Below are 114205 nucleotides of genomic sequence, written 5' to 3' on the forward strand. Positions count from 1 at the left end.
ACCATCGCTCTTGATGAGCTGAGATCGTTGATCCCGACATTTAAAATTTGAGGGGAAGGCTCAGGACCTGACCCCGGAGTTTGTTTTGCTTAACTACTGATGATTCTTGCGATCCGCGCGGCGATGGTTTCGGCCAGCAAATGGATGTGGTAGCCGTCGACAAAGCCGTGGTGCGCCTGCACCGAGAACGGCACCGTCATTTTGCCGTTGTCGGCATCGCTGAACTTGCCCCAGGCCAGCGAGGGGATGTCGTAGCCGCCGTGCCTGTAGATGGGATGCTCGATCGACGTCAGCTTGAACCACGGCATGCAGGTGATGTGGACGTTGTTCTTTTGCTCGCGCTCGGACTGTTCCTTGGCGGAGTTGATCATCTCGGTGCTGGCCTCGGCGGCGGCCTTCGCTTCCAGGCTGCGGGCGACGAATTCCTTCAAGTCGGTCGACATGGCGAAACACGCGAAATTGAGATTCTTGTCCTTGTTGAGCACGGTGTAGGACGCCCAGAACTCCTCGATCTTGATCACTTCGCCGTCGTTGATGCGGTACATGAAATTGTCGATTTCCTTGATCGAATTGAGTATGCAATACAGGAAGAAATGGAACGGCGGCAGCTTGTGCTCCTTGCAGTAGGGGCGGAAGTCGGGCAGGGGCATCTCGAAGCTGACGTTGACGAGCGGCTTTTCAAACGCGGCAAACAGGTTGTACCGATCGCGGCGCTTTTCAAAATTGTGCATGGTGTTCCAGGGCTGTTGTTAGAGGGATGCTTGCGGGGCGACTTCGGCCTGCAAGGTGATGTGGTCGATGCCGTGCTTGTCGAGCAGCATGGCCTTGATCGCGTGCAGGATGTCCGGCCAACGCTCGAGGTCGACGATCTCGACGTGGCCGATCAGCGCCGGCTCGCCCGGTGACATGTCCCACACATGCAGGTCGTGCACCGAGCAGACGCCGGCTATCTGTTCCAGGTCGGCGCCCACTTTAAGATAGTCGATCGGCTCTGGCACGCCGCCCATCAGGAAGTGGTAGGACTCGCGCAGCACACCGACGGTCGATTTTAAAATCAGCAAGGCGACGAAGATCGATAGCAGCGGGTCGATCATCATCCAGCCGGTGTAATAGATGACGGCGCCGGCGACCAACGCCGCCACCGATCCCAGCAAGTCACCCATGACGTTGACCAACGCCGCGCGCGTATTCATGTTGCTGTCGCCGCGCGACAACATATAAGCGAGCACGATGTTGATGGCGAGACCGATGGTGGCGACGATGAACACCGTCGCGCCGTGCACCTGCTCGGGATGGGTGAAGCGTTGCGCGGCCTCGAACGCGATCCAGCCGACCAGCAACAACAGCACCAGGCTGTTGACGAACGCGGCCAGCGCCTCGGCGCGGCCGAAGCCGAACGAGTGGCGCGCGGACGGCGGCCGTTTAGCGATCAGCTGCGCCAGCAAGGCCAGGCCCAGCGCGGCGGCGTCCGTGACCATGTGGCCGGCGTCGGAAATCAGCGCCAGCGAGTTGGACATAAGGCCGGTGATCACCTCGACCACCGCGAAGCCCAGGGTCAACGCCAGCGACCACGCGAGCACCGATTGGCTGCGCTGCACGGTGAAGTGTGCGTGCTTGGCGTCGCCGTCACGGTGTTCGTGCAGATGGGCGGAAGGCGAGGGCGGAGCCTCCGCGCTAGCGTTGATGCGGGTTTCAGCTTGCATGGGTTCTATCGGTGATGATAATAAACCACAGTTTAAAGGATGCCGCCCTGCGCGTCTTGCGCCGTCATAGTGCGTTTTGTAAATGTTTCCTATGAATACCCTTGTTTTTCTCCGAATCGCTCTCTATAATGCTGGTCTTCGGGCGGTTAGTTCAGCTGGTTAGAATACTTGGTCGACATCCAAGGGGTCGCAGATTCGAATTCTGCACCGCCCACCAGATTACGTAGTACGGTAGTAAATAAGCGGTAAAAAGCGGTAAAATAGAAGTAGAGAAGTACAACGGGCGGTTAGTTCAGCTGGTTAGAATACTTGGTCGACATCCAAGGGGTCGCAGATTCGAATTCTGCACCGCCCACCAGAACATATGTAAGAGCGAGAAAGGCAATCCGGTTATGACACCGCGAACTACTACCAAGCTTTGGGAGTGACGCTAGTCGATCGGGATTCTTTTGCTCAAAAAAAGAGAAAACGCGGCTAGCCCGCGTTTTTTTTCGTCCGCGTTTTTATTATCAATTTTCGCTTTAACGTACACCGGCCTTGCGCCAACAGGAGATCACTATGCTTTCAGTCCGCCTTCCAGATGGTTCCGCCCGCGAATTCGACGGCCCGGTCACCGTGGCTCAAGTGGCGACCAGTATCGCCACCAGCCTGGGCAAGGCCGCCCTGGCCGGCAAGGTCGACGGCAAAGTGGTCGACACCTCCTTCCTGATCGAGAAGGATGCCGATCTGGCCATCATCACCGACAAGGATCCGGAAGGCCTCGATGTGATCCGTCACTCGACCGCCCACTTGCTGGCCTACGCCGTCAAGGAGCTGTTCCCGGACGCGCAAGTGACCATCGGCCCGGTTATCGAAAACGGTTTCTACTACGACTTCTCGTACAAGCGTCCGTTCACGCCCGACGATCTGGTCGCGATCGAAAAGAAAATGACCGAGTTGGCCAAGAAGGACGAGCCGGTCACCCGCAAGGTGCTGCCGCGCGACGAGGCCGTGGCGTATTTCAAGTCGATCGGCGAAGACTACAAGGCTGAAATCATTTCGTCGATTCCGGCCGACCAGGACGTGTCGCTGTACTCGGAAGGCAAGTTCACCGACTTGTGCCGTGGCCCGCACGTGCCATCGACCGGCAAGCTGAAGGTATTCAAGTTGATGAAGCTGGCCGGCGCCTACTGGCGCGGCGACAGCAAGAATGAAATGCTGCAGCGTGTCTACGGCACCGCCTGGACCAAGAAGGAAGATCAGGAACAATACCTGTTCCAGCTGGAAGAGGCGGAAAAGCGCGACCACAGGAAGCTTGGAAAGCAATTGGACTTCTTCCACTTCCAGGACGAGGCGCCGGGCCTGGTGTTCTGGCATCCGAAGGGCTGGACCATCTGGCAACAGGTTGAGCAGTACATGCGCAACAAGTACCAGGTCAACGGCTACCAGGAAGTGAAGGCGCCGCAGATCCTGGACTCCAGCCTGTGGGGCAAGACCGGCCACTGGGACAACTACCGCGAAAACATGTTCGTGACGGAATCGGAAAACCGTTCCTACGCGCTCAAGCCGATGAACTGCCCGGGCCACGTGCAGATCTTCAACAGCAACATGCGCAGCTACCGCGACCTGCCGCTGCGTTACGGCGAGTTCGGCCAGTGCCACCGCAACGAGCCGTCCGGCGCGCTGCACGGCATCATGCGCGTGCGCGGCTTCACGCAGGACGACGGTCACATCTTCTGCACCGAAGAGCAGATCGAGCCGGAAGTGGTGGCGTTCCACACGCAGGCGATGGAAGTCTACAAGGACTTCGATTTCCACAACATCGACGTCAAGCTGGCGCTGCGTCCGGACAACCGCATCGGCACCGACGAAGTCTGGGACGAGGCCGAGGACGCGCTGCGTTCGGGCCTGCGCGCCTGCGGCGTGACCTGGACCGAGTTGCCGGGCGAGGGCGCGTTCTACGGTCCGAAGATCGAATACCACCTGAAGGATTCGCTGGGCCGCCCATGGCAGGTCGGCACGATGCAGGTCGACTTCTTCATGCCGGAGCGCCTGGGCGCGGAATATGTCGCGGCCGACAACACCCGCCAGGTGCCGGTCATGCTGCACCGGGCCATCGTCGGCTCGATGGAGCGCTTCATCGGCATCCTGATCGAGAACTACGCCGGCGCCTTGCCGACCTGGCTTGCGCCTGTGCAAGTATCGGTGCTGAACATCTCCGACGCGCAGGCCGAATATGTGGGCCAAGTGACGGAAAAGCTGCGCCGCAGCGGGTTCCGCGTGCAGAGCGATTTGCGCAACGAGAAAATAACCTATAAAATACGTGAACATTCCGTCCAAAAACTGCCTTACATCCTTGTAATCGGCGATAAAGAGCGGGATGCCAACACCGTGGCCGTGCGGGCGCGGGGCAATGTCGATCTGGGCGTCATGTCCGTCGATGCCCTGATCGAGCGACTCCAGCAAGACGTCGCCAATAAAGCCTGATCGCACTGGCCTTACCATTAGATTTTAAAAGGAATCACCATAGCTACTGACAAGTCGCATCGCATCAACGGCGAAATCACTGCCCCTGAAATGCGTTTAAGTGGGGTCGAGAACGAGCCGCTCGGTATCGTCACTTTGGCCGAAGCCTTCCGCCTGGCGGAAGAGGCCAATGTCGACCTGGTCGAGATCGCGCCAACGGCGGTGCCGCCGGTTTGCCGTTTGATGGACTACGGCAAATTCAAGTATTCGGAGCAGAAGAAGGCTCACGAAGCTAAATTGAAACAGAAAATCATCGCCGTGAAGGAAGTCAAATTCCGTCCGGGTACCGATGACGGTGACTACAATATCAAGCTGCGCAACCTCATCAAGTTCCTCGATGAAGGCGACAAAACCAAGATCACGCTGCGTTTCCGCGGCCGTGAGATGGCGCACCAGGATATCGGTTTCCGCATGCTGGAACGTCTGAAAGCCGATCTGGAGCCGTACGGCCAGGTCGAGCAGTTCCCGAAGATGGAAGGCCGCCAGATGATCATGGTGCTGTCTCCTAAGAAAAAGAAGTAAATCCGGCTGGTGTGGATCGACTAGGGGCGCCCTCGGGCGCCCCTAGTAATTTGTGGTGCAGATTTGCCGCAACTGGTCTATAATTGCCGGCTGTTGTAAATGTAGTGGACTCGCATCTGCTGCAAAAACAAGTGAAAGCAGGCATCTAAGTGTGACGTCGTGTCACCACCTGCAATCCTGTTTGATATGGAGCTACCCAAGAGGGTAGATTGCTATGCCAAAAATGAAAACCAAAAGCTCCGCGAAGAAACGTTTTCGCGTGCGTCCAGGTGGTACTGTTAAGAGTGGTCACGCGTTCAAACGCCACATTCTGACGAAGAAAACCACCAAGTCGAAGCGCCAATTGCGCGGTATCACGAATGTCGATGCGGCTGACGTGAAATCCGTCCTGCGCATGATGCCATCCGCTTAATCTCACACTCAATTTAAGGAGTTACTATGCCTAGAGTAAAACGTGGGGTTACAGCTCGTGCCCGTCATAAAAAAGTCTTAAACCTGGCCAAAGGTTACCGTGGTCGTCGCAGCAAGGTTTACCGTGTTGCCAAGCAAGCAGTCATGCGCGCTGGCCAATACGCTTACCGCGACCGTCGTAACAAGAAGCGCGTCTTCCGCCGCCTGTGGATCGCTCGTATCAACGCCGCTTCCCGTGAGCATGGCGTGACGTACAGCGTCTTCATGAACGGTCTGAAAAAAGCTTCGATCGAACTGGACCGTAAGGTTCTGGCCGATATGGCAGTGATGGACAAGCCGGCCTTCGCCGCGATTGTCAACGCTGTGAAAGCAAAAATCGCTGCGTAAGCATTGATTGTTGATCGCTGGCCCTTCACCGGGCCGGTGGTGAGAACGGGGCAAAGGTCTAGACCTGTGCCCCGTTTTTGATTGAGGATAAGAAAAACGCATGGACTCCCTGGAACAACTCGTCGCCTCAGCAGTGCAGGATTTCACGGCCGCGCAAGATGACGCCGCCGCGCTGGAAAATGCCAAAGCAAAATATCTGGGCAAGACCGGCCAGATCACCGAATTGATGAAGGGTCTGGGCAAGCTCGACCCCGAGGCACGCAAGGCGCAGGGCGCCCTGATCAACGCGGCCAAAGGGCAGATCGAAGCGGCCCTGACGGCCCGGCGCGACGCGCTGGCCGACGCCCAGATGCAAACCCGTTTGAACGCCGAGGCCATCGATGTCTCGCTGCCTGGCCGCGGACGCGCCGGCGGCGGCCTGCATCCGGTCATGCGCACCTGGGAGCGGGTGGAGGAAATCTTCCGCTCGATCGGTTTCGACGTGGCCGACGGCCCCGAGATCGAAAACGACTGGACCAACTTTACCGCCTTGAACAGCCCGGAGAACCATCCGGCCCGTTCGATGCAGGACACTTTCTACATCGAAGGCAACGACAGCGAAGGCAAGCCGCTGCTGCTGCGCACGCACACCAGCCCGATGCAGGTGCGCTACGCCCGCAGCCATACGCCGCCGATCAAGGTGATCGCGCCGGGCCGCACCTACCGCGTCGACAGCGACGCCACGCACTCGCCGATGTTCCACCAGGTCGAGGGCCTGTGGATCGCCGAGAACATCAGCTTCGCCGACCTCAAGGGCGTGTACCTGAACTTCGTCAAGGCCTTCTTCGAGACCGACGATTTGCAGGTGCGCTTCCGTCCGTCGTATTTCCCGTTCACCGAGCCGTCGGCCGAGATCGATATCGCCTTCGGCTCGGGACCGCTGAAGGGCCGCTGGCTGGAGATTTCCGGCTCGGGCCAGGTGCATCCGTCGGTGGTGCGCAACTTCGGCCTGGACCCGGAAAAGTACATCGGCTTCGCGTTCGGCTCCGGCCTCGAGCGCCTGACGATGCTGCGCTACGGCGTCAGCGACCTGCGCCTGTTCTACGAAGGCGACTTGCGCTTCCTGAAGCAGTTCAACTAGGAACAAGGTTCAGTACACTACACGCGGTCGAGCGCGGCCAGTTAGCAAGGCACGCGCTCCCGCTGGACACTCTTTGAAGGCTTGATTATGCAATTCTCCGAAAACTGGCTCCGTACCATGGTCGATCCGAAGATGACTTCGGACGAACTGGCCCACCTGCTGACGATGTCCGGCCTGGAAGTGGAAGAAGTCGAAGCGGTCGCGCCGCCGTTCTCCAACGTCGTCGTCGGTCTGGTGCGCGAAATGGCCAAGCATCCGAACGCGGACCGCCTCAACGTCTGCCAGGTCGACGTCGGCACCGGCACCTTGCTCAACATCGTCTGCGGCGCGCCGAACGTGCGCCCGGGCCTGAAGGTCGTGTGCGCCATGGCCGGCGCCGTGCTGCCGCCGGGCGCCGACGGCAAGCCGTTCGAAATCAAGGTCGGCCAGCTGCGCGGCGTCGAGTCGCAGGGCATGCTGTGCTCGGCCAAGGAATTGAAACTGTCGGAAGAGGGCAGCGGCCTGCTGGAACTGCCGGACGACGCGCCGGTCGGCAAGAACTTCCGCGACTACTACGCGCTGAACGATCTCAAGTTCACCATCAAGCTGACCCCGAACAAGGCGGACTGCCTGTCGGTGCTGGGCGTGGCGCGCGAAGTCTCGGCGCTGACCGGCGTGGCGCTGCACGCGCCGCAGTTCCGCAACGCCGCCGTCAACAGCGACGAAGTGCTGCCGGTGAAAATCTCGGCGCCGGACCTGTGCGGCCGTTTCTCCGGCCGCGTGATCCGCAACCTGAACGCCAAGGCCGCCACGCCGGACTGGATGAAGCAGCGCCTCGAGCGCAGCGGCCAGCGCTCGGTGTCGGCGCTGGTGGACATCTCCAACTACGTCATGCTGGAACTGGGCCGTCCGACCCACGTGTTCGACCTGGCCAAGATCCACGGCGGCCTCGACGTCCGCTGGGGCAAGGCCGGCGAGACCCTGAAGCTGTTGAACGGTAACACCGTCGACATCGACGAGTGGGTCGGCGTGATCGCCGACGACAAGGAAATCGAATCGCTGGCAGGCATCATGGGTGGCGACGCCACCGCCGTCTCGCTGGAGACCGAGTCGATCTACCTGGAAGCGGCATTCTGGTGGCCGAACGCCATCCAGGGCCGCGCCCGCAAGTACAATTTCTCGACCGACGCGGCGCACCGCTTCGAGCGCGGCGTCGACTACGCGACCACGGTCGAGCACATCGAGCGCATCACCTCGCTGCTGATCGAAATCTGCGGCACGGCGGCGACCAAGGTTGGTCCGATCGACGACCAGATCGTCAACATCCCGCAACGCCAGCCGGTGAAAATGCGCACCGCGCGCGCGCAGAAAGTCATCGGCGTGGCGCTGGACGACAAGACCGTGGCCGACATCTTCACCCGCCTGGCGCTGCCGTTCACGCTGGAAGACGGAGTCTTCTCGGTGACCGCGCCGAGCTACCGCTTCGACATCGAAATCGAGGAAGACCTGATCGAGGAAGTCGCGCGCGTCTACGGCTTCGAGAACATCCCGACCGTGGCCCCGGTGGCCGCCAACACGATGATCATCGCGCCGGAAAATACCCGTTCGCTGTTCGCCGTGCGCCACCAGCTGGCCGACCTGGGCTTCCAGGAAGTGGTCAACATGAGCTTTGTGGAAGCGGCGTGGGAGCAGGATTTCGGCGGCAACGCCAATCCGATCAAGCTGCAGAACCCGATCGCCAGCCAGATGAGCGTGATGCGCTCGACCCTGGTCGGCAGTCTGGTCGCCAACGTGCGCTACAACCTGAACCGCAAGACCAACCGCGTGCGCGTGTTCGAAGTCGGCGCGATCTACCAGCGCGACGACAGCGTGCCGGACGGTCCGCTGACGGTGGCCGGCTACAAGCAGCCGAAACGGGTCGCCGCGATCGCCTACGGCACCGTGGCGGACGAACAATGGGGGCAGGACAGCCGCGCGGTCGACTTCTTCGACCTGAAGGCGGACCTGGAGCACCTGTTCGCGCCGCTGCAACTGCGCTTCGTCAAGGCCGAACATCCGGCGTTGCACCCGGGCCGCTCGGCGCAGGTGCTGCTCGATGGCAAGGTGATCGGCTTCATCGGCGAGCTGCATCCGCGCTGGATGCAGAAGTACGAGCTGCCGCAGGCGCCGGTCGTGTTCGAGGTGGATGCGATTGCTTTGCAGCAACGATCCGTGCCAGAATACGCCGAGATCTCCAAGTTCCCCGGCGCCACGCGCGATCTGGCCGTCGTCGTCAAGCAAGACGTGCCGGCGCAGGATTTGTTGGACGCATTTAATGCTGCCGTGCAAGCAAGTCCGCAAGGAAAGATCGTGCAAGCCATTGTTTTGTTTGATGAATATCGTGGCAAAGGTTTGGAGCAGGACGAAAAATCACTTGCTTTCCGCTTTAGCTTGCAAGATACTCAAAACACGCTGCAGGACGAAGTCGTCGAGGCCGTCATGGCTTCGGCCGGCGATGCGGCCAAGCAAAAACACGGCGCCCGCTTGCGCACCTGATGTTGCCGTTAAGGCCATCGCCACGCGGTTCCGTTTTCTTTTTTTGATCATTCGGGAGTCCGGCAAAGGCCGGACTCATTCGTTCTTTGATAAGGCAGGGCAGGAAAATTAATAACAACGACGTTGATTCCGCCGTACTCCAATCCGCATTGGCTGCCGATTTGCATCGGGCCATGCAGGTCGCCAAGGTACGCCAGGATGCGGAAAAAGATTTGCCCACGCTGACCAAGGCGGAGCTGGCCGAACTGCTGTTCGAACAGGTCGGTCTGAACAAGCGCGAGGCCAAGGACATGGTGGAGACCTTCTTCGACGAGATCCGCAACGCGCTCGAGCGTGGCGAAGCCGTCAAGCTGTCCGGGTTCGGCAACTTCCAGCTGCGCGACAAGCCGCAGCGTCCGGGGCGCAACCCCAAGACCGGCGAGGAAATCCCGATCACGGCGCGCCGCGTCGTGACCTTCCATGCGAGCCAAAAACTCAAGGGCATGGTCGAAGAGACCAATCCGATGGCGCGTGCCGCCTGAGTGGGAGCTGAGAAGTGATGAACGATCGTCTCGCCAAGTCCGAACTGGTCGTCCTGCCGCCGATACCGGCCAAGCGCTATTTCACCATCGGTGAGGTCAGCGAGCTGTGTGGCGTCAAGCCGCATGTGCTGCGCTACTGGGAGCAGGAATTCACCCAGCTCAAGCCCGTCAAACGGCGCGGCAACCGCCGCTATTACCAGCACCACGAAGTGCTGTTGATACGCCGTATCCGCGAGCTGTTGTACGAGCAGGGCTTCACCATCAGCGGGGCGCGCAATAAACTGGACAGCCGTGCTGTCGATGGCGCGGCGGCGGAGTATGATGGCGGTTTCGGCGAGGAGGCGAAAGCCGTTCCCGCTCCTTTGGACCGCGAAATGATACGCAGCGAACTGCTTTCCATCCTGAGCCTGCTCCAGCAAGACTAGCGCGCACACCACTGCACGGGGCGTGGCAAGAAGCTAATTCCTGATATACTTTCAATATTATTCAATTATCAGCGACGCTGATATACACGGTGGCGTGAAGTCCGGCGTGCCCGAGGGCGCGGGCCGGACAAGACGAGGGGAAACAATGATACGCGTTGCCATTTGTGACGACCATCAGATAGTAAGAGCAGGATTTAAACAGATTTTTTCGGCGTCGGACGATTTCGACGTGGTCGCGGAAGCCGGTACGGGGCGTGAAGCGCTCGATATCGCTCGCCGTGAGATTTGCGACGTGTTGCTGCTCGACATCGCCATGCCGGACCAGAGCGGCATCGATACCTTGCGTACGATACGTCAGGGGCAGCCCGATCTGCCGGTGCTGATCCTGTCCGGGTATCCGGCCCAGCAGTACGCGCTGAACCTGTTCAAAATGGGCGCCAACGGCTATTTGAACAAGGAATGCGAGGCCGACGAGCTGATCACCGCAGTGCGCACCGTGTACCAGGGCCGCCGCTATGTCAGTTCGACCGTCGGCGAATTGCTGGCGCAAAGCTTCGACCGCGATCCCAACACGGCGCTGCACACCGAGTTGTCCGACCGCGAATTCCAGGTCTTCCTGCGGCTGGCGCGCGGCGCGACGGTGTCCGATATCGGTGTGGCGTTGTCGCTGAGCATCAAAACCGTCAGCACCTACCGCACCCGCATCATGGAAAAGATGGGGATGCAGTCGAACAGCGATTTAACATATTACGCAATGAAAAATAACTTGCTGGACTGAAATTTCGCACGCCGGTCTCTTCCTGAGACCACTTGCTTAATGGATACAGTTGCGCACTCTTGGGGTGCGCAGCTGCTGCATCTATTTCCCTAACGGACTATAATTAGCCAGCCTGGCGTGTTGCCGGCCGTCATAACCCGCGAAGGAAGTGGATGTATTTCACCGTCGAAACAGCGCCGCACCATCGCCTGCCGCTGTACAAGACCGTCTTGTGCGTGACCTGCGCCTTGTTGCTGATCGTGAACGGCTTCAGCCTGTTTTACAATTTGCAAGCCCTGCGCGGCGCGCAGGTGCTGCTGGGGCAGAGCGCGCGCGTGGCCGACCGCCTGCAATACCTCAACGTCCTGGTGCTCGACGCCGAAAGCAGCATGCGCGGCTATTTCCTGTCCGGCAGCGACGCCTACCTGGGGCCGACCCGCACCGCGCTGGTCGACAGCGAACACGAATTCAAGGAGCTGCAAAAGCTGCTCGCCGATAACCCGACCCAGCTCAAGAATCTGACCCAGCTGCAAACCCTGGTCCGCCGCCGCCTGACCACCGTCAGCCAGGCGATCGACGTCTACCGCGAGGGCGGTCTCGAGGAGATCGTCAAGATCGCCAAACTGAGCGACGGGCGCGGCAGCATGGACGAGATCCGCCTGCAGGTGGTCATCATGGAGCAGGAGCAGAACGAGACCATGGCCACACGCAGCGCCATGTTCTATCAGGAATATCAAAAGGCGGTGTTGCTCGGCATGAGCATCAACGCCGTCGCCATCGTGGTGCTGATCATGTTCTACCAGCTGGTGCGGCGCAGCTTCGCCAACCGGGCCCAGGTCGAGCACGCGCTGCAGGCGGCCAACGAAACATTGGAAACGCAGGTTGAGCAAAGGACCGAGCAGCTATCGGTGCTGTCGCGCCACCTGATCAGTATCAGCGAAGAGGAAAAGGTCAGGCTATCGCGCGAGCTGCACGACGAGATGGGCGCCTTCCTGACGTCGATCAGCATGGACATCGCCGCCGTCACGCAGCAGTTGCAAAAGAACCAGCCCGAGCTGGCCGCCCAGCTCAAGCGCGCGCGCGGCACCCTGATGGAGGCGGTGGAGATGAAGCGCCGCATCGTCGAGAACCTGCGCCCCAGTTTGCTGGACAACCTGGGGCTGTGCGCGGCGATCGAAAGCTATTGCGACGAGTTCAGCCGCATGGCCCAGGTGCGCTGCGATTGCGACGTCGCCGCCGACATCGAGGCGCTGGGCCGCGATTCCGGCGACTTGTCGATCGCCCTGTTCCGCATCGTGCAGGAATCGCTGACCAATATCCGCAAGTACGCCAAGGCCAGCCGCGTGACGGTGACCTTGAACCGCAATCAGGAAGTGCTGATGCTGCGCATTATCGACGACGGTATCGGCATCGACGCCAACAACATCGTCAAGCCGATGTCGCACGGCCTGCTGGGCATGCGCGAGCGCGCCTTGCTGCTGGGCGGGACGATGACGATACGGCGGGGACGCAACGATACGGGGACCTGTATCGAGGTGGCCATTCCGCTGCGTAAGAGCGATGGCGGGAAGGGTGCGGCAAGTCAGCCGGCCCCGGCGCCGGGACAGGAGCGCCGCATGCAGCCGAGGACGGTGGAGGCGATGATGGCGACAGCGGCGCCAACGCCGGCACCTTTGCCGCCGCTGCCGGCGGCCATCACCGATGTGCTTAACAGCGTGCTACATCAACCAGCAGACGATCATACTCAGTCTTCGCAACCTTATAGCACTCACCCGCATAATCCTCCAAGCCTGAGCGATCAAGCACGGTGATGTTGCCACGGCGGTAGGTGATCAAGCCTTCCTCCTGCAGCTTGCCGGCGGCGGCGGTGATGCTCTCGCGGCGCACGCCCAGCATGATCGAAATCATTTCCTGCGTTACTTTCAGTTCGTTCGATGGCGAGCGGTCCAGGCGGTCCAGCAGCCAGCGGCACAGCTTTTGTTCGATCGAGCTGTGACGGCCGCCGACGGCGTTTTGCGCCATCTGCGCGAACAGCGCGGTGTTGTAGCGCATCAGCAGCGCGGGCAGGGCGCCGCCCTGGTTGAAGGCGTCGCGCAGGTGCTGGGCCTTCATGCGGTAGCCGTAACCGGCGGCCTGCACCACGGCGCTGCACATGGCGCGCTCGCCGTCGAACAGCGACACGCCGACCACGCCTTCATGGCCGACGACGGCGATCTCGGTGGTGGCGCCGTCTTCCATCACATACAGCAGCGACACGATGGCGGTGGTGGGGAAATGGACGTACTCCATCGCGCCGCCGAATTCAAACAGTTCTTTGCCAAAGGGCAGGGTGACCAGTTCCAGGTGTTCGAACAAGGATTCGAGCACGTCGCGTGGAAGCGCGGCCAGCAGTTCGTTTTGCTGGGTGCCGCTGTAGCTGACAACAGGCCGCGACGCAACCTTAAATTCTTTTGAATCGACCGCCATGGTGCCGGATGCGGTGGATTTCTTGGTTGCGTTGACTTGGGTGTTGTTCATATTTTTCCTCACTAATCTCTGGCTATACAAATCACGTCGGGGGTTATCTGACGTGCTGGTAGCACTTTAGGGGGAATGTTAGTTTGCGAACATAAGAGGAGTGGACGCACAAATGTAGGCTTGCAACATGGTTGGACGTAGGTCTACTCCTACACGGTGACTATGTTTCTGTTTATCGCCGGTGCATAATGCACAAATCCCAGTCGAAGGGCGCACAACATGCATGTACTTGTAGTGGAAGACGATGCCGTACTCGCCGACGGCCTGAGCCGCGTGTTGGGGGGCCACGGCATGGTGGTGGAGGTGGTCGGCGACGGCGCCCAGGCCGACGCGCTGCTGCAGCGCGCCGCGCAAGCGGAGGTGATCGTGCTCGACATCGGCCTGCCGGGCATCGACGGCTTCGAGGTGGTACGCCGCCTGCGCGCGCGCGGCAGCCAGGTGCCGGTGCTGTTGCTGACGGCGCGCGACGCCGTCGAGGACCGGGTGCGCGGGCTGGAGCTGGGCGCCGACGACTACCTGGTCAAGCCCTTCGCCACCGCCGAGCTGGTCGCGCGGCTGAAGGCGCTGGCGCGGCGCAACGCGCCCAAGCCGACGGTGCTGGCGCTGGGCGACCTGGCGCTGGACCTGTCGGCCAAGCGGGCGCGGGTGCGCGACAAAACCGTCGAGCTGTCGGTGCGGGAATGGGCGGTGCTCGAGTACCTGCTGCAGCACGGCGCGCGCGTGGTGTCCAAGCAGCAGATCATCGAAGCCATCCTGCCGTGGGGCGACGACCTGACCCTGAACGCGGTGGAGGTGTACATCTCGCGGCTGCGGCTGAAGATCGCCGACGCCGGCGTCTCGATCCGCACCATCCGCGGCTTCGGCTACATGCTGGAGCTGGCGCCCGCGCGGGGTGCGGATGACTAGCATACGGCTGCGGCTGCTCAAGACGCTGATCGTGCCCATCCTGCTGATCAATCTGGCGGGCGGGGCGCTGGCCTACATGCTGGCGTGGCTGCCGACGCAGATCGCCTTCGATCAAAGCCAGTCCGAGGCGCGGGGATCGGGGCCGGCCGGCGCTGGACCGGCGGCGCCGGCGGGACGGATCGCGGCCGACAAAACGCAGCGGCAGGCACAGATCAAGCAAGCCATGGTGCGCGGGCTGGTGCTGCTGGAAGTACTGATCGCGCTCGCTTGCATCGGCTTGATCTGGTTCTCGGTCAGCAACGGGCTGCGGCCGCTGAACCGCCTGCGTGCCGGCCTCGACGCACGCGACGGCGACGACCTCGCGCCGATCGCCGTCGCCGATGTCCCGTACGAGCTGGAACCGGTGGTCTCGGCCTTCAACGGCCTGCTGGACAAGGTGGGCGAGGGCGCCAGGGCGCGGCAGGATTTCCTGGCCAATGTCGCGCACCAGCTGCGCACGCCGCTGGCGGGGCTGAAGACGCAGCTCGAATGGCTGGGGGCGCGCCACGTCGAGCCGGACACGGCGCACTCGGTCCAGCTGATGCTGTCGGCCACCGAGCGCATGATCCGGCAAACCAACCAGTTGCTGGCGCTCGCGCGCGCCGAACCGGACCACTTCGAAAGGACGCGGCTGGAAGCGGTGGCGCTGGACGTGCTGGTCGAGGACGCGATTCAATCCTTTGTCGACCAGGCCACGGGCAAGGGAATAGACATCGGTTTCGATTTGCGGCCGGTGCAGATCAGCGGCGACCGTTTCCTGCTGCGCGACCTGATCGACAACCTGATCGACAACGCGATCCGTTACACGCCGGCGGGCGGCACGGTGACGGTGGCATGCCGGGCGGACGCGGGCGGCGGCGTGCTGACGGTCGAGGACAGCGGCCCGGGCATCCCGGCGGCCAAGCGCGAGCAAGTCTTCAGCCGCTACGTCCGGCTCGACGACAAGACCCACGGCAGCGGCCTGGGGCTGGCGATCGTGCGCGACATCGCCGTCGTCCACGGCGCCTCGCTGAGCATAGCCGACGCCGCCGGCGGACAGGGCGCCCTGTTCACAGTCCGCTTCCCCTAAGTGTTGTTTGTCAGGTGTTTGTCAGCATTTCCTCAGGGAAATGCAAGCTTGGGCGCGTAGACTGGTTCCAGCAGACAACATCCCTGGAGCCGGCCATGAAACGACGTATGAAGAACGGTTTTACGCTGATCGAGGTCATGGTGACCGTGGCCATCGTCGGCATCCTGCTGGCCGTGGCCGTTCCCGCCTACAGCGATTACGTCGTGCGCGGCCGCCTGAGCGAGGCTTTCACCGCGCTCGGCGGCGCCCAGCCCGCCGCCGAACAGTATTGGTCGAACAACCGCACCTACGTCGGCTTCGGCGCCGCCAACACCTTTCCGGCCAATACGCCTTATTTCACCTACGCCCTCAGCGGCGAGTCGGCGTCGACCTACACCCTGACCGCGACCGGCACCGGCAAGATGGCCGGCTTCACTTATACCATCGACCAGAACGGCACCCACGCGACCACCGCCAGTCCAGCCGGCTGGGGCGTCAACGCCGCCTGCTGGGTCGACCACAAGGGTGGCGCATGCACCAATTGAGCCCACCGCTCCGGCACCGCCCGCACCGTCGGCGTCGCCAAAGCGGCGTCACGCTGATCGAGCTGCTGGTGACGATCACCATTTTCGGCATCATGCTGGCGGTCGGTATTCCCAATGCCAGCCGCTGGCTGCTGGCCAACCGCGCGCGCGGCGCCAGCGAGTTCTATGCCGACGGCTTCAGCCTGGCGCGCCGCCAGGCCGTGGCCCACAACGCCTTTAGCCGTATTTCGCTCACACCCAACGTCAACACCGGCCAGATGGATTGGCAGGTCGATATTTGTTTCGTCAGCCAGGCCGGCCCGTGCACCGACGTCCAGGGCGACTGGTCGACCACGGAAGCGCCGTCGGCCGGCGATCCGGAAGGCGCCGCCGGCTGGAAGTCGGTGTTCCGCGCCGCCAACGCGCTGCCGCCGGCCGAGGTCCTGCAGCCGACCACGCTGCCGGCCGGCGCCAGCCAGGTGTACTACACGCCGCTCGGCTGGGTCGATCCGCAGTTCGCCGGCCGTCTCAACAGCCTGCGCCTCGAGCCGTCGGCGGCGTTCGCCGACGAGGTGCAGCCGGTGGCGCTGGTGGTGACCCTGGCCGGCATGGCGACCAAGTGCAATCCGGCCTTGCCGGACACCGACAACCGGAGCTGTCCGCCATGAAAACCGTCCCGAGCCGCCGCCAGGGCGGCATCGCGCTGCTGGAGGCGATGCTGGCCATCGTGATCCTGGGCATCGGCCTGCTGGGCACGATCGGCTTGCAGGCGCGCGCCTATTCGGCGCTGTCGGACGCCGCCATGCGCGCCGAGGCCACCATGGCCGGCGAGAAGCTGCTGGGCGTGATGATGGCCGATACGGCCAACCTGGCCGACTACAACCTGGCCGAGAACGGCACGCCCGGCGCGGCCATCGCGCCGTGGGTGGCCGAGACGCGCGCGGCCATTCCCGGCGCGATCGTGTCCGTCAATGTGACCCGGCAGACGGTTCAAACCCAGGTCGATATCGCCATCCGTTGGCAGCGCAAGGCCAATACGGACCAGAACCGGCATTTGCTTACTTCCTACATCGCGAACTGACATGGACGCCCATCCTTCCCCGGTCCTGTCGAGCGCGCGCCGGCGCGGCGGCGGCTTTTCGCTCGTCGAGCTGATGGTCAGCGTCGTGATCGGCCTGCTGGCGCTGGTGTTCGCCACGCGCCTGGTCATCAGCGGCGAACAAAACAAGGATGCCGCCGTCGGCGGTTCCGATTCCATGCAGAACGGCATGCTGGCGCTGTTTTCCCTCAGCGGCGACGCCGCCGACGCCGGCTGGGGCTTGAACGATACGATGCTGGCCGGCTGCGACACCGTGTTCTCGGACGCCAACGGCTACCAGCTGGCGACGGAGCCGCGCGGCGGCGCCAACGTCACGCCGCTGGCGCCGGTGGTGATCCAGTCCAACGGCGCCGACAGCGACGTGGTGCAGTTCCAAAGCGGCACCTCGCAAACCGGGGTCGGCTCGACCAAGCTGGTGACCAACTACGTGCCCGGCGAGAGCACCTTGACCGTCGACAGCCGCAATCCCTACGATTTCAAAGTCGGCGACGTGCTGGTGGTGGCGCCGATGACACCGGGGGCGCGGCGCTGCACGCTGTTCCAGCTGTCCGGCTTCGGCATCGGCCTCAACGCCAACCAGTTGCAGGTCGCCAGCGGCGCCGGCTTCCCGTTCAACCCGCAGGCCGGCCTGACGACGGCGTATCCGCTCAATGTGAGCTATGTCTACAATCTGGGCAGCGCGGCCCGCCTGCATTTCCATACCTGGTCGGTCAACAACGGCGTGCTGCTGCTGCGTTCCACCGACATGCCCGGTTCGGCGCAGCAGGGCGCGTCGGTGATCGACAACGTGGTGTCGCTCAAGGCGCAGTACGGCTTCGACAACCGCGCCGTGGCCGAATACGACCCCAACACGCCGGGCAACGGCGTGGCGGAAGTGTCGACCGCCAGCGGCATGCGCATCGGCGTGTGGAGCTCGACCATGATCGACGCCGACAACGACGGCGTGGTCGGCGGCGCCGGCGACTATCAGCGCATCGGCTCGGTGCGGCTGGCGGTGGTGGCGCGCGGCAAACACGCCGAGAAGCCCGATGGCGCCGGCCAGTGCCGCGCCACCACCGTGCGGCCGACCGTGTTCGCCGGCAATGCGCCGGCCACGGTGGCCGCCGCGCCGGTGCAGGTCAACGTGGCGGTGGCGGGCGACACGGTCGATTGGAAGTGCTATCGCTACCGCGTGTTCGAGACCATCGTGCCGATCCGTAACGCCCAGTGGAGGCCATGATGACGACGGCCCGCCCGCAGTCGACCACGCCCCGGCGCGCCCATGCGGCCGGCCCCGCGCGCCGCCGGCGCGAGCGCGGCATCGCCTTGCCGGTCATGCTGATCATGCTGACGGTGATGCTGGTCAGTAGCATCTACCTGCTCAAGTCCAGCACGTCGACGACGATGACCGCCGCCAACCTGGCCTACGACTCGGCGCTGAGCAAGTCGGCCGACGCCGGGCTGCACGCCGGCTTCGCCTATCTGCGCTCGGTGGCGAACCGTTCCGATTTGCTGGTCGACCAGCCCGCCCAGGGCTATGTCGCCACCCTGACGCCGACCTGGACCGCGAGCAGCGCCGCCTTCTGGCTGGGCGCGGTCACGATGCCGGCCAATCCGCTCACCGGCGACCGGGTCCAGTACGTGATCCATCGGATGTGCACCTTTCCGGGGGAATACAACAGCGGCAACAACAGCTGCCGGACGACGTCGGCGCGCCCCAACAGCCGGGCGCCGCAGCCGTTCGGCACCTCGCTGGCGCTGGGCGGACCGAAATTCTCGCAGCAGCCGCAGATCCACTATGTGGTGACGGCGCGCATCAACGGCGCGCGCGGCGGCAACGTGGTAACGCAAGCGGTGGTCTTGAAGGGGCCCTGATCATGAACAAACACATCTTTTCGTTGGCGCTGGCCTTGGCCTTGGCTTTGACCCTGGCGCTGGCGCCATCGTCCGCCGGCGCGGCCGCCACCCAGATCGCCCAGGTGCCGCTGCTCAACATCACCGGCACCGGCACCGTCAAGCCCAACCTGATGCTGCTGTTCGATAACTCCGGCTCGATGGAGCAGACCTACACGCCGGACTACGTCAACGACAGCCTGTGCCGCAGCGGCGCCTCGCTGCAGGCCGGCACCACCGTGTGCGCGGTCGGCCATCCGCCGTTCATGAGCCCTGACTTCAACAAGCAGTACTACAATCCGGCGATCCGCTACGCCGTGCCGGTCAAGGCCGACGGCAGCTTCTACGCCGAGCAGAACCGCGCCGCCACCAGCGGCTGGACCGTCGTCAGCGGCGACGGTTTCGGCGCCAGCAAGCGCGACCTGGCCGGCAACGCCGTCACCGCCGACATCAACCTGGTGACCGGCTTCCCGGACCTGCGCTGGTGTTCCGGCGGCACCTGCCGTTCCAACACGTCCAGCTACACCTATCCGGACGCCACCTACCAGACCGCCAGCGCGGTCACCACCGGTCCGTATTACTACACCATCGGCGTCGGCCAGTTCTGCACCGACGAGACGATGAAGGTGTGCCGGTCGACGGCCGTGGGGGCGACCGCGCCGGCCGGCTATCCGGTGCCGGTCAAGGTGCGCTGGTGCAGCGACCGGCTGCTGACGCAGTGCCAGGGCAAGCGGGTCGGCACCTTCGTCTATCCCAGCTATTCGGCGCCGGCCGGCGCGGTGGCCGCCTACGGCACCATCGCCATCGGCGCCTCGGCCACGGCGACCTCGATGACCATCACCGCCGTCACCCTGACCGACGCCGGCGGCGTCCAGACCAGCCTCACCAACACCACCATCACCGCCGCCACCGGCACCAACAGCGCCATCAAGCAACAGGCCGTGGCCAGCGCGCTGGCGGCCAACATCATCGCCACCACCAACCCCACGCAGAAGCAGATGTATGCCTGCGTGCGCACGCCCACCAGCCAGTCGAGCGTGCCGGCCTGCAGCGTGTTCGGCATCACGCTGGCGGCCGACAATATCGTCGCCGTGGTGCCGGTGACGTGTTCGAGCACGCCCAAAACCGTCAGCGGCTGCGTCACCATCACCGACGCCAGCCGCGCCGGATGGGGCCTGACCGTGACCGCGCCGCAGGCGCAGGTGAGCGCGCTGGTGCCGGCCACGTCGGTGATCACCTTCAATAGTTCCGGTAATACGTCCAACAGCCAGGACGCCATCATCCGCAACCTGTCGCTGGGCGGGACGACCCTGATCGGCGGCAGCAGCGGCAGCAATCCAAGTTACTTCAACCTGGGCCGCAACCGCAGCGCCGCCTACGTGGCCAACGCGCTGGCCGGGCGCATCGGCACGGCCGGCACCATCCGCGCCTATCTGGGCGGCAGCACCTTGTGTCCCGGCCTGAACAACACCAACGTTTGCCTGCTGGACTACGGCGCCACCTCCAACGCCGCCGCGATCAGCGCCTTCACGATGGACAACCAGGGCGGCGTGACCTGGACGCGCGGCGCGACCGCCGGCTACCAGGCCGCCGTCAACGACGGCATCCCCGTGTCGACCGCCGCCATCTCGGCCGGATCGAGCGCGCCCAATCCCTTCGTGCGCGTCAACATCGTCAGCGGCCAGACCTATCCCAAGGGCGTCGACCGCGTCGATTGCGCCGGCGCCACCAGCTGCACCTACGACGAGGAGATGACCAACTTCGCCAACTGGTATGTGTACTACAAGAGCCGCCTGCAAATGATGAAGACCTCGGTCGGCCTGGCTTTCGCGCCGATCACCGGCAACTACAAGGTCGGCTACGTCAGGTTGTCGAGCGCGGGCGCCGGCCAGGCGATCGACCAGAAACCGGCCGACTTCACCGGCACCGCCCGCACCAACTGGTACAACAACCTGTACAACACCACCACCTCCGGCTCGACGCCGATCCGCACCGCGATGGACAACGTCGGGCGCATGTTCGGCAACCTGGCGCCCTACAACTACGGCGCCGGGCAGGAGGTGGTGCAGTATCCGTGCCAGCAGAACTTCCTGGTGCTGACCACGGACGGCTACTGGAACGGCAGCACCACCAACAACGTCGCCAACAACGACAACCTGGAGAACCCGGCGCGTTTCTGCACCCAGGCGCGCGGCTGCGTCGACGGCCGGGGCCAGGCGCAGCCGTCGATCGCCGACGTCGCGCTGCACTGGTACAACGGCGGCTCGAGCACCACCACCGTGTCGCTGCGCCCGGCGCTGGAGCCGGACATGACGCGTCCCGGCTCGGTGCCGGCCCGCGCCGGCGAGAACACCCACCTGCACATGAGCACCTACACCTTGGGCCTGGGCGTGGACGGCGTCATGACCTACGAGCGCAACTACGACACCGCGCCCAGGACCGGGGGCGACTTCTACAACCTGATCACCGGCGCCACCAGCGGCTGCCCGTGGAACGGCAACGGCGCCTACGTCTGGCCCGACCCGGCCACCGCCAGCACCGCCAACACGGTGCAGGAGCGGGTCGACGACCTGTGGCACGCGGCCATCAACGGCCACGGCAAGTATTTCAGCGCGCAGGAGCCCAGGGACGTGGTCAGCGGCCTGAGCGAGGCGCTGTCGAACATGCAGGTGCGCACCGGCGCGGCCGCCGCCGCCGCCACCTCGACGCCGAACATCACCCGCACCGACAACGATATCTTCTCGGCCACCTTCACCACGGTGAAGTGGTACAGCGAGCTGTCCGACCAGAAAATCGACGTCACCGACGGCAGCGTCGGCCAGACGCCGAACTGGACCACCAGCGACACCTTGGGCAAGCGGGTGGCAGGCGCCACCGACACCCGCCGCATCTACATGATGAATCCGACCGGCGCGGCCGGCGGCGACCTGATCGATTTCCGCTTCTCCAATATGAGCGGCATCACCGCCGGCTGGTTCAGCAACAAATGCGCGGCGCTGTCGCAGTGCACCTTGCTGTCGGCGGCCGACAGGGCCATCGTCAACGACGGCGACAACCTGGTCAACTGGCTGCGCGGCCAGCAACAGCACGCCGACGACAACCTGTTCCGCGCCTACACGCTGACCTCCGACACGCCTGCCGGCGCCACCGGGCCGATTCCGCTGGTGCTGGGCGACATCGCCTCGGCCAAGCCGGCCTTCGTGCGCGCGCCGCTGGGCGAGTACCCGGACGCCGACTACGACGCCTTCAAGGACAAGTACGGCAGTCCCGACAGCCTGTCCTACCGCGGCGGCACCGTCTACGCGGCGGCCAACGACGGCATGCTGCATGCGTTTAGCGCCGCCACCGGCGAGGAGATCTGGGCCTACGTGCCGCGCATCACGATGAAAAAGCTGCACCTGCAGGCCAGCACCACCTACGGCACCAACCACCAGTACACCACCGACGGCTCGCCCGAGGTGGCCGACGTCAAGGTCGACACGCCCGCCGGCAAGCAGTGGAAGACCATCCTGGTGGCCGGCCTGAACGGCGGGGGCAGGGGCTACTACGCGCTCGACATCACCGACACCGGCAGCGCGCCCAAGCAGCTGTGGGAGTTCTGCGCCGATCCGGCCGTGTGCGCGCTGAACGACCCGGATATGGGGCTGACCTTCGGCAACCCGCAATTCGGCACCCTGGCCGACGGCCGGTGGGTGGTGTTCGTCACCTCCGGCTATAACAACATCACCGGCACCGACGGCGTCGGCGGCGGCGACGGCAAGGGCTACCTGTACATCCTGGACGCCTACACCGGCCAGTTGCTGAAAAAGGTCGGCACCAATTCCGGCGACGCCGCCACGCCGTCGGGGCTGGCCAAGATCACCGCCATTTCCGACGATCCGAGCTCCGACCCGCGCGCGACCTATATCTACGGCGGCGACAACCAGGGGCAGATGTGGCGCTTCGACCTGACGGCCGACAGCGGCGCGGTGTCGGTGATCAAGATGGGCGACGCCGGCGTCAACAAGCCGATCACCACCCGTCCGGACGTGACCATGTGCGGCGTGCCGGTGACCACCAGCACCGGCGGCGTGACCTCCACCAGCGTGCAGGGCGTGCGGGTGGTGCTGTACGGCACCGGGCGCCTGCTCGACATCCCGGACACCTCCAGCACCGCCATCCAGAGCCTGTACCTGCTCAAGGACAGCGGCGTGCCGATCAGCAACGTGCGCGGCTCGACGATGGTGCAGCAAACCCTCAGCCTGCTCGGCTCGGGCAGCAACACCAACAGTTACGCGATCACCACCAATCCGGTCGACCTGTCGCAAAAGGACGGCTGGTTCTTCGACTGGTCGCTGGTGCCGGGCGAGCGCATGAACCTGGACCCGCAGATCGTCAGCGGCGTGGCCAACGTGGTGACCAACTTGCCGACGTCCTCGTCGTCGTGCTCGGTGGGCGGTTCGAGCAACCTGTACCAGGTCAACGTCTGCAACGGCCACGCGATCGGCACCCACCCGGCGGGCGTCACCTTGTCGAGCACCTCGGCGGCGGTCGGCTTCATCATCGTGCGCCTGCCGAGCGGCCAGCTGAAACTGATCACCACCCTGGCCGACGGCCGCAAGGTCGTCAACGATGGCGCCGAGGACGCCGGCGCCGAGGCGCACCGGGTGGGCTGGCGCCGCGTCCGGGGCGAGTGACCGTCCGCCGAAGCGGGGCCACGGGGCTGGACGAGGTCCCGCCGGCCCGTGAAACAATTCACACGGCAGAGCCAAGTGCCGGTAAAATCGAGGGTTTTGCAGAACCGCCTTAGATCGCGAACAAATGGTCAACGATATCGAAACCGCAATACCCGAAAATAACGACGACGCGGCCCCGGCGGCCAGCGCCAAAACGCCTGCGCTGATCGCGCGCGAAGTGCAGCGCCGCCGCACCTTCGGCATCATTTCCCACCCCGACGCGGGTAAAACCACGCTGACCGAAAAGCTGCTGCTGTTCTCGGGCGCGATCCAGATGGCCGGCACCGTCAAGGCGCGTAAATCGGGCCGCCACGCGACCTCGGACTGGATGGAGATCGAGAAGCAGCGCGGCATTTCCGTCGCCTCGTCGGTGATGCAGTTCGAATTCCGCGACCACGTGGTCAACCTGCTCGACACCCCCGGCCACCAGGACTTCTCGGAAGACACCTACCGCGTGCTGACGGCGGTCGACTCGGCGCTGATGGTGATCGACGCCGCCAAGGGCGTGGAGGCGCAGACCATCAAGCTGCTGGCCGTCTGCCGCATGCGCAACACGCCCATCGTCACCTTTATGAACAAGATGGACCGCGAGACGCGCGATCCGTTGGAACTGCTCGACGAGCTGGAATCGGTGTTGAAGATCCAGTGCGCGCCGGTGACCTGGCCTATCGGCATGGGCAAGAACTTCCGCGGCGTGTATCACCTGCTGAACGACGAGATCATGCTGTTCAAGGCCGGTGAGGAAAAGGCCGACGGCGCCTTCGAGATCATCAAGGGCATCGACAATCCGCGACTGCAGGAGATGTTCCCGCTGGAGATGGACCAGTTGCGCATGGAAGTGGAGCTGGTCAACGGCGCCTCGCATCCGTTCGACCTGGAACAGTTCCTGTCGGGCGTGCAGACGCCGGTGTTCTTCGGCTCCGCGATCAACAACTTCGGCGTGCGCGAGATCCTGTCGGCGCTGGTCGACTGGGCCCCGGCGCCGCGCGAGCGCGACGCCACGGTGCGTTCGGTCGATCCGAAGGAGCAGCCGTTCACCGGTTTCGTGTTCAAGATCCAGGCCAATATGGACCCGGCGCACCGCGACCGCATCGCCTTCCTGCGCGTGTGCTCGGGACGTTTCGAGCGCGGCATGAAGGTCAAGCATTTGCGCCTGGGGCGCGAGATCAAGGTCTCGTCGGTGGTGACGTTCATGGCGTCGTCGCGCGAGCAGGTGGAGGAGGCGTACGCCGGCGACATCATCGGCCTGCCGAACCACGGCAACATGCAGATCGGCGACTCGTTCTCCGAGGGCGAGCTGTTGACCTTCACGGGGATTCCTTACTTCGCGCCGGACTTCTTCCGTTCGGTGCGGATTCGTAATCCGCTCAAGATCAAGCAGCTGCACAAGGGTTTGCAGCAGCTGGGCGAGGAGGGCGCGGTGCAGGTGTTCAAGCCGGTGCAGGGCGGCGAGCTGGTACTGGGCGCGGTCGGTGTGCTGCAGTTCGAGGTGGTGGCGAGCCGGCTGCTGAACGAGTACGGCGTCGACGCCGTGTTCGAAGGCACCAGCATCAGCAGCGCGCGCTGGATATCCAGCGACGACAAGAAGGCGCTGGCCGACTTCGAGAACGCGCTGGGCCACAACGTCGCCTACGACGCCGCCGGCAACATGGCGTACCTGGCCACGTCCAGCGTCAATTTGCGGCTGACCGAGGAGCGCTGGCCGAAGCTGAAGTTCCATGCGACGCGCGAGCACTCGGCCAAGCTGGTCTAACGCCGGCAGACGACACCACGGTATCGCCCCACCACGGAGACACGTAGGGCGGATTAGCGCAGCGTAATCGGCCATGCACGCTCCGTCGGCGGCGCATAGATGGCCGATTAAGGCGTTCCGCCTGATCCGCCTACGTGTCCCCGAGGTTGGCGCGGGGTTCAATGCGCCGCGAGCGCCCGCAACAACGCCGGCACCTCGCCGCTGATCTCGCGCGCCAGATACCCCAGCGGCCCATGCCGCAGCGACAACTGCTCCCCGGCCATCGCATGCAAGGCCACGCCCCACGCGGCGGCCTGCTCCAACGCCGCCCCGCGCGCCGCCAGGCCCGCGATCAACCCCGCCAGCACATCGCCCGACCCCGAGATCGCCAACCCCGTATTACCCCCCTCATGACGCCACCACCTGCCGGAAGGGTCCGCGATGATCGTCACCGCCCCCTTGAGCGCCACCACCGCCCGCCAATTGCCCGCAGCCCCCTGCGCCGCCAGTTCCGGCCGCGCCGCGATATCCTCCTTTTCATCCCCCGTCAGCCCGGCCAGCTCACCCGCGTGTGGCGTCAGCAGCACCGGACTATCGAAGCGGAACCCGTCGCGCACCAGGCACATGGCGCCCGCATCCAATATCAGCGGCGCGTGCGCGCAATGCGGCAGCAACGCCCGCACCAGCGCCGCGCTGGCCGCCTCGTCCTGCATGCCCGGACCGATCAATACCGCGCTGGCGCGCTCGCACGCCTTGAACAAACTCGCGCATCCATCGGCCACCAGGCCGCCATCGGGCGTCTCGCCCAATCCGATCACACGCGCCTCGGGCAGCGCCACGCCGAGCTGCGGCGCCACGCTGGCCGCCGTGGCGATGGTCAATTTGCCCGCGCCCGCCCGCAGCGCGGCGGTCGCCGCCAGCAGCAAAGCCCCCGGCATCTCGCGCGAGCCGGCGACGATCAACACATGGCCGCGCACCTCCTTGTCGGCATCGGCACCCGGCATGGGCAGCTTCCAGTCCCGCAGCGACCCGGCTGTGATGGCAACTCCGGCGCTCATGATTTGGGCGCGGCCGGCATGTCCGGCTGGTGGGTGACCGGCGTGCCGGTTTCTTCCAGCGGCGCGACGAAGTTGGCCTGCACCAGCGCCAGCTTGCCGTGCTTGCCGGCCTTGGGGTCGTAGCGGTATTCGGTGATGCCGCAATTGGGCACGTCGCCCATGCGGTCGATCGCCAGGATGCCTTCCTCGTCGAGCCGCTCGAGCAGGTAGCGGAAGCAGTTGACGATCACCTGGTGCGCGACGATCAGCACCCGCTCGCCCCGGTATTCGCGGCTGATGGTGTCGAGCGTGCTGCGCAGGCGCAGGATGACGTCGCACCAGCTTTCGCCGCCCGGCGGCCGGAAATAGAATTTGCCCACGTGCTGGCGCTGCTCGGCCAGCTCCGGGTATTTGTCGCGGATGCCCAGCGGCGTGAGGCGGTCGAGGATGCCGAACTCCTTTTCGCGCAGGCGCTCGTCGGCCACCACGGTGCTCAGGTTCTCGCGCCCCAGCTGATCGAGCACCGCGCTGGCCGTCGCGCGCGCGCGGATGTACGGCGAGAACAGCACCACCGTCGGCCGGCCGTCCGGCCCGAGCGCGCGGAACCAGCCGCCCAGCGCCTGCGCCTGGCGTTCGCCCAGCTGCGACAACGGCACGTCGACGTCACGCTCGGCGATGTCGATCAGGAACTGCGATGCCGCTTCGGCGGCGTCGCGCGCGACGTTGCCGGCGCTTTGGCCGTGCCGCACCAGCCAGATTTGATCGGGCCATTTTTGTTCGCGCTCCATCACTTGCCTCCGTCGATATCGAGCTCGATCCACACCGGCGCGTGGTCGCTGGGTTTTTCCCGCCCGCGCACGTCGCGGTCGACGTCCGCCGCCTTCAGCGACGGCGCCAGGTCGGGACTGAGCAGCAGGTGGTCGATGCGCAGCCCGGCGTTGCGTCCATAGGCGTTGCGGAAGTAGTCCCAGAACGTGTAGATCGTCTCGCCCGGATGCATGGTGCGCAGCGCGTCGGTCCAGCCCTGCGCCAGCAGCCGGTGGAAGGCTTCGCGCACCTCGGGCCGGAACAGCGCGTCGTCGACCCAGCGTTCCGGCTTGTAGACATCGAGCTCGGTGGGCATGACGTTGAAGTCGCCCGCGATCACCGTCGGCGCGCCGCTGTCGAGCAGGCGCGCCGAGTGCGTGATCAGCCGCTCGAACCATTTCAGCTTGTAGTCGAACTTGGGTCCGGGGGCGGGATTGCCGTTGGGGAGGTACAGGCCGGCGATCAGCACGCCGTTGACGACCGCTTCGATGTAGCGGCTTTGTTCGTCGTCCGGATCGCCCGGCAGGCCGCGCCCGACTTCGATCGGCGCCACGCCGCGCGCCAGGATGGCGACGCCGTTCCAGCTTTTCTGGCCGTGCCAGATGGCCTGGTAGCCGGCTTCGTTGATCGCCGCCTCGGGGAATTTTTCCTGCGGCGCTTTGAGCTCCTGCAGGCAGACGGCGTCCGGCTGCGTTTCGTGCAGCCATTGGAGCAGGGCGGGCAGGCGGCTGCCGATGCCGTTGACGTTGAAGGTGGCGATGCGCATGGATCTCCTTGTGTTTTGTGGGCTACTCGTCGTGGAGGACGGTGATCTGGCCGTTCGCCTCCAGGAATATGCATTTCATTTTATCCTGCGCGCAGTTGGCCTCGCGCAGCGCCTGGTCGACGTCGCCCTTGGCCACGTGGTTGCGGCGCATCGCGTCCTGGAACACCTGGCCGTCGCGTCCCAGCAGCACCGCCTCGCCGTCGATGATGGCGGCGATCTTTTCGCTGCGCGAGGTGGCGAGCGCGATCGCCACATTCAGCACGATCAGTGTCAGCGCCAGGATCAATGCGCCGGGGATCGAGTCGTCGCCGCCGGACAGCGACGACGATACCGCCTCGCTCAGCAGCATCACCACCAGCAGGTCGAACGGCGTGAACTGGCCCACCGTGCGCTTGCCGGAAAAGCGCATCATGACCAGCAAGGCGATATACACGATACTCGCGCGCAAGACGAATTCCCACCACGGCAATTCCATGTCGAACATGCTTTTCTCCCGTACGATTTTCGGCCGCTTCGTTCCGGCGATTTCATTGCATTATATGCAGCACGCCGCAGCCATGGCGCCCTGGTGCTGAGTCAAATCGCGGCGGCGGTGAGGCAGCGCACATAGGGTGGGGTGCCGAACCCATAAGCTGTGAGCATGCCCGATTGGATCGATTTCTTGCAGTGGCCAGCGATGGCGGTGACGGTGCTCGCCGCGTGGCTGGTCGCGTCCACCCAACACACCCGACGCAAGGTCGGGTTCTGGTGTTTTCTTGCCAGCAATGTGCTGTGGGTGTTGTGGGGCTTGCACGACGGGGCGTACGCGCTGATCGCGCTTCAACTATGCCTGGTCGCCACCAATATTCGCGGCGCCTTCAAGAACGAGGACCAGCCTTCCGAGGAACAATAGGCGCGGCCGCAAGGGGCCGCGCAGGCGCTCGCGCTACTTGGCGGCGGTCGCCAGCGGCTTGCCCTTGTCGACCACGAACACGCCCACCAGCTTGAGCGTGCCGGGACCGGCGTTGACGGCGTCGTGCACGGTGCCGGCCGGGATGATGTACGACTCGCCGGCCCTGATGCGGCGCGGGTCTTCGCCGTCGACGATCAAATCCGCTTCGCCCTCCATCACATAACCGATTTCATCGCCCGGGTGCGAATGGCGCCCGGCCGTCGCGCCCTTGTCCAGCTCCACGCGGGCGACGACGGCCTCGCGTCCCGGCACCGAGACGTCGCCTTTTTGAATCACCGTGCGGCGGATGGCCGACGATTGCGCCAGCGCGGTCGCCGTCACGGCGCTGGCGGCCAGCAGCAATATCGGCAGGATCTTCGGGTAGGGGCGGGGAAGCGGCGGCTGTCTCATGGCGTATCCTTTCTGTGATGGATTGAACCTCGGAGCGCGGGAGCGCCGTTCGATTCTACGCCTGTCCGCGCCGCCCCAGCCAATAGGCGTCGGCCACCGACCCGATCCAGCACAACAGGATCACCAGCGAGGCGGCGTTGGTGGCCGGATTGTCAACGCCGGAAGCGTGGACGCGCGCGATGATGTCGAACGGATCGATGGCCAGCTTGCCGCTGTTGATCTCGTCGACCAGGGTAGCGGCCAATTCCAGCGTGGTGCGCAGCAGGAAGCCGATCGCCAGCAGCGCCGGCACGATGAACAGGCAGCCGCGCAGCGGCCTTTTCAGCACCAGATGGCCGAGGCCGGGAAAGATCAGCGCCGACACCAGGGCCGCCTTGGTAGTGGATTTCATCATGCGTGCGTGGTTCCGTTCCTTGTGGCTGTTGTTTATTGGTAGGGCTGGCGCCAAGTTGAGACAACGCAAGATTGCGTGGGAGTACGAGGCGTAGATTACAGCATGTTACCTGCGGGGGAAAATCATGCGCGCCATATTCGGAATCGTCACATTGCTAAGCTGTCTATCGGTCAACGTCGCCGCCAACGCCGAGCCCGGCGAGAAGGATGCCATCGCGCTGGCCGAGAAGGGCGCGCTGTTCATCAAAACCTACGGCAAAGCGGAGATGATCGCCCGCATCAACCGCAAGGACCCGCTGTTCAACCAGGGCGCGCTCTATCTGGCGATGCGCGACATGCGCGGCATCACCATCGCCCATCCCACCACGGCGTTGATCGGCAAGGATTTCCTCGACGTGCCGGACGCCGACGGCAAGGCCTTCCGCCACGAGATGGTGGCCGTGGCCAAGGGCAGCGGCAAAGGGTGGGTCGATTACAAATTCCGCAATCCCGCAACCGGCAAGGTCGCACCCAAGAGCACCTACGTGCTGCGGGTGGACGACGTGGCGCTGGAAGCGGGCATCTACAAACACTGACCGGTCAATGTCATGCTTAGCAAACTTCGTATAGGTCCCAAACTGTTGTTGGCGCCAGGTGTGGTGCTGATCTTGTTGATTTGCCTGTCGGCCGGGGCCTACCTCGGCATGGTGCGGCAAAACGCCTCGCTCGAAAACATGGTGCAGCAGCGCGCGGTGCGCCTGAAGGCGACCGCCGACCTGGTGGCCGGCGCCAACCGCGCGCACACTGAAATCTACCAGCTGCTCACATGGATCAACGCCAGCTTCGCGCCGCCGCGCATCGACGCGCTGGTGCGCGACATCCACACCCGCCACGCGGCGCTGGACCGCCAGTTCGCGCAGCTGGAGATGGTGACCCAATCGAGTCCGGCCGAGCGCCGTTTCGTGGTGCAATCGCAGGCCGCGCATGCCCAGTATGTGAAGGCCATCGCCGATGTGATCGAGCTGGGAATGGCCGATCATTCGATGGCCGCCAACGCCATGTTCAAGGCCGAGCGGGCGTTCGACGTGGTGTCGCAGCGGCTCGACGAGCTGTCCAGGCTCGAACAGTCGCTCAGCGAGCGCGCCTTCACGGAGGCGGAAGCGGAGTTCACCAGCGTGTCGGTCTGGATGCCGATCATGGTAGCGATATCAATTATCTTGTCGCTATTGGTGACGATGGCGGTGCGTAACGCGTTGCTGAAGGAGGTGCGCGAGATCGGCGCGGCGGCGATCGATCTGGCCGAGGGCAACCTGACGGTCAAGAACCGGGTCTACGGCAGGGACGAGATCTCCGAGACCTCGCGCGCTCTCGACACCAGCATCCGCAACCTGAACACCACCCTCAAGACGATACTGGCGTCGGCCGAGTCGATGGACTCCGCTTCGCGCTCCGTGGTTCAAGGCAGCGTCGATCTGACCCAGCGCGCCGAAAGGCAGGCCAGCTCGCTGGGGGAGACCAGCGGCGCGATGCGTGAGCTCAGCTCCACGGTCGCGCAGACGGCGAACAACGCGCAACTGGCCAATCAGCTGGTGCGCTGCGCCACCAACTTCGCGGTGCGCGGCGGCAGCGTGGTGCAGCGGCTGGTGGTGACGATGGCGTCGATACGCGGCAGTTCGCGCAAGGTGGTGGACATCGTCGGCGTCATCGACGGGCTGGCGTTCCAGACCAATCTGGTGGCGCTGAACGCGGCGGTGGAGGCGGCGCGGGCCGGCGCCCAAGGCGAAGCGTTCGCCCAGGTGGCCAGCGAGGTGCTGACCCTGGCGCAGCGCTCGGCGACGGCGGCGCACGAGATCAAGGCCTTGATCGCGGAGTCGGTGGCCGAAATCGAGGGCGGCGCGCGCTCGGTGGAGGAGGCCGGCGACAGCATGGCGGAGATCGTGGCCTCGGTGCAGCAGGTGGGCGACATCATCGGCCAGATCAGCGAGGCCAGCGCCGAACAGGCCCAGGGCTTGCAGGGCGCGCACATGGCGATCCTCGAGATGGACCAGGTGACGCAGCAGAATCTGGCGCTGGTGCGCCAGGCGGCGGCGGCTTCCACGGGCTTGCAGCGGCAGGCGCTCAATCTGTCGGAGGCGGTGGCGATGTTCAAGCTGGAGGAAGGGCAGGAGCCGAACGTCCCCCAGCAACCGGGCTCGCCGCGGGTAGTGCGCCTGCGGCTGGCGTCGATTAGGAATTGAGCGCACTCACAGGCCGGTGGCGGCTCACGGCGGATTACGCGCTGCGCGCTAATCCGCCCTACGTGTTTCATCTTCGTGCACGCGCTCCCGGCCGGTGCGCGTGCCGTCAATTACTCGTAGTCGCTCATCGGCGCGCAGCCGCAGAACAGGTTGCGGTCGCCGTAGACGTTGTCGGCGCGGCCGACCGGCGGCCAGTACTTCTGCTTGCGCAGCGACGGCACCGGATAGGCCGCCACTTCGCGGCTGTACTTATGCTCCCACTTGTCGGCGGTCAGCACCTCGGCGGTGTGCGGCGCGAACTTCAACGGATTATCCAGCTTGTCGAATTCGCCGCTCTCCACTTTGGCGATCTCGCCGCGGATGGCGATCATGGCGTCGATGAAGCGGTCCATCTCGGCCTTCGATTCGCTCTCGGTCGGCTCGATCATCAAGGTGCCGGGCACCGGGAAGCTCATGGTCGGCGCGTGGAAGCCGAAGTCCATCAGGCGCTTGGCGACGTCCTCGTTGCTGATGCCGGTCGCGTCCTGCAGCTGGCGCAGGTCGATGATGCACTCGTGCGCCACCAGGCCGTCGTGGCCCGAGTACAGCACCGGGTAGTGCGGCGACAGGCGGCGCGCGATGTAGTTGGCGCTCAGGATCGCGGTTTCGGTCGCGGCGGTCAGGCCTTCGGCGCCCATCATCGCGATGTACATCCACGAAATCGGCAGGATGCTGGCCGAGCCGTATGGCGCTGCGCTGACCGCGCCGATGCCGGCGTTGTCGCGGATATAGCCGTTCGAACGCTGGTTCGGCAGGAACTTGGCCAGGTGGGCGCCGACACCGATCGGGCCGACACCCGGACCGCCGCCGCCGTGCGGAATGCAGAAGGTCTTGTGCAGGTTCAGGTGCGAGACGTCGCCGCCGAACGCGCCCGGGGCGGCCACGCCGACCAGCGCATTCATGTTGGCGCCGTCGATGTAGACCTGGCCGCCGTGCGAATGGATGATCTCGCACAGCTCCTGGATGCCTTCCTCGAACACGCCGTGGGTCGAAGGGTAGGTCACCATGACGGCGGCCAGGTTCTTCGAGTGCAGTTCGGCCTTGGCCTTCAAATCGGCCAGGTCGACGTTGCCGTTGGCGTCGCAGGCGGTGACCACCACCTGCATGCCGACCATGTTGGCCGATGCCGGGTTGGTGCCGTGCGCCGACGACGGGATCAGGCAGATGTTGCGATGGCCTTCGCCACGCGACTGGTGGTAGGCCTGGATCACCAGCAGGCCGGCGTATTCGCCCTGCGAGCCGGCGTTGGGTTGCAGCGAGATGGCGGCATAGCCGGTCACCGCACACAGCATCTCTTCCAGCTGCGCGATCATTTCGCGGTAGCCGATGGTCTGGCTGTCCGGCGCGAACGGGTGGATGTTGGAGAACTCGGGCCAGGTGACCGGGATCATCTCGGACGTCGCGTTCAGCTTCATGGTGCACGAACCCAGCGGGATCATGGTGCGGTCCAGCGCCAGGTCCTTGTCCGCCAGGCTGCGCAGGTAGCGCAGCATCTCGGTTTCGGAGTGGTAGCGGTTGAACACCGGGTGCGTCAGGTAGGCGCTCGAACGGGCCAGCGACGCCGGGAACGATTCGGCGACGGCCGCTTCGACGGTGTCGAAGGCCGGGCCGTGGGCCGGGCCGCCGACCGGATGGGCGAACACGGTCCACAGCAGGGCGATGTCTTCGCGCGTGGTGGTCTCGTCGAGCGAGACGCCGACGTGCGAGGCGTCGATCACGCGCAGGTTGACGCCGTGCGAGTGGGCCGACGCGTGCAGCTGCTCGGCGTTGGGGACGGCGACGGTCAGCGTGTCGAAGAAGGTGTCGTTGGTGACGGTGTAGCCGAGCGTCTTCAGGTTGGACGCCAGCACGCCGGTGTAGCGGTGCACGCGCCGGGCGATCTGCAGCAGGCCTTTCGGGCCGTGGTAGACGGCGTACATCGACGCCATCACCGCCAGCAGCACCTGCGCGGTGCAGATGTTGGAGGTGGCTTTTTCGCGGCGGATGTGCTGCTCGCGGGTTTGCAGCGCCAGGCGGTAGGCCTTGTTGCCTTGTGCGTCGATGGTGACGCCGACCAGGCGGCCGGACATGCTGCGTTTGAATTCGTCGCGGGTCGACAGGTAACCGGCGTGCGGGCCGCCGAATCCCAGCGGCACGCCGAAGCGCTGGCTGTTGCCGACGACGACGTCCGCGCCCCATTCGCCCGGTGGCGTGAGCATGGTCAGCGCCAGCAGGTCGGCGGCGACGACCACCATCGTGCCCTTGGCCTTGACCGCCTCGACGCCGGCCTTGTAGTCGCGCACCACGCCGTTGACGCCGGGGTATTGCAGCAACACGCCGAACGCGTCGCCGATGCCGGACAGTTCGGCCGGGTGGAAGCCCTTGACTTCGATGCCCAGCGGCTTGGCGCGGGTCTCGACCACTTCGCGCGTTTGCGGCAGCACGTCATCGGCGACGTAGAACACGTTCGACTTGGACTTGCCCACGCGCTGGATCAGCGTCATCGCTTCGGCGGCGGCGGTGCCCTCGTCGAGCATCGAGGCGTTGGCGATGCCCATGCCGGTCAGGTCGGTGACGGTCTGCTGGAAGTTCAGGATCGCTTCCAGGCGGCCTTGCGAGATCTCCGGCTGATACGGCGTGTACGCGGTGTACCAGGCCGGGTTTTCGAAGATGTTACGCAGCACCACGCCCGGAGTCAGCGTGTTGTAGTAGCCCTGGCCGATCATCGACTTCAGGACCTTGTTCTTGCCGGCGATTTTTTTCAGCTTGTTCAGCGCTTCCTGCTCCGGCATCGGCTGCGTGTACGCGCCCAGCGGCAAGGTGGCCTTGTTGCGGATGTTGGCAGGGACGATGGTGTCGATCAGGGCGGCGCGCGAGGCGTAGCCCAGGACCGCCAGCATGGCTTCCTGTTCTGCGGCGTCGGGGCCGATATGGCGTGCGATGAAGGCGTCGCGGGCTTCGAGTTGGGTCAGGCTGGAGCGGGTCATGATTTGTCAGGGCCAAAAGAGATGCGAAGTGCCGGCGCGGCGCGCGGGCAAGGGAGGCAAAACGAGCAAGCAGGCAAACTAGCGCGGGGCCGGCGCCAGGCCGGCCCCTGTCGAACCGTTATTACGCTTCGGTGGTCTTGCCGTAGGCGGCGGCGTCCAGCAGGCCGTCGATGGCGCTGGCGTCGGCCGGCTTGATCTTGAACAGCCAGGCGGCGTAGGCGTCGGTGTTGATCGATTCCGGGGCGCTGGCCACGTCTTCGTTGACGGCGATGACTTCGCCCGACACCGGCGCGTAGATGTCGCTGGCCGCCTTGACCGATTCCACCACGGCGGCGTCGTCGCCGGCGGTGTAGCTCTTGCCGACCTTCGGCAGTTCGACGAAGACGATGTCGCCCAGCGCGTCTTGCGCGTACTCGGTGATGCCGACGGTGACGGTGCCGTCAGCCTCGGCGCGTACCCATTCGTGGGATTCGGTGTACTTCAGGTCTGCAGGAATATTCATGTAAGGCTCCAGAGGGTAGGGGGGCTAATTCGGGTGGCTAAAACAATCAAACAGCAAGGATTTTACCGTTACGGACGAAAGGCAGCTTGACCACCGAGGCGGCCAGCTTCTTGTCGCGGATCTCCACGTGCACGGTGTCGCCGGCGGCCACGCCGTTGGGTACGCGCGCCAGCGCGATGGCCTGCTGCATGGTCGGGCTGAAGGTGCCGCTGGTGATCTCGCCGACGGCGTCGGTGCCGGCCACGATGACTTTCTGGTGGGCGCGCAGCACGCCGCCTTTTTCGCGCAGGATCAGGCCGACGAACTGGGCGTTCTGGCCCATCGCCTGCAAGGCCGCCTTGCCGATGAAATCGCGCTCCGACACCAGGTCGATGGTCCAGGCCAGGCCGGCGTCGAGCGGGTTGACGGTTTCGTCCATGTCCTGGCCGTACAGGTTCATGCCCGCTTCCAGGCGCAGCGTGTCGCGCGCCCCCAGGCCGGCGGGCTTGACGCCGGCGGCGGCCAGCGCGTTCCACAGCTTCTCGGCCTGGTCGGCGGCGACGCCGATCTCGAAGCCGTCTTCGCCGGTGTAGCCGGTGCGGGCGATCATCGCCTCGCCGAAGGCGGCGCTGTGCGCGAAGGCGACGTTGAACGGTTTCATGTCGGCGGTGCCGGCCTTCGATTCTGGAATGACTTCCCACACCTTGGCGCGGGCGTTCGGTCCTTGCACGGCGATCAGCGCCATGGCGCTAGCGCGGTCGCCATCCCTGCGCTGGGTGATCGTCACGCCGCCGTTGGTGGCGGTGTTCTGCGCCTGCATCCAGGCCACGTCTTTTTCGGCGGTGCCGGCGTTGACGACCAGGCGGAACCAGCTTTCGTCGATGAAGTAGACGATCAAGTCGTCGATGACGAAGCCCTGCGGGTTGAGCATGCACGAGTACAGCGCCTTGCCCGACACCTGCAGCTTGTCGACGTTGTTGGCCAGCAGGCCGCGCAGGAAGGCGCGCACGTCGGCACCCTTGATGTCGACCACGCACATGTGGGCGACGTCGAACATGCCGACGTCGGTGCGCACGGCGTTGTGTTCTTCGATCTGCGATCCGTAGTTGACGGGCATGTCCCAACCGCCGAAATCGACCATCTTGGCGCCGGCGGCGCGGTGTGCGTTATTGAGTGGGGTGGCTTTGAGCGTCATGATTCCTCGGTCCAAATCGAAAAGGGGTTAACAGAACATACAAGGAACGGCTAAAAAGCTGTTTCCGCAATGATCGCAGACCCCTCTGTCCTTGGTACCTGAGAGATTACGGGCGAGCCATCCAGCCGGACTCGGTTCCCGTGCGCCCCTTCGGTGGGCCGCCGGCGTATGCCGCGGCCGCTCTCCAGAGTTGGACCAGTTGGCATCCCGCCGTGATCAAAAATCAAACGGCGGCCGCGTTGGTCCCTTGATCGGTCCTTTTGCCTGAGAGTTTTTGGGTAGTGCCCCTTCGGCGGCCGCGTTGGCCAATTGGCCCGCAACCCTCTCCCGATCAAGACTCGGGAATATATGTCAGAAGGGCTTGAATGTCAATCTTGCGGGCAAGGCCGAATCAGGGCCGCGCACGAATGGCGAACAATAAAAACGCCATATAAACAACTATTTGCTAGAATAAATCACACCTATTCGAGAGCCCACCCATGAGCCAAGATCAAAATTCCTACGAGGGCCACGCGTGGTTCACCCTGTCTGGCGACGTCAATAGTGACATGGTGCGCCGTGTCTTCGACGCCGTTGCCGATATGACGGAGGACCGCATCACCACCGCCCATATCCTGATCCAGTCCAACGGCGGCTATGTCAGCGACGGCATCTGCCTGTACAACTACCTGAGCAAGCTGCCGATCAAGATCGTCACCTACAACGCCGGCGCCGTGGCGTCGATCGCGGTGATCCTGTTCCTGTCCGGCGAGGAGCGTTATGCCAGCGACACGGCGCGTTTCATGGTGCATAAATCGCACGCCAGCGCCCCCCACGGCGCCCGGCCGGACGCGCTGCGCATCATCGTCGAAGGCTTGCAGGCCGACGACGCCCGCACCGAGCAGATCCTGCGCGACCATGTGCAGCTGACCGAGGAGCACTGGCGGACGCATGCGTATTCCGACCTGCACCTGACGGCGGCCGAGGGTGTGGCGGTGGGAATGGTCAACGCGGTGAAGGACTTCGTGCCGCCGCGCGGACAGCGCGTGGCCAATATTTGAGTGCAAGTTCGGATTGCAAGTTCGGATTGCAAGCCCGGATCGCAAGCCGAAAACGGAGCGGCGCCAGGGAGGCGCCGCCGATGCCGCTAATTATGGTGCAGCCTGATTAGCGGTTTTTGTTGCCCGTCTGTTTGTTGCCGTCATTTTTGTGGCTTTGCCGGCCGGCTTCCACATGTTGCTCATGTGTGCCGCCCTGGGTGCCGGAGCGCGAGCCGCTGGAAGAACCCTGGTCGCCCGATTGCTTGCTGCTGCCCTGATTGGAGCCTTGCTTGCTGCTGCCGCCTTTTTGATTCGAGTTCATTTTAATTCCTTTGTGAAAGTGAAAGAACGTACTCGCCAAAAGCGCGCCGTGCCTACTGGAAGGACTGGCGACGGTACGCGTTTCTGGTAGGGCAATGATGCGTTTTCGCTCAGGCACTTGCTATCGGAGTGCGTCTTGGGGCACTGTAGGAGCATGCCTCGCACTCGACCTTAAAACTCTTCCCACTCCACTTCATTGCTGAGTTTGCCGGATGCTTTGCCGAGCCCGCTTGTGGAGCCGGCGCGGCCGGCCTGGCTGGTCTTGGCGCGCGCCTCGGCGCCTGCATTGGCGCTGTTGGCCGGGCCGGTATTGGCGCTCGGGCGGCGTGGGGCGTCCCCGCGCCGGTCCGGCGACGGCAGCGCCGGCTTGATCCGATCGCGCCGGGTGCTGGACGGCAAGGGCGGCATTTCCTGGTCGCCCGGGATATTCGCCGCGCCCGTCATGCCGGCGGCGGCGCCCAACGAAGGCTGCGTTCCTGCGTCGCGGTACGCGCCGTCGTGTACGGCGAACGCGCCGATCGCCTCGTTCAGCTTGCCTGTTTCATCGCGCATCGACGACGCGGCCGCCGCCGCCTGCTCGACCAGCGCGGCGTTTTGCTGGGTCGCCTGATCCATCGCCGCGATCGCCTGATTGACCTGCTCCAGGCCGGCGGTCTGCTCGGCGCTGGCGTCGGCGATTTCTCCGATCAGTCCGGTTACCCGCTGGACGCTGCCCACCACCTCGTCCATTGTCAGGCGCGCCTGGTCGGCCAGTTGCGTGCCGCGCACGACCTTGTCGACCGAGTCGTCGATCAGGCTCTTGATCTCCTTGGCCGCCGCCGCGCTGCGCTGGGCCAGGTTGCGCACCTCGGAGGCGACCACGGCGAAGCCACGGCCTTGCTCGCCGGCCCGCGCCGCCTCCACCGCCGCGTTCAGCGCCAGGATGTTGGTCTGGAACGCTATGCCGTCGATGACGCCGATGATTTCCGCGATTTTCTTCGAGCTGTCGTTGATCGACGCCATGGTGCCGACCACCTGCTCGACGTCGTTGCCGCCGCGCACCGCGACCGCCGACGCCGACACGGCCAGCTTGTTGGCCTGCACCGCGTGCTCGGCGTTTTGTTTGACGGTGGCCGTCAGCTGCTCCATCGACGAGGCGGTTTCCTCCAGCGAGGCGGCCTGTTGCTCGGTGCGGCTCGACAGGTCCAGATTGCCTTCGGCGATCTCGGCGGAGGCCTGGCCGATCGCCCGCGCGCCGCTTTGCACCTGGACGATCATCGTCGTCAGGCTATCGTTCATGTGCTGCATCGCTTGCAGCAGCTTGCCGGTTTCATTGTTGGAGCGCACCTCGATGCGGGTGCTCAGGTCGCCGTCGGCGATGCGCTGCGCCACCAGCATCACCTGCCGCAGCGGCGCCGAGATCGAACGCGCCAGCCACAGCGCCAGCAGCGCGCCGAAGCCGATCGCGGCGCCGAGCATGGCCAGCGTGGTGACGCGCGCGATCGTGTAGACCTGGCCGGCGCCGCGCGCCGCCTGCTGGCTACCCGACATATTGCTGGACAGTATTTTGTCGAGCTGGCCGTTGACCGCATCGAGGGCCGGCTGCGATGACCCTTTGAGGACGCCGACCGCCTCGTCCTTTTTGCCTTCGTTGGCCAGCGCCATCATTTTGTCGTGTTCGGCGAGGTAGGCGACGGCCATTCGTTGTAATTCGGTCGCCTCGGCCTTGACGTTTGCATCGTTGACCGTCCTGCCAAGCCGGTCGGCATTGTCACGGAACGCGGATAGTGCGAGACTTAGTTTTTGCTCGGAACCTTCGATACTGGCCTTGTCGCTGATAACCACGTGCTCCAGTTTGCGTAATTCCTGCAGATCGTTTTTCAGCGACAACGCGGCGATGGTCTGGGGCAGCCAACTGCCCGACAATTGCGTCGATGCCTGATTGATCTCGCCCATGCGCGAGAGCGAACTCAGGCCCAGCAGCACGGTCAGGACCAGTACGGTGGCAAAGGCGACCAGCAATTTGCTGGAGGTTTCCAGGTTATGCAGGAATTTCATGGGTGTCCTTGGTGAGGGAAGCGGCGGCGGGGGCGGGAACGCGGGGCGGACCAGATGATGATGTTAAGCAAAGTCCAAGCTTGTTCATTGCGCCTCGTCAAAGCCGCTGTTGGAACGGGGAAAGTGGTACAGGGCCCGCAAACGGGCAAAAAAATCCCGAATTCTTTCATTGTTGGTATTGCCATATGGAAATACTGTGTAAGAATGGGGTCTACGGATCGATCACCAGCAGGCCGACACGATGGCTAACACTTCAACCACTCCGATCACCAGCGTTGCGCCGAAAAAGACGGTCTCGCCGCGGCATGGCTTGCTGGAGGACTTGATCGGTATCGCCGTCAAGCATGCCGGCGACCAATATCTGGAACTGGCCACCAAACTGGCCGGCGCGCTGATCGACGCCACCGACGGCGATACGCGCGCCATCCAGCAACGGCTGCGTGCCGGCAATATGCTGCGCAACCGCCACTTCGCGTTCCTGCACCTGGCGACGGAGGCCCTGGAAAAAGCGCTGCGGCACGAAATCGCCGAGTTGGCGCCGGTCGTCAAAGATCAGCGGGGCGGCGCCGACCAGCCGATGTCGCTGGTGCCGTTCGAGGAAATGGATACCAGGGTGGCGCTCGGCGGCGTCAGCAAGCCGTTCGAATCGCTGCATTCGGACGCCTTGCAGACGCTGAACGTGCGGCTGGCGTTCCTGTTGGACCGCGATATCTTGCGCGTGAGCCAGAACCCGTTCCGCCCGGAGGTGTTCCTGGTGGCCTTGCAGCGGGCCTGGCTGGAATTCGATCCGGAGCCTGAATCGGCGCCCTTGTTGCAACCGCTCATCAAACCAGGCATGTTCATCGAACTGGGGCCGATGCTCGAGGCGCTGAACCTGGCGTTGCAAAGCAAGGGCGTGCTGCCGGGCTCGGTGGACGGCTACAAGGGGCGCAAGGCCGACGCCGCCAGGGCGGCGGCCGGCGAGCGCGCACGCGGCAACCAGGCGGCGCTGGCCCAGCAACTGCGCCAGTTTTTCGCCTCCAGCGACGTCGCCGGATCGGCCGCCGGCCAGATCGTCGACAACATCGCCGGCGGCCTGCTGCAGGGCGCCGGCGGTATCGATCTGAGCATTCCGGATTTGCCGATGTCGGCGCTGAATTCGGGCGCCGTCTGGGTGCCGAACGCGGCCGGGCAGGGCGCGCCGGCGCAGGCGATGGGCGGTGCGGCGGGCGCGGCGGGTGTGGGCCTGGCCGCCGCCGGCTTCGGCGCCGCCGCGGGTTCGGCGCCGGGATACGCCCCAGGGGGCGCGCCCGGCGGCGCATGGGTGCAAGGACCGGCGCAAGGTTTCCATTCGCGGAGCGTCAGCAACGAGCAGGCGCAGCGGCAGTCGCAGATCGGCGCCAAGCAGCCCCTGTTCGCCTATCTGGCGCGATTGCAGGCCACGGCTGCCGGCGCGGTCGGCAACGACGAGGGGGGCGGCGCATCCAAGGGCGAATCCGGGGGCGGCCCGGCGCCCGGCGGCGCGGCCGTCCCGGCCAACGTGTTCTACCTGCCCAACATCAAACAAAGCGTGCCGCAAGGCAGCCTGACACGTGCCGACGAAAGCACCATCGATTTGCTGGCGGCGATCTTCGACACCGTGTTCAGCGACCAGAACATCTCGCAGGAAATACGTGACCTGATCCGTTTCCTGCAGATTCCCGTGCTCAAGGCCGCGCTGGTCGACAAGAACTTCTTCTTCCAGGAGGAACACCCGGCGCGCCGCATGATCGATTTGCTGTCGCGCATGGGCTGGGAGCAACGCAAGGGGCCGGAAGATCCGCTGTTCAAGGCGATGCGGCGCAGCGTCGACCGCGTCGGCCGCGACTACGACCAGGAACTGTCGGTGTTCGCGCAGGCGGTCAACGACCTGGAAGCGTCGATCCAGGCCGAAGAGCGCGCCGCCGCGGCCGCCATCGCCGAACCCATCGCCGCCGCGCTGAAGCAGGAAAAGATGGCGGAATCGGCCAAGCTGGCGAAGAACGCCGTGGCCTTGCGCATCGGCACCGGCGAGGTCATCGCGGTGGTGGAAGCCTTCCTCGAACAGCGCTGGGTCTCGGTGCTGACCGTCGCCTACAGCATCGAAGACGGCAAGCCGGGCGCCGTCAACAACGCCACCAGGGCCATGGACGAGCTGATCTGGAGCGTGCGCCCCAAGCTGAACGCCGACGACCGCAAGCTGTTGATTTCGAAATTGCCAGGCATGCTGGCGACCTTGAACAAGTGGCTCGACGTGATCAAGTGGCAGGACGCCGACCGCCTGCAATTCTTCGCCGAGCTGGCCGAATGCCATGCCTCCATCGTGCGCGCGCCGCTGGACCTGTCGCCGGAGCGTCAGTTGGAAATATCGGTGCAGGTAGCGAAGCAGGCCGCCGAGCGGCGTCTGGAATTGCAGGCGAAAGCCGACGCGGCCGACAAGGCCGAGGCCGACGCGCGCGCCAGCCAGCCGGAGCTCGAAGCGGCCGAGGAAGAGGCCGCCATCGAGGTCGAGGGGCTAAGGCGCGGCATGTGGCTCGAGTTCGCGCAACCGGACGGCGGCCGGCGCAAGGTCAAGCTGGCGTGGATCAGTCCGCTGCGCACCTTGTATATCTTCTCCACCGCCGCGCGGCAGGAGGCTTTTTCGGTGTCGGGCGAGCAGTTGGCGCGGCAATTCCGGGAAGACACCGCGCGGGTGGTGCGCAACGACGGCGTGGTCGCCCTCGCGCTGTCCGAAGCGCTGGCGCGCGGCGCCGTCAACGACACGTCCGCCAGTCCGGCCCGGCAGGCGTCAGCCTTCGGTTGAGGTGCGCCCGGCCGCGTCGGATTACTTCACGGTCAGCAGCGCGCCGCCCATGCCGATGAACAAGGCGCCGGTGGTGCGCTTGGTAAAGCGCGAGCGGGCCGCGCTCTGGCGCACCTTGCGCTTCATCCACGACGCGCACGCCACATAGAAGAAGTGCGAGAGCAGCGTGCAGGCGGTGAAGGTCGACGTCAGCAGCAGGAAGCGCGTCGGGTCAATGTGATCGTGCGGCATAAATTGCGGGAACACGGCGGTGAAGAACAGGATCGCCTTGGGATTGCTGACCGCCACCAGCAGACCGGAGCGGAAGGTGCTCCAGCGGCTGGCCTGAGCGACCTGGACCGGCTGCGCTGAGTCGTCGGCCGGGGCCGGCGCTTTCGAAGCCTGGCGCCAGGTTTTCACGCCGAGATAGATCAGATAGGCGGCCCCGGCCACCTTAAGCGCGCCGAACGCCAACGCCGAGGTCTTGAGCACCAGGCCGAGGCCGGCCACGGCGGTGGTGGCGACGATAAACACACCCAGCGCATTGCCCAGGGAACTATACAATGCGCGCCGCGCGCCTTGCGTGGCGGCCGTCGAGATGGCCATCAGAACGCCCGGTCCGGGGCTGAAGGCCGCCGCCAGGGAAACGGAGAGGAACAGCAGCCAGGTCGAGAGTGTCATAAAGCGTATCCGATCAAACAACAGTGAGTATGAGCAACAGTATGCCACGCGCCGCCCGAGGCTGCTGGCGGGACTGTTTTTTGGCGGCGGGCACCTTCCTTGCATGCTTATCTTTCGCCTTAGTGAAGTTGGTGCGCGGCAATTGTTCGGTCAAATACGGCCGGGTGTGCTTTAATGATGGTGCAGTGCAAAAAAATTGAAAGGCGGTGATTGGATGATGTGGTGGCATGCTTTAAGCGTAGCGGGTAGTTTGGCGGTGACGGGACCAATCGGTGTGGCGATCGGCGTATGGCTGCTCGCGGGCAAGTCCTGGAGACTTTCATGGATGTGGGCGCTGTTGTTCGGCATAGGCATGACCTTGGTCGTCGTGACCAAAATGGCGTTCGTGGGCTGGGGCATCGGCGTAGAGTCAGTCGAGTTCGCGGGCTTTAGCGGCCACGCGATGCGTGCCGCCGCCGTGTATCCGGTCGCCGCCTTCCTCGCTTTCAGAAGTTCCAGCAGCGGCATCAGGTACGCGGCCACCGCCGCCGGCGTCGTCTTCGCCATCCTGATCGCCATTTCGCGCGTGCCCATGATGGCGCACTCGGTCTCCGAGTCGGTCACCGGCTGCATCCTGGGGCTGACGATCGCCGCCGCCTTCATCCGCTTCGCCAGCACCGAGCATCATTGGGCGCTCAGCCGCATGCTGGTCGTGCTGTGCTTGCCGATCGTGCTGATCGCGCCGCGCGTCGAGCCGGTGCCGGCGGAGCAATGGATCACCCAGGCCGCGCTGTACCTCTCCGGCCGCGACCAGCCCTACACCCGCGCCATGTGGGCGGAGTCCAAGCATCGCGGGCACGAGTAGAGTTGTAACGCGGACCCCGGCTCCGGCCGGGGTTTTGACCGTGTTATGACCTTATTTAATGCGCTAAATGGTATTATTGTGATCTTTTACAGCCCATAGCCCAGATAATCACGTGCGTCTATCTTCCATTAAATTGTCGGGATTCAAGTCTTTCGTTGATCCCACCAATTTCCAGGTGCCGGGCCAGCTGGTTGGCGTGGTGGGACCGAATGGTTGCGGCAAGTCGAATATCATCGATGCCGTGCGTTGGGTGCTGGGGGAATCGAAGGCTTCGGAGCTGCGCGGCGAATCGATGCAGGACGTTATTTTCAACGGCTCGACCCACCGCAAGCCGGCCGGGCGCGCCTCCGTCGAACTGGTCTTCGACAACAACGACGGCAAGGCCGCCGGCCAGTGGGGCCAGTACGCGGAGATCGCCGTCAAGCGCACCTTGACCCGCGACGGCACCTCGACCTATTACATCAACGGCCAGCCGGTGCGCCGGCGCGACATCCAGGATATCTTCCTCGGCACCGGCCTCGGTCCGCGCGCCTACGCCATCATCGGCCAGGGCATGATCAGCCGTATCATCGAATCGCGTCCCGAGGAACTGCGGGTGTTCCTCGAGGAGGCGGCCGGCGTCTCCAAGTACAAGGAACGCCGCCGGGAAACCGAAAACCGTCTGCACGACACCCGTGAAAACCTGCTGCGCGTCGACGACATCCTGCGCGAACTGAATTCGAACCTGGAAAAGCTGGAAGGCCAGGCCGCCGTCGCGACCAAGTTCCACCAGCTGCAGTCGGACCAGGAAGAGAAGCAAAAGCTGCTTTGGCTGCTGCGCAAGATCGAAGCGGAAAACGAGCAGAAAAAGTACTTCCGCGAGGTGGAGCTGGCGCAGAACGATCTGGAAGAGCAGACCGCGAAGCTGCGCAACGTCGAGGCGACCCTGGAGCACATGCGCCAGGCGCACTTCGCCGCCGGCGACCGCCTGCACACGGCGCAGGGCAGCCTGTATCAGACCAACGCCGAAATCGGCAGCCTGGAAGCGCAGATCAAGTTCGTCATCGAGTCGCGCGGCCGCCTGCAATCGCAGCTGGCGGCGCTGACCGCGCAGCGCGACCAGTGGCAGAACCAGGCCACCGAATACGGCGGCCAGATCGAGGAGGCCGAATTCACGCTGGAAGAGCTGTCGGCCAAGGTCGAGCAGTCGCAGATGATGGCCGAGCAAAAAGGCGAGGCGTTGCCGATGCTGGAGCAGGCCTGGCGCGAGGCGCAGACCAAGAGCACGGAATCGCGCGCCCGCATCATGCAGGCGCAGCAGCAGCTGGAGCTGGAGTCGGCGCACCAGCGCAACGCCAACAACATCCTCAACGGCCTGGCCGTCCGGCGCGAGCGCCTGCAGCAGGAAAAAAGCGGCCTGAGTTTGCCGGACAGCGCGCACCTGACCAATATGCGCATGCAGCTGGAGGAAAAGCAGCAGGCGCTGGAGGAACAGAGCTTCCTGCTCGAAGAGGCGCTGGAGCAGCAGCCGCGCCTTGAAGAGGAACGCCAGGAAGCGCAGCAGCAGGTCAATAGCGAAACCGCCGCCAACGCCCAATTGGAAGCGCGCCTGAACGCGCTGCGCCAGATGCAGGAGCGCGTGCAAACCCAGGGCAAGGTGACTCCGTGGCTGCAAAAGCACGAGCTCGATTCCCTGCCGCGCCTGTGGCAAAAACTGCATATTGAATCGGGCTGGGAGACGGCGCTGGAATCGGTGCTGCGCGAGCGCACCTCGGCGCTGCAGATGTCGAACATCGAATGGGCCAAGGCCTTCTTCGGCGACGCGCCGCCGGCCAAGCTGGCGCTGTTCGCGCCATCGACGGCGGTGCCGCCGGCGCCGGTGGAGGCGCCGGGCCTGAAGCCGTTCCTGAATCTGCTCAAGCTCAACGACCCGTCGCTGCGCGGTTTGCTGCAGGACTGGCTGCACCACGCCTACCACGCCGAGGACGCGGCCGAGGCCTTCGCCGAGCGCGCCAAGCTGCCGGCCGGCGGCTACTTCGTCACCCGCCAGGGCCACGTCGTCACGCAGAACAGCGTGCGGTTCTACGCGGCCGACTCGGAGCAGGACGGCATGCTGGGACGGCAGCAGGAAATCGAGAACATCACCAAGCAGTTGCGCGCGCAGCAGATGCTGGCCGACGAGGCGCGCGCCCGCTCCGTGCGCGCCGAGGCGGCCCTGTCGGAACACACGCGCCGCCTGACCGAGTACCGCGCCAAGCTGCAAAGCCTGCAGCAGTCGGTGCACACCTTGCAGCTCGACGTCGTCAAATTGTCGGAGATCGAGGCGCGCTTCAACCAGCGCAGCAACCAGATCGAAACCGACCTGGCCGAAATCGCCGCGCAGGAAGAAGAGCAGACCCAGATCAAGATGGAGTCCGAGGAAAAGTTCGAGCAGCTCGATATGGAGCTCGGCAACCTGCAGGGCGACCATGAGGACGGCCAGACCGTCTTCCTGGAAAAAGAGCAGCGCCTGGCCGACGCCCGCGAAGCCCTGCGCGATCTGGAGCGCGCCGCGCAGGAGGCGCAGTTCGCCGAAAAATCCCAGCGCAACAAGATCGAGGAATTGCGCCGCTCGATCGCCACCGCGACCGCGCAGGTGGCGCAAGTCACGCACAGCCTGGAGGCGGGCCAGCTCGAACTGGCGACGATGGAATCCGGCTCCGCCAACGACGGCCTGCAGGATCTGCTGGACCGCCGCACGGGCCAGGAGAAGGCGCTGTCCGACGCGCGCCATGAACTGGACCAGATCACGCAGCAACTTCGCCAGTTCGAGGAAGGGCGCATGTCGACCGAACGCGCGCTGCAACCGCAACGCGACAAGATCATGGAAATGCAGCTCAAGGAGCAGGCCGCGCGCCTGAACCAGGAGCAGTTCGCCGCGCAGCTGGCGGAGGTGCAGGCCGACGAGGCGGCGCTGGCCGAGAAGCTGCATCCGGATATGAAGGCGTCGTATCTGCAGGGCGAGGTCACGCGCCTGACCAACGCCATCTCGATGCTGGGCGCGGTCAACCTGGCGGCGCTGGACGAACTGGCGACGGCGTCCGAGCGCAAGAACTTCCTCGATTCGCAGAACGCCGACTTGAACGAGGCGATCAACACGCTGGAGGACGCCATCGCCCGGATCGACAAGGAAACGCGCGATCTGCTGCAGGACACCTTCGACCGCGTCAACGGCCACTTCTCCGAGCTGTTCCCGATTTTATTCGGCGGCGGCCAGGCCAAGTTGATCATGACCGGCGATGAAATCCTCGACTCCGGCGTGCAGGTCATGGCGCAGCCGCCCGGCAAGAAGAACGCCACCATCCACCTGCTGTCCGGCGGCGAAAAAGCGCTGACGGCGACGGCGCTGGTGTTCTCGATGTTCCGACTTAACCCGGCGCCGTTCTGCCTGCTCGACGAGGTCGACGCACCGCTGGACGACGCCAATACCGAACGATTCTGCCGGATGGTCAAACGGATGTCCGACCATACCCAATTCCTCTTCATCTCGCACAATAAGATTGCGATGGAGATGGCCAATCAACTAATCGGTGTGACGATGCAGGAGCAGGGCGTATCGCGCATCGTGGCGGTGGATATGCAATCCGCCGCCAATTTCGCTTCAGAGGCACAAGCAGCATGACAGACCTTCAAATGAGTTTGATCGGGATCGCCGGCGTATTCGTCGCCGGTGTCTTCACCTACAACAAAATCCAGGAATACAAGGCCAAGAAAAGCGTCGAACGCGCCTTCGCGACCGATCACGACGATGTGCTGATGCGCACCGGCGATGCTGCGGCTGCCGCGCCGGCTACGGCGCGTCTGGAACCGCGCGTCGACCCGGTCGGCGGCCCGCGCCAGGAACCTAGCTTCTCGCTCGACGGCGACACACCGGCGCCGGGCGTTGCGGCAGGCTCCGAGGCGGCCGTCGCCGCTTCGCTGGGCGCCGTCAGCGGCGACTTCAGCACGGACCCCATCGATCCGTCCTCGTCGACGGAAGCCGCCGAAGCGGCGCTGATCGCGCGTGCCAACGCGGCGTCGGCGGCGGCCGCCGAACAGGCCACGGCCCTGGTCGACCCGTTGATCGACTGCCTGCTGCCGCTGGCGCTGGAAGGCGCGGCGCGCGGCGACAAGCTGCTGCCGGTGCTGCAAACCCTGCGCATGGTCGGCAACAAGCCGGTGCACTACATCGGCCTGGCCGTCAGCGGCGACTGGGAGCCGATCGTCCACGGCGGCGTCTACACCAAGCTGCAGGGCGGCGTGCAACTGGCCAGCCGCAGCACCGCGCTGAATGAACTGGAATACTCGGAACTGGTCACGCGCCTGCGCGCCATGGCCGATGAAATCGGCGCCGAGCCGGAAATCCCGGACATGATCGAAGTGATGGCCGAGGCGCGCAATCTGCACCGCTTCGTCGCCGGCCACGACGCGCAGCTGGGCGTCAACCTGCAATCGAACGGCGCGCCGTGGGCGATTTCGACCCTGATCGGGGCGTTGGAGAAGCAGGGCTTCGACGTGCGTCCGGACGGCCGCTTCGTCATGCCGGACGGCGACGGCGGCTTCCTGTTCTCGCTGTCGACCAACGTCACGCTGGCCGAGGAGACCACCTCGCGTCTGACCTTGCTGCTGGACGTGCCATGCGTGGCGCCGGCGCGCGACGGCTTCGGTGCCATGGTGGCCTGCGCCAAGTCGCTGGTGGGACGCCTGGACGGGACCATCGTCGACGACTACAACCAGCCGCTGACCGACGCCGCGCTGGGCGAGATCGCCACGCAGGTACAGGACTTCTACACCGAGATGAACGAGGCCGATATCCCGGCCGGTTCCACCCGCGCACTGCGTTTGTTTAGCTGATTCTGGAAGTAGCAATGACTGAAGTGGATTACAAGGCGCGTATCGAATCGCTGAGCGCTGAGCTGAACCGGCACCTGCACGCCTATCATGTGGAGGACGCGCCCACCATCCCGGACGCGGAGTACGACAAGTTGTTCATGGAGCTGCAGGCGCTGGAGCTGGAACATCCGGAGCTGGCGCTGGCCGACTCGCCGACCAAGCGCGTGGGCGCGGCGCCGCTGCCGCAGTTCGACCAGGTCACCCATTCGGTGCCGATGCTGTCGCTGAATAACGGCTTTGCCAACGAGGATGTCGAAAACTTCGACCGCCGCGTGCGCGAGGGCCTGGACGCGGCCGGCGCCGTGGAATACGCGGCAGAAGTCAAATACGACGGCCTGGCCATCAACCTGCGCTACGAAAACGGCGTGCTGGTGCAAGCTGCCACACGCGGCGACGGCTACACCGGCGAGGACGTGACGGCCAATATCCGCACCATCCGCACCATTCCGCTGCGTCTCAAAACGTCCAATCCGCCCGCCGTCCTCGACGTGCGCGGCGAGGTGCTGATGTTCAAAGCCGATTTCGACGCCATGAACGCGCGCCAGCGCGAAGCGGGGCAGAAGGAGTTCGTCAACCCGCGCAACGCGGCGGCGGGCAGTCTGCGCCAGCTTGATTCGCGGATCACCTCCGCGCGCAAACTCAGTTTCTTCTGCTACGGCATCGGCCTGTTGGAGGGCGCCGACATGCCGCCTTCCCATTCCGCGCTGCTGGACTGGTACCGCACGCTCGGCCTGCCGGTGGCGAAGGAGGGAGCGGTGGTGCGTGGCTATGAAGGTTTAATGGCGTACTACAAAAAGATCGGCGAAGCGCGTCCGAGCATGCCGTACGAGATCGATGGCGTGGTCTATAAAACCAACCTGGCGCAGGACCAGCGCACCCTGGGCTTCGTCTCGCGGGCGCCGCGTTTCGCGCTGGCGCACAAGTTCCCCGCCGAGGAGGCGCTGACCACCGTGCAGGCGATCGAGGTGCAGGTCGGGCGCACCGGCGCCATCACGCCGGTGGCGCGGCTGGCGTCCGTGTTCGTCGGTGGCGTCAACGTCACCAACGCCACCTTGCATAACGAAGATGAAGTGCGCCGCAAGGACGTGCGCGTCGGCGACACGGTGATCGTGCGCCGTGCCGGCGACGTGATCCCTGAGGTGCTGGCCGTGGTGCTGGAGCGCCGTCCGACGCCGGAACCGGCGATGTACGAGCTGCCGAAAACCTGCCCCGTGTGTGGCTCGCACGTGGTGCGCGAAGAGGGCGAGGCGATCGCCCGCTGCTCCGGCGGTTTGTTCTGCTCCGCGCAGCGCAAGGAGGCGATCCGCCACTTCGCCGGCCGCAAGATGATGGACATCGAAGGCCTGGGCGACCGCTATATCGACAGCCTGGTCGAATGGGGCAAGGTGCAGCGCGTGGCCGACCTCTACTCGCTCAAGCTGGACGACCTGCTGGAGATGAAGCGCCTGGCCGACGAACGTGACGGCACGACGCCGGAGACCGTCGCCAAGGGCAAGATCGCCACCAAGTGGGCCGACAATCTGCTGGAGGCGATCGCCGCCAGCAAGAACCCGCCGCTGGAACGGCTGCTGTTCGCGCTCGGCATCCGCCACGTCGGCGAGTCGACCGCCAAAACGCTGGCCGAGTGGCTGGGACGCTTCGACCTGATACGCCGCGTGCCGGCCGCGCTGCTGCGTGTGCTGCCCGATATCGGCGGCACGGTGGCGCTGTCGATTGCCGAATTCTTCGCCGAGCCGAAAAACCAGGAGGCCATCGATGCCTTGCTGGCCGCCGGCGTGACGCCGAAAGGCGAGCATCCGCCCAGCGCCAAGCTGCGCGAGAAGCTCGACACCGTCAAGCTGATGGCCGCGCTGGCGATCCCGAAACTGACCGAACCGCGCAGCAAGCAGCTGGTCGATCAGGGCATGAACTTGAAGGCGATGTCCAACCTGCCGATCTTCACCGTCTTCGGCCTGCCGGCCGCCGTCGGTGACGCGCTGACGGAGTGGATGGCCGAACCGGGCAACCGCGAACTGGTGGCGTCGCTGCACCAGCTGCGCGAGGATTTGCTGGCGCAACTGCCGGAGGAAGCGGCCGAGGGCCCGCTGACCGGCAAGACCTTCGTGCTGACCGGGACCTTGCCTACCCTGAGCCGCGACGAGGCGGCCGCGATGATCGAAGCGCAGGGCGGAAAGGTCTCCGGTTCGGTGTCGAAGAAAACGCACTATCTGGTGGCGGGCGCAGACGCCGGCAGCAAGCTGGCCAAGGCGCAGGAACTGGAAGTGACGATTCTCGACGAGGCGGGCCTTCAGGCGCTGCTGGCGAAATAACTGGAAAAGGTGGCGACATGACCGTACGTGAAATCCTGAAGATGGGCGATCCGCGCCTGCTGCGTGTGGCCGAACCGGTGACCGAATTCGGCACGCCGGAGATGGACCAGCTGATCGCCGACATGTTCGACACCATGCACGCGGCCAATGGCGCCGGCCTGGCGGCGCCGCAGATCGGCGTCAACCTGCAGTTGGTGATCTACGGCTTCAAGCAAAATCCACGTTATCCGGACGCGCCGCAGGTGCCGGAAACGGTGTTGATCAATCCCGTCCTGACGCCGTTGTCGGACGAAAAAGAGGAGGGCTTCGAAGGCTGCCTCTCCGTGCCGGGGCTGCGCGGCAGCGTGCCGCGCTGGACTAAATTGCGCTACGAAGGCGTCGACCAGTTCAATCAGCCGATCTCCCGCGATGTGGACGGCTTCCACGCGCGCGTGGTGCAGCATGAAGTCGATCACCTGCTCGGCGTGCTGTACCCGATGCGCATCACCGACTTCTCCAAGTTCGGTTTCACCGAGGTGATGTTCCCCGACCTCGATCCCAACGACGACGACTGAGACCGGAATGTTGTTCAAATAACTATAAACTATGCCACAATTCTCGTTCCAACAAAAAGTATTCCTCTCCCTGCTGGGCCTGGTCACCATCGCCTTCGTGTGGATACTGGCGCCTTATGGCGGGGCCATTTTCTGGGGCGTGGTGCTGGCGATCCTGTTCGCGCCGATCTACCGCTGGCTGTTGCAAAGAACCCGGAACAAGGCCAACCTGGCCTCGCTATTGACCTTGCTGTTGATCATCGTGATCGTCATCCTGCCGCTGACCCTGGTGTCGATCTCGATCGTCAACCAGGCCGCCTCGGTGGTCGAGATGGTGCGCTCCGGTGAAATCACCGTGGCCATGTTCTTCAACAAGATCATGGCCGCGCTGCCGAACTGGCTGATCTCGCTTCTCGACCGCTTCCATTTGACCAGCCTGGCCTATTTGCAGGACCGGCTCACCGAAGTGGCGTCGCAAGTGAGCCAGGAGGTGGCCAAGCGCGCCATCAACGCCGGGCTGTACACCTTCGATTTCCTGACCAGCCTGTGTATTTTGCTGTACCTGCTGTTCTTCCTGCTGCGCGACGGCGACAAGTTGTCCAAGCGCATCAAGGAAGCCGTGCCGCTGAGCCCCAAGTACAAGCAGCGCCTGTTCCTGAATTTCACGACCGTGATCCGCGCCACCGTCAAGGGCAACATCCTGGTCGCCATCGCCCAAGGCGCGCTCGGCGGGCTGATCTTCTGGTTCCTGGACGTGCGGGCGCCGGTGCTGTGGGGCGTGCTGATGGCCTTCCTGTCGCTGCTGCCGGCCATCGGCGCGGCCATCGTATGGGCGCCGGTCGCGATCTATTTCCTGGCGACGGGCGAGGTGTGGCAGGGCGTGACCCTGGCCGCGTTCGGCGTGTTCGTCATCGGCCTGGTCGACAACTTCCTGCGTCCGGTGCTGGTCGGCCAGGACACCAAGATGCCCGATTACGTGGTGCTGCTGTCGACGGTAGGCGGCATGGCCTTGTTCGGGCTGAACGGCTTCGTCATCGGGCCGGTGATCGCCGCGCTGTTCATCGCGGCGTGGGATCTGTTCGCCACCGCCACCGAGTTTCATACCGATTGAGGCCTACGCAAGAGAGCGTGTCCGAATGTCGGACCTGACCCCGGGGTTGCTACCCGTGTTGCGGAGCGAAAGGCTGGTCCTGCGCGCCATGGAGGATGCCGATGGCCAGGCGCTGCTCGATCTGTATGGCGATCCGCTCGTCATGCGATATACGGATGAGGAACCCTTTTCGGACTTGGAGACGGTCGGGCTCATGTTGGCGAGCGTGCGCCGGTTGCTCGCCACCGGGGAGTCGCTGGAATGGGCGGTCGTCGGCGGCGACGGCCAACTGATCGGAACATGCGGCCTCCATAGCTTCGACCGGACACTGCGGACGGCGGAGGTGGGGTGCCTGCTAAAGCCCGCCGCATGGGGCCGGGGCTATATGGTGGAAGCGATTGGCCTTTTGTCCGGTTTCGCTAAAGACGTCCTTTCGTTGCAGCGCTTGACGGCGGATGTGGCTGGAGAGAACGACCAGGCGCGGCGGCTCTTCAATAAGCTCGGCTACACGCCCGGGCCCTCGGGAATTTTGTCCATCGATCTGGGTTAGCGCCCGTACAAAAGCCTGAATCCGTGCAGGGTATAGTCATCCCATGCCTCCTCCGAACAAGTATCCCAGCACGCCCGACGGCCGCTACTTCATCGTCAACGGCCGGCTTTGGCGCATGAGTAATCCCAACCTCGCGCCCGGGGAGCGCCAGCGGCTGGTCGATCTCCTGATGCAGGCGCGCAGGCAGGTGGGCGCGGCCGTGAAGGCTGGCGACGCCGAGGCGGAGCGCCGCGCCCGCGCCGCCGTCGATGAGGCCAAGCGCGCCTTGGGCGAGCGCGGCCCGGTGTGGTGGACCGACGGCGCGCCCGATTTCAACCGGCGAGCTGTCGCGAATACGCCGTATGCAGACAAGGTACCAAGGCAGGGCAGCACGACATCACCATAGACTGCCGTTAAGCGTTCGGCTTCCGGCACCGACGGATGCGCCGGCAGTGCGGCATCCGCGGCGGGGATGCCGTCAGTCCTGCTCGGCGCCCAGCAGGTCGCGGGCGTTCAGCAGCGCGTAGATGATCTCGGGATGCTGGCCGAAGCAACGGCGTATCGCGGCGGGAATGTTTTCGCGGGTGCGCCGGCATAAGCCGGGCTGATCCGCCAGTTTGATCTGCAAACCCATGACGGTGCGCACACCGTTGGCGCTGGGTGTGATCGTCAGGCGGATGCCCAGCAGTTCCTCCATGCGCTGCTCGATGCGGCCCAGCGCCTCATAGCTGTCGATCGCCTCGATGCGGGCGATCAGCGCTTTTTCCTCTTCGCGCGTCAACCGCAGCACGCGGATGTCGGTCTGGTCGTCGCGCTCCCACGCGTCCAGCAGCTCGCCGTGCCGGCATTCGCAGGCGCCGGGCGGGCACTCTTTGCGGATGGGAAATGGCAGGGCAGGGGGCATGGGCGGCTCGCGATAAAGGGACTTAGATTCTACTCCGAAGGCGGGTACTACGCGAACATTGCACAACCCCCTATGTAGCCGCTATGCTAAGATTTTCCTCCCGCTAATAACCAATTTTTCTATGCGCTTGATATCTGCGGCACTACTCGCATGTTCCCTGCCGTGCGGGGCTCAAGCGACCGATTGGCATCCGTTCCGTTGGTATATGGCCAGCATCGGCGGCGGTCCCGTCGAGCGGGCGGCGATGTTGCTGCCGGTGAAGGTCAATGGGATCGATTGCCAGGTGCAGCTCGATACGGGCGCCAATGGCGAGCTGATCTGGGCTAGGCAGGCGGCCGCGCCGCAACCGTCCGTGCAACAGACCGCGCTGATCGAGCTTGCCGGCATCCGCAAGAATATTCCCGCCGATCCGGCCAATCTGGAGCTGCTGGCCCCCGAGGTGTGCGCGGCCGGACCGATCGCCACCGTGGGCAACGGATTTTTCGAGCATGGCACGCTGACGCTGGACCTGGGGCGGGCGCGGTTTGCTTTCGCGCCGGCGCCGCGATTGGCCAACGAAGCCGCTGCGCAACCGCTGTTTTACGCGCGGACGGAGGGCCGGGGCGGCGGCCACACGCTGGTCGAAATCAAGCGGCCGGGTGGCAAGGCGGGCTATGCACTGCTGGACACCGGATCGGCGCGCTTCGGCCTGGCCGCCACCAGCCGTCAGGAATGGAACGAGCTATCCGGCGGCATGCCGCTGGAGGAGGGACCGACGGTCAAGAAATTCTCCGTGCAAAGCTGGGGGCGGCAGGTGCCGTGCTACGAGACAGCGCTGAGCGGCGGCTTCGAGGTCGGCGGCGTTGTGGTGCCGCAAGCGTCCGCCTCGTACTGCGTCGACCAGGGCTTCAAGTCACCGGTCGCGCTGGTTGGCGTGCTCGGTCTGCGTCCGTTGGCCGACCGCGTGATCACGCTCGACTATCTGTCGCGCCGCTGGCGCCTGTCCGAAGCGACGCCGCGACGATCGTCAACCGGCCTGTAGCCGCTGCTGCAACAACGCCAGCACGGCCGCTTCCTCCGGCCGCAGCTCGTGCAGGTCTTCCTTCAACTCCTCCTTGGCGCGCTGGCGCAGCGCCGTCAGCATCGTGCCGTCAAGGTAGGATTCGATCACCGCCGGATGCACATAGCACTTGCGGCAAATGGTCGGCGTGTTGCCGAGTTTTTTGGCCACCGATTCGATGGCCTGCACGATGTTCTTCTTGGCCTGCGCCTCGGAGTCGTACTTTTCATATTCCAGCAGCGCGACCGCCGCCAGCACGGTGCCCGACCAGGTGCGGAAGTCCTTGGCGGTGTAGTCCTCGCCGGCGATCGATTGCAGATATTCGTTGACGTCGGCAGAGCCCACCGTATGCGGATTGCCGTCGTCGTCGATGTACTGGAACAGCTCCTGGCCCGGCAGGTCCAGCGTGCGGCGGATGGTGTTGGCCAGCCGCCGGTCCTGCACCTGGACGGTGTGATTGACGCCGCTCTTGCCGCGGAAACGGAACTCGACCTTGGTGCCGTCCAACCGCACGTGGCGGTCGCGCAGGGTGGTCAGGCCGAACGATTTGTTCTCGCGCGCGTATTCCTCGTTCCCGATCCGCATCATGGTCGCCTCCAGCAGGTAGACGATGGTGGCGAGTACTTTTTCGCGCGGCAGGCCCGGTTGCTTGAGCGCGGCGTCGACGGCCTTGCGGATGGCCGGCAGCGCCTTGCCGAATTTGAGCATGCGCTCGTATTTCGATTCGTCGCGCACCGACCGCCAGCGCGGGTGGTAGCGGTACTGCTTGCGGCCGCGCGCGTCGCGTCCCGTCGCCTGCAGGTGGCCCAGCGGCTGCTTGCAGATCCAGACGTCGGTCCAGGCGGGCGGTATCACCAGCGACTTGATGCGCGCGAGCGTGTCGGCGTCCTTGACCGCGTGGCCGTCGGCGTCGACGTAGTGGAAGGTTTTGCCGCGCTTGCGGCGCGCGATGCCGGGCTGGTGGTCGTGCACGTAGCGCAGGCCGGCCGATTTGGCGGCCGCCGAGGCTTCCGCCGCCGCGTCGGCCGCTGCGGGGGGCGCGGCCGGGGTGTTTGCCGCTGGGTGATCGCGCTTCATTGCTGTCCTCGTCTATCAGGTTAGGAAATAATCCTACCTCTTGAAACAAGGCAATGATGTGCGATAACGCACGGTTTAATCCATGCGTTTGAGGCGCTGGCCGACGATGCTCCATTTGCATGGCGTGCCGTCGACGGTGCCGCACAAGACCCAGCCGGTGCCGATCTTTTCAACGCCGATTTCGCACTCGAGTTCCTTGGCCAGCTTCTCGGCCCAGCCGCGCGCCGCGCCCTGGCCTTTGAACAGTTCGTTGCCGTCGTAGATCACGGTGGCGTCGAAGACGGGGGCGGCAAAGATGGTCATGGTGGGGCTCTCTTAAAATCTGAAAGCGTAATTGTGCACCAAATCGCGCGCCGTTGAGGTCTGGATCTCGGGATTACGTAGGGCGGATTAGCGGGCGAGGCCCGCCAATCCGCCCCGGGGGCCTATCGAAAGAGCGTCCTCCTGCCGGAGGACTTGAGAGGCGGAACGCCGTAATCGGCCATCGAATAGCCGCCGACGGCGCATGCATGGCCGATTACGCTGCGCTAATCCGCCCTACGTCATTCGACGTATTCCCCGAGTCCTCCTTGCTGACTAAAGTTGCAACATTAGTTCAACAATAGTCCAACCAAGGGGAAACACGATGCGTTTGAAACGGGGAAGCCGGCAAGTGCTGCTGGCGGCGGTGGCGGTGGTGGCGGCGGGTAGTGCCTGCGCCGGCGCGACGATCAACATGGGCGACGACAAGTCGGTCAGCGTCGGCTTCGGCCTGCGCGAGAGCTTCACCAGCGCGGAAGACGCGGCGCCCAACGGCACCGGGCGCTCGCAGGATTTCAACCTCGATAGCGGCCGCCTGTACTTCGGCGCCTCGCTGAACAAGAACATCAAGGGCATGTTCAACACCGAGTGGGACGGCGACAAAATCCGGGTGCTCGACGCCGCCGGCCAATTCGCCATCTCCCCCGAATTCAATATCTGGGCCGGCCGCCTGCTGTCGCCCAGCGACCGCGCCAACATGGCCGGGCCTTACTACTCGATGGGCGGCGGTTACTGGGCCGGCGTGGCCTCGCGCTACGGCTACAACGGCGGCATCTTCCGCGGCCGCGACGACGGCGTCGTCGTCTGGGGCAATGTCGCCGACGGCAAGCTCGGTTACTCCTTCGGCGCCTTCGAGGGCCACACCTTCGGCATCGGTTCGCTGACGCAGTCGCAGGCCAAGGCGGCCGGCGTCAACGCCGACGATTCGCTGATGTACGCGGGCCGCCTGCAGTACGACTTCTGGGACGCGGAACCGGGCTACTACGGCACCGGCAATTTCCTTGGCAATGCCGACATCCTGTCGATCGGCGTGGCGGGACGCTACCAGAAGGACGGCATCCTGACCGTCGCCAAGAGCGGCAAATACAGCTCCTACAACGTCGACTTCCTGATGGAGAAGCGCATCAAGGGCTCCGGCGCGGTGGCGGTGGAAGCGGCCTACTACGACTACGACACCGACAACATCATCCTGGCGGAGCAGGGCAACGCCTACTCGGCGGGCGTGTCCTATATCTTCGACCAGAAACTCGGCTGGGGCAAGGTCCAGCCGTTCGCGCGCTGGCAGAAGTTCGCCGCCGATACCAACGTCGACACCAGGCAAATCGACGCCGGCGTGAACTACATCATCGACGGCTACAACGCGCAAATCAGCGCCGTGTATTCGAAGACCAAGGTCACCAGCGTGGCCAGCCAGGACAAGTTCTCGGTCACTTTGCAGCTGCAATACTAATCTCGCCACCCACGGAGTTATCACATGCAAAATCGTCGCAATTTCATCGGCACCATCAGCCGCATCGCCGCCGCCACGTCCCTGCTGGCCGCCGGCGTCAATGTTTATGCAGCCGACACCATCAAGGTCGGCATCCTGCACTCGCTGTCCGGCACCATGGCCATCTCCGAGACGTCGCTCAAGGACGTCGCCTTGATGACCATCGACGAGATCAACGCCAAGGGCGGCGTGATGGGCAAGAAGCTGGAGGCGGTGGTCGTCGATCCGGCCTCCAACTGGCCGCTGTTCGCCGAAAAGGCGCGCGGCCTGATCGCCCAGAACAAGGTGGCCGCCGTCTTCGGCTGCTGGACCTCGGTGTCGCGCAAGTCGGTGCTGCCGGTGTTCAAAGAGTTGAATAGCCTGTTGTTCTACCCGGTGCAGTACGAGGGCGAGGAACTGGAAAAGAACGTCTTCTACACCGGCGCGGCGCCGAACCAGCAGGCGATTCCCGCCGTGGAATACCTGATGAGCAAGGACGGCGGCGGCGCCAAGCGCTTCGTGCTGCTGGGGACCGACTACGTCTACCCGCGCACCACCAACAAGATCCTGCGCGCTTTCCTGAAAAGCAAAGGCGTGAAGGATAGCGATATCGACGAGGTGTACACCCCGTTCGGCCACTCCGACTACCAGACCATCGTCGCCAACATCAAGAAGTTCTCGGCGGGCGGCAAGACGGCCGTGATCTCGACCATCAACGGCGACTCCAACGTGCCGTTCTACAAAGAGCTGGGTAACGCGGGCCTGAAGGCGACCGATGTGCCGGTGGTAGCGTTCTCGGTGGGCGAGGAGGAACTGCGCGGCGTCGACACCAAGCCGTTGCTGGGCCACCTGGCGGCATGGAACTACTTCGAATCGGTGAAAAATCCGGTCAACACGGACTTCATCAAGAAGTGGAAGGCCTACGCCGTCGCCAAGAAGCTGCCGAACGCGAAAACGGTGGTGACCAACGATCCGATGGAAGCGACCTATGTCGGCATCCACATGTGGGCGCAGGCGGTGGAGAAGGCCAAGTCGACCGACACCGACAAGGTGATCGCGGCGATGGGCGGCCAGACCTTCAAGGCGCCGTCGGGCTTCACCCTGACGATGGACGCGACCAACCACCACCTGCACAAGCCGGTATTCATCGGCGAGATCCGTGCCGACGGCCAGTTCAACGTCGTGTGGAAAACGCCTGGTCCGGTGCGCGCGCAGCCTTGGAGCCCGTACATCCAGGGTAACGAGGGCAAGCAAAAGCTGTAAGTGGTAGGCGGAGGCGGGCCGCCGTCCGGCGGCCCGCCGGCTTCATTTGAGGAATACGTATCTTGAAAAAACTCCTGCTCATCGCCGCACTGCTGCTTGCCGGCGCGGCACAGGCGGCCATCGACAGCGCCTTGCTGGCGCCATTGACCGCCGACGATCCCGACGCGCGCATCGCGGCGGTCGGCCGGATCGGCGCATTGGCCAATGACGACGCCACCCGCTTGCTGATGGCGATGAAAAACGGCGACGCCTACGCGACACAAGAAGGCCAGGTATTGATCGTCACCGACGACAAGGCCTACAACCCCGCCACCGGCGCCACCGGGCCGCTGCCCGAGGGGATCGATGGCCTGATGATCAACAACCGTCTGCGCGGCGCCATCGACGACGCGCTGTCGGCGCTCAAACTCCTTTCCACCGACCGCACCGAACGCCTCGCTGCCGTCACCGAGCTGCAAAAAAGCGTGACACTGGCGCAGGCGCCGCTGATCGACAAGGCGTTGGCCAAGGAAACCGACGCGGAGATCCGCCCCTTGCTGCAACTGGTCGCGGCGACCGCCAACCTGCAATCGCCCGACGCCGCCAAGCGCAAAGCTGCGGTGGAGGCGCTGGCCGGCAGCAGCAATGCCAACCTGCGCCCGACCTTGCAAGCCATGCTGACCAAGAACGCGGACGGCACGCCGGCCGAACCGGATGAAGGCGTGCGTGTCGCCGCCGCGCGCACCTTGGCCGCCATCGACAGCCGCCTGGCGCGCACCGAATTTATCGGCAATGTCTTCTACGGCCTCTCGCTGGGCAGCGTGCTGCTGCTGACGGCCCTGGGCCTGGCCATCACCTTCGGCCTGATGGGCATTATCAACATGGCGCACGGCGAGCTGCTGATGATCGGCGCCTACACCACCTATCTGTGCCAGACCGCCTTCCGCCAGTACTTTCCCTCGGCGGTGGACGCCTATTTGATCGCCGCGCTGCCGGCCGCTTTCCTGGTGACGGCGGCGGTGGGCGTGGCTATGGAGCGCACGGTGATCCGCTGGCTCTATGGGCGTCCGCTCGAGACGCTGCTGGCCACCTGGGGCATTAGTCTTATCTTGATGCAGGGCGTGCGCACCATCTTCGGCGCGCAGAACGTCGAAGTGGCCAATCCGTCCTGGATGTCGGGCGGCGTGACGGTGCTGGGCAACCTGGTGCTGGCCTATAACCGCATCGCCATCATCGTCTTCGCCATGATCGTGGTGGCGGGCGTCTGGCTGATCCTGAACAAGACGCGACTGGGCCTGTTCGTGCGCGCCGTGATGCAGAACCGCCGCATGGCCGGCTGCGTTGGCGTTTCGACCGCCAAGATCGACATGATGACCTTCGGCCTGGGCTCCGGCATCGCCGGCCTGGGTGGCGTGGCGCTGTCGCAGCTTGGTAACGTGGGTCCGGACCTGGGCCAGGGTTACATCGTCGATTCGTTCATGGTGGTGGTGCTGGGCGGGGTCGGCCAGTTGGCCGGCACCATCATCGCCGCGATCGGCCTCGGCGAGGCCAATAAATTCCTGGAACCGGTGGCCGGCGCGGTGCTGGCCAAGATCGCCATCCTGATCTTCATCATCATCTTTATCCAGAAGCGGCCGCAGGGTCTGTTCGCCATGAAAGGCAGGAGCGCCGAATGATTCACAACTCATTGTTCTCGCGCCGGGCGTGGAGCGGTATCGTGGCGACCTGCGTGGTGCTGGCGGCGCTGCCGTTGCTTAACCTGGTTTTCCCGGACGGCCACGCGCTGCACGTGCCAAGCTACATGGTCAGTCTGATCGGAAAATTCATGTGCTATGCGCTGGCCGCGCTGGCGCTCGATATGGTGTGGGGTTACGCCGGCATCCTGTCCTTGGGCCACGGCGTGTTCTTCGCGCTGGGCGCCTACGCGCACGGCATGTACCTGATGCGCGCTATCGGCAGGGACGGGGTGTACCAGAGCGATCTGCCGGACTTCATGGTCTTCCTCGACTGGAAAACCTATCCGTGGTACTGGACCGCGACCGACAGTTTCTGGTACTGCCTGGCGCTGGTGGTGCTGGTGCCCGGCGTGCTGGCCTTCGTGTTCGGCTTCTTCGCTTTCCGTTCCCGCATCAAGGGCGTGTACTTCTCGATCATCACACAGGCGATGACGTACGCCTTCATGCTGCTGTTCTTCCGTAACGACACCGGCTTTGGGGGGAACAACGGCTTCACGGACTTCAAGCGCATTCTCGGGTATTCGATCAGCGCGCCCGGCACCAAGGCGACCTTGTACCTGGTGACCCTGGCGGTGCTGGCCGGCTCGCTGCTGCTGTGCCGCGCCATCGTGCGGTCCAAGCTCGGACGCGTGCTGCAAGCGGTGCGCGATTCGGAATCGCGGCTGATGTTCATCGGGTATAACCCGCTGTGGTTCAAGTTGTTCGTGTGGACCCTGTCGGCGGTGCTGTGCGGGATCGCCGGCGCCTTGTATGTGCCGCAGGTCGGCATCATCAACCCGTCGGAGATGTCGCCGGCGAATTCGATCGAGATGGTGATCTGGGCCGCCGTCGGCGGGCGTGGAACGCTGATCGGTCCCATCATCGGCGCGTTCTCGGTCAACGGTTTGAAAAGCTGGTTCACCGGCGCCTTCCCGGACCTGTGGCTGTTCGCGCTGGGGTTGATATTCATTTTAGTGACGCGCTATCTGCCGCAGGGCATTGCCGGTCTGGCGGCGCGTTGGGGCAAGGCCAAAGAGGAGGCGGCATGAGCGGAAACGAGAGCTATGACCGCGTTGCAGGCCACGGACTGGATACGACGCACGGCGCGATCCTGTACCTGGAGGAGATCACGGTGTCGTTCGACGGCTTCCGGGCGCTGAATAAACTGAGCCTGGATATTTCGGTCGGCGAGCTGCGGTGCATCATCGGGCCTAACGGCGCCGGCAAGACGACCATGATGGACGTCATCACCGGCAAAACGCGGCCGACGTCCGGCACCGCCTACTTCGGCCAGACCATGGATTTGAGCCGCATGACCGAGTACCAGATCGCCCACGCCGGCATCGGCCGCAAGTTCCAGCGTCCGACCATCTTCGAGCAGCACACGGTGTTCGAGAACCTGGAACTTGCGATGAAGACCGACAAACGCGTGCGACCAACCCTGTTCGCGCGGTTGAACTCCGAGCAGCGCGGCAAGATCGACGAGATCCTCAAGCTGATACGGCTGAACGGCAGCGAGGCGCGGCTTGCCGGCCTGCTGTCGCACGGCCAGAAGCAGTGGCTGGAGATCGGCATGTTGCTGATGCAGGAGCCGCAGCTGATTTTGCTCGACGAGCCGGTGGCCGGCATGTCCGACGCCGAGACGGCGCGCACTGCGGAACTGCTGAATGAGTTGCGCGGCAAGCATTCGATCATGGTGGTCGAGCATGACATGGCGTTCGTGACGGAGATCGCGCAGCAGGGCGTGGTGACGGTGCTGCACGAGGGCTCGGTGCTGGCGCAGGGGACGATGGCGCAGGTGCAGTCCGACGAGCGGGTGATCGAAGTCTATCTGGGACGCTGAAGAATATGCTGCAAGTTGAAAAAATCAATCAGTACTACGGTTCCTCGCATACCTTGCGGGGCGTGTCGCTGGAGCTGGAGCGCGGCAAGTGCATGGCGCTGTTGGGCCGCAACGGTGTGGGCAAGACCACGCTGTTGAAGTGTTTGATGGGGGTGCTGCCGGTGTCGGCGGGCAGCGTGAAGCTGGAGGGGCGCGACATCACGCGCATGGCGCCGCACCAGCGGGCAAGGGCGGGTATCGCCTACGTGCCGCAGGGGCGCGAGATCTTCGCGCGCTTGACTGTGGAGGAGAACCTGCTGATGGGGCTTGCCACCCATAGCGGCAAGAAGGCCGGTATCATCAAGGGCGAGGTGTATGAGCTGTTTCCGGTGCTGAAGGATATGCTGCACCGGCGCGGCGGCGACCTGTCCGGCGGCCAACAGCAGCAGTTGGCGATCGCGCGGGCGTTGTTGGCGGAGCCGAAGTTGATCATCCTCGATGAGCCGACGGAGGGCATCCAGCCGTCGATCATCAAGGACATAGGCAACGTGATCCGGTTGCTGCGCCAGCGCGGCGACATGGCGATTCTGCTGTGCGAGCAGTATTTCGACTTCGCGCACGAGCTGGCGGACCAGTTCATGGTGCTGTCGCGTGGCGAGGTGGTGGCGTCGGGCGCGCAGGCGACGATGGGCGATCCGGACGTCAAGCGCCATTTAGCCGTTTGATACTGGATTTTCGCCTGCGTCGTCGACGGAGCTTGGCGGATTACGCTGCGCTAATCCGCCCTACGTGGAACACGTCAGGCCTCAAGATTCTACGCAATTACGTAGGGCGGATTAGCCGGAACGGCGTAATCCGCCATGAGCCGCCAACATCGCTATTGCGACAACAAATACGCCGCCATATCGCGGGCGTCCGATTCGGTGACGTCCATCGCCGGCATCGCCGTCCGCGGGTTGATCTGCTGTGGATCGCGTATCCATCTCGCCAGGTTGGCGGCGCTGTTGGGCAGGTGGCCGGCGATGTATTTGCGCGCCGCGAGGTCCTTCAGCGGCGGACCGACGAAGGTATCCGGCCCGGTCACGCCGGGAATCACATGGCAGGCGTTGCACGCATACTGGCTGAGCGCGAGCCGTCCGCGCCCAACATCGGCGTGCGCGCGTTCCGGCCGTGGCGCGCGCGGTTGCGCGCCCGCTTGTTTGGTGACCGCCGCGTAGGCCTGCGGCGACAGCTCCGGCAGCGCGACCAGAAAACCAACCACCGCCCACAAATCCTCGTCGGCGAGATGGAACTCCCACGCCGGCATGCCGCTCATCTTGATGCCGTGGCGGGTGATCCAATACAGTTCATTCGGACGCCAGCGGCGCGAGGCGTCGGCCAGCGGTCCCGGCACCGGCTGCATGCTTTTGCCGATATCGTCCTGGGCGACACCAGGCGCGCCATGGCAGACCACACAATTATCCCGATATAGTCCGGCCCCGCGCAGCAAGGCCGGCGACGACGCCGCGCCGCCTTCCGATACCGCCCGCGCCTTGGCTTGCGTCACAAACGCCGGGGTTTGAACGTCCCGTGCGTGGTGCCGCACCGATTCGCGCATGCCTTGTTCAAGCACCGTGTGTACCGGCTGGAGGTGCAGCTTGGTCGAGGAGATGTCGTAAAAGCCGCCGAAAAAGACCACCGCGCCGATGGCGGCGCCCAGCACCCCGAGCGTCGCCAGCGTGGCGGCGACGGAGATCAAAACGAGTCGTCGGCGGTGCATCGTCATCGTTCGAGCCCTTCGCCGAACGGGCCGATAACGCCGCGCTGGCTGGTGTTCTGTTGAAAATAGCGAAATGATATGTTTCTTGTATTATAGCCATTCAACTGGCTTGAGCAGGTTCCAATCGTGCGCGTCCTTTACCTCTCCCTACTGGCGTTGTTGGCCGCTTGCGATACCGGCGAGCAGGCGCGTTCGCCGGTGCCAGGCGCCGACATCGGGCGCGGCAAGCTGCTGCTGGCGCAGTACCAGTGCGGGTCCTGCCACCAAATCCCGGACGTGGCGGCCGCGCGCGGCACGCTCGGCCCGGCGCTGGAGAGTTATGGCCGGCGCAGTTACATCGCCGGCCAGATCCCTAATCATCCCGATGCGCTGGCGCGCTGGATCGTCGACCCCGCGTCCATGAAGCCCGGCACCGCGATGCCCGCCATGGGCGTGTCGGCCGCCGACGCCCGCGACATGGCGGCCTACCTGTACGCGCTGCCATGAGCGTATCCATGAGTCCAACCGAGTGGCTGCAATCGGCGCTGCACCCGGCCGGGCCGGATGCAGCCGTCATCGCGCAGCTGACGTGGGTGTTGTTCATCGGCGGCACGCTGCTGTTCATCGGTGTGATGGTCCTGTGCGCGTTGAGCCTTCGCGGCGGGCGTCCGCTGCGGCCGATGGTCTGGATCGTCGGCGGCGGCGTGCTGCTGCCGCTGGTGCTGCTGTCGGCGCTGCTGGTGTTCGGCACCTGGCGCAGCGCCCAATTGAGCAAGCCGACGTCGCAGCACGCGATCAAGATCTCGGTGATCGCGCGCATGTGGTGGTGGGAGGTGCGCTACACCGATCCCGCCGGCGGCCGGGATATCGTGCTGGCCAACGAGATCCGTGTGCCGCTCGGCCAGCCCGTGTATTTGGGCCTGAGCAGCGCCGACGTGATCCACAGCTTCTGGGTGCCGGCGCTGGCGGGCAAGGTGGACATGGTGCCGGGCCGCGTGCACGGCATGACGCTGCAGGCGGATCGCGCCGGCGTGTACCGCGCGCAGTGCGCCGAATACTGCGGCGAGCAGCATGCCCGCATGGCGTTGCACGTCGTGGCGCAGTCGCCGGCCGAGTTTTCCGCCTGGCTGGCGGCGCAGGCGCGGCCGGCGGGAGTCATTGTGCAGGGTGGCGAGGTCGAACGCGGACGGCGCGCCTTCGACGAACAGCGTTGCGCCTCCTGCCATACGATACGCACGGAACCAGGCGCGGGTGCGACGTCGGCCAACGGCGCCGCCGCCTTGGGTCCCGACCTGACGCACGTTGGCAGCCGCTTGTATCTGGGCGCCGGCACCCTGCGCAACGGGCAGGGCGCGCTGGCGGCGTGGATCGCCGACCCGCACGTGGCCAAGCCGGGCGTGCGCATGCCCGCCAGCGCCGACATGGACGGCGCCACCTTGCGCGCGCTGGCCGCCTACCTGGAGCAGCTCAAATGACGGTGGTACGCGACGATCTTCCCAGCTCCCTGCCACGACCGGCGGGGGAGCTCGAGCAACTTGAACGGGTCTGGCGCACGCCGCGCGGGCTGGCCTTTCTCACCACGGTCAACAACACCAATATCGGGCTGCTCTACATCGGCACCGCGCTGCTGTTCTTCATCCTCGCCGGCATCCTGGGGCTGATGATCAGGGCGCAGCTGGCGGTGCCGGAGAACGCTCTGCTGAGCGCCGGTACCTACAACCAGGTGTTCACGATGCACGGCACGGTGATGATGTTCCTGTTCGCGATACCGGTGGTCGAGGCGATCGCCGTGTTCCTGTTGCCCGGCATGCTGGGCGCGCGCGACCTGCCGTTCCCGCGGCTGTCGGCCTACGCGTTCTGGGCCTACGCGGTGGGCGGCCTCGGTTTTTTCACAAGCTTGTTCTGGGGACTGGCGCCGGACGGCGGCTGGTTCATGTATCCGCCGCTGACGGGCAAGGAATATTCACCGGGCATGAACGCCGACTTCTGGCTGCTGGGGATAGGCTTCATCGAGATCTCGGCGATCGCCGGCGCCATCGAGCTGATAGTCGGCATACTGTTTACGCGCGCGCCGGGCATGACCCTTGGGCGCATGCCGGTGTACGCGTGGGCCATGCTGGTGGTGGGCGTGATGATCGTGTTCGCGTTCCCGGCGGTCATCGCCGGCACCACCTTGCTGGAACTGGAACGCGCCTACGATTGGCCGTTCTTCATTCCCGCGCGCGGGGGCGACCCGCTGCTGTGGCAGCACCTGTTCTGGTTTTTCGGCCACCCGGAGGTGTATATCATTTTCCTGCCGGCGGCCGGCATGGTCTCGACGATGATACCGGCGCTGGCCGGCACGCCGCTGGTGGGGCACCGCTCGATCGTCGCGGCGCTGGTGGCGGTGGGCTTCTTCAGTTTCGCGCTGTGGGCGCACCATATGTTCACAGCCGGCCTGGGACTGCTGGAAACGAGCCTGGTGTCGGCGGCCAGCATGGCGGTGGCGATACCGACGGGCGTGCAGGTGTTCGCGTGGATCGCCACCTTGTGGCGTGGCCAGGTGCGCATCAACGCGCCGACCCTGTTCCTGCTCGGCTTTATGTTCATCTTCGTGCTGGGCGGCCTGACCGGCGTGATGGTGGCGGTGCTGCCGTTCGACTGGCAGGTGCACGACACCTATTTCATCGTCGCCCACCTGCACTATGTGCTGATCGGTGGCCTGGTGTTCCCGATGTTCGCCGCGCTGTATTACTGGATGCCGCTGGTGAACGGCAACCGCATGTCGGAGCCGGTCGCGCGCTGGGTATTCGGGTTGATGTTCGGCGGGATGAACCTGGCGTTCTTCCCGATGCATATCACCGGGTTGCTGGGCATGCCGCGCCGGGTGTACACCTACTCGCCGGAGATGGGGTGGGATCTTCTGAATCTGTTGTCGAGCGTGGGCGCCTTCGCGCTGGCGTTGGGAGTGCTGGTGTTCATCGTCGACGCGGTGCGGACGTTGCGCCGGCCGGAGCGCGAGCATGGCAACCCGTGGAACGCCTCCACGCTCGAATGGCTGCCGGCCGACGATTACGCCACGCGCAGCATTCCGCAGGTGGCGTCGCGCGAGCCGTTGTGGGATAGGCCGCAACTGGCGCGGGAGGTGGAAGAGGGTGCGCACTGGCTGCCGGGCACCGCGACCGGGCGGCGCGAGTCCATCGTCACCAGCCCGGTGCGGGCGCGCCCGCTGTATCTGCTGGTGCTCCCGGGTGACAGTTGGTGGCCGTTCGCCGCCGCCGTCGGAACGGCCGGCTTCTTCCTGCTGTTGACGATCAAAATGACCTTGGTCGCGTGGGTCTGCGGCATTGTGGCGGTGGCCTCGGTGCTGGCGTGGATGTGGCAATCCGACACGCCGCCGCAGCAGCGCACGGCCAAGGTGGCGGACGACGTCGTGCTGCCGGTCGGTGTCACCGGCACTGCCTCGCACTCGTGGTGGGGCACCGTCATCATGCTGGTGGTGGACGGCACCATCTTCGCCTCCTTCCTGTTCGCCCATATCCACATATCGATGCGGCTGGAAGTGTGCCCGCCGCCGGGCAGCCGCCTGCCCGAACCGTTTTGGCCGTTGCTGTCGTGCGGCCTGTTGCTGGCCGGCTCGCTGTTGATCGAATGGACCCGGCGCACCTGCGCCGTCGCGCCGGCGAAGCCGGGCAAGACGCCGCGCCGGGGGCAGGGCTGGCAACGGCTGGCGATCGCGCTGGCGTTGGCGTGCATGCTGGGTGCCTTCGGACTCGATCTGCGCGGTCAGGCGCTGGCGGGGCTCGATCCGACCGCCCACGCGTGGGGCGCGACGGTGGCGGCGATGCTGGCCTATCAGGGACTGCACGCGGTGTTGTTGTTCATTCTGGCGGTTTATCTGTTGGCCCGCTCCTGGAGCGGCAGGCTGGCGCCGGCCAGCCGCGCCACCCTGGACAACTGCGCCTTGGTGTGGCATTACGCCACGCTGCAGGGATTCGTCATCGCGGCAGCGGTGCAATGGCTGCCCAAACTGATGGGATGATCATGCGCACCCAGGACCGGCTGTTGAGAAAAATGACGCTGGCGGTGGCGCCCCTGCTGGTCTGGGCCGCGCACTTCTTCTTTTGCTATGCGTGGACGGCGGCGGCTTGCCAGCGCGGCGGCGATCCCGCCTTGGCGCTGGTGGTGGCGTCGGTACTGGCGGTGTGCGCGGCGGCGGTGCTGCTGGCGTTCGCGCTGCGGCGGATATGCCGCGCGCCGCAACCGGTGCGCCTGATCGTCTGGGTCCACTTCGCGTCCGCCGCGCTGGCGCTGGCGGCCATCGTATGGACTTGCGTGCCGATGCTGATGCTGGACATGTGCACCGGGCCGTGAGCGGTCATGGTCGGCTTTTTCGGCCACCCCGGCGTTATGTTTCGTGACAATGCGTGTACATTTTTTGTTAAATATTGTGCTACATTGCTTTGTTTTCTTTTCCGAGTGGCATATACGCCGCGTCGTCACATGCAAGCAAAGCATTCGCTGTACGCGTTCCTGTTATTGATGTTCGCGCTGTTCGCACTGTACTTTTATTCCAGCCGTCCGCAGCACGCGGGGACGGCGGCGTCTCCGCATCGGCCCGCCGACACCTGGTTGGCCTATCCTCGCGCCGCGCGTTATGCGCCATCAAGCGATCAGGCACAAGCCGATCTTCCAGCGGCCGTCGCGGGCCTACCGCTGGCGACCCAAATCGATCTTCTGGTCTCCACCGGCGCGCCGGCCGATGCGCTGCGCGCTTACTGGCTGGCGCAGGCCTGCATCGACTTCGCGGAGAAGGGCATGCTGCTGAAGGAGGATTCACGAAGCAAGACGTTCCTGCGCGGGTTGACCGACGAGGAATATCGGGCGCAAACGGCGCTTTGCGCCGGTATGACGGAGCGCATCAAAATGTCGCGTCTTGACCATCTGGCGATCGCCGCCAGGGCCGGGGTGAGCGGGGCGGACGACGCTTTCCTGCGTGTCGGTCCTTTCGGCGATCGCAGTGCTCTCCAGACGCGGCCGGACGATCCGGCTGTGAAGGCCTGGCGACTGGAGGCCGAGCAGTTGTTGACCTCCCACGCGGAGGCGGGCGACATATTAAGCATGCTGACCTTGATGCAGGAGTACAGTGGCTACGGAGAGACGCTGGACGCCGATCCGGCGTTGGCGCTGCGTTATACCTACGCGGTGAGCGAGATATTCGATCGCATGCTGGCACGTAGCGACCCGAAGTTCCCCAATCCTTACAAGGCACAGGTGGACCTGGCGTTGAAGGGGCCACTGTCGACGGAGCAGGTGACCACGGCGATCGCCGCCGGCAAGGACATGGCGGAGAAGGCGGCCGGGCTGCAGGCGAAGAATCGCGCCGACGCGGCTAGCCGATAGGATCGGAGGCCGGACGATGGGTAAACCAGATATTTCTTGCGATGTCGCCCCCGAGTTGCTGGCGGGTTGGCTTGCCGCGCGTTCGATCGCGCGCGGCTTGCCGCTGCCGGTACCCGATAGCGGTGGACTGCGCGTCGACACGGGATTGGCCAGTGAAGTCCGGCGCTATGTGTTCTCCGGGCCGGTGCCGGAAATACGCGAGCTGGCCAGGTCGATCACGCAACCGCGCATCTTTATCAAAATGATCGGGCCTGCGGAACAACTACTGGGACTTGTGCCGCCCGCATGGCAATCGCAGCCCGGCGCCCACATGATGATCCATGACGGCAGGCAGGATGCGCGGCCCGCCTTGCCTCTGGGGTATCGGCTGGCGATGGCCGCCGACGGCTTCACCACCGTGGCCCGCATTTTCAGCGGCGACGGCGACCTTGCCGCCAGCGGCTATGCGGCGGAATACAACGGAACCTTCATCTTTGACCGAATCATCGTCGAGGAGGCGCATCAGCGGCGAGGGTTGGGCAAGGCGATGATGGCGGTGCTGGGAGCTGCACAACGCTCGCGCGCCACGCGGCGCGTTCTCGTGGCGACCGACGCCGGGCGTGCACTGTATTCAACGTTAGGCTGGACTGCTATCGCGCCATATTCCACCGTGGTGATTTAGTACGCCGCGTCTATCAGGGGATAGGTAGCTTCGCGCCCCTTGTGGCAAACACTCGATTTTTTCCTCTCTTTTCCTCTATTTTCTTCTATTTCGATCGCTAATTTTAAAAGCAGTAAAAAAGCGAAGAAAAGAGAGGAAAAGAGAGGTCGAAAGAGAGGGTTTACCACAGGGATTGAGACGGGTTGACCACACCCGCGCTGCTAGACCAATTGCCGGGCGTGGACGGGACGAAGTGCGACGGTAGCCGCGAACGCCGCCTGAATCAGGATCGTTCGAGTTCCTCTTTGCGGCCGCCGGCGCGCAGTTTGCCCAGGGCGACGGCGGCCGCCGAGGTGCGCGTCTCGACGCCAAGCTTCACGAACACGTGCTCCAGGTGCTTGTTGATGGTGCGCGGACTGGTGCCCAGGATTTCGCCGATATCGCGGTTGGTCTTGCCCTTGATGAGCCAATTGAGCACCTCCGATTCGCGCTGCGTCAGTTTAAACGCCGCCATCAGCTTTTCGATCTGGGCGACGTCCGATTCCTCGCGCAGCACGATCATCCATTGTTCGTCCTCGCTGAACTCCGCCGCCGAGAAGATCAGCCGGCGGCTGCCGCGCGCCAGGGTCAACGGCGGATGCGACTGGCCCTGGCTGTGCGCGGCCTGCGTGGCCGCCAGCCAGTTGGTCAGCTCCGAGTCGACCAGATAGCCCTGCATCAAGGTGCGCGCCAACGGCGTTTGCCAGACGATCTTGCCCTCGCGCGGAGACATCGCGATGACCGCGTTGCCGAAGGCGTCCAGCGCGCTGCGGGCCTGGTCCATCAGGCGCGCCGTCTGCATGTGGGCGGCGATCCGGGCCAGCACCTCGCCGGTGCGCAGCGGCTTGGTGACGTAGTCGTTGCCGCCGGCCTCGAAGGCGGCCACCACATGCTCGGCCTCCGTCAGGCCGGTCATGAACACCACCGGGATATGGCGCGTGGCCAGGTTGGCTTTCAGCCGGCGGCACGCTTCGAAGCCGTCCATGCCGGGCATGATGGCGTCGAGCAGGATGATGTCCGGCTGCGCTTCGGCGGCGCGCTGCAACGCCGCCTCGCCGTTGTTCGCCACCAGTACCGTGAAGCCCGATTCGTCCAGCGCGTCGTGCAGCACGGCGAGGTTTTCCGGCACGTCGTCGACCACCAGCACCAGGTTGCCGCGCGCGGGTTCAATGTTGAAGTTCATCGCTCTTGTTCTTTCGGACAAAGTCAGCCATCGCATCCAGCTGGAAGCGTTTGGCAAAATCGCGCATGGTGTGGGTGAAGCCGGCGTAACGTGCATCGATCGCGTCGATCTCGTCGAGTTTGGCCTGGATGCCGCGCACATAGCCGATGCGTATCAATTCCTCCAGCGCCGCCATCTGCGCGGCGGGCGGCAGCGCCATGGCCGCCGACGGCGCCGGCATCTCGCTGCTGATCGTCTCCGCGCGCGGCCGCGTGATCCATTCCAGCGCCAGACGGCGGCCGATCCAGTCCAGCAGCTCGCCGACGTTGACCGGTTTGATGATGAAGTCCTCCGCCTTGATGCCGGCGGCGTTCTCCATGCCCTTGTCGAAGGCGTTGGCCGACACGATGGCGATCGGCACCGGCGACAACTGGCGGCGGCGCAGGATGTAGCTGGCCTCCCAGCCGTCCATGCCCGGCATGGCGAGGTCCATCAAAATCAGGTCCGGCCGGAACGAGGCGTGCAGGTCGAGGCATTCCAGGCCCGACGCGGCCTGCGCGATCTCGAACCCCAGCGGCGCCAGGATGTTGAGCAGCAGTTCGCGGTCGACGCTTTCGTTGTCGACGACCAGGATGCGCCGGCGCGGGCCGCGATAGCCGCTGCGCTGCTGCGCCGGCGCCTCCAGTTCCCGCAGTGCGTTGCCGGTGACGTGCACGCTGGGCAGGAACAGCCGGATGTGGAACAAGCTGCCCTGCAGCGGTGCGCTGCGGATCTTCATTTCGCCGCCCATCAGCTGCGTCAGCATTTTGCTGATCGGCAGACCGAGGCCGGTGCCGCTGGCGTTGGCGTGCGCGCTGGCGCTGCCGCGCGTGAACGGCTCGAAGATGTGGTCGAGCTCCTCCTTCAGGATGCCGGGACCGGTGTCCTCGATCTCGAACGAGGCGATCTCGCGCGCGTACTTCAGCCGCAGCACGACGCCGCCCTCGCTGGTGAACTTGACGGCGTTGCCGAGGATGTTGATGAGGATCTGGCCCAGGCGTTTGCGGTCGGCGCGCACGATGCGCGGCAACGCGCCGGTCAACTCGTAGCGGAAGGTCAGGCCCTTGTTGGCCGCCTGCAGTTCGAACATGCGCACCAGCTGTCCGATGAAGTCGGGGAAGTTGATCTCCTTGGTGTCGAAGGTCAGCTTGCCCCCTTCGATGCGGGCGATGTCGAGCGTGCCCTCGATCAGCGACAGCAGGTGCTCGCCGCTGCTGCGGATCACGCGGATGGCCTGCTGGCGGTGCTCGGGGATCGACGGGTCGTTGTCGAGCAGCTGGGCGTAGCCGAGTATCGAATTCAAAGGCGTCCGGATCTCGTGGCTGATGCCGGCGATGTAGCGGCTCTTGGCCTGGTTGGCCAGGTCGGCGGTCTTCTTGGCCTGCTGCAGCTGGGCGTCGGTCCGGCCGTGCAGTTCGATCTCGCGCGTCAGCAGGCCGGTTTGCCGGTTCGATTCCTCCTGCGCCACGCGGCGGCTTTCGCTGGTGAGCACCAGCCACCAGGCGACGATGCCGCTGGTGATCAAGAGCGCGGCGAAGATCTTGAAGAACACCAGCCGCAGTTGCGGCAGCAGCGCGGCGTCGCCGGCGGGCAGCACCGATTGCTCGTGGTAGTAGATCAAGCCGAGCAGGGCGCCCAGGAACAGCACCGTGACGATCATCAGCAGCAGGTAGTGTCCCAGGCCGCTGCCCAGGTAGCGCCACGTGGATTCGGGCAGCAGCGCCCGCATCGCCTGTTGCCACTGCGCCGACACCTTCGCGTGCGGTTTGCAGACGTCGTTGCAGCGCGCGTCCAGGCAGCAGCACAGCGAACAGATCGAACCCTGGTAGGCCGGGCAGTGCGCCATGTCCTCGGCCTCGTATTCCTTCTCGCAGATCACGCAGGTCTTCTGCACCACGCCGGGCTGGCGGGCGATATAGTATTTGCCCTTGGTGGCGATGGCGATCAGCGGCGCCGCCACCAGCGCCGTGAGCAGCGCGATGAAGGCGGAGAAGGCCTGCGCCTGGTGGCCGAACACGCCCATGAAGGCGGCCACCGACAACGCCGACGCCAGCACCATGGCGCCGACGCCGACCGGGTTGATGTCGTACAGGTAGGCGCGGCGGAACTCGATGCCCTTGGGGCTCAGGCCCAGCGGCTTGTTGACCACCAGGTCTGCCACCACCGCCGTGATCCACGAGATGGCGATGCACGAGTACAGGCCGAGCACCTGGTCGAGCGCCTGGAACACGTCGAGCTCCATCAGCAGCACGGCGATCAGCGCGTTGAACACGGCCCACACCACGCGCCCCGGGTGGCTGTGCGTCAGGCGCGCGAAGAAGTTCGACCACGCCAGCGAGCCGGCGTAGGCGTTGGTCATGTTGATCTTGACCTGCGAGATCACCACCAGCAGCGCGGTGGCCAGCAGCGCCCAGCGCGGATCGGCGAACACCTGGCCGTAGCCGGCCAGGTACATATGCGTGGGGTTGACGGCCAGGTCCAGCGGCACGGCGCTGCTGATGGCCAGGAAGGCCAGCAGCGCGCCGCCCAGCATCTTGGCGATGCCCAGCAGGATCCAGCCGGGGCCGGCGATCAGCACGCCCAGGTGCCAGCGCACGCGGTTTTCGGCGGTCTTGGGCGGCATGAAGCGCAGGAAGTCGACCTGCTCGCCGATCTGCGTGATCAGCGCCACGCCGACGGCGGTGGCGGCGCCGAACATCAGCACATTGAACTGGCCGTTCTGGCCGGAGCGGCCGGCGTAGTCCATCAGTTGCGGCAGCAATTGCGGCTGCTTGTGCAGGATGGCCACGAAGGGCAGGGCCATCAGGATCAGCCACACCGGCTGGCTGACCATCTGGATGCGGCTGATCAGGGTCACGCCGTGCGTCACCAGCGGGATGACCGCCAGCGCGCTGACCATATAGCCCAGGTAGAGCGGCAGGCCGAAATACAGTTCGAGCGCGTAGGCCATGATGGCCGCCTCCAGCGCGAACAGGATGAACGTGAACGAGGCGTAGACGAAGGAGGAGATGGTCGAGCCGATGTAGCCGAAGCCGGCGCCGCGCGTGAGCAGGTCCATGTCGACGCCGTAGGTGGCGGCGTAGTAGCTGATCGGCAGGCCGGTGAGGAAGATGATCAGGCCGACGGCCATGATGGCCCACAGCGCGTTGATGAAGCCATAGTTGACGGTGATGGTGCCGCCGATGGCCTCGAGCACCAGGAAGGAGATGGCGCCGAAGGCCGTGTTGGAGACGCGGAACACCGACCATTTGCGGAACGAACGCGGCGTGTAGCGCAGCGCGTAATCCTCGATCGTCTCGTTGGCCACCCAGGTGTTGTAGTCGCGCCGGATCTTGACGATGCGCTGGGGCGGTTCGGTCTCTGCCGCGGTGGTGCTCATGTGCTTCCCGTTTGGTCTTATAGGTATTCTCCCTTCTTTTGAAGCAAGAAATATGCCGAATGGTGTGCCGCGGTGCGGGGTTTTCGTCTCGCGCGCGCCCGTTTCGTTATGGGCGCCGGCGGCGCCGGGCGGGCTTGTAGAGTGGATTCGTCGGAATTGTCCGGCCCACATCGAACCAGCGGGAGAAACCATGAATAAAATTTTAGCCAACAGCCTTCACAACGCGGTGCTGCAACGCGGCGCCCTCGGCCAATCGGAGGCGCCCAAGAAAGACGGCGCCGACCCGAAACACGGCTAGCCAGAGAGGGAAACCATGGAAAAGATATCGATCACGCGCGTCCACGACGCGCAGCAGCACCGGTGCGGCGCGTCCGGCCACGGCGCGTCCCCGGCCGGGCCGGGCGCATTTAATATGGACAAGGAGTGGGAGCAGGCGGTGCGGCGTTTGATGCAACGCGGCGTGGGCGCCAAATCGGCGGCGCCCGCGATCGACGGCGGCGACCATAAGCGCCCGAAGCACCATCACCACGCCCATCACCACCCCCATCATCACCACCACCACGGCCACCACCACGGCCATCATTCCCATAAGGCCGCCGACACGCAACCGGCGCTGTGGCAGTCCGTCGAGGCGCATGGAGGCGTCCCCGCGCATCACATCGGCGCATCCGTCCCGCTGGTGCACAACAATGGTGCAAAATCGGCGGGCACGACGGCGATCGCCCCGCGCGCCGCCGTCAAGCCGGTCACCCTGGCCGCGACCGCCCCGGTGTCGAGTCCGGTGTCGGCCGGGCGCCCGGCGGCCAGCACGACGCCGCCCGAGCCGACCGGCATCGTCGACGTGGATAGACCGATCATCGTGCACGCGGGCGAAACCTTCGATGGCGGCGGCAAGTATTACCGTCCGACCAAGGCGCTGGGCGACGGCGGCGTCAGCGAGACGCAATTGCCGGTGTTTATCGTGGAGTCGGGCGGGACGCTGAAGAACGTGCAGTATTCGGGCGCCGACGGCATCCACCTGATGGGCGACGCCAAGCTCGACAGGGTGGTCAACCGCGACGTCGGCGAGGACGCCATCACCATCGACGGCGACGCCAACCGCGCGGTCGACGCGCAGCGCGCCGGGGTCGCCGCGACCGCGCTGGGCCGGCCGGCGCAGGTCGAGATCACCAACTCGTCGTTCTACCACGCGCACGACAAGGTGATCCAGACCAACGGCGACGCCAACGTCAAGCTCAAGGGGATACAGGCGTCCGACGTCGGCCAGTTGATGGTCACCAGCGGCGGCAAGCCGATCACGGCGCATGTCGATTTCGAGGATTCGGTGTTGCGCGACGTCAAATATGACGTCTTCCGGTTCGATTCGCACACCTCGAGCGTCAACTTCAAGAACGACGACACCGGCCACGCGGGACTGGAGGCGATGATGGGCGATACCAGCAAGGCCACCGGCGCGGCCAGCGTGCGGCAGTCGGTCGACACGGTCTGAGCGGCGAACCCGGCCCGCCTAGCGGTGCTTTCTGGTGTTGAGTTTGTCCAGCAGGCGGGCCAGCTCGTCCTGCATGGCCGGCGACAGATTGGTGAACTGGCAACCGATCTGCACCTGCTCGCCCAGCAGGAAGGAGCGGAAGGTGCGCGACAGGCGCACCTCGAGGTCGGCGATCATGACCGAATCGGGGCCCAGTTCGAGCCGCACGCGCTGCAGCTTGCGCCCCACGTGCAGGCCGACGCAGTCGCGCGGCGGCGCGCGCATGCCGACGCCGCCCGACGAGAAGTCGTACAGCTGCAATTCGTACGGTTTGCCGTTCAACACGAACGAGGCCATGTAATAGATGCCCAGCGGCGTCTCCAGCCGGGTCGAGGCGCGCCGGTTCAGCACCAGGCACTTGAGCGGGAAGCCCAGCGGGATCAGGGTCGGCACGCCGGGCTGGCAGGCCCAGTCCTCGGACGTCAGCTTGAACTGGATCTTCGCCGAGCGCAGCCAGGCGACAAAGGTCGCCTCGCCGGGCGGCAGGAACTCGCCCTCGTTCAGCTCGAGCACGAAGCGCGGATTTTCGGGGTCCACCGAGCGGATGCGCGCCATCACCACGTTGGTGGTGCTGGCCGGGTAGATCGACACCGGGTCGCCGTTGTCGGCGAGCAGGGTCAGCGAATCGCCGATGTCATGTTCATCGGTCATGTCATGCGGCTTCGAACCCGCCGGTATCGGCTCCACAGCATCTTTTAGGCTGGGCGGGCCGCGGCGCATTTCATTGGGTATTGGATCGTTCACGACGGCATATCTCTTTGATTGTGACTTCAGCAATGCGAGGTCGGTTCGAACAGTTTACAAGTTATTCGTGCGCTTGGCTTGCTAAATAGCAATAACCAGTGAGAATATTTCGCGGAATGTGCGGTTTGATCCACGCGCGGGCGGGGATGGCGCCGCCGGCGCCCCGGCCGCCGCTTAGAATTGCTCTTCGGGACGCAGGTAGCGCCACTGGCCGACCGGCAGGTCGCCCAGTTTGACCTTGCCGATGCGTACCCTTTTTAAACCGACAACTTTCAGGCCGACCATGTCGCACATGCGGCGGATCTGGCGTTTTTTGCCTTCGCGCAGGGTGAAGCTGAGCTGGTCGTCGTTTTGCCAGCGCACCTTGGCCGGCAGCAGCGGTTTGCCGTCCATCCACAGGCCGTGGTTGAGCTTTTTCAGGTCGCTGTCGGGCAGCTTGCCCGGCTTGGTGTACTCGACGCGCACCAGGTATTCCTTGTCGACGCTGGTGGTCTCGCCGATCAGGTGCTTGGCCACGCGGCCGTCCTGGGTCAGCACCAGCAGGCCGACCGAATCGATGTCGAGCCGGCCGGCCGGCACCAGCGAACGCAGCTGGGTGGGGTGGAACAGTTCCGGCGACGGATCGTCCGGCCAGCGGTTCTCCGGCTTGACCAGCACCACGGCTGGCTGGTAGCCGTCCTCGGCCTGGCCGCTGACGTAGCCCATCGGCTTGTTGATCAGTACCGTCACGCGCTTCGATTGCTCGGCGGCCGCCTGGCGCTCGACGGTGACTTTCTGGCTTGGATAGACCTTGCTGCCCAGCTCGGAGACGACCTGGCCGTCCACCCGGACCCAGCCGCGCGCGATCCACTCGTCGGCTTCGCGGCGCGAGCACAGGCCCAGTTCGGACATGCGCTTGGACAGGCGTAATAATTCTTCTGACATGATGCTTTTCTATAAATGATGAATGGCGCAGTTTATACTTTGATCGCCTCGAGCAGGTCGGTTTCCAGCTGCAACTGGCTGCGGGCGTTGCCCAGCGCCGCGCCGTCGATCAGGAACACGTCCTCGACCCGCTCGCCCAGTGTCATGACCTTGGCCGTATGCAGGTTGAGGCGGTACTTGGCCAGCACGTTGGCGATCGAATACAGCAGGCCGGTGCGGTCGTTGGCGGCGATCGACAGCAGGTAATACTGCCCGCGCTCGTCGGGCCGCAGGTCCACCGTCGGCTGCATCGGGAAGGTGCGCGACAGGCGCGACAAGCGCCCCTTGCCGGGCGCCGTCAGCGGCTCCGGATGGGTCAGCGCGCCGCACAGCTCGTGCTCGATCAGGTTGATGATGTCGCGGTAGCTCTTGGCGAAGTTCTGCTCGGTCACCAGGAAGGTGTCGAGCGCGTAGCCGTGGCGCGTGGTGTGGATCTTGGCGTCGAGGATGCTGAAGTTCTTGCGGTCGAAATAGCTGCAGATGCGCGCGAACAGGTCGGGCTGGTCGCGGATGTAGACGGCGATCTGCAAGCCCTCGCCGATCGGCGCCAGGCGGCACTTGACCACCGGCTTGTCGCTGGTGAAGCGGTCGTACAGCGCGCGCGTCTGCCAGGCGATGTCGGAGGCGTCGTGGCGCAGGAAGTAGGCGACGTCGAGCTGGCGCCAGAAGGCTTCGTGCGCGTCCGGCCCCAGGCCGTACAGGCGCAAGGTGGCCAGCGCCTCCTGCTGGCGGTTCTTCAGTTCGTGGTCGGCGCTGTGCGGCTCGCCGCCCAGCACGCGCAAGGTGATGCGGTACAGGTCCTCGAGCAGCTTGGCCTTCCAGGCGTTCCACACCTTGGGGCTGGTGCCGCGGATGTCGGCCACCGTCAGCAGGTACAGCGCCGTCAGGTGGCGCTCGTCGCCCACCGTCTTGGCGAAGGCGGCGATGACGTCCGGGTCCGACAGGTCCTGCTTTTGCGCCACCTGCGACATGGCCAGGTGCTGCTCGACCAGGAACACCACCAGCTCGGTGTCCTCGGCGCCCATGCCGTGCTCGACGCAGAACTGCTGGGCGTCGACCGTGCCCAGCTTGGAGTGGTCGCCGCCGCGTCCCTTGGCGATGTCGTGGAACAGCGCGCCCAGGTACAGCAGCCACGGCTGGGCGAAGTTGGCCATCAGCTGGCTGCAGAACGGGTACTCGTGCGCGTGCTCGGCCATCGTGAAGCGGCGCATGTTGCGCACCACCATCAGGATGTGCTGGTCGACCGTGTAGACGTGGAACAGGTCGTGCTGCATCTGGCCGACGATCTTGCGGAAGTTGGGCAGGTAGCGGCCCAGGATCGACAAATCGTTCATGCGGCGCAGCGCGTGGATGATGCCCTGCGGCGCCTGCAGGATGCGCAGGAACAGCGCGCGGTTGGCCGGATCGGCGCGGAACTGGGTGTCGATCAGGAAGCGGTCGTGCCACAGCGCGCGCATGGTGCGCGAGGTCATGCCCTTGAGCGAAGGCCGCTCGGTCATCAGCACGAAGATTTCCAGGATGGCCGACGGCCGCTGGGCGAAGGTGTCGTCCTCGCGCATGTCGATCAGGCCGTTCAGGTCGTTGAAGCGCTCGTTGATCGGCACGGCCAGCTCTTCCTGCGGGAACAGGCGTTCCTCGATGTTTTGCAGCAGGATGGTGTTGAGCTGGGTGACGGTCTTGGCGGCCCAGTAGTAGCGCTGCATCAGGTATTCGCTGGCGCGGCGCATGCCGGGGCCGCTGCCGGTGGCCTGCAAGCCCAGCGACTCGGCGATGGCGGTCTGGATGTCGAACACCAGGCGGTCCTCGCGCCGGCCCGCGTGCAGGTGCAGGCGCACGCGGATGTCCTTGAAGGCGCGCTCCTTTTCCATCAGCTGCTTGGCCTCGGTCTGCGTGATCAGGCCGCTGGTGGCCAGGGTGCGCCACGAGTTGGCCAGGCCGGCGGCCTTGACCAGCCACAGGATCACCTGCAGGTCGCGCAGGCCGCCCGGGCTTTCCTTGCAGTTCGGCTCCAGGCTGAAGGCGGTGTCCTCGTACTTGGCGTGGCGCTGGCGCATCTCCAGCAGCTTGGCGTGGTAGAAGGCGCGCGGGTCCATCGCGGCGTCGTAGCGGCGCTGCAGCTGTTCGAACAATTGTTCGTCGCCGCAGATCACGCGCGCCTCGAGCAGGCTGGTTTGCACGGTGATGTCGGCGGCCGATTCGGTCAGGCATTCATCGACGGTGCGGATGCTGTGGCCGATCTCCAGGCCCAGGTCCCACAGCAGCTGCACCAGTTCCTCCAGCTTGGCGGTGGTGGGGCCGTCGGGCGCCGCCTCGAGCAGGATCAGCAGGTCGACGTCGGAATAGGGGAACAGCTCGCCCCGGCCGTAGCCGCCGACGCCGATCAGCGCCGTGTTGGCCGGCAGGCGCGCCTCGTGCCAGGCCGTCGTCAGCACCGCGTCGACGCTCTGGCGCAGGCTGCGCAGCAGCTTTTCCGGCATGCCGTCGGCCTGGAAGCCGGCGATGACGATCTGGCGTTCGGCCTTGAGCTGGCGCTTGAGCTGCTCGCGCAGCTCGTTCTTCATGACGGCCGCCGACATGCGCGCTTACGCCGCCACGGCCGGTGCGGCCGAGGCGTCGGCGTCGAGGATGAAGGCTGGCGGCGGCGGGCTGCCGGCCGACAGGGTCAGCACCTCGTAGCCGGTCTCGGTGACCAGGATGGTGTGTTCCCACTGCGCCGACAGGCTGCGGTCCTTGGTTTTGATGGTCCAGCCGTCGCCCATCTCGCGGATTTCGCGCTTGCCGGCGTTGATCATCGGCTCGATGGTGAAGATCATGCCCGGCTTGAGCTCGTCGAGCGTGCCCGGACGGCCATAGTGCAACACCTGCGGCTCCTCGTGGAAGATCTTGCCGATGCCGTGGCCGCAGAACTCGCGCACCACGCTGTAGCCGGCTTTTTCGGCGTGCTGCTGGATGGCGTGGCCGATGTCGCCCAGGTGCGCGCCCGGCTTGACCTTGGCGATGCCCAGCCACATGCATTCGTAGGTGATGTCGGACAGGCGCTTGGTCATGATCGACGGCTCGCCGATCAGGAACATGCGGCTGTTGTCGCCGTGATAACCATCCTTGATGACGGTGATGTCGAGGTTGACCGAGTCGCCGCTCTTGAGCACCTTGTCGCCCGGGATGCCGTGGCAGATGACGTCGTTGACCGAGGTGCAGATCGCCTTCGGGTAGGGCGTGTAGCCCGGCGGGCAGTAGTTCAGCGGCGCCGGGATGGTGCCTTGCACGTTGACCATGTATTCGTGGCAGAGGCGATCCAGCTCGCCGGTGGTCACGCCGGCCTTGACGAAGGGGGTGATGTAATCGAGCACTTCGGAGCCCAGGCGGCCGGCCACGCGCATGCCGGCGATATCTTCGGCGGATTTGATGGAGATAGACATAGAGGATCGCAATCAGCAAGGTAAACGGTAAAAACGCAGGCGGCGAGCGGACTTTCGTCCGTCGCGGCGTGCAAATATGCTGAAATTATAAACGACGCCGGGGGCGTCGCGTGCGGCAACAGCGGCTCCGTGGCGGAATCGGTCCCGGCGCTGCCCGGTCTAGCCTCAGGCGGCCTTGCCGGCGGCGGCCAGGGCGGCGGCCGCGCGGCGCTTGCGGCGCGCCGCGAAGCCCAGCAGGCCCAGCCCGCTCAACAGCATGGCGTAGGTTTCCGGTTCGGGCACCGGGGCGACCGGCGTCACGCCCGGCGGCGGGGGCGTGATCGGACGCACGCTGCCGCCCGGGAAGATCGGCTGGTTGGTCGGAGTCGGGCGGCCGGTGAAGCCGCCCGGGCCTTCGACCGTGCGTTCCTCGATCGGCGCCATCGCCAGCGGCGCCGGCAGGAAGCCGGCGGTGCGCAGGTTCGGCACGTCTTCGACGATGGGCGCGTCCAGCAGGCCGAGATCGCTGTCGCCGACATGCTCGTTCCAGTTCGGCGGCGTCGCGGCGGCCGGCGGCGGCAGTTGCGCCACGGCGGGGCGGGGGCGCACGATGCGGCTGACGTTGCCGCAGATTTTTGGTACCAGGATGCAATGTTGGTCGACGCAGTAGACGGCGCCCGGTTCATTGCGGCTGGCGGCCCATTTGCTGCGGGTGACGGTGTGGCAGACGGAGGCGGCGCCGAAGTGCATGTCGCGGATCTCGGCGTCGTAGACGTACTTGCCGGTGATCGCGTCGCGCGTGATGTTGACGGTCTCGTCCGGATTGCCATAGGTGATGCGGTGCTTGAGCTTGACGCGTGTGCGTTCCGGGATGTCTGTGTAGCGGTCGATCGCGGCGTCGGTCTTGCCGGTATACGGGTTGGCGCCCGGCCGATCCCAGGAGCAGCTGGGTTGCACGGTGGCCGCGGCCGCGAGGGTAATGGCAAAGAGGGTAGACATTGAGGACAATCTCCGAAACGCAATATTGCAATTTTATCAGGTCTTACAAAAAAGCAAGTGTCTTATGGCTCAGGCACTAAACTTTTGCAAATGATATTACAAATTGCCCACGATTCCCATGATTCAGAACAATAAATTTCTAGTTGTTACAATTTAACGTTTGGGCCGTTGTATTGCGGTCGACAATTGACATTGTTTGTCCAGGGCAAGGGCGACCGGCAGGTCCGCGGCGTGAAGGTGCAGTCGTCGCGGTGGGCAAAGATTGCTAAGATCGCTAGTAAACACGTCGGGAAGACGTTTAACCTATAAAACAACAGTTAATTGCCAAAAGGAAAACAATGCAAATTACCTCGGTGTCGTTGGGCGCCTTGCTCGCCAATCTCCTTATCGCCGCCGCCTCGGTCGCGCAGACGGACCCGGCCGCGACCGAGCTGTGGGCGCCCGAGCCGGTCAAGGTGGTGCCGGGCGAAGGCGCCAAGCCGCCGTCGGACGCCATTGTGCTGTTCGACGGTGCCGACCTGAAGGAGTGGGTTTCCACCGACGCCAAGCTTGGGGCGGCCACATGGCCGGTGGCCGACGGAATTTTGAAGGTGCGGAGCGGCTCGGGCCACATCCAGACGCGGCGCGACTTTCTCGACTACCAGCTGCACATCGAATGGCGCACCCCGGCCGAGGTTGTCGGCGCCGGCCAAAGTCGCGGCAACAGCGGCGTGTTCCTGGCCGCCACCGGTCCGGCGTTGCGCGGGTACGAGTTGCAGGTGCTCGATTGCGCCGCGAACAAGACCTATGTCAACGGACAGGCCGCCAGCATCTATAAACAGTTTCCTCCGCTGGTGAATGCCTGCCGTTCGAATGGTGAATGGCAAAGCTATGACATCCTGTGGAGCGCGCCGCGCTTCCGCGCCGATGGCGCGTTGCAGAGTCCGGCGCGCGTGACGGCTTTCCACAATGGGGTGCTGGTGCAATGGAACGTCGAACTCAAAGGCGAAACGCTGTATGTGGGAACGCCCCGGTATTTCCAGCATGGGCGCTCGCCGATCATGTTGCAGGATCATGGGGATAAGGGGCCGGGTGTGGAGTTTAGAAACATCTGGGTCAGGGAGGTTAAATGAGCCGCCGGCCGCTCCGCGCCTAACACTTCTCGCACACTTCCTTGAACAAGCGGGGCGTTGCAATAGACAGTGCGCTGCGCATTATTCGCGCGCGCATGTTTAGGCCTACGCTCCGGGCGCAACTTGCCAATAATTTTTGACGCGCCAAAAAGAGGAAGAGACGAATGAAACTGAAAAAATGCGGTAGCGGGATGATGCTGGGGGCTGCCCTGGCGGTATGGGGCGGGAGTAATGCGATTGCCGGCGGTGCTGCCGAACCCGCCAATCCGACGTTTAACTGGACCTCAAGCCCGCCGCTTATCGCGCCGCAGGCCGATCCGAATCAAACGATTTACGGCGTCAAGGATCCTTCGGTCGTTTACGCGAACGGCAAATATCATGTGTTTCTTACCACTGCCGGTTCGACCGGCTGGGGGCTGGGCTACACCAGCTTCGACAAATGGGAGAACGCGCCGGCCGCGAAGATCGTCCCGCTGGATAAATCCCCGATGGGGCCGGGGTATCGGGCGGCGCCGCAGGTGTTTTATTTCGCTCCACAGAAAACCTGGTATATGGTCTATCAGGGCGCCGATCCGCTGTATTCAACCTCGAAAGATATCGGCGATCCGATGTCCTGGAGCGCGCCGAAACCGTTCTTTCCCGTCGTGCCCGACATCGTCAAGGCGCCGCTGGGCGTCGGCTGGCTGGATTTTTGGGTGATTTGCGACGATAAAAAATGCTATATGTTCGGCACCGACGACAATGGACGTTTGTTGCGGTCCGAAACGGAATTGAGTAAATTCCCTAACGGTTTCCATAACACCGTCGCCGTCATGACCGAAAAGAAGGAAGACGTGTTCGAGGCGAGCAATACTTATAAGATCGCCAACACCAGTACCTACATCACCCTGGTGGAGGCGATCTCGCCCAAGGGACGTTACTTCCGTATCTGGAAGAGCGATCGCCTCGACGGAAAATGGGAGCCTTTCTCGTCCGCGCCGATGAACGCGTTCGCGACCGCCGACAATGTTGAAAAGATTTGGTCGGAAGGCATTTCCCACGGTGAAATGGTGCGCACCAATACCGATCAAACGATGACGATCGATCCTTGCCGGCCGCTACAATATCTGTTCCAGGGCAACGACCCCAAGGTGCGCGTCGACGACTACATCAAGCTTCCGTACCGCCTGGGCGTGATCACGGCCAAGGGTGAAAATCCGGTCAGCGCGCTGTGCCGCTGATCCGGCGCGCCATCTGCGGACTTGCCTAAGTGGCTGTTTTCAGTGTAGAATCTCGGGTTGCTTGGATTTGACTTTCGGTTCAGGCAATAAAGTAGTCAATATTGTTTATTCATAAACGCGAATCCGATCGACAAGGGTGCCTATATGGTGACTGATCGGATTCCAGACCCAACCCTGGAGTTAAATATGTCCGTAACGATGCGCGAAATGCTGGAAGCCGGTGTCCACTTTGGTCACCAAACCCGTTTCTGGAACCCAAAGATGGCACCGTTCATCTTCGGTCACCGCAACAAGATCCATATCATCAACTTGGAAAAGACGATGGGTATGTATCAAGAAGCGATGAAACACGTGAAGCAGGTTGCTTCGAACCGCGGCACCATCCTGATGGTCGGCACCAAGCGTCAAGCCCGCGAAATCATCGCTGCCGAAGCGGCACGCGCAGGCGTTCCTTTCGTCGATCAGCGTTGGCTCGGCGGCATGCTGACCAACTTCAAAACCATCAAGACCTCGATCAAGCGCCTGAAAGACATGGAAGCCCAGATCGAAGACGGTTCGGTTGAGAAGCTGTCGAAAAAAGAAGCGCTGATGTTCCAACGCGAAATGATCAAGCTGCAAAAATCGATCGGCGGTATCAAGGACATGGGCGGCGTTCCTGACGCAATCTTCGTCGTTGACGTTGGCTACCATAAAGGCGCCATCACCGAAGCCGCTAAACTGGGCATCCCGGTCATCGGCGTGGTCGATACCAACCACTCGCCAGAAGGCGTTCAGTACGTTATTCCAGGCAACGACGACTCGTCGAAAGCCATCACGCTGTACGCCCGTGGCGTGGCAGACGCGATCCTGGAAGGCCGTGCGGCCGCCGGTAACGAGATCGTTGAAATGGTCAAAGCCGCGGCAGGCGACGAATTCGTCGAAGTGAACGAACAGGCTTAATTGTTCTGAACTAGCTGCAAGGAAAAAGGGGTGGCCAACAGCTCCCCCTTTTTTTTAACGTAAATGGGTAGAGCAGGGCTCACCGGCCGCTCCCCTTCCACCGAATACCGAATACAGGAGAAACACTATGGCAGCGATTACTGCAGCAATGGTAGGCGAACTGCGCGCCAAGACGGACGCGCCAATGATGGAATGCAAAAAAGCACTGACCGAAGCCGAAGGCGACATGGGCCGTGCCGAAGAGATCCTGCGCGTCAAGCTGGGCGGCAAGGCCTCGAAAGCGTCGTCGCGCGTGACCGCCGAAGGCGTGGTCGCCACCTACATCGCCAACGGCGTGGGCGCGCTGATCGAAGTGAACTCGGAAACCGACTTCGTCGCCAAGAACGACGACTTCCTGAACCTGGCCAACACCGCCGCCAAGCTGGTCGCCGAAAACAACCCGGCCGACGTCGCCGCGCTGCTGGCCCTGCCAGCTGGCAACGGCCAGACGCTGGACGAGGTGCGTGCCGCCTTGATCGGTAAAATCGGCGAAAACATGTCGATCCGCCGCTTCCAGCGCTTCGAAACGAGCGCCAAGCTGGCCTCGTACCTGCACGGCACCCGCATCGGTGTCGTGGTCGAGTTCGATGGCGCCGACGAGCAAGTCGGTAAAGACGTCGCCATGCACATCGCCGCGATGAAGCCGGTGTCGCTGTCGGCCGACCAGGTTCCCGCCGAACTGATCGAAAAAGAGCGCTCGGTCGCCCAGTTGAAGGCCGACGAGGACGCGGCCACCGCCGCCGCCGCCGGCAAGCCTGCGCAATCGCCGGAAATCGTCGCCAAGCGCCTGGAAGGCTCGGTCCAGAAGTATCTGAAGGAAGTGTCGCTGCTGAACCAGGCGTTCGTCAAGAACGACAAGCAGTCGATCGAACAGATGCTGAAAGAAAAAGCGACCACCGTGAAAGCGTTCACGATGTACGTCGTCGGTGAAGGCATCGAGAAGAAGGTCGATGACTTCGCCGCAGAAGTGGCCGCTCAAATGGCCGCTTCCCAGGGGTAATAGTGAAAACGGGCCGCGAGGCCCGTTTTTTTAGCCCGGCAAGATAATCTTGTCTGTAACACCAGTTGTCCCCGGCGGCCGTCGCGCCTATCTCAAGGTATGATAGGCGCCGGCAGCCTTCCCTGAATCAACCCCATACACACTTTAGGAGCCCCGTCTCATGTCCAAACCAGCCTACAAGCGCGTCCTCCTCAAATTGTCCGGCGAAGCCCTGATGGGCGATGATCCTTACGGCATCAACCGCGGCACGATCGAACGGATGGTCGCCGATGTGGCCGAGGTCGCGAAAATGGGCGTGGAACTGGCGATCGTCATCGGCGGCGGCAACATCTTCCGCGGCGTCGCCCCCGGCGCCCAAGGCATGGACCGCGCCACCGCCGACTACATGGGCATGCTCGCCACCGTCATGAACGCGCTGGCCTTGGCCGACGCCATGCGCCATGTCGGCATCACCGCGCGCGTGATGTCGGCCATCGGCATCGAGCAGGTGGTCGAGCCGTATGTGCGCCCGAAGGCGCTGCAGTACCTGGAAGAGGGCAAGGTCGTGGTGTTCGCGGCCGGCACCGGCAACCCGTTCTTCACCACCGACACGGCCGCCGCGCTGCGCGGTTCCGAGATCAGCGCCGAGATCGTGCTGAAGGCCACCAAGGTCGACGGCGTCTACACGGCCGATCCGAAGAAGGACCCGAACGCCACCCTGTACCACTCGATCACCTTCGACGAGGCGATCGCCAAGCACCTGCAAGTCATGGACGCGACCGCCTTCGCGCTGTGCCGCGACCAGAAATTGCCGATCAAAGTGTTCTCCATCACCAAGCCGGGCGCGCTCGCACGCGTCATCATGGGCGAGGATGAGGGTACACTGGTCCACGTCTAACGCTGTTAGTTAATACCATCATCATTTATATCCGATCACAGGAGAGCAGCAATGTCCGTAGCTGACGTTAAAAAGAATGCGCAAGAACGCATGACCAAATCGCTGGAAACCTTGCGCGCCGATCTGGCCAAGGTGCGCACCGGCCGCGCCCACACCGGCATCCTCGACCACGTGATGGTCGAATATTACGGTTCGCCGACGGCCCTGACCCAGGTGGCCAACGTCACCCTGATGGATGCGCGCACCATCGGCGTGCAGCCGTTCGAGAAGAAAATGGCCTCGACCATCGAAAAAGCCATCCGCGACGCCGACCTGGGCCTGAACCCGTCGTCGCAGGGCGACATGATCCGCGTGCCGACCCCGCCGCTGACCGAGGAACGCCGCAAGGAAATGGTCAAGCTGGTCAAGAGCGAAGCCGAGGACGCCAAGATCGCCGTGCGCAACATCCGCCGCGACGGCAATGAAAGCCTGAAAAAGCTGGTCAAGGACAAGGCCATCTCCGAGGACGACGAGCGCCGCGCCTCCGACGACGTGCAAAAGCTGACCGACAAGTTCATCGCCGACATCGACAAGATGGTTGTCGAAAAAGAAAAAGAAGTGCTGACGGTTTAAGTTCAGCGACGTCCCGATCGCCAGCCGCCCGGCCGCTTGTGTGCGTCCGGGCGGCGTCCGCTTTAGTGGCGTCTTGTTTTTTTGCGTCACACCTGCAATACTTTATACTTTGGCACCAAAGTTTTCATGAAATATACGAGTTCGACTACTGAGGTTCCGGAAGCCCCGAATGTGCCGCGTCACGTGGCGATCATTATGGATGGCAATGGCCGCTGGGCGACCAAGCGCTTTTTGCCGCGCGTGGCCGGCCATGTCAAAGGCGTGGAAGCGGTGCGCACCGTGGTCGAGGCGTGCGCCCGCCGCGGCGTCGAATACCTGACCCTGTTCGCCTTCAGCTCCGAAAACTGGCGCCGCCCGGAAGAGGAAGTGTCGCTCTTGATGCGCCTGTTCGTCACGGCGCTCGACCGCGAGGTCTCCAAGCTGCACGCCAACAATATCCGCTTGAAAGTCGTCGGCGACCTGAGCCGCTTTGACGCCAAGCTGCAGGGCATGATCGCCAGCGCCGAGCGCAAGACCGCCAACAACACCCGCATGACCGTCACCGTCTGCGCCAACTACGGCGGGCGCTGGGACATCATGCAGGCGGTCGGCAAGATGGTGGCCGCCCATCCGGGCGCCGGCAACTTCACCGAGGAGCAGTTGGCGCCGCACCTGGCGATGGCCTACGCGCCCGAGCCGGACCTGTTCATCCGCACCGGCGGCGAGCAGCGCATCTCCAACTTCCTGCTGTGGCAACTGGCCTACACCGAACTGTTCTTCACCGAGACGTACTGGCCCGATTTCTCCATCGAGTGCCTCGACGAGGCGATCGCCTCCTACCAGCACCGCGAGCGCCGTTTCGGCCGCACCGGCGCGCAACTGGCGGAAAAGAAAAACTAATGCTGAAAACACGGATTATTACCGCGGTGCTCTTGCTGGCGGTGTTGCTGCCGGTCCTGTTCTTCAATTATTTCCCCGCGTTCGCCGTGGTCGTCACCTTGTTCGTCGGCGCCGCGATGTGGGAGGGCGCCCGCCTGTTCGGCCTGTCCGAGACGGCCGCCCGGGTCGCCGGCGTGGTCAGCTGCGGCCTGTTCGTGCTGCTGATGTACAGCGCCCAACCGGGCGCCGTCACCGCGCTGTACGGCGTGGCCGCGCTGCTGTGGCTGATCCGTTACGCGCCCACGCTGGGCCTGGGCCTGCCTCCGCTCAAGGGCGCGGCCAACCGGTCGATGGCCATCACCTTCAGCTTCGCCATCTTCGCCTGCTTCTTCGCCATCGTCGGCCTGTACCTGAAGTCGCCGCTGTACCTGCTGTCGGTGCTGGCGCTGGTGTGGATCGCCGACATCGGCGCCTATTTCTCCGGCAAGGCCTTCGGCAAGCGCAAGCTGGCGCCGACCATCTCTCCCGGTAAGTCGTGGGAGGGCGCCATCGGCGGCGGCATCGCCGTGCTGGCGATCGCCTCGCTGACCATCGTTCTCGCCGGCTCGGCGCCGTGGCTGCAGGACACCTTCGCCGTGCGCCTGCAGGCGCGCTTTGGCTGGGCGCTGACGTTGCTGGCGCTGCTGGTCATCGTCGCCGCCTCCGTCATCGGCGACCTGTTCGAATCCCAACTCAAGCGCCGCGCCGCCATCAAGGACAGCAGCAACCTGTTGCCGGGCCACGGCGGCGTGCTCGACCGTGTCGACGCGCTGATCCCCGTGCTGCCGCTGGCCGCGCTGCTGACCGCCTGGCTCTGAAAGACATTCCTATGCAACGCATCACCATCCTTGGCGCCACCGGTTCGATCGGCGTGTCCACGCTGGACGTGCTCGCCCGTCATCCGCAGCGCTATGCCGTCTACGCGCTGTCGGCGCACAGCCGCGTCGACGAACTGGCCGCCCAGTGCGTACAATTCCGTCCCGCGCGCGCCGTCGTCGGCACCGCCGACGCCGCCGACCGCCTGGGCGCGCTGCTGCGCGCGGCCGGCGTCGCTACCGAGGTCGAATACGGCGAGGCCGCCCTGTGCGCCATCGCCAGCGCGCCCGAGGTCGACAGCGTCATGGCCGCCATCGTCGGCGCCGCCGGCCTGGCGCCGACCCTGGCCGCCGCCCGCGCCGGCAAGAAGGTCCTGCTGGCCAACAAGGAGGCGCTGGTCATGTCCGGCCAGTTGTTCATCGACGCCGCCGCCGAGGCGGGCGCCGTGCTGCTGCCGATCGACAGCGAGCACAACGCGATTTTCCAGTGCTTGCCGGCGTCGTACGGCCGCCAGCCCGGCGCCAGTGGCGTCGCCAAGATCCTGCTGACCGCCTCCGGCGGCCCGTTCCTGACGCGCGCCGTCGAGACCCTGGAGGACGTCACGCCGGAGCAGGCCTGCAAGCATCCCAACTGGTCGATGGGGCGCAAGATCTCGGTCGACTCGGCCACGATGATGAACAAGGGCCTGGAGGTGATCGAGGCGCACTGGCTGTTCGGCGCCCCGGCCGACCGCATCGACGTCGTCATCCACCCGCAGTCGGTGATCCATTCGATGGTGTCCTACGTCGACGGCTCGGTGCTGGCGCAACTGGGCAACCCTGACATGCGCACGCCGATCGCCCACGCGCTGGCCTACCCGGAGCGCATCGATTCCGGCGTCGCCCAGCTCGACCTGACGCAGATCGCCACCTTGCAGTTCGAGCGTCCCGACTTCGCCCGCTTCCCGTGCCTGGCGCTGGCCTTCGATGCCCTGCGCGCCGGCGGCACGGCGCCGGCGCTGCTGAACGCGGCCAACGAGGTCGCGGTGCAAGCCTTCCTCGACCTGAAGATCGGCTTCCGCCAGATCGACCGCGTGATCGCCCACGTGATGGACGCGCTGCCGCACGGCGCCGCCGACAGCATCGAGGCCGTCATGGCGCAGGACGCGCTGGCGCGCGCCGCCGCTGAAACCCACATCGCCGGACTGGCAAAATGAACTTCCTGCAAACCGTCCTGGCGTTCGTCGTCTGCCTCGGCTCCCTGATCGTCTTCCACGAGCTGGGCCACTACCTGGTGGCGCGCTGGTGCGGCGTCAAGGTGCTGCGTTTCTCGGTCGGCATGGGCAAGGTCGTGTGGTCGCGCCGCTTCGGCCCCGACCAGACCGAGTGGGCCGTGTCGGCGCTGCCGCTGGGCGGCTACGTCAAGATGCTCGACGCGCGCGAGGGCGAGCTCAAGGACCTGCCGCCGGAAGACCTGAAGCGCGAGTTCACGCGTCAGAACGTATGGAAGCGCATCGCCATCGTGGCCGCCGGTCCGCTGGCCAACTTCCTGATCGCGATCGTGCTGTTCGCCGGCCTGTACATGTATGGCGTCGAGGAACCGGTCAGCAAGATCAGCGTGCGCGCCAGCGACGTCGCCGCGCTGGCCACCGACGCGTCGACGGCGGACGACTCCGCCGCGCAAGACAAGCAAACCACCAATCCGGCCGCGACCCCGGCCGCCACGCCCGCGTGGCGGGCCGGCCTGCGCAGCGGCGACCTGGTCACCGCCATTAACGAGCAGCCGGTGGCGGTGTGGTCCGAGCTGCGCTGGAACCTGATGCAGTCGGCCATCGACAAGAAGGAAGCGCGCCTGACGGTCGAGCGGCCGGGCGAGGGGCGCATGCACTTCGTGCTGCCGGCCGACGTGCTGGCCGCGCTCGACCTCGACGGCGACGTGCTGGGCAAACTGGGCCTGGGTGTGGCGCGTCCGGCGCCCGTGGTGCAGCAGGTGCTGCCCGGCGGCCCGGCCGAGCGCGCCGGCCTGCGGGTCGGCGACCTGCTGCTGTCGGTCGGCGGCACGCCGGTGGCCGACGGCATCGCCTTCATCGACATCGTCCGCGCCTCGGCCGGCAAGACGGTGGACGTGGTGGTGCGGCGCGCCGGCCAGCCGGTCACCTTGGCCATGACGCCCCAGGCCGAGCAGGCAAAAAGCGGCAAAGGAACTGTAACAGTCGGTAAGATCAGCGCTTACGTCGCTTTGGTGCCGGATATGATCGTCGTGCCCTCGTCGCCGCTGGAGGCGGTGGGCAAGGCGATGACCCGCGTCTGGGACACTTGTACGATGACGCTGAAGATGATCGGCAAGATGATCGTCGGCGAGGTCTCGCTCAAGAACGTCACCGGCCCGATCACGATCGCCGACTACGCCGGCCAGACCGCGCGCATGGGCGTGGTCAGTTATTTAAGCTTTATCGCCTTTATCAGCATCAGTTTAGGGGTAATGAATTTGCTACCGATTCCGGTTCTAGATGGGGGGCATTTGCTGTATTATTCGCTGGAAGTTTTAACTGGGCGTCCTGTGCCGGAACGTTTTAATGAGATCGCACAGCGAGTTGGCATCGGTTTGCTGATGACGTTAATGCTGTTGGCGGTATTTAACGACGTCGCCCGGCTCTTATAAAGTAGTTCGTTGATTTAGCCATTGAATAACCCCAATGAAATTATATTCTGACCGTATTACTTCACCTTCTTTACGCCGCAGCCTGATCGGCGCCGCCGTCCTGGCGCTGTGCGCCGGCCGTGCCATGGCGATCGAACCGTTCGTCATCAAGGACATCCGCGTCGAAGGTATTCAGCGTACGGAGGCCGGCACCGTGTTCAGCTACCTGCCGGTGCGGGTGGGCGAGACCTTCAACGACGACAAGAGCGTCACCGCCATCAAGGCGCTGTACGCGACCGGTTTCTTCAAGGACGTCAAGCTCGAAGCCGACGGCCAGGTGCTGGTGGTGCTGGTCGAGGAACGTCCGGCCATCTCCAAGGTGGAGTTCACCGGCACCAAGGAATTCGAAAAGGACACGCTGGTCAAGGCGCTGAAGGACATCGGCGTCGGCGAAACCAAGATTTTCGACAAGGCCTCGGTCGACCGCGCCGAGCAGGAATTGAAGCGCCAATACCTGTCGCACGGCCTGTACGGCGTCAAGATCGTCACCACCGTCACGCCGATCGAGCGTAACCGCGTCAACATCACGTTCGCGGTCGACGAGGGCGACGTCGCCAAGATCAAGCAGATCAACATCGTCGGCAACAAGGTGTTCGACGACAAGGAACTGAAGCAGCAGCTGGCCCTCAACACCGGCGGCTGGTTCAGCTGGTACACCAAGGCCGACCAGTACTCCAAGACCAAGCTGACCGGCGACATCGAGTCGCTCAAGTCCTTCTACCTCGACCGCGGCTACATCGAGATGAACATCGATTCGACGCAGGTGTCGATCACGCCGGACAAGAAGGACATCTACATCACGATCAACATCACCGAAGGCGAGAAGTACACCGTCTCCGGCATCAAGTTCGAGGGCGAGACCTTCGGCCGCGAGGAGGAACTGCGCTCGCTGGTCCTGCTCAAGAACGGCGAGACCTATTCGGGCGCGCGCCTGACCGCGACCAACAAGCTCATTTCGGACCGCCTCGGCACCTTCGGCTACGCCTTCGCCAACGTCAACGCCAATCCGGACATCAACCGCGACAAGCGCGAAGTGGCGTTCACCTTCTTCATCGATCCGGGCAAGCGCGCCTACGTGCGCCACATGAACATCGCCGGCAACACCACCTCGCGCGACGAGGTGATCCGCCGCGAGTTCCGCCAGTTCGAGTCGTCCTGGTACGACGCCAACAAGATCAAGCTGTCGCGCGACCGCGTCGACCGCCTGGGCTACTTCAAGGACGTCACCGTCGACACGCCGGAGGCGCAGGGCACCTCCGACCAGGTCGACGTCAACCTGACCGTGGTCGAAAAGCCGACCGGTAACTTCCAGATCGGCGGCGCGTTCTCGCAGTCGGAGAAGTTCACCTTCCAGGCGGCGATCCAGCAGGCCAACTTCGCCGGCTCGGGCACCACCGTCGGCATGGAACTGAACACGTCCAAGTACAGCCGCACGATCTCGTTCTCGCAGACCGACCCGTATTACACCGACGACGGCGTCTCGCGCTCGTACGAGATCTATCTGCGCACGCAGAAACCGCCGGCGCTCAACACCGGTTACTACACCATCAAGCAGCAGGGTGGACGCGTCAGCTACGGCGTGCCGTTCTCCGAAGTCGACACCGTCTTCTTCGGCATTGGCCTGGAACGCTCGAACATCGAGACCGACCAGACCTCGCCGACCCGCTTCCAGCAGTATGTGCGCGACATCACCGGCATCCAGAGCGGCATCGGCAGCGCCAAGACCAACGCCGTGCCGCTGACGATGGCGTGGGCGCGCGACAGCCGCGATTCGGCGCTGACGCCGACCGTGGGCCGCTACCAGCGCGCCAACCTGGAACTGGACATCATCGGCCAGCAGAAGTACTACCGCGCGGTCTACGAACAGCAGTGGTACAAGCCGCTGTTCTCGAAGGTCACCCTGGCGCTGAAGGGCGAGATCGACTACGGCCGCGGACTGCGCGACAGCTCCTATCCGGTGTTCAAGAACTTCTACGGCGGCGGTATCGGTTCGGTGCGCGGCTACCTGAGCTCCTCGCTGGGCGCGGTCGATCCGCGTTACGGCGACGCGCTGGGCGGCGCCTCGCGCCTGATCGGCAACGCCGAGTTGCAGATGCCGTTCCCCGGCTCGGGCCAGGACCGCAGCCTGCGCTGGTTCGCCTTCCTCGACGGCGGCCAGGTCTACCAGGAAGGCGAGAAGATGCGCCTGCAGCAGTTGCGCTATTCGTCCGGGCTGGGCATCAGCTGGATTTCGCCGGTCGGCCCGCTCAAGTTGAGTTATGCTAAGCCTTTGAACGCCAAGGAAGGCGACCGCCTGGAACGCTTCCAGTTCCAGATGGGTAGCGGCTTCTGATGCCGGCGGTCGCCGACATCGCAGCGCGCAGCGTGCCGTACCAATATTTACCTCGGAGAAACAAGTTGAAGACTGCATCCGCTAATCTGACCAAATATCTCGCCGTGCTTGCGCTGGGCTGGAGTGCATTGGCGCCGGTGCAGGCCCAGACCTCGGCCTCGCGCATCGCCTGGCTCAGTCCCGAGCGCATCTACAACGAGTCCAAGCTGGCCAAGCTGGCCAGCGAGAAGCTGCAGGAAGAGTTCAAGAGCCGCGAGAAGGCCATGCAGGACATGGCGGGGCGCCTGAAGACGGCGTCCGACAAGCTGGAAAAGGAAGCGCCGGCGCTGTCCGAGGCCGACCGCGTCAAGCGCCAGCGCGACGTGTTCGAACTCGATAAGGAATACCAGCGCCGCCAGCGCGAGTTCCGCGAGGATCTGAGCCAGCGCACCAACGAGGAGCGCCAGGCCATCTCGGACCGCGCCACCAAGATCATCCGCCAGATGGCCAATGTCGAAGGCTTCGACATCGTGCTGCAGGACGCGGTATGGGCGAGCCCGCGCATCGACATCACCGACAAGGTGCTGGCGGCGCTCGATAAAGACAAATAAATCACACAAGATTGGATACCCCGATGGGCACTCGACTGGGAGAATTGGTCGAACGCTTCGGCGGGCAGTTGATGGGTGACGCGAACCTGGAAGTGACCGGGATCGCGCCATTGACCGACGCCGGCGTTTCGCACATCAGCTTTCTGAGCAACAGCAAACTGCGCGCCCAGGCGCTGCAGACGGCGGCGGCGGCGTTGATCGTCTCGCCCGCCGATGACGAATTCATCGCCGCCGGCTACACCGGCGCGCGCATCGTCACCCCCAACCCTTACGTCTACTTCGCCAAGGCGGCGCAGTATTTCCACTCGCTGACGGCCATCGTGCCGCCGGCGGGCATCCATCCGACCGCCTTCATCGGCGAGGGCGCGCAGATCGCCGCCTCGGCCCATATCGGACCGAAGGTGGTGGTGGAACCGGGCGCGGTCATCGGCGAGCACGCCGTCATCGACGCCGGCTGCTACATCGGGCGCGAAGCGGTGATCGGCGAGGGCACGCACTTCTTCGCCAACGTCACCTTCCACGCCTACTGCCAGATCGGCGCGCGCGGCATCATCCACTCGGGCGCCGTGATCGGCACCGACGGCTTCGGCTTCGCCAACGAGAAGGGCGTCTACATCAAGATCCCGCAGACCGGGCGCGTGATGATCGGCGACGACGTCGACATCGGCGCCAACACCACGGTCGACCGCGGCGCGCTGGCCGACACGGTGATCGAGGATGGCGTCAAGCTCGACAACCTGATCCAGATCGCCCACAACTGTCATATCGGCGCGCACACGGCGATGGCCGGCTGCGTCGGCATGGCCGGCAGCACCACCGTCGGCAAGTACTGCACCTTCGGCGGCGCCGCCATGATCAACGGCCATATCACCATCGCCGACCACGTGAATGTCGGTCCGTCGACGATGATCCCGCGCTCGCTCACGGAGCCCGGCACCTACATCGGCTACTACCCGATGTCGCGCCCGGCCGAATGGGAAAAGTCGGCCGTCATCGTGCGCAACCTGTCCGCCATGCGCGACAAGGTGCGCGCGCTGGAAAAGACAATTAAAACATTGACGAATCAAGAAGAGAAATAATTATGACCACCACTCCGGAAACCACCGAATCGTCCTGCACCAAGAAGTGCCTGGATATTCACGCGATCAAACAGTACCTGCCGCACCGCTATCCGATGCTGCTGGTCGACCGCGTGCTGGATTGGGAGGCCAACAAGCGTATCACGGCGATCAAGAACGTCACCGTCAACGAGGAATTCTTCAACGGCCACTTCCCGCACAAGCCGGTCATGCCGGGCGTGCTGATGATCGAGGCGATGGCGCAAACGGCGGCCATCCTGTCGTTCCTGTCGATCGGCGTCAAGCCGGACGAGAACTCGGTGGTCTACTTCGTCGGCATCGACAACGCGCGCTTCAAGCGTCCGGTCGAACCGGGCGACCAGCTGGTGATGAACGTCGAGATCCTGCGCCACGCGCGCGGCATCTGGAAGTACAAGGCGGTCGGCACGGTCGACGGCCAGCTCGCGCTCGAGGCGGAACTGATGTGCACCATCCGCAGCGCCGTCGACGCCAGCCAGCCCATGGGGAAGTAAGCATGTCGAAGATTCACGCCACCGCCATCGTCGATCCCAAAGCGGAACTCGACAGCAGCGTCGAAGTGGGGCCGTATTCGGTCATCGGCCCGAACGTGCGCATCGGTTCGGGCACAGTGGTCGGTCCGCACGTGGTCATCGAAGGCCATACGACCATCGGCAGCGACAACAAGTTGTTCCAGTTCTCGTCGATCGGCGCCGCGCCGCAGGACAAGAAGTGGTCCGGCGAACCGACCCGCCTGACCATCGGCGACCGCAACACGATCCGCGAATTCTGCACCTTCAACACCGGCACGGTGCAGGACAAGGGCGTCACCTCGCTCGGTCACGACAACTGGATCTCGGCCTACGTCCACCTGGCGCACGACTGCCAGGTCGGCAGCAACACGATCTTCTCGAACAACGCGCAGATCGCCGGCCACGTCGAAATCGGCGACTGGGTGATCATGAGCGGCTTCGCCAACGTCCACCAGTTCTGCAAGATCGGCGCCCACGCCTTCGTCGGCATGAGCACCTCGCTGACCCAGGACGTGCCGCCGTTCGTGCTGTTGAACGGTAATCCGGCGCAGGCGCACGGCGTCAATATCGAGGGTCTGAAGCGGCGCGGTTTCACGCGCGAGCAGATCAACGGCATCCGCACCGCCTACAAGCTGATTTACCGCTCCGGACTGACCCTGGAAGAGGCCAAGGCCGCGCTGCTGGCCGAGGAGCAGGCCACGCCTGCCGCCGCCGAGCAGATTCGTTCGATGCGCGAATTCCTCGGCACCGCCAGCCGTGGCATCGTCCGCTGATATGACGCAGCCGGAACGATCGCCACTATCGCTGGCGGTCGTCGCCGGCGAGCCTTCGGGCGACGTGCTGGCCGCGCGCCTGTTATCGGGACTGCGTCCGCATCTGCCGGACGCGCGCTTCCACGGCATCGGCGGCGAGCATATGGTGGCGCAGGGTTTCGAATCGCACTACCCGATGGACAAGCTGACCGTGCGCGGCCTGCTGGCCGTGATCCCGCGCTATCCCGAAATCAAACGCATCCAGAACGAACTGCGCGACCGCCTGCTGGCCGAGCGGCCGGCCGCCTTCATCGGCGCCGACTATCCGGGCTTTAACCTGGGCCTGGAGATGCAGCTCAAGGACGCGGGCATACCGACCATCCACTACATCGGGCCGCAGATCTGGGCCTGGCGCGGCGGCCGCATCAAGAAAATCATCAAGGCGGTCTCGCACATGCTGGTGGTCTTCCCGTTCGAGGAGGAGATCTACCGCAAAGCCGGGGTGCCGGTCAGCTATGTCGGCCATCCGCTGGCCGAGCTGATACCGATGGCGCCGGACGAAGCGGCGGCGCGCCGCGTCCTGGGCCTGCCGGAGGACGCCAACGTGGTGACCATCATGCCCGGCAGCCGCATGTCCGAATTGAAGTACAACACGGCGGCCTTCATCGGCGCCGCCAAACTGCTCAAGGAGCGCGACCGCTCGCTGCGTTTCGTCGCGCCGATGGCGGGCGAGCGCCAGCGCCAATACTTCCTCGAACTGGTGGCGCAGGCCGGCCTGCGGGACGTGGAAGTCCAGCTGCTCGACGGCCAGTCGCACACCGCCATCGCGGCGGCCGACGCCGTGCTGGTGGCCTCGGGAACGGCGTCGCTGGAGGTGGCGCTGTTCAAGAAGCCGATGGTCATCGCATACAAGATGATGGCGGCCGAATACCAGATCCTGCGCCATTTCGGCTACCAGCCTTGGATTGGATTGCCGAACATCCTGGCGCGCGAATTCCTGGTGCCGGAAATGGTGCAGCATGAGGCCAGCCCGCAGGGACTGGCGGACGCCATGTGGAAGCAATTGAGCGACGTGCCGCACCGCCTCAAGCTGGTGCAGCGCTTCAGCGACATGCATCACAGCCTGCTGCGCAATAGCGCGGTGGAGAGCGCGGCGGCGGTGCTCAAGGTCATTTCAAGATAGAGAATCAACGTGAAAAATCAACATCCCGGTTTGTTCGACGACCTGCCCGATTCGCAAGACGAGATCATTTGCGGCGTCGATGAAGCCGGCCGTGGCCCGCTGGCCGGGCCGGTGTTCGCCGCCGCCGTCATCCTCGACGTTTCGCGGCCCATCGCCGGCCTGCGCGACTCGAAAAAGCTGACCGAGGCCAAGCGCGATCTGCTCGCGCCCCTGATCAAGGCGCAGGCGCTGGCCTGGGCCATCGCCGAGGCGTCGGAAGAGGAGATCGACAAACTCAATATCCTGCAGGCGTCGATGCTGGCGATGCGGCGCGCGGTGGAGGCGCTGAAGACGGTGCCGACCTTGGCCCTGATCGACGGCAACCGCTGCCCGGTCATGAAAATCCAGAGCATCGCCGTCATCGGCGGCGACGACAAGGTCGACGCCATTTCAGCGGCGTCGATCCTGGCCAAGACCGCGCGCGACGCCGCGCTGGTGGCGCTGCATGCGCAGTATCCGCATTACTGCTTCGACCAGCACAAGGGCTACGGCACGGCGCTGCATATGGAGCGCCTGCGCGAGCATGGCGCCTCGCCGGTGCACCGCCGGTCGTTCGCGCCGGTGCGCGAGGTGCTGGAGTTGCACGCGATGCGCAACGGCGTGGTGGTGGAGATGGTCAAGGTGGCGAAGGTGGGGCAAACCGCGCAAACCATGGACTTGCTGCCCGCCGGAGGTTTCGCATGAAGACCATCACCTCGCGCGACAACGCGCAATACAAGGAATTGGTCAAGCTGGCCGGCAGTTCGCAGGCGCGCCGCAAGTCCGGCCGCACCCTGCTGGACGGCGTGCATCTGTGCCAGGCTTATTTGCAGCTGCGCGGCCTGCCGGAGCAGTGCATCGTCAGCGAGACCGCGCTGCATAACCCGGAGGTGATGGACATCGTCGGCCAGCTCGAGGCGAAGCACGCGCACGTGCTGGCGCTGCCGGATGCGCTGTACAACGCCGTCAGCCAGGTCGAACACGGCGTCGGCGTGATGTTCTCGGTGCAGACGCCGGAGCGGGCGGTCACCGAGCCGCTGGCCGTATCGGCGGTGCTGCTCGATAACGTGCAGGACCCCGGCAACGTCGGCTCCATCCTGCGCAGCGCGGCGGCGGCTGGCATCAAGCAAGTCTACTGCAGCGCCGGCACCGCGTTCTGCTGGTCGCCAAAAGTGCTGCGGGCGGCGATGGGCGCGCATTTCGTGCTCGATATTTTCGAGAACGTCGATCTTGCCGCGCTGGTGTCTTCGTCCAAGGTGACGTCGCTGGCCACCAGCGGCTACGCCACGCAGCGCCTGTACGACGTCGATCTGCGGCAGCCGGTCGCGTGGCTGTTCGGCCACGAAGGGCAGGGCGTGGCGGACGACCTGCTATCGATGGCGACCCACCAGGTGGTGATACCGCATCTGGGACAAGTGGAGTCGCTGAACGTCGCCGCATGCGCGGCAGTATGCTTTTTCGAACAAGTCAGGCAGAATCAACTGTAGAACGTTTGATCGGAGCCGTCATGGATATCGCGCAGTTGCACTCGCAGTTGCACTTTCTTGTAGCGGAAGGGGATCAGGTACAACGGCACGCGCTGGCCGATATCCTGGTCCATCTGGGCGTGGGCCGGATCACGCAAGCGCCCGACGGCTACACCGCGCTGCGCCACTTCAGCGCCGGCATCACGCCGCCGGTGGATATCGCCATCCTCGACCTGGCCCTGCCAGGCATGGACGCATTGGAACTGATACGCCGGCTGGGCGAAGCGAAAAGCAGCGCCGGCATTATCATCGTCGGCGCCCAGACCAACGCGGTGCTGTTCTCGGTCGAGACGATGGCCGACGCCTACGGCGTCAACGTGCTAGGCGCGGTCGGCAAGCCGGTCATCGGCAGCCGCCTCGAAGCGCTGGTCGCCAACCATCTGCAGCGGCCGGAACCCCACGCCGCCACCGGCAAGGTGGAGCCGATGTCGTTCGCCGAAGTGGGCGCCGGATTGCAGGCGCGTGAATTCGACCCCCACTTTCAGCCCAAGATAGAACTGGAGACGGGACAGGTCAAGGGGCTGGAGATGTTTGCGCGCTGGCGCCATCCGCTGCATGGCGTACTGGGGCCGGCATCGTTCATGCCGGTGCTGGAGCAGAACCGGCGCATCGACTTCCTCGACTGGAGCATGATCGAAAAGTCGGTCGCCGCCTGCCGCATCCTGCACGACCAGGGCATCCCGATCTCGTTCTCGATCAACGTCGACCAGAGCACGTTGGCGCATCCGCAGTTCATGGAGCAGATCGCGGCCTGCCTGGCGCGGCACAGCATCCTGCCCGACTACATCACCTTCGAGATGACGGAATCGTCGGTGCTCACGACCGACCCGCACTTCCTCGAACGGCTGCTGCGGCTACGGATGAAAGGCTTCGGCCTGGCCATCGACGACTACGGCACGGGGCGTAGCAACCTGCAACTGCTGGCGCGCATACCATTTTCAGAATTGAAGATCGACCGCAGCTTCGTCGACGGGGCCTCCAAGAAGCAAGCCATCGGCACGGTGCTGCGGTCCTGCCTGGGCCTCGCGCGCAGCCTGGACCGCCGCTCGGTGGCGGTCGGCGTCGAAACCAAGCAGGACTGGGACTTCCTGCAAGGGTTGGGCTGCACCTACGCACAGGGCTACTACATCGCCAAGCCGATGCCGGTCGAAGAGTTCCCCGCCTGGCTCGCCGACTGGCAGCATTTCTTCTAAATACCTGCGGCCACGCTAGCATGCGTGGCGGATTACGCCTTCGGCTAATCTGCCCTACGTGTCTCCCAGGTATTCCCGCGTCCCCGCCCTCGGGTTTGCGCGTTATTGAACCCGTCTGCCTTCACGCTCGCCGCACCGGATTTGGGTTTTCCTTCTTATTTTGCCGCGTTTAACATGCCGGTGTACGCTGGCTTGGGCTTTTGCTGGCGGTCGAACAGCAGCGGCGAGTCGTGGCGTCCTTCGTACTCGCCGTGATTGAGCCAGGTGTGGCTGTCGGAGATGCCCCATAAGGTTACCGCGCGCAACTCCGGGTGTGCCAGGAAAACCTTCATCAGCGCCGCATAGCGCTCGCCCTGCAGTTGAAGCAGCCTATTCTGGCTGTCCGACAGCGCCTTCGCCTTGTACCGGTACAGACTTACATCAAGCTCCGTCACCTGGTTCTCCAAGCCTAAGCGCGCGAAGGTGGTCAGCGATTCGTCGATCGATTCAACCGACGGTCCGAACACCGACACGTGCATCTGGTGCCCGACCCCATGCACCGGCACGCCGCGCGCGATCAAGTCTTTGACGACGCGTTCCAGGCACTGACGTTTTGCCGGTTCCTCGGTCGAATAGTCGTTGATGTACAGCCTTGCCTTCGGGTCGGCGGCGTGCGCGTAGCGGAAGGCTTGTTCAATGTAGTCCTCACCGGTCGCCGCGAACCATTTGTCCTTGCGCAGGCAGTTTGGCTGCTTCTCGTCGATGACTTCATTGACCACGTCCCAGGCATACACCGCGCCCTTATAGCGACCGACGACCGTCTCGATATGCGACTTCAAACGCGCCAGCACCAGATCGCGCGACGCCGGTTTGCCTTCCCTGTCGGTCCACATCCACTCGGGGGTGCGCAGATGCCACAGCAACGTGTGTCCGCGCATGGCCATGCCGCTCCCTTGCGCGTAGGCCACCAGCTTGTCGGCGGGGGCGAAATTGTACGCGCCTTCCTTTGGCTGGATATCGGTCGGCTTCATGACGTTTTCGGCGACGATGCTGTTGAAGTGCGCCGCCAGCAGCGGCGCTTCGGCCGACGTCAGTTGCGACGGTTCGATGGCGGCGCCGATCTTCAACCGGCCCTCGTATGCTTTCGCCAGGGAGGGCGTCTCCTGCGCGGCCCCGTTCAAAACAAAGGTCCCCAACAGCATGGTCAACGCGGCGCGCCGGATCATGTCAGTACTCCCGACGGTTAGGTTTGATCTCTTGCAGGATCGTGGTCGAAATCTCCTCGATCGATTTGGTCGTCGACGACAGCCAGCGGATGCCCTCGCGCTTCATCATCATTTCCGCCTCGTTGACCTCATAACGGCAGTTCTCGATCGACGCGTATTTGCTGCCGGCGCGGCGCTCGTTGCGGATCTCGGCCAGGCGCTCCGGCGTGATCGTCAGCCCGAAAATCTTCGGCTTGAAGTCGTATAGAGACGACGGCAGCTTGCCGCGCTCGAAATCGTCCGGGATCAGCGGATAGTTGGCCGCCTTGATCCCGTACTGCATGGCCAGATACAGGCTGGTTGGCGTCTTGCCCGAGCGCGAAACGCCGACCAGGATCACGTCGGCCGAGGCCAGGTTCTTGTGCGATTGGCCGTCGTCGTGCGCCAGCGAGAAGTTGATCGCCTCGATGCGGTTTTTGTATTCCTCGCTGTCGACAATGTTGTGTGAGCGGCCAATGGTGTGTGTCGATTTGACATTTAATTCTTGTTCCAACGGAGCAACAAAGGTCTGGAACAAGTCCATATACATGCCTTTGCAGGCGCGGATCACGTCCGATAACTGGGTCTGCACGAGGGTCGAAAAGATGATCGGACGTTGACCGTCGGTTGCAAAAGCCTCGTTGATCTTGCGCGCCGCGTCGTGCGCCTTGTCCAGGGTATCGATGAAAGGCAGTCGGACCTGGCGGAAGCGCAACTCGAACTGGGTTAGCACGGAGTGACCAAAAGTTTCGGCCGTGATGCCGGTGCCGTCGGAGACGAAGAACACGGTGCGGGCGGACGACGGCAGGGGAGGACGTTGTTCTTGTGTCATGTGATGTAAGCCTGTCAGGATTGTGAATCGTCAATTTGAGCCGCAGGCTGTAGAATGGACGCCATAGGTAAGATTGTGCTGCACGACGCCCAGAATAACAAGAATGAAACAAAGCGTCTGCGCACCGCCGGAAGATTTCTATCATCAAAAGGTGTCAATATGTCTAACGCAGCATTGAAGGAGCAAAATAACGAAGCGGTTTACGTCGCGTCGTTCGAAAATTTGCGCATGACGGATGTCGAATCCGTCGGCGGCAAGAACGCCTCGCTGGGCGAAATGATCAGCCAACTGGCGGAAGCCGGTGTGCGTGTTCCGGGCGGCTTCGCCACCACGGCGCAGGCATTCCGCGACTTCCTGTCGCATAGCGTCGGTGGCGGCAAGCCGCTGGCCGAGCGCATCGCCGACCGCCTCGCCGACTTGAACATCGACGACGTGCGCTCGCTGGCGCAAGCGGGCGCCGAGATCCGTCAATGGATCGTCGAGACCCCGTTCCAGCCACGCCTGCAACAAGAGATCGAGACCTTCTACGACAAACTGGTGGCCGATTCGAGCACCGAAATGTCGTTCGCCGTGCGTTCGTCGGCCACCGCCGAGGATTTGCCGGACGCCTCGTTCGCCGGCCAGCAGGAGACCTTCCTCAACGTCGTCGGCATCGAAAACGTGCTGGACGCGATGAAGCACGTCTTCGCCTCGCTGTACAACGACCGCGCGATCTCGTACCGCGTCCACAAAGGCTTCACCCACGCCGAAGTCGCCTTGTCGGCCGGCGTGCAGCGCATGGTCCGTTCCGACCTGGGCGCGGCCGGCGTGATGTTCACCATCGACACCGAGTCCGGCTTCAAGGACGTGGTCTTCGTCACCTCCAGCTATGGCCTGGGCGAGACGGTGGTGCAGGGCGCCGTCAATCCCGACGAATTCTACGTCCACAAACCGATGCTGGAAAAAGGCAAATCGCCTGTCATCCGCCGCAACATCGGCTCCAAACTGCTGAAGATGGAGTTCACCAACGAAGCCAAGGCTGGCCGCTCGGTCAAGACCGTGGACGTGCCGGTGGAAATGCGCAACCGCTACTCGCTGAACGACACCGAAGTGGTGGAACTGGCCAAGTACGCCGTCATTATCGAAAACCACTACGGCCGTCCGATGGACATCGAGTGGGGCAAGGATGGCCGCGACGGCAAACTGTACATCCTGCAGGCGCGTCCTGAAACCGTCAAATCGCAGCAGAAGGCGACCGACGTGCAGCAACGCTTCAAACTGAAATCGAGCGGCACCGTGCTGACCTCCGGCCGCGCGATCGGCCAGAAGATCGGCGCCGGTCCGGTACGCGTGATCCACGACCCGGCCGACATGGAACGCGTGCAGCCGGGCGACGTGCTGGTGGCCGACATGACCGACCCTAACTGGGAACCGGTCATGAAGCGCGCCTCGGCGATCGTCACCAATCGCGGCGGCCGTACCTGCCACGCGGCGATCATCGCCCGCGAACTGGGCGTGCCCGCGGTTGTCGGTTGCGGCGACGCCACCGAGATCCTCAAGGACGGCACCTTCGTCACCGTGTCCTGCGCCGAAGGCGACGAGGGCAAGATCTACGACGGCCTGCTGGAAACGGAAGTGTCGGAAGTGGCGCGCGGCGAGCTGCCGAAGTTGTCGACCAAGATCATGCTCAACGTCGGCAATCCGCAGCTGGCGTTCGACTTCCAGTCGGTGCCGAACGCCGGTGTCGGCCTGGCGCGTCTGGAATTCATCATCAACAACAACATCGGCGTTCACCCGAAAGCGATTCTGGAATACCCGAACATCGATGCGGACCTGAAGAAAGCGGTGGAGTCGGTCGCGCGCGGCCACGCCTCGCCGAAAGCCTTCTACGTCGACAAGCTGGCCGAGGGTATCGCCACCATCGCCGCCGCCTTCTGGCCAAAACCGGTGATCGTGCGCCTGTCCGACTTCAAGTCGAACGAGTACAAAAAACTGATCGGCGGTTCGCGCTACGAGCCGGACGAGGAAAACCCGATGCTGGGCTTCCGTGGCGCGGCGCGTTACCTGGCCGAGGACTTCGCCGGCGCGTTCGAAATGGAATGCCAGGCGATGAAGCGCGTGCGTAACGACATGGGCTTGACCAACGTCGAGATCATGGTTCCGTTCGTGCGTACGCTGGGCCAGGCCGAGAAGGTCGTCAACCTGCTGGCCAAGAACGGCCTGGTTCGCGGCGAAAACGAGCTGCGTCTGATCATGATGTGCGAAGTGCCGTCGAACGCGATCCTTGCCGACCAGTTCCTGGAGCACTTCGACGGCTTCTCGATCGGTTCCAACGATTTGACCCAGCTGACCCTGGGCCTGGACCGCGACTCCGGCATGGCGCTGCTGGCGGCCGACTTCGACGAGCGCGATCCGGCCGTCAAGGCGCTGCTGTCGCTGGCGATCAAGGCTTGCCGCGCGCAAGGCAAATACATCGGCATTTGCGGCCAGGGTCCTTCCGACCATCCGGACTTCGCGGTCTGGCTGATGGAGCAGGGCATCGAGTCGATGTCGCTGAACCCGGACTCGGTGATCGACACGTGGCAGAAGCTGGCCGCGCTGCAGAAGTAAGAATAAAGTTTGACGCGGGCTGAAAATGGTATAGACTGGAGTTGTCGAATTTAGTTGCAAAAAACTCTATCAATACCATCTGTCTTGCTGCAAAAACCCTCGTGTCCCGATTCGGGAAGCGGGGGTTTTTGCATTTTTCAACCGCCATAAAGGGAGAACATCATGGCTGACTGGAGTTACTGGCTTGTCGCCGCCGGGGCGATCGTCATCTTGGAGCTGTTCATCGGCACGTTCTACCTGCTGATGATCGCCATCGGGCTGGCCGCCGGCGCGCTGGCCGCGCTGCTGGGGCTCGGTCTGGCGTTGCAGACGCTGGTGGCCGCGCTGGTGGGTGTCGCCGCCACGGTCGCGCTGCGCCGCAGCCGCTTTGGCAGGCAGGGGGGCCGCGTGCAGGCCGAGCGCGATCCCAACGTCAATATGGATATCGGCCAGACGGTCAATGTGCCGGCCTGGCAGGATGGCTCGGCGCGCGTGATGTATCGCGGCGCGCTGTGGGACGTTGAGCTCGACCGCAGCGCGTTGGAGGCCAATCCCGCGCCGGGGCAGTACAAGATCCGCGAAGTGCGCGGCAGCCGCTTGATCGTGGCCGGCTAAGATTAATTCACTGGAGAGTTTAGATGGATATCAGTTTTGGTAACGTAAGTTTGGTGCTGTTTGTCCTGGCGTTGGTGTTTGTTTTCAAGACCATCAACGTGGTGCCGCAGCAGCATGCTTGGGTCGTCGAGCGGCTTGGTAAATACCATGCGACCCTGGGGCCGGGCCTCAATATCGTGATCCCGTTCGTCGACCGCATCGCCTACAAGCATGTGCTCAAGGAGATCCCGCTGGACGTGCCGCCGCAGGTCTGCATCACCAAGGACAACACGCAGTTGCAGGTGGACGGCATCCTGTACTTCCAGATCACCGACGCCATGCGCGCCTCGTACGGTTCGTCGAACTACATCGCCGCCATCACGCAGCTGGCGCAGACCACCTTGCGCTCGGTGATCGGCCGCATGGAGCTGGACAAGACCTTCGAGGAGCGTGACCACATCAACACCACGGTGGTCAACGCCATCGACGAATCGGCCGCCAACTGGGGCGTGAAGGTGCTGCGTTACGAGATCAAGGACCTGACGCCGCCGAAGGAGATCCTGCACGCGATGCAGGCGCAGATCACCGCCGAGCGCGAAAAGCGCGCGCTGATCGCCGCCTCCGAAGGCCGCAAGCAGGAACAGATCAACATCGCCAACGGCGAGCGCGAGGCGCAGATCGCCCGCTCGGAAGGCGACAAGCAGGCCGCCATCAACCGCGCCGAAGGCCAGGCCGCCGCCATCGTCGCGCTGGCGGAAGCCAACGCCTCGGCGCTGCGCCAGGTCGGCGCCGCGATCCGCGAGCCCGGTGGCGAGGACGCGGTCAACCTGAAGGTGGCGGAGCAATACGTCGGCGCTTTCGGCCAGCTTGCCAAAACCAATAACTCGATTATCATCCCGGCCAACCTGGGTGAGATGAGCGGCTTGATCGCGACCGCGATGCAGGTGGTGAAGACGCAGAAGGACGCGTCGCTGATCAAACCCGCCAAAGCATAAGGAGCGGATGATGGGTACATGGGCGGTGGACGCTTTCGGCAACGACTACGCGCAGGACTGGGCGCAGGATTTGCAGGAGGTTAGCAATCTGGACGCGGTCGAGGACACGCTGAACACGGCGCTCGACACCGGCGCCGGCGAGCTGGAGGCGCCGTTCGCGGCGGAGGCGCTGGTGGCCATCGAGGTCCTCGCGCGCCTTCAGGGCAAGGGCGGCGCGGCCAGCGCCGACAGCAAGGCGGTGGACGAGTGGGTCGGGGCGCGCAAGCCGAAAGCGCGCCGGCGCGCCGATCTGGAGGACAAGGCCTTGCAGGCCATCGCCCGCATCCTGTCCGACCAATCGGAGTTGCGCGAGCTGTGGGCCGAGAGCGAGCATTACGAGGAATGGCGCGCGTCGGTCGAAGCCCTGCGTGAACGCATCGTCGCCTGAAACGAAAAAACGCCCGGAAGGGCGTTTTTTTGATGGCGTGCCGCGGAAATTACTTGGCGGCCTTGCGGCGGCGCGCTGCCACGCCGATCAGACCCATGCCGGCCAACAGCATCGCGTAGGTTTCCGGCTCGGGCACAGCGGTGGTCAACGAGACATTGTCCAGCGAGGTGCCCAGGCTGTCGCTGGTCCCGGTGGCGATGAACTTCAGTTTCATCGCCGAACCGTCGCCGATCAGCGAGTAGGTTTGGGTTTGCCAGCCGCCGTTGAGCGAGTTATTGACGTGGCCGATCGAGTTGCCGCCCCAGTCTACCGACAGGCCTTGCGACGAGGTGGCTACGCCCGGGCGGTCCTGAAACTGGAAGCTCAGCGTATAGTGCTGGCCGAGGGTGGTCAGCACGGTCTGAGTCATGCTGCTGTTGCGCGTGGTGTCCAGCTCGACGAAGTTGAATCCATCGGGCGCCACGCCGTAGACGTTGTTGCGCAGTTCTATACCGCTGTGCCCGCCGGTCCAGCCGGTCAGGCTGGCGTAATTGGACCAGCTGCCTGCAGCCTGGTGGGTGGCCTCAAAGCTGCCGTTCACCAGCAGTTCCACGGGCGCGGCGAAGGCGCTGCCGGCGGACAGCATGGCGACGAGCGCGGAGGATTTGAACAGGTTCGTGACAGTCATTTTGGTATTTCTCCGTAAAATTTGTTTTTAGAAACTTATATTCCCTATAGGGTAACTTAATTGTAATCTAGTAATTTATTTTGTGCTAGTTTTTTCGGCAGCGCATGTCGCTCCGACGGCACAGGCCATGCGTCCCGCGCCGGACTGGCGGCGAGGAACAGCGTGCCCGGGAGGGCGCAAGGGGGAGGACACGCGAGGGGGCGTGCCGTGGAGTTTAGAACGCGTAGGTGAGCCCGAGGCTCCACGATTTGGGCGGGTGCACCGGATACCACGCGTAGCGCCGGCCGTCGTCCTGCACGTATTCGCGGGCGATTTGCACCGTCCAGTTACCGAAGGGGATGCCGACACCGAGGCGCGCGTCGATGCGCGAGGAGGTCGGGATGCCCGCCCAGTAGCCGCCGCTGATGTTATGCAGAACGCCCGCGTGGGCGATCAGGTTGAAGCGCGGATGCACCGGGTAGAAGGCGCTGACCTCGGCGTACACAGTCTTCACCGGGAAGCCCAGGTACTTGGGCGAGTAATAGATCCGCGTGCTGCCACGCTCAAAGCTCAAGCCGGCGTAGCACTCTGAAAAATCGTTAGGATGCGCTTGCGTGTAGGTGATGCGGCTGCAACCAACCTCCCAACTGCCGCCCGACTGAAGCCGACGCGCATAGCCGGCGTAACCTTGCAGCTTGTAGCCTTCGGCGTCGCCGATGGTCATGGCGCTGGCAAACCCGCCCAGATACCATCCCGCCACGCCGTCGATATTGATTGTGACCTGCGGCACGGCGTTGCCCTTGCCGGGGTTTTGTCCGCGATAACGATACTCCGACTGCAGCGCCACGCTGCCGCTGATGTCCATATCCAACTGCGCGCGCGCGGGCGGCGCCACCGCGCACAGGCAGGCGAGGCCGATGACCAGACCGTGTGATTTCACGGGTTGGCGCCGCGCTGGGTCAATTTGGCGGGGCAGCCGCAGCTGCAATGGTCGATGAGATGGGAAATGGTGGCGCATGCGTCAATATTAACAGCGTTCAACACTTCTGACGGTTGCAGCATGCGCCGCAACTGGGCGGGCGTGGCGCCCGGCTGCAATTCTCCCAACAGCGCCAGCATGCCGGACACGTGGGCCGCCGCGTACGAGCTGCCGCTGACGAAGGACCAGCGCGCGCCCGGCGCGGTGGTCGGGACGTCGTTGCCCGGGGCGAACAGCGGCCGCTCCAGCCCTGCGGCCGCCGCCGTCTTGACCATCAACGCTGCCGCGCTCACCGGCGCGAAATTGCCGGACACCTTGACACTCGGCTGCGAGGCGACGGCCAGCACGCCGCGATGGCTGGCCGGGAAGGTTGGCGCGCTCGCCTGCGCGTCGATCGCGCCGACCACGCCGATGCCGCGCTGCAGCGCCACGTCCAGTAAACGGTCCAAGAGCCTGTCGGGCGGACCGGACAGGCTCAGGTTGATCACTTTGGCGCCGTTGAGTATGGCGTAGTTGATGGCTTTGCTTAAGGTGAAGCTGTTACATCGGGTGCCCTGGTTGGGTAGTTGCCAGCAGGCCCGCAAGCCCATCAGCTTGGCCCTGGGCGCCACCCCGACGATGCCGCCGTGGCCGGTGCGCGCGGCGATGATGCCGGCGACGGCCGTGCCGTGGATCTCCGGCGGCGGCTCGCCGTTGTCGACGAAGTTGGCGTTGACCGCCAGTTGGCCCTGCAGATCGGGGTGGTTGCCGTCGATGCCGCTGTCGATCACCGCCACACGTACTTCGTTGCCGGTGGTGTAGCGGTGCAGGTCTGCCACATGCCAGTAGCGGGCTGCCGGCTGCACCGGATACAGCGCGTCGGCCGCGCCGGCGCCGGCCGCCGCGTTCGCGGCGGGTGCCAGCGGCGCGGTCTGCGGCGCGGCGCCGCGCGGCGCCTGTCCGGCCATGCCTTCGAACCTGGCCACCGGCTGCGCCCATTCCACCTGCGGATCGCGCGACAGCTGCTCGATGATGCGGGCGGCGTCGGCGTTGTCCTTGTAGCGCATCACGTAGCAATCGATGCCGAGCAGCGACATGGCCCAGCCTTCGACCACCGTCATGTCGTGCTGCCGCGCCAATGCTTCGGCGCGGCGCCGGCGTCCGCCGCTGCCGCTGTCGTCCATATAGCGGCCGCCATAGGTGGCGTCGGGCCGGTAGTGGGTGGCCGGCAGGCGCAGCATCACCAGCAGCTGGTTGGCGCCAGGGTCGTGTGCGCCGTCGTCGGCCGGCGGCAGTATGCGTTCGTCGCCCGCAGGCGGGGCGGCGCCGGCCACGGGAGTCGGTGACGCCGCTTGCGCGTCATGGGAACCAGCGAAGACGGTGCCGGCCGATAACGCAAACAAGGCGGCAAGCACGATGGCGCGCGCGTTCAAGGCGTGCCGCCGTCGTCGAGCGCCTCGGCCAGCTTGACGGCCGGGTCGGCGCGCAGCGCCTGCAGCGCGCGGTCGCGGTTTTCCGCCGGCACGCTGATCAGGTAGGCGTCGGTCACGGTCGGGCCGTCGACCACGCGCGCCCCTTGCGCTTGCAGGATGCGTCGCAGTTCGCGTTCGGTGGTGGTGGGCTGGAACATCACCACCAGATTGCCGGCCGGGGCGACGCCGACGCTGTTGCCCAGCACGCGATACGCGGCGGGCGCTTCGTCGGGACGCGCCAGCAGCGCGATCAGGCCGACGATCAGCACCCATTGCGCCGCCACCGCCCAGCGCAGCCAGGTCGGCTGGTTGGCCGCGCCCATGGCCCACCAGCGCCGTGGCACGACCGGGACGCCCGGCGCCGGCGCGTCGGCCAGCGGCTTGACATCGGCGGGAGGCGCGACCGTTGCCTTGCCGGCGGGCGCCGCGTTGGCGCGCACCGGGGCATCTTCAATGTCGTCCACCGGACCCAGCGCGGGCAGTATGCGCGCCCAGGCCCGTTCCATGTCCACACCCGGCGGCAGGGCGGTGTCGGCGCTCCCTTGGTCCAGCATCTCGCGCTCCCATTGCAAATCCTGACGGCATTGCTCGCAGGTGTGCAAATGCACTTCCACGCGGTGCGCGTCGTCCGCTTCCAGTTGCGATGACGCGTACCAGGGCAGCAGTTCCTGCACCGCCTGGTGAGCCGGGACATCCAGTCTGAAGACTCGCCCGTTCATCGACCGTTCTCTCTCTCGTTCCACAACAAATCCTTCAATCTGTGCCGCGCGTGGAACATACGGGTTTTGACCGTGTTCACCGGGCAATCGACCACTTCAGCGATGTCGCTGTAGGCCATCTCGTGATAATAGGTTAGCACCATCACCGCGCGCTGTGCGGCGGGCAACTGATCCAACGCCTCGGCGACCGTGTTTTGCAGTTGCAGCCGGGTGATCGTCTGCTCGGGCTGGTTGCCGCTTTCATCCTCGTACAATGAAGCATCGGATTCCACCGGATCGTCGCTGCCACGCAAACCCTTGAGGGTCTTGCGGTAGGCGATGGCGAAAATCCACGTGGACGGCTTGCAACTGCCGTCGAAGGTCTCGGCTTTTTGCCAGACCACCAACATGGTGTCATTGACAATTTCCTCGATCAAGGTTGCATTGCGGGTCATCCGTCCGATAAAGCGCGACAGGCGCGAAAAATAGCTCCGGTACAACTGCTCGAAGGCGGCCCTGTCCCCGCCCGCTATCCTGCCTAGCAGGCACGCCTCGTTCGCATCCGGTAATGAGCCCGTCGACAGGCCCTGTGATTGACGCATCCGCCATCCTCCATTGTTTGCCGTAGATGCCGTTTCGCCGACAAATGGTTCTACTAAACAGCAAATAAATACGTGCAACAAGCACGCAACAAGCGGTCACCAGCGACGCCGGGTCAAAACCTGTCCATGACGCATGCTACCACCCGGATTGGGCTACCATGGCATTCATGAACCTGAACGCTCAAATCGATCGCCTGCAAACGTTTTTACACCAGCACCGGCGCGTGCTGGTCCTGACCGGGGCCGGCCTTAGCACCGACTCCGGCATCCCCGACTACCGCGACAAGGATGGCGTGCGGCGCGGCCGCACACCGATCCAGGGGCCGGATTTCCGTCGCGACGAGGGCGTGCGCCGCCGTTACTGGGCGCGCAGCATGGTGGGCTGGCCAACGTTGGCCCATGCCGCGCCGAACGTCGGCCACCGCGCGCTGGCGGCGCTGGAGGAGGCCGGCCGCATCGACGGCCTGATCACGCAAAACGTCGACGGCCTGCACCAGCGCGCCGGCAGCCGCAAGCTGATCGAGCTGCACGGCAATATCCATGGTGTCGTTTGCCTGGACTGCCGCCGCATCAGCGAGCGCGCCGCGATCCAGACGGCGTTGCTGCAAGCGAATCCCGGCCTGTTCG

General features: G+C 64.4%; 103 protein-coding genes, 2 tRNA genes and 2 riboswitches (1 of these 107 cut by a window edge). Of the genes, 72 read left to right on the plus strand and 33 right to left on the minus strand.

Annotated features, from left to right (window positions below; all coding sequences use genetic code 11):
• Positions 1 to 89 precede the first annotated feature (89 nt).
• The gene (locus tag AC07P1_RS29535; protein WP_494699193.1) at positions 90 to 731 is read right to left on the minus strand and encodes a CatA-like O-acetyltransferase; all 642 of its coding nucleotides are present in this window, start codon (positions 729 to 731) and stop codon (positions 90 to 92) included.
• Between the two features lie 18 nt (positions 732 to 749).
• Positions 750 to 1703 carry a cation diffusion facilitator family transporter gene (locus AC07P1_RS29540; protein ID WP_494699194.1) on the minus strand — a complete coding sequence of 318 codons (954 nt, stop codon included), beginning with the start codon at positions 1701 to 1703 and terminating at the stop codon, positions 750 to 752.
• A gap of 140 nt (positions 1704 to 1843) precedes the next feature.
• Here AC07P1_RS29540 and AC07P1_RS29545 point away from each other — a divergent pair.
• From AC07P1_RS29545 to AC07P1_RS29600, 12 genes are all read left to right on the plus strand, one after another.
• A tRNA-Val gene (locus AC07P1_RS29545) sits at positions 1844 to 1920 on the plus strand.
• Positions 1921 to 1984: 64 nt separating this feature from the next.
• Positions 1985 to 2061: transfer RNA gene (locus AC07P1_RS29550), tRNA-Val, on the plus strand.
• A 200-nt stretch (positions 2062 to 2261) separates the two neighbouring features.
• Positions 2262 to 4169 carry a threonine--tRNA ligase gene (thrS, locus tag AC07P1_RS29555; RefSeq protein ID WP_494699195.1) on the plus strand — a complete coding sequence of 636 codons (1908 nt, stop codon included), beginning with the start codon at positions 2262 to 2264 and terminating at the stop codon, positions 4167 to 4169.
• Between the two features lie 21 nt (positions 4170 to 4190).
• Positions 4191 to 4730 carry a translation initiation factor IF-3 gene (gene infC, locus AC07P1_RS29560; RefSeq protein WP_255372374.1) on the plus strand — a complete coding sequence of 180 codons (540 nt, stop codon included), beginning with the start codon at positions 4191 to 4193 and terminating at the stop codon, positions 4728 to 4730.
• Positions 4731 to 4944: 214 nt separating this feature from the next.
• Positions 4945 to 5142: a 50S ribosomal protein L35 gene (gene rpmI, locus AC07P1_RS29565; protein ID WP_026636906.1), complete on the plus strand. Its 198-nt coding sequence runs from the start codon at positions 4945 to 4947 to the stop codon at positions 5140 to 5142.
• 26 nt (positions 5143 to 5168) lie between these two features.
• Positions 5169 to 5528 carry a 50S ribosomal protein L20 gene (rplT, locus tag AC07P1_RS29570; RefSeq protein ID WP_090313948.1) on the plus strand — a complete coding sequence of 120 codons (360 nt, stop codon included), beginning with the start codon at positions 5169 to 5171 and terminating at the stop codon, positions 5526 to 5528.
• A gap of 100 nt (positions 5529 to 5628) precedes the next feature.
• Positions 5629 to 6648, plus strand: a complete 1020-nt coding sequence (gene pheS, locus AC07P1_RS29575; protein ID WP_090313947.1) for a phenylalanine--tRNA ligase subunit alpha — start codon at positions 5629 to 5631, stop codon at positions 6646 to 6648.
• Positions 6649 to 6735: 87 nt separating this feature from the next.
• Positions 6736 to 9162: a phenylalanine--tRNA ligase subunit beta gene (gene pheT / locus AC07P1_RS29580; RefSeq protein WP_494699196.1), complete on the plus strand. Its 2427-nt coding sequence runs from the start codon at positions 6736 to 6738 to the stop codon at positions 9160 to 9162.
• Between the two features lie 173 nt (positions 9163 to 9335).
• Complete coding sequence (locus AC07P1_RS29585) at positions 9336 to 9683, plus strand: integration host factor subunit alpha (protein ID WP_008449399.1); 348 nt, start codon at positions 9336 to 9338, stop codon at positions 9681 to 9683.
• Between the two features lie 17 nt (positions 9684 to 9700).
• A complete protein-coding gene (locus AC07P1_RS29590; protein WP_090313945.1) occupies positions 9701 to 10108 on the plus strand; it encodes a MerR family transcriptional regulator in 408 nt (135 codons plus the stop codon).
• A 145-nt stretch (positions 10109 to 10253) separates the two neighbouring features.
• Positions 10254 to 10886, plus strand: a complete 633-nt coding sequence (locus AC07P1_RS29595) for a response regulator (protein ID WP_090313944.1) — start codon at positions 10254 to 10256, stop codon at positions 10884 to 10886.
• A gap of 152 nt (positions 10887 to 11038) precedes the next feature.
• Positions 11039 to 12676 (plus strand): CHASE3 domain-containing protein, encoded by a 1638-nt coding sequence (locus tag AC07P1_RS29600; RefSeq protein WP_494699197.1) that lies wholly within the window; start codon positions 11039 to 11041, stop codon positions 12674 to 12676.
• Here AC07P1_RS29600 and AC07P1_RS29605 read toward each other — a convergent pair.
• Entirely contained in the window at positions 12573 to 13382 is an 810-nt protein-coding gene (locus AC07P1_RS29605) for a Crp/Fnr family transcriptional regulator (RefSeq protein ID WP_494699198.1), read from the minus strand. The genes AC07P1_RS29600 and AC07P1_RS29605 overlap by 104 nt on opposite strands.
• Before the next feature lie 219 nt (positions 13383 to 13601).
• Between AC07P1_RS29605 and AC07P1_RS29610 the strand changes: the two genes are divergently transcribed.
• The 9 genes from AC07P1_RS29610 to AC07P1_RS29650 all read left to right on the plus strand — a co-directional run bounded on the left by AC07P1_RS29610 (position 13602) and on the right by AC07P1_RS29650 (position 25338).
• Complete coding sequence (locus AC07P1_RS29610) at positions 13602 to 14288, plus strand: response regulator transcription factor (protein ID WP_494699199.1); 687 nt, start codon at positions 13602 to 13604, stop codon at positions 14286 to 14288.
• Positions 14281 to 15396: a sensor histidine kinase gene (locus tag AC07P1_RS29615; RefSeq protein ID WP_494699200.1), complete on the plus strand. Its 1116-nt coding sequence runs from the start codon at positions 14281 to 14283 to the stop codon at positions 15394 to 15396. The genes AC07P1_RS29610 and AC07P1_RS29615 overlap by 8 nt, the downstream gene beginning before the upstream one ends.
• 95 nt (positions 15397 to 15491) lie before the next feature.
• Entirely contained in the window at positions 15492 to 15920 is a 429-nt protein-coding gene (locus AC07P1_RS29620) for a type IV pilin protein (protein ID WP_494699201.1), read from the plus strand.
• Entirely contained in the window at positions 15908 to 16567 is a 660-nt protein-coding gene (locus AC07P1_RS29625) for a pilus assembly FimT family protein (RefSeq protein WP_494699202.1), read from the plus strand. Before AC07P1_RS29620 ends, AC07P1_RS29625 begins: the two co-directional genes overlap by 13 nt.
• Complete coding sequence (locus AC07P1_RS29630) at positions 16564 to 16980, plus strand: type IV pilus modification PilV family protein (RefSeq protein ID WP_494699203.1); 417 nt, start codon at positions 16564 to 16566, stop codon at positions 16978 to 16980. Before AC07P1_RS29625 ends, AC07P1_RS29630 begins: the two co-directional genes overlap by 4 nt.
• A 1-nt stretch (position 16981) precedes the next feature.
• Positions 16982 to 18217, plus strand: a complete 1236-nt coding sequence (locus AC07P1_RS29635) for a PilW family protein (protein ID WP_494699204.1) — start codon at positions 16982 to 16984, stop codon at positions 18215 to 18217.
• Positions 18217 to 18852, plus strand: a complete 636-nt coding sequence (locus AC07P1_RS29640; RefSeq protein WP_494699205.1) for a pilus assembly PilX family protein — start codon at positions 18217 to 18219, stop codon at positions 18850 to 18852. Before AC07P1_RS29635 ends, AC07P1_RS29640 begins: the two co-directional genes overlap by 1 nt.
• Positions 18853 to 18854: 2 nt before the next feature.
• A complete protein-coding gene (locus AC07P1_RS29645) occupies positions 18855 to 23546 on the plus strand; it encodes a PilC/PilY family type IV pilus protein (RefSeq protein ID WP_494699206.1) in 4692 nt (1563 codons plus the stop codon).
• A 124-nt stretch (positions 23547 to 23670) separates the two neighbouring features.
• Positions 23671 to 25338, plus strand: coding sequence for a peptide chain release factor 3 (locus tag AC07P1_RS29650; protein ID WP_090313935.1), 1668 nt, complete (start codon positions 23671 to 23673; stop codon positions 25336 to 25338).
• Between the two features lie 158 nt (positions 25339 to 25496).
• Here the strand turns inward: AC07P1_RS29650 and AC07P1_RS29655 are convergent, their stop codons facing one another.
• The 4 genes from AC07P1_RS29655 to AC07P1_RS29670 are packed head-to-tail and all read right to left on the minus strand — an operon-like array spanning position 25497 to position 28411.
• Positions 25497 to 26375 (minus strand): NAD(P)H-hydrate dehydratase, encoded by an 879-nt coding sequence (locus tag AC07P1_RS29655; protein WP_494699207.1) that lies wholly within the window; start codon positions 26373 to 26375, stop codon positions 25497 to 25499.
• Complete coding sequence (locus AC07P1_RS29660) at positions 26372 to 27142, minus strand: histidine phosphatase family protein (protein WP_494699208.1); 771 nt, start codon at positions 27140 to 27142, stop codon at positions 26372 to 26374. The genes AC07P1_RS29655 and AC07P1_RS29660 overlap by 4 nt, the downstream gene beginning before the upstream one ends.
• Positions 27142 to 27927 (minus strand): exodeoxyribonuclease III, encoded by a 786-nt coding sequence (gene xth / locus AC07P1_RS29665; RefSeq protein WP_494699209.1) that lies wholly within the window; start codon positions 27925 to 27927, stop codon positions 27142 to 27144. Before xth ends, AC07P1_RS29660 begins: the two co-directional genes overlap by 1 nt.
• Positions 27928 to 27949: 22 nt before the next feature.
• Positions 27950 to 28411, minus strand: a complete 462-nt coding sequence (locus AC07P1_RS29670) for a DUF421 domain-containing protein (protein ID WP_494699210.1) — start codon at positions 28409 to 28411, stop codon at positions 27950 to 27952.
• Between the two features lie 156 nt (positions 28412 to 28567).
• On the opposite strand from AC07P1_RS29670, the gene AC07P1_RS29675 reads away from it, so the two are divergent.
• A complete protein-coding gene (locus AC07P1_RS29675; protein WP_494699211.1) occupies positions 28568 to 28819 on the plus strand; it encodes a hypothetical protein in 252 nt (83 codons plus the stop codon).
• A gap of 33 nt (positions 28820 to 28852) precedes the next feature.
• On the opposite strand, the gene AC07P1_RS29680 is transcribed toward AC07P1_RS29675, so the two are convergent.
• Both AC07P1_RS29680 and AC07P1_RS29685 read right to left on the minus strand, forming a co-directional pair.
• Positions 28853 to 29269: a cupin domain-containing protein gene (locus AC07P1_RS29680; RefSeq protein ID WP_494699212.1), complete on the minus strand. Its 417-nt coding sequence runs from the start codon at positions 29267 to 29269 to the stop codon at positions 28853 to 28855.
• A 55-nt stretch (positions 29270 to 29324) separates the two neighbouring features.
• Entirely contained in the window at positions 29325 to 29663 is a 339-nt protein-coding gene (locus tag AC07P1_RS29685) for a DUF6677 family protein (protein ID WP_494699213.1), read from the minus strand.
• Between the two features lie 124 nt (positions 29664 to 29787).
• Between AC07P1_RS29685 and AC07P1_RS29690 the strand changes: the two genes are divergently transcribed.
• Both AC07P1_RS29690 and AC07P1_RS29695 read left to right on the plus strand, forming a co-directional pair.
• Positions 29788 to 30237 carry a cache domain-containing protein gene (locus tag AC07P1_RS29690; RefSeq protein ID WP_494699214.1) on the plus strand — a complete coding sequence of 150 codons (450 nt, stop codon included), beginning with the start codon at positions 29788 to 29790 and terminating at the stop codon, positions 30235 to 30237.
• 12 nt (positions 30238 to 30249) lie between these two features.
• A complete protein-coding gene (locus AC07P1_RS29695) occupies positions 30250 to 31878 on the plus strand; it encodes a methyl-accepting chemotaxis protein (RefSeq protein WP_494699215.1) in 1629 nt (542 codons plus the stop codon).
• A gap of 110 nt (positions 31879 to 31988) precedes the next feature.
• Here AC07P1_RS29695 and gcvP read toward each other — a convergent pair whose 3' ends face one another.
• The 3 genes from gcvP to gcvT form a co-directional block, all read right to left on the minus strand.
• Entirely contained in the window at positions 31989 to 34883 is a 2895-nt protein-coding gene (gene gcvP, locus AC07P1_RS29700) for an aminomethyl-transferring glycine dehydrogenase (protein ID WP_494699216.1), read from the minus strand.
• Between the two features lie 121 nt (positions 34884 to 35004).
• Complete coding sequence (gcvH, locus tag AC07P1_RS29705; RefSeq protein WP_315212774.1) at positions 35005 to 35385, minus strand: glycine cleavage system protein GcvH; 381 nt, start codon at positions 35383 to 35385, stop codon at positions 35005 to 35007.
• A gap of 46 nt (positions 35386 to 35431) precedes the next feature.
• Positions 35432 to 36559: a glycine cleavage system aminomethyltransferase GcvT gene (gcvT, locus tag AC07P1_RS29710; protein WP_494699217.1), complete on the minus strand. Its 1128-nt coding sequence runs from the start codon at positions 36557 to 36559 to the stop codon at positions 35432 to 35434.
• A 75-nt stretch (positions 36560 to 36634) separates the two neighbouring features.
• Positions 36635 to 36757: riboswitch (glycine riboswitch) on the minus strand.
• Positions 36758 to 36801: 44 nt separating this feature from the next.
• A riboswitch (glycine riboswitch) is annotated at positions 36802 to 36899 on the minus strand.
• A gap of 139 nt (positions 36900 to 37038) precedes the next feature.
• On the opposite strand from gcvT, the gene AC07P1_RS29715 reads away from it, so the two are divergent.
• Positions 37039 to 37599: an ATP-dependent Clp protease proteolytic subunit gene (locus tag AC07P1_RS29715; RefSeq protein WP_494699218.1), complete on the plus strand. Its 561-nt coding sequence runs from the start codon at positions 37039 to 37041 to the stop codon at positions 37597 to 37599.
• A 106-nt stretch (positions 37600 to 37705) separates the two neighbouring features.
• On the opposite strand, the gene AC07P1_RS29720 is transcribed toward AC07P1_RS29715, so the two are convergent.
• Together AC07P1_RS29720 and AC07P1_RS29725 are read right to left on the minus strand one after the other, a co-directional pair.
• A complete protein-coding gene (locus AC07P1_RS29720; RefSeq protein WP_090313919.1) occupies positions 37706 to 37900 on the minus strand; it encodes a hypothetical protein in 195 nt (64 codons plus the stop codon).
• A gap of 170 nt (positions 37901 to 38070) precedes the next feature.
• Positions 38071 to 39936 (minus strand): methyl-accepting chemotaxis protein, encoded by a 1866-nt coding sequence (locus tag AC07P1_RS29725; protein WP_494699219.1) that lies wholly within the window; start codon positions 39934 to 39936, stop codon positions 38071 to 38073.
• 241 nt (positions 39937 to 40177) lie between these two features.
• Here AC07P1_RS29725 and AC07P1_RS29730 point away from each other — a divergent pair, with 241 nt between their 5' ends.
• Positions 40178 to 42736, plus strand: coding sequence for a DUF1631 family protein (locus tag AC07P1_RS29730; RefSeq protein ID WP_494699220.1), 2559 nt, complete (start codon positions 40178 to 40180; stop codon positions 42734 to 42736).
• Positions 42737 to 42757: 21 nt separating this feature from the next.
• On the opposite strand, the gene AC07P1_RS29735 is transcribed toward AC07P1_RS29730, so the two are convergent.
• Positions 42758 to 43396: a LysE family translocator gene (locus AC07P1_RS29735; protein ID WP_494699221.1), complete on the minus strand. Its 639-nt coding sequence runs from the start codon at positions 43394 to 43396 to the stop codon at positions 42758 to 42760.
• Between the two features lie 256 nt (positions 43397 to 43652).
• Here AC07P1_RS29735 and AC07P1_RS29740 point away from each other — a divergent pair, with 256 nt between their 5' ends.
• The 8 genes from AC07P1_RS29740 (at position 43653) to AC07P1_RS29775 (ending at position 53997) form a co-directional block, all read left to right on the plus strand.
• Positions 43653 to 44240, plus strand: a complete 588-nt coding sequence (locus AC07P1_RS29740; protein WP_494699222.1) for a phosphatase PAP2 family protein — start codon at positions 43653 to 43655, stop codon at positions 44238 to 44240.
• 112 nt (positions 44241 to 44352) lie between these two features.
• Positions 44353 to 47880 carry a chromosome segregation protein SMC gene (gene smc / locus AC07P1_RS29745; protein WP_494699223.1) on the plus strand — a complete coding sequence of 1176 codons (3528 nt, stop codon included), beginning with the start codon at positions 44353 to 44355 and terminating at the stop codon, positions 47878 to 47880.
• Positions 47877 to 49091: a cell division protein ZipA C-terminal FtsZ-binding domain-containing protein gene (locus AC07P1_RS29750; protein ID WP_494699224.1), complete on the plus strand. Its 1215-nt coding sequence runs from the start codon at positions 47877 to 47879 to the stop codon at positions 49089 to 49091. The genes smc and AC07P1_RS29750 overlap by 4 nt, the downstream gene beginning before the upstream one ends.
• A 14-nt stretch (positions 49092 to 49105) precedes the next feature.
• Positions 49106 to 51439, plus strand: a complete 2334-nt coding sequence (ligA, locus tag AC07P1_RS29755) for an NAD-dependent DNA ligase LigA (protein ID WP_494699225.1) — start codon at positions 49106 to 49108, stop codon at positions 51437 to 51439.
• A gap of 17 nt (positions 51440 to 51456) precedes the next feature.
• Positions 51457 to 51993, plus strand: coding sequence for a peptide deformylase (gene def, locus AC07P1_RS29760; protein ID WP_494699226.1), 537 nt, complete (start codon positions 51457 to 51459; stop codon positions 51991 to 51993).
• Between the two features lie 31 nt (positions 51994 to 52024).
• Positions 52025 to 53083, plus strand: a complete 1059-nt coding sequence (locus AC07P1_RS29765; protein WP_494699227.1) for an AI-2E family transporter — start codon at positions 52025 to 52027, stop codon at positions 53081 to 53083.
• A gap of 25 nt (positions 53084 to 53108) precedes the next feature.
• Positions 53109 to 53612, plus strand: coding sequence for a GNAT family N-acetyltransferase (locus AC07P1_RS29770; RefSeq protein ID WP_494699228.1), 504 nt, complete (start codon positions 53109 to 53111; stop codon positions 53610 to 53612).
• A gap of 43 nt (positions 53613 to 53655) precedes the next feature.
• Entirely contained in the window at positions 53656 to 53997 is a 342-nt protein-coding gene (locus AC07P1_RS29775; protein ID WP_494699229.1) for a hypothetical protein, read from the plus strand.
• Positions 53998 to 54069: 72 nt separating this feature from the next.
• Here the strand turns inward: AC07P1_RS29775 and AC07P1_RS29780 are convergent, their stop codons facing one another.
• Positions 54070 to 54495 (minus strand): hypothetical protein, encoded by a 426-nt coding sequence (locus tag AC07P1_RS29780; RefSeq protein ID WP_494699230.1) that lies wholly within the window; start codon positions 54493 to 54495, stop codon positions 54070 to 54072.
• A 205-nt stretch (positions 54496 to 54700) separates the two neighbouring features.
• Here AC07P1_RS29780 and AC07P1_RS29785 point away from each other — a divergent pair, with 205 nt between their 5' ends.
• Positions 54701 to 55516, plus strand: coding sequence for a hypothetical protein (locus tag AC07P1_RS29785; protein ID WP_494699231.1), 816 nt, complete (start codon positions 54701 to 54703; stop codon positions 55514 to 55516).
• Here the strand turns inward: AC07P1_RS29785 and AC07P1_RS29790 are convergent.
• Both AC07P1_RS29790 and AC07P1_RS29795 read right to left on the minus strand, forming a co-directional pair.
• Positions 55502 to 56611, minus strand: coding sequence for a DNA topoisomerase IB (locus tag AC07P1_RS29790; RefSeq protein ID WP_494699232.1), 1110 nt, complete (start codon positions 56609 to 56611; stop codon positions 55502 to 55504). The two genes, AC07P1_RS29785 and AC07P1_RS29790, sit on opposite strands and share 15 nt — an antisense overlap.
• Positions 56612 to 56686: 75 nt before the next feature.
• Positions 56687 to 56914, minus strand: a complete 228-nt coding sequence (locus AC07P1_RS29795; RefSeq protein ID WP_494699233.1) for a hypothetical protein — start codon at positions 56912 to 56914, stop codon at positions 56687 to 56689.
• A gap of 322 nt (positions 56915 to 57236) precedes the next feature.
• Here AC07P1_RS29795 and AC07P1_RS29800 point away from each other — a divergent pair, with 322 nt between their 5' ends.
• The 6 genes from AC07P1_RS29800 to urtE are packed head-to-tail and all read left to right on the plus strand — an operon-like array spanning position 57237 to position 63883.
• Positions 57237 to 58361, plus strand: coding sequence for a porin (locus tag AC07P1_RS29800; RefSeq protein ID WP_494699234.1), 1125 nt, complete (start codon positions 57237 to 57239; stop codon positions 58359 to 58361).
• Between the two features lie 24 nt (positions 58362 to 58385).
• A complete protein-coding gene (gene urtA / locus AC07P1_RS29805) occupies positions 58386 to 59642 on the plus strand; it encodes an urea ABC transporter substrate-binding protein (protein WP_494699235.1) in 1257 nt (418 codons plus the stop codon).
• A gap of 53 nt (positions 59643 to 59695) precedes the next feature.
• The gene (gene urtB / locus AC07P1_RS29810; RefSeq protein WP_494699289.1) at positions 59696 to 61297 is read left to right on the plus strand and encodes an urea ABC transporter permease subunit UrtB; all 1602 of its coding nucleotides are present in this window, start codon (positions 59696 to 59698) and stop codon (positions 61295 to 61297) included.
• On the plus strand, positions 61294 to 62385 hold the full coding sequence (urtC, locus tag AC07P1_RS29815) for an urea ABC transporter permease subunit UrtC (RefSeq protein ID WP_494699236.1): 1092 nt from the start codon (positions 61294 to 61296) through the stop codon (positions 62383 to 62385). Before urtB ends, urtC begins: the two co-directional genes overlap by 4 nt.
• Complete coding sequence (urtD, locus tag AC07P1_RS29820; protein WP_315212824.1) at positions 62382 to 63179, plus strand: urea ABC transporter ATP-binding protein UrtD; 798 nt, start codon at positions 62382 to 62384, stop codon at positions 63177 to 63179. Before urtC ends, urtD begins: the two co-directional genes overlap by 4 nt.
• A 5-nt stretch (positions 63180 to 63184) precedes the next feature.
• Positions 63185 to 63883, plus strand: coding sequence for an urea ABC transporter ATP-binding subunit UrtE (gene urtE, locus AC07P1_RS29825; protein ID WP_494699237.1), 699 nt, complete (start codon positions 63185 to 63187; stop codon positions 63881 to 63883).
• A 152-nt stretch (positions 63884 to 64035) separates the two neighbouring features.
• Here urtE and AC07P1_RS29830 read toward each other — a convergent pair whose 3' ends face one another.
• Positions 64036 to 64923 carry a c-type cytochrome gene (locus AC07P1_RS29830; RefSeq protein ID WP_494699238.1) on the minus strand — a complete coding sequence of 296 codons (888 nt, stop codon included), beginning with the start codon at positions 64921 to 64923 and terminating at the stop codon, positions 64036 to 64038.
• A gap of 120 nt (positions 64924 to 65043) precedes the next feature.
• Between AC07P1_RS29830 and AC07P1_RS29835 the strand changes: the two genes are divergently transcribed.
• From AC07P1_RS29835 to AC07P1_RS29860, 6 genes are all read left to right on the plus strand, one after another.
• On the plus strand, positions 65044 to 65403 hold the full coding sequence (locus tag AC07P1_RS29835) for a c-type cytochrome (protein WP_494699239.1): 360 nt from the start codon (positions 65044 to 65046) through the stop codon (positions 65401 to 65403).
• A gap of 8 nt (positions 65404 to 65411) precedes the next feature.
• The gene (locus AC07P1_RS29840; protein ID WP_494699240.1) at positions 65412 to 66371 is read left to right on the plus strand and encodes a cytochrome c oxidase subunit II; all 960 of its coding nucleotides are present in this window, start codon (positions 65412 to 65414) and stop codon (positions 66369 to 66371) included.
• Complete coding sequence (gene ctaD / locus AC07P1_RS29845) at positions 66368 to 68917, plus strand: cytochrome c oxidase subunit I (protein ID WP_494699241.1); 2550 nt, start codon at positions 66368 to 66370, stop codon at positions 68915 to 68917. Before AC07P1_RS29840 ends, ctaD begins: the two co-directional genes overlap by 4 nt.
• Positions 68918 to 68919: 2 nt before the next feature.
• The gene (locus tag AC07P1_RS29850) at positions 68920 to 69249 is read left to right on the plus strand and encodes a hypothetical protein (RefSeq protein WP_494699242.1); all 330 of its coding nucleotides are present in this window, start codon (positions 68920 to 68922) and stop codon (positions 69247 to 69249) included.
• 129 nt (positions 69250 to 69378) lie between these two features.
• Entirely contained in the window at positions 69379 to 70278 is a 900-nt protein-coding gene (locus AC07P1_RS29855; protein ID WP_494699243.1) for a hypothetical protein, read from the plus strand.
• 16 nt (positions 70279 to 70294) lie between these two features.
• A complete protein-coding gene (locus tag AC07P1_RS29860) occupies positions 70295 to 70939 on the plus strand; it encodes a GNAT family N-acetyltransferase (protein WP_494699244.1) in 645 nt (214 codons plus the stop codon).
• A 262-nt stretch (positions 70940 to 71201) separates the two neighbouring features.
• Here AC07P1_RS29860 and AC07P1_RS29865 read toward each other — a convergent pair whose 3' ends face one another.
• Entirely contained in the window at positions 71202 to 72140 is a 939-nt protein-coding gene (locus AC07P1_RS29865; protein ID WP_494699245.1) for a response regulator, read from the minus strand.
• Positions 72124 to 75537 (minus strand): hybrid sensor histidine kinase/response regulator, encoded by a 3414-nt coding sequence (locus AC07P1_RS29870; protein ID WP_494699246.1) that lies wholly within the window; start codon positions 75535 to 75537, stop codon positions 72124 to 72126. The genes AC07P1_RS29865 and AC07P1_RS29870 overlap by 17 nt, the downstream gene beginning before the upstream one ends.
• A gap of 313 nt (positions 75538 to 75850) precedes the next feature.
• On the opposite strand from AC07P1_RS29870, the gene AC07P1_RS29875 reads away from it, so the two are divergent.
• Positions 75851 to 77026, plus strand: coding sequence for a pectate lyase (locus tag AC07P1_RS29875; RefSeq protein ID WP_494699247.1), 1176 nt, complete (start codon positions 75851 to 75853; stop codon positions 77024 to 77026).
• An 18-nt stretch (positions 77027 to 77044) separates the two neighbouring features.
• On the opposite strand, the gene AC07P1_RS29880 is transcribed toward AC07P1_RS29875, so the two are convergent.
• The 5 genes from AC07P1_RS29880 to AC07P1_RS29900 all read right to left on the minus strand — a co-directional run bounded on the left by AC07P1_RS29880 (position 77045) and on the right by AC07P1_RS29900 (position 83169).
• Entirely contained in the window at positions 77045 to 77716 is a 672-nt protein-coding gene (locus AC07P1_RS29880) for a flagellar brake protein (RefSeq protein WP_494699248.1), read from the minus strand.
• Between the two features lie 267 nt (positions 77717 to 77983).
• Positions 77984 to 78733 carry a pseudouridine synthase gene (locus tag AC07P1_RS29885; RefSeq protein ID WP_330918806.1) on the minus strand — a complete coding sequence of 250 codons (750 nt, stop codon included), beginning with the start codon at positions 78731 to 78733 and terminating at the stop codon, positions 77984 to 77986.
• A 32-nt stretch (positions 78734 to 78765) separates the two neighbouring features.
• A complete protein-coding gene (locus tag AC07P1_RS29890) occupies positions 78766 to 81348 on the minus strand; it encodes a [protein-PII] uridylyltransferase (protein WP_494699249.1) in 2583 nt (860 codons plus the stop codon).
• 6 nt (positions 81349 to 81354) lie between these two features.
• Entirely contained in the window at positions 81355 to 82191 is an 837-nt protein-coding gene (gene map, locus AC07P1_RS29895; protein ID WP_494699250.1) for a type I methionyl aminopeptidase, read from the minus strand.
• A 165-nt stretch (positions 82192 to 82356) separates the two neighbouring features.
• A complete protein-coding gene (locus AC07P1_RS29900) occupies positions 82357 to 83169 on the minus strand; it encodes an MHFG family PEP-CTERM protein (protein ID WP_494699251.1) in 813 nt (270 codons plus the stop codon).
• Between the two features lie 338 nt (positions 83170 to 83507).
• Between AC07P1_RS29900 and AC07P1_RS29905 the strand changes: the two genes are divergently transcribed.
• The 19 genes from AC07P1_RS29905 (at position 83508) to AC07P1_RS29995 (ending at position 102563) form a co-directional block, all read left to right on the plus strand.
• Positions 83508 to 84281, plus strand: a complete 774-nt coding sequence (locus tag AC07P1_RS29905) for a 3-keto-disaccharide hydrolase (protein ID WP_494699252.1) — start codon at positions 83508 to 83510, stop codon at positions 84279 to 84281.
• 164 nt (positions 84282 to 84445) lie between these two features.
• On the plus strand, positions 84446 to 85501 hold the full coding sequence (locus tag AC07P1_RS29910) for a glycoside hydrolase family 62 protein (protein ID WP_494699253.1): 1056 nt from the start codon (positions 84446 to 84448) through the stop codon (positions 85499 to 85501).
• A gap of 186 nt (positions 85502 to 85687) precedes the next feature.
• A complete protein-coding gene (rpsB, locus tag AC07P1_RS29915; protein WP_315212878.1) occupies positions 85688 to 86440 on the plus strand; it encodes a 30S ribosomal protein S2 in 753 nt (250 codons plus the stop codon).
• 127 nt (positions 86441 to 86567) lie between these two features.
• Entirely contained in the window at positions 86568 to 87479 is a 912-nt protein-coding gene (tsf, locus tag AC07P1_RS29920; RefSeq protein ID WP_315399497.1) for a translation elongation factor Ts, read from the plus strand.
• Between the two features lie 160 nt (positions 87480 to 87639).
• Entirely contained in the window at positions 87640 to 88356 is a 717-nt protein-coding gene (gene pyrH, locus AC07P1_RS29925) for a UMP kinase (RefSeq protein ID WP_090313876.1), read from the plus strand.
• A 51-nt stretch (positions 88357 to 88407) separates the two neighbouring features.
• Complete coding sequence (gene frr / locus AC07P1_RS29930; protein WP_090313874.1) at positions 88408 to 88968, plus strand: ribosome recycling factor; 561 nt, start codon at positions 88408 to 88410, stop codon at positions 88966 to 88968.
• Positions 88969 to 89094: 126 nt separating this feature from the next.
• Positions 89095 to 89847, plus strand: a complete 753-nt coding sequence (uppS, locus tag AC07P1_RS29935) for a polyprenyl diphosphate synthase (protein WP_494699254.1) — start codon at positions 89095 to 89097, stop codon at positions 89845 to 89847.
• Positions 89847 to 90683, plus strand: coding sequence for a phosphatidate cytidylyltransferase (locus AC07P1_RS29940; RefSeq protein WP_494699255.1), 837 nt, complete (start codon positions 89847 to 89849; stop codon positions 90681 to 90683). Before uppS ends, AC07P1_RS29940 begins: the two co-directional genes overlap by 1 nt.
• Before the next feature lie 11 nt (positions 90684 to 90694).
• On the plus strand, positions 90695 to 91876 hold the full coding sequence (ispC, locus tag AC07P1_RS29945) for a 1-deoxy-D-xylulose-5-phosphate reductoisomerase (RefSeq protein WP_494699256.1): 1182 nt from the start codon (positions 90695 to 90697) through the stop codon (positions 91874 to 91876).
• Positions 91873 to 93321, plus strand: a complete 1449-nt coding sequence (gene rseP / locus AC07P1_RS29950; RefSeq protein ID WP_494699257.1) for an RIP metalloprotease RseP — start codon at positions 91873 to 91875, stop codon at positions 93319 to 93321. The genes ispC and rseP overlap by 4 nt, the downstream gene beginning before the upstream one ends.
• A 34-nt stretch (positions 93322 to 93355) precedes the next feature.
• Complete coding sequence (gene bamA, locus AC07P1_RS29955; protein ID WP_494699258.1) at positions 93356 to 95692, plus strand: outer membrane protein assembly factor BamA; 2337 nt, start codon at positions 93356 to 93358, stop codon at positions 95690 to 95692.
• Between the two features lie 65 nt (positions 95693 to 95757).
• On the plus strand, positions 95758 to 96282 hold the full coding sequence (locus AC07P1_RS29960) for an OmpH/Skp family outer membrane protein (RefSeq protein ID WP_315212902.1): 525 nt from the start codon (positions 95758 to 95760) through the stop codon (positions 96280 to 96282).
• Between the two features lie 23 nt (positions 96283 to 96305).
• Positions 96306 to 97361: a UDP-3-O-(3-hydroxymyristoyl)glucosamine N-acyltransferase gene (gene lpxD / locus AC07P1_RS29965; RefSeq protein ID WP_494699259.1), complete on the plus strand. Its 1056-nt coding sequence runs from the start codon at positions 96306 to 96308 to the stop codon at positions 97359 to 97361.
• A 2-nt stretch (positions 97362 to 97363) separates the two neighbouring features.
• Positions 97364 to 97873 (plus strand): 3-hydroxyacyl-ACP dehydratase FabZ, encoded by a 510-nt coding sequence (gene fabZ, locus AC07P1_RS29970; protein ID WP_090313858.1) that lies wholly within the window; start codon positions 97364 to 97366, stop codon positions 97871 to 97873.
• A gap of 2 nt (positions 97874 to 97875) precedes the next feature.
• Positions 97876 to 98664: an acyl-ACP--UDP-N-acetylglucosamine O-acyltransferase gene (lpxA, locus tag AC07P1_RS29975; RefSeq protein ID WP_494699260.1), complete on the plus strand. Its 789-nt coding sequence runs from the start codon at positions 97876 to 97878 to the stop codon at positions 98662 to 98664.
• Positions 98648 to 99826: a lipid-A-disaccharide synthase gene (gene lpxB, locus AC07P1_RS29980; RefSeq protein ID WP_494699261.1), complete on the plus strand. Its 1179-nt coding sequence runs from the start codon at positions 98648 to 98650 to the stop codon at positions 99824 to 99826. Before lpxA ends, lpxB begins: the two co-directional genes overlap by 17 nt.
• Positions 99827 to 99835: 9 nt before the next feature.
• Positions 99836 to 100549 (plus strand): ribonuclease HII, encoded by a 714-nt coding sequence (gene rnhB, locus AC07P1_RS29985; protein ID WP_494699262.1) that lies wholly within the window; start codon positions 99836 to 99838, stop codon positions 100547 to 100549.
• Positions 100546 to 101331 carry a TrmH family RNA methyltransferase gene (locus AC07P1_RS29990; protein ID WP_363496821.1) on the plus strand — a complete coding sequence of 262 codons (786 nt, stop codon included), beginning with the start codon at positions 100546 to 100548 and terminating at the stop codon, positions 101329 to 101331. The genes rnhB and AC07P1_RS29990 overlap by 4 nt, the downstream gene beginning before the upstream one ends.
• Before the next feature lie 20 nt (positions 101332 to 101351).
• On the plus strand, positions 101352 to 102563 hold the full coding sequence (locus AC07P1_RS29995; protein ID WP_494699263.1) for an EAL domain-containing response regulator: 1212 nt from the start codon (positions 101352 to 101354) through the stop codon (positions 102561 to 102563).
• Between the two features lie 155 nt (positions 102564 to 102718).
• On the opposite strand, the gene AC07P1_RS30000 is transcribed toward AC07P1_RS29995, so the two are convergent.
• Positions 102719 to 103768 (minus strand): endo-1,4-beta-xylanase, encoded by a 1050-nt coding sequence (locus AC07P1_RS30000; protein WP_494699264.1) that lies wholly within the window; start codon positions 103766 to 103768, stop codon positions 102719 to 102721.
• A 1-nt stretch (position 103769) separates the two neighbouring features.
• Complete coding sequence (gene ppsR, locus AC07P1_RS30005; protein WP_315212929.1) at positions 103770 to 104618, minus strand: posphoenolpyruvate synthetase regulatory kinase/phosphorylase PpsR; 849 nt, start codon at positions 104616 to 104618, stop codon at positions 103770 to 103772.
• A 159-nt stretch (positions 104619 to 104777) separates the two neighbouring features.
• Between ppsR and ppsA the strand changes: the two genes are divergently transcribed.
• From ppsA to AC07P1_RS30025, 4 genes are all read left to right on the plus strand, one after another.
• Positions 104778 to 107207, plus strand: coding sequence for a phosphoenolpyruvate synthase (gene ppsA, locus AC07P1_RS30010; RefSeq protein WP_494699265.1), 2430 nt, complete (start codon positions 104778 to 104780; stop codon positions 107205 to 107207).
• A 162-nt stretch (positions 107208 to 107369) separates the two neighbouring features.
• Positions 107370 to 107801, plus strand: a complete 432-nt coding sequence (locus AC07P1_RS30015) for an NfeD family protein (RefSeq protein WP_494699266.1) — start codon at positions 107370 to 107372, stop codon at positions 107799 to 107801.
• Positions 107802 to 107824: 23 nt separating this feature from the next.
• The gene (locus AC07P1_RS30020) at positions 107825 to 108775 is read left to right on the plus strand and encodes an SPFH domain-containing protein (protein WP_209714004.1); all 951 of its coding nucleotides are present in this window, start codon (positions 107825 to 107827) and stop codon (positions 108773 to 108775) included.
• A gap of 10 nt (positions 108776 to 108785) precedes the next feature.
• A complete protein-coding gene (locus AC07P1_RS30025) occupies positions 108786 to 109202 on the plus strand; it encodes a DUF4259 domain-containing protein (RefSeq protein WP_494699267.1) in 417 nt (138 codons plus the stop codon).
• Between the two features lie 49 nt (positions 109203 to 109251).
• Here the strand turns inward: AC07P1_RS30025 and AC07P1_RS30030 are convergent, their stop codons facing one another.
• The 5 genes from AC07P1_RS30030 to AC07P1_RS30050 form a co-directional block, all read right to left on the minus strand.
• On the minus strand, positions 109252 to 109869 hold the full coding sequence (locus AC07P1_RS30030; RefSeq protein ID WP_494699268.1) for a PEPxxWA-CTERM sorting domain-containing protein: 618 nt from the start codon (positions 109867 to 109869) through the stop codon (positions 109252 to 109254).
• A gap of 214 nt (positions 109870 to 110083) precedes the next feature.
• Positions 110084 to 110788: a TorF family putative porin gene (locus AC07P1_RS30035; RefSeq protein ID WP_494699269.1), complete on the minus strand. Its 705-nt coding sequence runs from the start codon at positions 110786 to 110788 to the stop codon at positions 110084 to 110086.
• A complete protein-coding gene (locus tag AC07P1_RS30040) occupies positions 110785 to 112239 on the minus strand; it encodes a S8 family peptidase (protein ID WP_494699270.1) in 1455 nt (484 codons plus the stop codon). Before AC07P1_RS30040 ends, AC07P1_RS30035 begins: the two co-directional genes overlap by 4 nt.
• Positions 112236 to 112997 carry a zf-HC2 domain-containing protein gene (locus AC07P1_RS30045; RefSeq protein ID WP_494699271.1) on the minus strand — a complete coding sequence of 254 codons (762 nt, stop codon included), beginning with the start codon at positions 112995 to 112997 and terminating at the stop codon, positions 112236 to 112238. Before AC07P1_RS30045 ends, AC07P1_RS30040 begins: the two co-directional genes overlap by 4 nt.
• A complete protein-coding gene (locus tag AC07P1_RS30050; protein WP_471706487.1) occupies positions 112994 to 113578 on the minus strand; it encodes an RNA polymerase sigma factor in 585 nt (194 codons plus the stop codon). Before AC07P1_RS30050 ends, AC07P1_RS30045 begins: the two co-directional genes overlap by 4 nt.
• 158 nt (positions 113579 to 113736) lie before the next feature.
• Between AC07P1_RS30050 and AC07P1_RS30055 the strand changes: the two genes are divergently transcribed.
• A protein-coding gene (locus AC07P1_RS30055) for an NAD-dependent protein deacetylase (RefSeq protein ID WP_494699272.1) crosses the window boundary here: on the plus strand, positions 113737 to 114205 show its 5' portion. It continues 359 nt past the right edge of the window; 469 of the gene's 828 nt are visible here — the first part of the coding sequence; it begins with the start codon at positions 113737 to 113739; its stop codon lies off the right edge, out of view.

This window comes from Duganella sp. GW821-FHT07F09 (genome assembly GCF_059418705.1).

Coding starts and splice junctions, on each gene's coding strand:
- AC07P1_RS29535 (WP_494699193.1), bottom strand. CDS start 731: ATGCACAATTTTGAAAAGCGCCGCGATCGGTACAACCTGTTTGCCGCG.
- AC07P1_RS29540 (WP_494699194.1), bottom strand. CDS start 1,703: ATGCAAGCTGAAACCCGCATCAACGCTAGCGCGGAGGCTCCGCCCTCG.
- thrS (WP_494699195.1), top strand. CDS start 2,262: ATGCTTTCAGTCCGCCTTCCAGATGGTTCCGCCCGCGAATTCGACGGC.
- rpmI (WP_026636906.1), top strand. CDS start 4,945: ATGCCAAAAATGAAAACCAAAAGCTCCGCGAAGAAACGTTTTCGCGTG.
- rplT (WP_090313948.1), top strand. CDS start 5,169: ATGCCTAGAGTAAAACGTGGGGTTACAGCTCGTGCCCGTCATAAAAAA.
- pheS (WP_090313947.1), top strand. CDS start 5,629: ATGGACTCCCTGGAACAACTCGTCGCCTCAGCAGTGCAGGATTTCACG.
- pheT (WP_494699196.1), top strand. CDS start 6,736: ATGCAATTCTCCGAAAACTGGCTCCGTACCATGGTCGATCCGAAGATG.
- AC07P1_RS29585 (WP_008449399.1), top strand. CDS start 9,336: ATGCAGGTCGCCAAGGTACGCCAGGATGCGGAAAAAGATTTGCCCACG.
- AC07P1_RS29590 (WP_090313945.1), top strand. CDS start 9,701: ATGAACGATCGTCTCGCCAAGTCCGAACTGGTCGTCCTGCCGCCGATA.
- AC07P1_RS29595 (WP_090313944.1), top strand. CDS start 10,254: ATGATACGCGTTGCCATTTGTGACGACCATCAGATAGTAAGAGCAGGA.
- AC07P1_RS29600 (WP_494699197.1), top strand. CDS start 11,039: ATGTATTTCACCGTCGAAACAGCGCCGCACCATCGCCTGCCGCTGTAC.
- AC07P1_RS29605 (WP_494699198.1), bottom strand. CDS start 13,382: ATGAACAACACCCAAGTCAACGCAACCAAGAAATCCACCGCATCCGGC.
- AC07P1_RS29610 (WP_494699199.1), top strand. CDS start 13,602: ATGCATGTACTTGTAGTGGAAGACGATGCCGTACTCGCCGACGGCCTG.
- AC07P1_RS29615 (WP_494699200.1), top strand. CDS start 14,281: ATGACTAGCATACGGCTGCGGCTGCTCAAGACGCTGATCGTGCCCATC.
- AC07P1_RS29620 (WP_494699201.1), top strand. CDS start 15,492: ATGAAACGACGTATGAAGAACGGTTTTACGCTGATCGAGGTCATGGTG.
- AC07P1_RS29625 (WP_494699202.1), top strand. CDS start 15,908: ATGCACCAATTGAGCCCACCGCTCCGGCACCGCCCGCACCGTCGGCGT.
- AC07P1_RS29630 (WP_494699203.1), top strand. CDS start 16,564: ATGAAAACCGTCCCGAGCCGCCGCCAGGGCGGCATCGCGCTGCTGGAG.
- AC07P1_RS29635 (WP_494699204.1), top strand. CDS start 16,982: ATGGACGCCCATCCTTCCCCGGTCCTGTCGAGCGCGCGCCGGCGCGGC.
- AC07P1_RS29640 (WP_494699205.1), top strand. CDS start 18,217: ATGACGACGGCCCGCCCGCAGTCGACCACGCCCCGGCGCGCCCATGCG.
- AC07P1_RS29645 (WP_494699206.1), top strand. CDS start 18,855: ATGAACAAACACATCTTTTCGTTGGCGCTGGCCTTGGCCTTGGCTTTG.
- AC07P1_RS29650 (WP_090313935.1), top strand. CDS start 23,671: ATGGTCAACGATATCGAAACCGCAATACCCGAAAATAACGACGACGCG.
- AC07P1_RS29655 (WP_494699207.1), bottom strand. CDS start 26,375: ATGAGCGCCGGAGTTGCCATCACAGCCGGGTCGCTGCGGGACTGGAAG.
- AC07P1_RS29660 (WP_494699208.1), bottom strand. CDS start 27,142: ATGGAGCGCGAACAAAAATGGCCCGATCAAATCTGGCTGGTGCGGCAC.
- xth (WP_494699209.1), bottom strand. CDS start 27,927: ATGCGCATCGCCACCTTCAACGTCAACGGCATCGGCAGCCGCCTGCCC.
- AC07P1_RS29670 (WP_494699210.1), bottom strand. CDS start 28,411: ATGTTCGACATGGAATTGCCGTGGTGGGAATTCGTCTTGCGCGCGAGT.
- AC07P1_RS29675 (WP_494699211.1), top strand. CDS start 28,568: ATGCCCGATTGGATCGATTTCTTGCAGTGGCCAGCGATGGCGGTGACG.
- AC07P1_RS29680 (WP_494699212.1), bottom strand. CDS start 29,269: ATGAGACAGCCGCCGCTTCCCCGCCCCTACCCGAAGATCCTGCCGATA.
- AC07P1_RS29685 (WP_494699213.1), bottom strand. CDS start 29,663: ATGATGAAATCCACTACCAAGGCGGCCCTGGTGTCGGCGCTGATCTTT.
- AC07P1_RS29690 (WP_494699214.1), top strand. CDS start 29,788: ATGCGCGCCATATTCGGAATCGTCACATTGCTAAGCTGTCTATCGGTC.
- AC07P1_RS29695 (WP_494699215.1), top strand. CDS start 30,250: ATGCTTAGCAAACTTCGTATAGGTCCCAAACTGTTGTTGGCGCCAGGT.
- gcvP (WP_494699216.1), bottom strand. CDS start 34,883: ATGACCCGCTCCAGCCTGACCCAACTCGAAGCCCGCGACGCCTTCATC.
- gcvH (WP_315212774.1), bottom strand. CDS start 35,385: ATGAATATTCCTGCAGACCTGAAGTACACCGAATCCCACGAATGGGTA.
- gcvT (WP_494699217.1), bottom strand. CDS start 36,559: ATGACGCTCAAAGCCACCCCACTCAATAACGCACACCGCGCCGCCGGC.
- AC07P1_RS29715 (WP_494699218.1), top strand. CDS start 37,039: ATGAGCCAAGATCAAAATTCCTACGAGGGCCACGCGTGGTTCACCCTG.
- AC07P1_RS29720 (WP_090313919.1), bottom strand. CDS start 37,900: ATGAACTCGAATCAAAAAGGCGGCAGCAGCAAGCAAGGCTCCAATCAG.
- AC07P1_RS29725 (WP_494699219.1), bottom strand. CDS start 39,936: ATGAAATTCCTGCATAACCTGGAAACCTCCAGCAAATTGCTGGTCGCC.
- AC07P1_RS29730 (WP_494699220.1), top strand. CDS start 40,178: ATGGCTAACACTTCAACCACTCCGATCACCAGCGTTGCGCCGAAAAAG.
- AC07P1_RS29735 (WP_494699221.1), bottom strand. CDS start 43,396: ATGACACTCTCGACCTGGCTGCTGTTCCTCTCCGTTTCCCTGGCGGCG.
- AC07P1_RS29750 (WP_494699224.1), top strand. CDS start 47,877: ATGACAGACCTTCAAATGAGTTTGATCGGGATCGCCGGCGTATTCGTC.
- ligA (WP_494699225.1), top strand. CDS start 49,106: ATGACTGAAGTGGATTACAAGGCGCGTATCGAATCGCTGAGCGCTGAG.
- def (WP_494699226.1), top strand. CDS start 51,457: ATGACCGTACGTGAAATCCTGAAGATGGGCGATCCGCGCCTGCTGCGT.
- AC07P1_RS29765 (WP_494699227.1), top strand. CDS start 52,025: ATGCCACAATTCTCGTTCCAACAAAAAGTATTCCTCTCCCTGCTGGGC.
- AC07P1_RS29770 (WP_494699228.1), top strand. CDS start 53,109: ATGTCGGACCTGACCCCGGGGTTGCTACCCGTGTTGCGGAGCGAAAGG.
- AC07P1_RS29775 (WP_494699229.1), top strand. CDS start 53,656: ATGCCTCCTCCGAACAAGTATCCCAGCACGCCCGACGGCCGCTACTTC.
- AC07P1_RS29780 (WP_494699230.1), bottom strand. CDS start 54,495: ATGCCCCCTGCCCTGCCATTTCCCATCCGCAAAGAGTGCCCGCCCGGC.
- AC07P1_RS29785 (WP_494699231.1), top strand. CDS start 54,701: ATGGCCAGCATCGGCGGCGGTCCCGTCGAGCGGGCGGCGATGTTGCTG.
- AC07P1_RS29790 (WP_494699232.1), bottom strand. CDS start 56,611: ATGAAGCGCGATCACCCAGCGGCAAACACCCCGGCCGCGCCCCCCGCA.
- AC07P1_RS29795 (WP_494699233.1), bottom strand. CDS start 56,914: ATGACCATCTTTGCCGCCCCCGTCTTCGACGCCACCGTGATCTACGAC.
- AC07P1_RS29800 (WP_494699234.1), top strand. CDS start 57,237: ATGCGTTTGAAACGGGGAAGCCGGCAAGTGCTGCTGGCGGCGGTGGCG.
- urtA (WP_494699235.1), top strand. CDS start 58,386: ATGCAAAATCGTCGCAATTTCATCGGCACCATCAGCCGCATCGCCGCC.
- urtC (WP_494699236.1), top strand. CDS start 61,294: ATGATTCACAACTCATTGTTCTCGCGCCGGGCGTGGAGCGGTATCGTG.
- urtD (WP_315212824.1), top strand. CDS start 62,382: ATGAGCGGAAACGAGAGCTATGACCGCGTTGCAGGCCACGGACTGGAT.
- urtE (WP_494699237.1), top strand. CDS start 63,185: ATGCTGCAAGTTGAAAAAATCAATCAGTACTACGGTTCCTCGCATACC.
- AC07P1_RS29830 (WP_494699238.1), bottom strand. CDS start 64,923: ATGACGATGCACCGCCGACGACTCGTTTTGATCTCCGTCGCCGCCACG.
- AC07P1_RS29840 (WP_494699240.1), top strand. CDS start 65,412: ATGAGTCCAACCGAGTGGCTGCAATCGGCGCTGCACCCGGCCGGGCCG.
- ctaD (WP_494699241.1), top strand. CDS start 66,368: ATGACGGTGGTACGCGACGATCTTCCCAGCTCCCTGCCACGACCGGCG.
- AC07P1_RS29850 (WP_494699242.1), top strand. CDS start 68,920: ATGCGCACCCAGGACCGGCTGTTGAGAAAAATGACGCTGGCGGTGGCG.
- AC07P1_RS29855 (WP_494699243.1), top strand. CDS start 69,379: ATGCAAGCAAAGCATTCGCTGTACGCGTTCCTGTTATTGATGTTCGCG.
- AC07P1_RS29860 (WP_494699244.1), top strand. CDS start 70,295: ATGGGTAAACCAGATATTTCTTGCGATGTCGCCCCCGAGTTGCTGGCG.
- AC07P1_RS29865 (WP_494699245.1), bottom strand. CDS start 72,140: ATGAACTTCAACATTGAACCCGCGCGCGGCAACCTGGTGCTGGTGGTC.
- AC07P1_RS29870 (WP_494699246.1), bottom strand. CDS start 75,537: ATGAGCACCACCGCGGCAGAGACCGAACCGCCCCAGCGCATCGTCAAG.
- AC07P1_RS29875 (WP_494699247.1), top strand. CDS start 75,851: ATGGAAAAGATATCGATCACGCGCGTCCACGACGCGCAGCAGCACCGG.
- AC07P1_RS29880 (WP_494699248.1), bottom strand. CDS start 77,716: ATGACCGATGAACATGACATCGGCGATTCGCTGACCCTGCTCGCCGAC.
- AC07P1_RS29885 (WP_330918806.1), bottom strand. CDS start 78,733: ATGTCAGAAGAATTATTACGCCTGTCCAAGCGCATGTCCGAACTGGGC.
- AC07P1_RS29890 (WP_494699249.1), bottom strand. CDS start 81,348: ATGTCGGCGGCCGTCATGAAGAACGAGCTGCGCGAGCAGCTCAAGCGC.
- map (WP_494699250.1), bottom strand. CDS start 82,191: ATGTCTATCTCCATCAAATCCGCCGAAGATATCGCCGGCATGCGCGTG.
- AC07P1_RS29900 (WP_494699251.1), bottom strand. CDS start 83,169: ATGTCTACCCTCTTTGCCATTACCCTCGCGGCCGCGGCCACCGTGCAA.
- AC07P1_RS29905 (WP_494699252.1), top strand. CDS start 83,508: ATGCAAATTACCTCGGTGTCGTTGGGCGCCTTGCTCGCCAATCTCCTT.
- AC07P1_RS29910 (WP_494699253.1), top strand. CDS start 84,446: ATGAAACTGAAAAAATGCGGTAGCGGGATGATGCTGGGGGCTGCCCTG.
- rpsB (WP_315212878.1), top strand. CDS start 85,688: ATGTCCGTAACGATGCGCGAAATGCTGGAAGCCGGTGTCCACTTTGGT.
- tsf (WP_315399497.1), top strand. CDS start 86,568: ATGGCAGCGATTACTGCAGCAATGGTAGGCGAACTGCGCGCCAAGACG.
- pyrH (WP_090313876.1), top strand. CDS start 87,640: ATGTCCAAACCAGCCTACAAGCGCGTCCTCCTCAAATTGTCCGGCGAA.
- frr (WP_090313874.1), top strand. CDS start 88,408: ATGTCCGTAGCTGACGTTAAAAAGAATGCGCAAGAACGCATGACCAAA.
- uppS (WP_494699254.1), top strand. CDS start 89,095: ATGAAATATACGAGTTCGACTACTGAGGTTCCGGAAGCCCCGAATGTG.
- AC07P1_RS29940 (WP_494699255.1), top strand. CDS start 89,847: ATGCTGAAAACACGGATTATTACCGCGGTGCTCTTGCTGGCGGTGTTG.
- ispC (WP_494699256.1), top strand. CDS start 90,695: ATGCAACGCATCACCATCCTTGGCGCCACCGGTTCGATCGGCGTGTCC.
- rseP (WP_494699257.1), top strand. CDS start 91,873: ATGAACTTCCTGCAAACCGTCCTGGCGTTCGTCGTCTGCCTCGGCTCC.
- bamA (WP_494699258.1), top strand. CDS start 93,356: ATGAAATTATATTCTGACCGTATTACTTCACCTTCTTTACGCCGCAGC.
- lpxD (WP_494699259.1), top strand. CDS start 96,306: ATGGGCACTCGACTGGGAGAATTGGTCGAACGCTTCGGCGGGCAGTTG.
- fabZ (WP_090313858.1), top strand. CDS start 97,364: ATGACCACCACTCCGGAAACCACCGAATCGTCCTGCACCAAGAAGTGC.
- lpxA (WP_494699260.1), top strand. CDS start 97,876: ATGTCGAAGATTCACGCCACCGCCATCGTCGATCCCAAAGCGGAACTC.
- AC07P1_RS29990 (WP_363496821.1), top strand. CDS start 100,546: ATGAAGACCATCACCTCGCGCGACAACGCGCAATACAAGGAATTGGTC.
- AC07P1_RS29995 (WP_494699263.1), top strand. CDS start 101,352: ATGGATATCGCGCAGTTGCACTCGCAGTTGCACTTTCTTGTAGCGGAA.
- AC07P1_RS30000 (WP_494699264.1), bottom strand. CDS start 103,768: ATGATCCGGCGCGCCGCGTTGACCATGCTGTTGGGGACCTTTGTTTTG.
- ppsR (WP_315212929.1), bottom strand. CDS start 104,618: ATGACACAAGAACAACGTCCTCCCCTGCCGTCGTCCGCCCGCACCGTG.
- ppsA (WP_494699265.1), top strand. CDS start 104,778: ATGTCTAACGCAGCATTGAAGGAGCAAAATAACGAAGCGGTTTACGTC.
- AC07P1_RS30015 (WP_494699266.1), top strand. CDS start 107,370: ATGGCTGACTGGAGTTACTGGCTTGTCGCCGCCGGGGCGATCGTCATC.
- AC07P1_RS30020 (WP_209714004.1), top strand. CDS start 107,825: ATGGATATCAGTTTTGGTAACGTAAGTTTGGTGCTGTTTGTCCTGGCG.
- AC07P1_RS30025 (WP_494699267.1), top strand. CDS start 108,786: ATGGGTACATGGGCGGTGGACGCTTTCGGCAACGACTACGCGCAGGAC.
- AC07P1_RS30030 (WP_494699268.1), bottom strand. CDS start 109,869: ATGACTGTCACGAACCTGTTCAAATCCTCCGCGCTCGTCGCCATGCTG.
- AC07P1_RS30045 (WP_494699271.1), bottom strand. CDS start 112,997: ATGAACGGGCGAGTCTTCAGACTGGATGTCCCGGCTCACCAGGCGGTG.
- AC07P1_RS30050 (WP_471706487.1), bottom strand. CDS start 113,578: ATGCGTCAATCACAGGGCCTGTCGACGGGCTCATTACCGGATGCGAAC.